Here is a 115,343-nt window from a genome sequence, read left to right on the forward strand (position 1 = left end):
CAATTTCCGCACGCTTAGCGTCCAGTTCCTCGGGAGTATCAAAAGCGATGTATGCCTTGTCATTATCCAACAAAATCTGCACGTATTTCTTATAGATTTCGCGACGTTCGGACTGACGGTACGGGCCGTGTTCTCCACCGAAGCTCACTCCTTCGTCAAAGTGGATACCCAACCACTTGAATGACTCAAGTATATACTCTTCCGCTCCCGGCACGAACCGGTTGGAGTCAGTATCTTCAATACGGAAAATGAAGTCTCCGCCGTGTTGACGCGCAAATAGATAATTATACAAAGCTGTACGCACACCACCGATGTGCAATGCTCCCGTAGGACTCGGAGCAAAACGAACTCTTACTTTTCTTTCTGCCATAATTTGGGTTAGTATAGGTAAATCGTGGCAAAATTAAACCTTTTTTTCCACACTATTGTTTTTTTTTGTACTTTTCGCAAAAATTTCAATGCGTATGGAACATATGAAGAAGAAAAAGAGGTTCTCAAGAAGAGATATATTATATAAATCATTGCTGTTTGTAGCGACAGTGACACTGATTGTCTATTTCCTGCCACGTGACGGAAAATTCAACTATCAGTTTGACATAAACAAGCCCTGGAAGTACGGGCAGCTGATAGCCACTTTTGACTTTCCGATCTATAAAGACGACGCAGTGGTGAACCGGGAACAGGATAGTCTGCTGGCTTCCTTCCAACCTTATTATCTGCTTGACAAACAAGTAGAGAAAGACGCAATCGCCAAGCTGAAAGAGAATTACCATACTCACCTGAAAGGTATACTTCCTTCCGTAGATTATCTGCGATACATCGAACGGACATTAAAAGAAATATACGGAGAGGGCATCGTTTCGACAGAAAACATACAAGAACTCCACAAGGACAGTACTTCGGCAATCATGATCATCGACGATAAACTCGCCAACTCCAAGCCTACCGATCATATATATACGGTCAAAAAAGCTTATGAGTACTTGCTTTCCGCAGATACGACCCACTTCAACCGTGAGATTCTGAGACAATGTTCATTAAACGAATACATCACGCCCAATCTCACATTCGACCAGCAACGGACACAGACCGCCAAAGAGGAAATGCTGAACAACTATTCCTGGGCCAACGGATTAGTCGTCAGCGGACAGAAAATTATAGACCGTGGAGAAATCATCAGCCCGGAAACGTACAATATTCTGGAATCATTACGCAAAGAGTCTATCAAGCGAAGTGAATCCATTGATCAGAGCCGCTTGATTCTTGGCGGGCAGATTTTGTTTGTCGGTATGCTGATGCTTTGCTTTATGCTCTATCTCGACCTATTCCGAAAAGATTATTATGAGCGCAAAGGCAGCCTGTCGTTACTGTTTACACTGATTGTATTTTATAGTGTAGTAACAGCTTTCATGGTATCACATAATATATTTAATGTATATATGATTCCGTACGCGATGCTGCCCATTATCATACGGGTTTTCCTCGATTCACGAACTGCCTTTCTGACACATGTCATTACGATATTAATCTGCTCTATATCCCTGCGTTTTCCGCATGAGTTCATTCTGACGCAGTTGGCTGCCGGATTAGTTGCCATTTTCAGTTTAAGGGAACTTTCGCAGAGGTCACAGCTCTTCCGCACGGCCTTATTGGTGATACTGACTTACGCGGCTATTTACTTCGCATTCGAGCTAATGACCGAGAATGGACTTGCCAATGACTTCTCTAAGCTGAATGCACGGATGTATACCTATTTCTTTATTAATGGTATTCTGCTGCTGTTTACATATCCGTTGCTGTTTCTGCTGGAAAAGACGTTCGGCTTTACCTCTAATGTGACTTTGGTCGAACTTTCCAATATCAACAGTGATCTTCTCCGGCAGATGTCCGAAACCGTGCCCGGAACTTTCCAGCACTCTATGCAGGTAGCCAATCTGGCGGCAGAAGCAGCGATCCGTATCGGAGCGAAAAGTCAATTAGTACGTACCGGAGCTTTGTATCATGATATCGGCAAGATGGAGAATCCCGCTTTCTTTACGGAAAATCAGTCGGGAGGCGTCAATCCTCATAAGAATCTGAATTACGAGCAAAGTGCCCAGGTCGTGATCAGTCATGTGACAGACGGATTAAAACTGGCGGACAAGCATAATCTGCCGAAAGTAATCAAAGACTTTATCAGCACCCATCATGGATGGGGAAAAACGAAGTTCTTCTATATTTCATGGAAGAACGAGCACCCCGACGAGGAACCGAATGAAGAACTGTTCACCTATCCGGGTCCTAATCCTTTCTCAAAGGAGACAGCTATTCTGATGATGGCGGATGCTGTTGAAGCAGCGTCACGCAGTCTGCCGGAATATACGGAAGAAACTATCAGCAACCTGGTCGACAAAATTATAGACTCCCAAGTTGCTGAAGGTTATTTCAAAGAATGCCCTATCACTTTCAAGGACATTGCGACCATCAAGACGGTATTCAAAGAAAAGCTGAAGATCGCTTATCACACACGGATCAGTTATCCTGAGTTAAAGAAGTAAGCAGACCGGCGCAAGCGTCTTCGAGTACATCCAGCACATATTCAAATCCTTCGGCCCCTCCATAGTAGGGGTCGGGGACATGATCGGCGGGAATGCGGGTACAGTACTCCGTCATGCGATGAATCTTTTTCCACTCTTCCGTAGAAGGAGCTTTTTCTTTCAGATCATCTATGTTACGGTCGTCCATTCCAATAATCAGATCAAAATTATAAAAGTCCTCTGTCCGCACCGGACGGGAGCGATGAACCAGTTGATAGCCCCGACGGGCAGCGTGTGCACGCATCCGGCTATCCGGCAATTCGCCTTGATGATAAGACAGGATTCCGGCGGAATCAATCACAAATTCTTTTTCCAGTCCGGCTTCTTTGATCAGGTGAAGCATTACTCCTTCCGCCGTAGAGCTACGGCAGATATTTCCGAGGCAGACAAATAATATTTTCTTCATAATTTACGTTTAATAATTGACAGGCTTCATTCGTTTCTATTATCAAAACGAATTAAGTATCTGATTGGCCCGGTTTACGGTAACGGCTGCCGGTATTTCCGGCATATTACCCAAATTGAACGGGGCCAGCATTTTCTCTATCTTCTTTAATCCGGCTTTATTTCCCTTCTTCTCAAATTCCTGACGAAGAATCGTTATTTTCTCATGTGCCTGAATACCTTCGATCAGACGTTCGAAACGGATACAGCTACGGGCTCCCGGATAAACAAGATAAGTATCTCCAGCCGCCCACGTGCGGAAACGTGAATCGAGCAACGGCTCCAAAGGCCAGCTATTGTATGCCCAACGCAGATAGCCGTCCAGATGCTTCTTCGAAGAATAGAAACTCATCCATGCAGCCTCAGCAGGATCGGAGAAAGTGAATGTATTGGGATGTGCTTCCGTACAACAAGTATAATAGGTGGTACGTTTATTCTCGGCCGCACGGCGGAGACGTACTTCTTCCGGGAAGTTCTGTCCGATAACAATGCAATAATCGTACAAGTCCGGCTCTATCTCAGCATGATAATTACCGGCCAGTGAAACCTTAAACTCCGGATCTGCCTTACGGATTACTTTCAACGTTTTCTGCATGACATCCATCGGACGCTCGTCCATCGCAATCGCACAAATATCAAACCATCCCTTTTCTCTCAGATGCTTGGAAAAAGAAGTAAGCATCGCAACCCACATTTCTTCATAAGCAGGTTCTCCCGGTGCTGTCCTCACAAATTTCAATGAATTTGTTGCCTGATCAAAATACTGGAAAGATAATTCCCAGGGAACCATAGAGTAACAGTTAATCTGCTGATTGATACCGACACTCATCATAAACTCTACCCAGCGATCAAAAACCGTATAGTCGAAAGCCCAAGTGCCGTCGGCACGTTTCATCCATGTTACCATTGTCTCGAAATAATCTTCAGTCTGACCGTTCCAAGGTTTATGTGTCAAAGTGGCTGTAATAATCTTTTGACCGGCATCCGCCAGCATTTTCATCAGCGGGCGCATAGCGTCCAGATGCTCCTGACTCCACAAGGGAACCTGATAATAACGGGCTACGGCAAACGGGCTCTGCCACAAATCCAGATGATAAGCCCATTCGGACGGTGCGGGAAGTTCACGGGAAGAAACAAGGATTTCGAGATTAAGCTGCTGCAACAGACGGGAACCGTCTTTTATCAGCAAGGCACCCTTGTAGGTTCCGGGAGTAGCCGATTGAGGAATCCAGCATTGCACCCAGATAGGTTGAACAGTACGTGCCGGAACAGACATTGATTTCAAGTTCGTATCAATCGGGTCGGCTACCAACAACGAATCGTAATCCACTGCTTGACGGTGACCGCATGCGCCTCTGCCATCTTTATTCAGTTCATCGGTCATTACATAACGGATGAAACCGGCTTTAAACGCCTCATCCGAAAGGCTATTTCCTTTTTTATCTTTAAAATCGGTAAAGCTGAAGTTCAGATCTTTCACCTCAGTGCCGGTCCAGACAACAGCCTGCGCATTTACACGTTCGCCACGCCAGCCTTTTAAAGTGGTAAGCTGCTGTTTTTTCAGCTGAGGAAGCCGATGCTTCGCATAGCGGGTGTCAATAGTTCCCCAGGAAATCTGAGGGTTGGTAACTGCTGCCCAGTCTTTATCAGAGGGGGAGGAAGGGTCGGGCAGTTCCTGATAAGTTTCTATTGGAAATTTCGGTTGCCCCGTAGGGGTTCCACACTGAGTCACTCCTTGCTGGGCAAAAAGAGGACTCACACCAATAAGACATGTTAAGCAATAAATCGTAAGTCGTTTCATGGTTAGTTAATTTATAAAGGTTATTATAAGAAAAATATTAGGTCTGTATCGAGTGCTACATGGGGTCTACATCATAATAGACAATCAAGGATTTATAGCGTTCATCCTCCAGCATATCTTTCTGGATACGTTGTAGCAATTCCCGCGCACGTCCCATCGGGGCATTCTGTTCGATCTTCAGCACTATCTTTTTGATGAATAATGTCTGGATACGAGCAACGGGAGGTTTGTCCGGTCCCAATACCCGGTTTCCGAACACGGTTCTTAATTTCTCTGCCATGACCGCAGCCATCTGGTCCAGCAATGCTTCATTATGGTTTTTCAGATAGACATACACCAACCGATAGTAAGGGGGATAATGAAACATTTGTCGTTCAGCGAGTTGACCGTCTACCATTTCTTCATAGTTATTACCGATAACCTGATGGACAATGGGGTGATCAATGCTTTTCGTTTGCAGTACCACCCGCCCGCGTTTATTCTTACGCCCGGCTCGTCCTGCTACTTGTGCCATCAGTTGGAAAGCACGTTCGTAAGAACGGAAATCCGGATAATTGAGCATGGTGTCCGCATTCAAGATGCCCACTATACTTACATGATCAAAGTCCAGACCTTTCGATACCATTTGCGTACCGATCAGTATATCTGTCTTTCCCTGTTCAAAATCGGCGATAATCTTCTCGTAGGCAGCGCGGGTACGGGTAGTGTCTAAATCCATTCGGGCAACAGCCGATTCCGGGAAAAGGACTTTGATATCATCTTCAATCTTTTCCGTACCAAAGCCACGATTGACCAGTTCTGTTCCTTCACAGGCGGGACAAAACTTCGGCAGTTGATAGGTATAGCCGCAATAGTGGCAGGTCAGTTGGTTGATACCTTTATGATAAGTCAGACTCACATCGCAGTTCTTACATTTCGGCACCCAGCCGCAAGTACGGCATTCTATCATCGGTGCAAATCCGCGACGGTTCTGGAAGAGAATGACTTGTTCTTTCTGTTCCAGTGCTTCTTTCATATATTGTATCAGTAACGGCGAGAACTGTCCGACCATCCGCCTCTTGCGATGTAGCTCTTTGATATCCACCGGAATAATCTCCGGCAGCTGAATTTCTTTATATCGTTCTTTCAGTTGTACAAATCCATATTTTCCATTCCTTGCGTTCTGCCATGTTTCTATAGAGGGGGTAGCAGTGCCGAGAAGCGTTTTTGCTCCATACATGGCAGCCAGTACGATAGCCGCATTCCGTGCATGATAGCGAGGAGCAGGGTCCTGTTGCTTATAGGTGTTCTCATGCTCTTCATCTACAATCACCAGGCCCAGATCACGGAAAGGAAGAAATACGGAAGAACGGACTCCAAGGATGATATCATATCCTTTATCTCCCAGTTGCTTCCGCCATATCTCTACCCTCTCGGCATCCGGAAACTTGGAATGATAAATCCCCAAACGAGAACCGAATACCCGTTGCAGGCGCTCTGTGATTTGAGTGGTTAATGCTATTTCAGGCAAGAGATACAATACTTGTTTCCCTTGACGAATCGTTTCTTCTATCAGATGAATGTATACTTCTGTCTTTCCACTGGATGTAACTCCATGAAGCAGGCAGACATTTTTCTCCTGAAAGGATTGCACGATCTCATCGTGCGCCCGCTGCTGAAACTCGTTCAAGGCATTCAACTCTACGACCTCCTTCACTTCCTTATTCAGCCGGCCGACTTCATGAAAGTAAATCTCAAATATCTTTTTCTCCACCAAGCCATTCAGAATAGAAGGAGACACCCCTGCACGTTGCAACAGCTCTTTTTTCGAAACTTCTTTCGGCGTTTCTCTTCCAAGGATTCCCGAACACTCGACATATTTCATCAGCAACGCCAACTGCTTCGGAGCGCGGGACAGGATATCAAATAAGATATGAAGCCGCTTTTCATCAGCAGAACCGGCTAATCGTACTCTCGCCTCTGTTTTCGGCTTGTAAGTACGGCGCAATTCCTCTTTCACAAAGATGGCTTCTTTATCCAGCAGAGATTTGATGACTGTGAGGATATTTTTCATGCCACTCTCCTTCTCCAGTTTCGTGACACATTGCTGAGAATCTACTGAAAGCAAATCAAGAATGCACTGTTCTCTTTCCGACAATGGTGCATCCGCCTCAAAATCGGGATTATATTCTACAATCGTTTCACTCTCCAACTTCAAGCCGGAAGGAAGTGCCGCTTTATAAACGTCTCCTTGTGTACAGAGATAGTAATCCGCCAGCCACTCCCAAAACTTAAATTGAGTGGACAATAAAATAGGAGAAGCATCCAGCAATGCAGATATATCCTTCACCTCATACTCCGTCGGAGCACAATAATGAACATTACGAACGATAGCTGTATAAAATTTCTTCCGTCCGAAAGGAACTATCACACGGCATCCGATCTCAACCTCTTCCGCACATTCATCCGGCAGGGAATAGGTAAAGTACTTCGGAAGCGGTAATGGTAATATGACATCTACATACTTTTTCATTGCAAGCACAAAAGTACAATAAAAAAATGGGGATTTAAAAGAGGAAGAGGGAACACTGATAAGAAAAATAGTCTGCACACCGGAATCTGATAAAATAGATTCAGGTTTACAGACCAGTACCTTAAACAAACTACCTTGAATAAAAAAGAGCCTCCTTTATCGGAAGCTCTTTCTTTGTATGATTGAATGTAACGAATGGCTTAGAAAATATAAGCAACAGATACTTGCCAAGTCTTGGTTTTGTATGAGCCTTCAATGTCTTCAAAGCTGGCAGTCTTGCCCAACGGAATATTATAATTAGCTCCTACTTGCAGATGATTCAACAGCTTCACACCTGCACCGACATTGATACCGACTTCAGCTTTCTTTTTATCGGTTTTTACTCCGTCTATTGTCTTATTACCGGCAAAATCAAAGTAAAAATCAGGACCGGCAGCCACATAAAGACCTACCAGACTTCCCAGACCGATGTTATATTTCAAATTGACCGGAATATCCAAGCCATTCTGCTTGACAGTAGCTTCTTCACCTCCATCAGAGATTTTTATACCTCTTTGAGCAAAAAGCAAAGACGCATCGACTCCTAATCCCACAACCGGAATATTGAATTCCGCCATCGGACCGATAAAGAAACCTGTAAAATTATCCTTTTTAAAGTTTTCTTTCACATCAGAAAAGCTTGCTTTAGACAAGTTTAAACCACCCTTTACACCAAAATGTAATTGTGCCTGGGCAGGCATCGCCATACCGATACATACGGCAATCATTAAAGCACCAAAAATCTTTTTCATAAATCTACGTGTTTATAATTCGGGACAAAGATATATATTTATAATAAATAAACACAAATTATTGCTCTTTGTTCGAAATCAACTCCCGATTTGCCAGCAAGGCTTCCTTAGTTCCCGCCGCCATCGAAAGAATGCCGTCATTACACGTAACCATACCGCTCTCCTTGCGTCGTGTCAGCCAATCGGTAACAAAGTCCGAAGCATATCCTCCCGTACTGAACTCACCGTCCAGCGCTATTATCTTTTTATAAGCAGACAGGTAATCTTCTTCCGTCGTATCGGGATAAACGTTGGTGTAAAGCCACAACTGGATGTCGTAAAGCAGATAAGAACGTTCGTCGGCATGAAGCGCAAAGAATCCTTTATCGGTTACTATCTCTTCCGATATCTTCCGAATCCATCGCTCCGTATCCACGGGATGATCACACTTTGCGCACAAATCGGACAAGAGCGGTGAGAAAGCTGCGTTCCGAACTTTTTCCAGCTCCATTCTTTCATCTTCTTCCGACGTATCAAAGACTTCTTCGTTGACAAGTCCCCGAATAAATTCTTCAAAGTTATCGGCAAGGAAAGTAACATAATAATCATCTTCCTGATCGACATGAACGACTTTCGGTTCGCCCTGCGGACCACACTCCCGATAATCAAGGAAAATCATATCATGTCCCGCAGAAGGACAGTCGCAGATAGCCACTCCAATGTCCGGATACCCCCATTCTTCAATCATGAAACGGCTGCCGAGCTGTCCGCAAAGAGAATAAATCTTATCCTTATCGACTCCCATAATGCCAGTGATAGCCACATGGTCGTCCGCCCAACTGGTAGGTTCGTCGCAAGGAAAACAAACATTGAAAGGTATTCCACCGTTATGCTGCTTCATCAGCCAAATATAAGATTCGGGGAGTTTGTATCCCAGTTCACGTTCTGTTTCTTCTATCATCTCTTCTGTAGGAGGTGCGCCAATATATTCATTCATAGCATATTCATCATCATCCCAGAAGTCTATAAAGTCAAAATTCTCAAAAGGTTTGTTTTTCATAATCGCTGTTTTTAATTTGTATTCTTTTAGTTTTGCTTTGTATGTATATACTACTTTTCACGAATATACTAAAAAACAGACATGATCAATTTGTTTCCTTTATTTATTTTATTTTTTTACGAGTATATGGAAAAATGCTACTACGCAAACAAATCATTTAATGCTTCGCTCATGCTGGGGTGAGTAAAAATGAAGTCGCGAAGGAAAGTATAGTCCTGCCCTGTCTTCATAGCGAGTGCAACAGTGTTTATCACCTCGCTTGAATCGGGTGCAAACAGCATACATCCCAAAATCAGTCCTGTCTTCTTGTCAATAATCGCCTTTAACAGCCCGTCTGTTTCTCCCAAAGTCTTAGCTCTCGGTATCGCCATAACGGGCAATTTCTTCACGATAATATCGAGATTCTGCTTGCGTGCTTCCTCTTCATTCAGACCGACGCGAGCCAAAGGCGGGTCAATAAATACGGAATAGCTGACCGGATTACGGTCACTTGTCTTCCGCTCCGCGTCTCCGAATAAGTCTTCTCTGATAATCCGATAGTCATCCAATGAGATATACGTAAACTGCAAACCACCTTTCACATCACCCACCGCACGGATAGCGGGATTCGTTGTTTTCAGATATTCATCTACAATAATGGCTCCACGTGCATCCACCTCTACTCCGGCAGCTTCCAGATGAAGACCTTGCGTATTTGGTCTGCGTCCTGTAGCCAACAGCACAGCATCGGCCTCCAATTCAAATGCCTCGTTCGTTTGCAAGTCCGTGAAAGCAACGATCGCTTTTTCTGATGTATGGTTTACGGACTGCACCTTGGCGTTCATCCGGAAAACAATGCCTTTCTTCTCCAATGTTTCCTTGACGCTGGCAGCAATATCACGGTCTTCGCGCGCAATCAATTCCGGATAACTTTCAAGTACTGTCACCTGAGAGCCAAAGGAAGCATACATGGATGCAAATTCCAGTCCGATATAACCACCGCCGACAATCACAAGATGACGCGGAAGATCCGTGAGTTCCATAATGGAAGTGCTGGTATAAACAAAAGGATTGTCCGCTATGCCGTCAATGGATGGAATGACCGTTTCCGCTCCTGTATTAATAATGATTTGCTTAGCTGTCAACAGTAACTCTTCCGCCGCAGTGCGGACAGATACCGTATCCGAAGATACAAAAGAGCCGAATCCGGTGTAAACGGTCACATGAGGGTTATCAGCCAGATTATGATAGTTTTTATTTCGCAGCGCACCCGTAACCGAGTCTTTCACAGAAACAGCATTCCGGTAAAATTCTCTCTTTTCGAGGAATGTAAGTCCTTTCATGCCGGAAGCTATCTTCGCCTGATGTACCAGTGTCTTAGTCGGGATACAGCCGATATTGATACACGTACCTCCGTACATTTTATCAGAACGTTCTACAACAGCCACTTTTTGTCCACGTTTCGCGAACTCTGCCGCAAGGGTCTTCCCGCCTTTGCCGAAACCGATAATAATAACATCAAATGCATTCATATCCAAATATCTTTAGTTAGTTAGAAATCATCTTATTAACGTCTTTCATTGACACTGCAAAGGTCGTCCCTTTCCGGCAGACTATCAATAACCATTTTACCGGATGAATTGGCAATTATTCCCATATAAAATTATTTAATAGAAAAAGAGAACTGATATCACTTAGGATATAGCTCTCTTTTTCCTTCAACAGGTATAAATCAATGATTCGGATGAATATCCAGCTTCACTGGTTTTATCATATTCTCCGGTTTTAAAATCGTATCCAGGTCTTCTTTGGAAAGAATGTTATGTTCCAGCACCAGTTCATACACTCCTTTGCCCGTTTCCAGGGCTTCCTTCGCTATCTTGGTAGAATGTTTATACCCAATTACAGGATTCAGTGCGGTCACTACTCCGATACTGTTGTGTACATCCCGACGGCATTTTTCTTCATTGGCTGTGATACCATCAATACATAAGGTACGCAATGTATCAAAACCGTTCATCAACAAATCCGCAGATTCAAAACAGCATTGTGCCATGACAGGTTCCATCGCATTCAGTTCCATCTGTGCAGCCTCTCCACTCATAGCTACACAAAGGTCGTTTCCTATCACTTTATAAGAGACCTGATTCATGACTTCCGGAATGACAGGATTCACCTTTCCCGGCATAATGGAAGAGCCCGGCTGCATGGCAGGCAGATTGATTTCTCCCAGTCCGCAACGAGGACCGGAAGCCAATAGCCTCAGATCATTACAGATCTTATTCATCTTGACAGCTACACGCCGCATGGCCGAAGAATATCCTACCATGCAGGAAGTATCCGAAGTAGCGCCTATCAGGTCATCTGCCAGTTTGATATCCAGTCCGGTAATCTTGCGCAGAGCAGCAATGCACTTTTCCGCATATTCCGGTTCGGCGGTAATTCCGGTTCCGATGGCTGTTGCCCCCATGTTGACCGTCAGAAAATCCTGTGCGGCAAAATCGAGATTCTTCAGTTCATGTTCCAGAATGCTGGCAAATCCATTAAAGGTTTGTCCGAGTGTCATCGGTACGGCATCTTCCAGTTGGGTACGTCCCATCTTGATGATGTGTGCAAACTCCGCTCCTTTCTTTCGGAAAGCCTCGATCAGTGTTGCAAAGTGTTTCACCAATTTAAGATGGGTATAATACAGACCAATGTGAATGGCTGTAGGATACGCGTCATTGGTAGATTGCGAACGGTTGACGTGATCGTTGGGCGAGCAGTATTGATACTCTCCGCGTGCGTGTCCCATCAGTTCCAGTGCACGGTTGGCAATCACTTCATTGGCATTCATGTTGGTAGTGGTTCCGGCCCCTCCCTGAATCATATCTACAGGGAACTGGTCATGATGTTTTCCTTCCAGTATTTCTTTACAAGCCTTCAGTATGGCATCCGTCTGTTTCTCGGTCAGTAACTCCAGTTCACGGTTGGCAACGGCAGCTCCCATTTTCGTGATGGCCAATGCCTGAATAAACAGGGGATACTCATTCAAATGAAACTTGCTGATGCGAAAGTTTTCAATACCACGGAGTGTCTGTACTCCATACAATGCACTTTCCGGCACTTCACGACTACCTATCAAGTCGCTCTCTGTACGAGTTTTTTTTGATAATTTCTGTTCCATATCGGTTGTTTTATAACAATAACACATTCGTTAGTTGATATAATAACCAGTCAGAGATGTTATTGTTTTAATAAATATGCAAAAACTATTCAATAACTTTTTTGTTGTTTATCTTAGAAACAGAGAAAAAACGAAGATAAATCCTTTATCTTTGTTAGGAACTTATAAAACAACAACCAATGATATTACAATTAGCATTTGTTCTGACAGCCATTATTATTGGCGCACGTTTGGGAGGCATCGGACTCGGTGTCATGGGAGGAGTAGGATTGGGAATACTCACGTTTGTTTTTGGTTTACAACCCACCGCACCACCTATCGACGTTATGTTGATGATTGCCGCCGTCATTTCCGCTGCCTCCTGTATGCAAGCAGCCGGCGGGCTGGACTATATGGTGAAACTGGCAGAACATTTGCTACGCAAAAATCCTTCACACGTCACACTGCTCAGCCCATTGGTGACTTACCTGTTCACCTTTATTGCCGGAACCGGGCATGTGGCTTATTCCGTATTGCCCGTAATTGCAGAGGTAGCTACCGAAACAAAGATTCGTCCGGAACGCCCGCTCGGTATTGCTGTGATTGCTTCGCAACAGGCTATTACAGCCAGTCCCATCTCTGCCGCTACGGTAGCTCTGCTCGGGTTACTGGCAGGTTTCGACATTACATTATTCGATATTCTTAAAATTACGATTCCCGCCACTATCATCGGAGTATTGGTCGGCGCTTTATTCTCCATGAAAGTCGGCAAAGAACTGATAGAGGATCCCGAGTATCAAAAACGCTTGAAAGAAGGTCTTTTCAATGACAAGAAGATAGAGATTAAAGATGTCAAGAACAAACGTTCCGCCATGCTTTCCGTACTCATCTTTATATTGGCAACTGCTTTTATCGTCCTTTTCGGATCTTTTGAAGGTATGCGTCCCAGTTTCCTGATCGATGGAGAAATCGTCACGCTCGGTATGTCCTCCATTATCGAGATCGTAATGTTGTCGGCAGCCGCTATCATCCTTATAGTAACCAAGACGGATGGAATCAAAGCAACGCAGGGTTCTGTATTCCCTGCCGGGATGCAGGCTGTTATCGCCATCTTCGGTATTGCGTGGATGGGTGATACTTTCCTTCAGGGCAATATGGCACAGCTCACTCTCTCCATCGAAGGAATCGTGCGGCAGATGCCATGGTTGTTCGGTATTGCGCTGTTCGTCATGTCTATCCTGTTATATAGCCAGGCAGCCACGGTACGGGCATTGATGCCGCTGGGCATCGCATTAGGTATTTCTCCGTATATGCTGATTGCCTTATTCCCCGCAGTGAACGGGTATTTCTTTATCCCAAATTACCCGACTGTCGTAGCCGCCATTAATTTCGACCGCACCGGAACAACAAAAATCGGTAAATATGTGTTGAATCATTCGTTTATGATGCCCGGACTGGTATCTACCGTAGTCGCTATTGCGTTAGGACTGCTCTTTATTCAAATATTCTAATATATTATTAACCTAAACTCATTTCAGTTATGAAACAAATTAAGAAATTAGGCCTGGTAGTAGTAACACTACTATTATCCGCAACAATGGCATTTGCCGCAAAACCGAATATCCACATCCTTGCTACCGGAGGAACCATTGCCGGAACAGGAAGCTCGGCTACGGGCACCAGCTATACGGCAGGACAGGTTGCTATCGGTGCATTGCTGGATGCAGTCCCCGAAATCAAAGATATCGCCAATGTAACCGGCGAACAGATTGTGAGAATCGGTTCACAGGACATGAATGACGAAGTCTGGCTGACACTTGCCAAGAAAATTAACGAGTTATTGAAACGACCGGATATCGACGGAATTGTGATCACTCACGGAACGGATACGATGGAAGAGACTGCTTACTTTCTGAATCTGACGGTCAAAAGTGACAAGCCTGTTGTATTGGTAGGTGCCATGCGCCCGTCTACAGCATTAAGTGCCGATGGTCCGCTGAATCTTTATAATGCTGTAGTTACCGCAGCAGCCAAAGAATCAAAAGACAAAGGTGTACTGGTTGCCATGAACGGCCTGATTCTGGGTGCAGAAAGCGTAGTCAAAATGAACACGGTCGATGTACAGACTTTCCAGGCTCCCAACTCCGGTGCATTGGGATATGTACTGAACGGTAAAGTATGCTACAATCAGATCACACTGAAGAAACATACCACCCAATCCGTATTTGATGTCACCAAACTGACTTCATTGCCCAAAGTCGGCATCGTATACAGCTATTCCAATATCGAAGCCGATATGATGACTCCGTTGCTCAACAACGGATATAAAGGAATCATTCATGCAGGAGTCGGCAACGGTAATATTCATAAAAACATATTTCCGTCATTGATAGACGCCCGCAGAAAAGGCATTGTAGTTGTTCGTTCTTCCCGCGTACCGACTGGTCCTACCACCCTCGATGCGGAAGTGGATGACGCCAAGTATCAGTTTGTAGCCTCTCAGGAATTGAATCCACAAAAGTCACGTGTACTATTGATGCTTGCACTGACCAAAACCACGGACTGGAAACAAATTCAGGAATACTTTAACGAATACTAAAAACCGGACCTACTTATGAAAAAATTAATGTTTATGCTACTCCTTGCGGGTAGCATACAGGCAATGTATGCCCAAAAGTTCTCCCCAAACACTCCTCTTTTCGAGGAACTGACAGACGTAAAAAAGAAAACGGATAAGTTCAACTTATACCTGAATATGCAAGGAAGTTTTGACGCTCATTTCCAAAATGGATTTCAGGAAGGTGACTTCAATATGCACCAGCTCCGCATCGAAGCGAAAGGAAATATCAACAACTGGCTTTCTTACCGTTACCGCCAGCGTCTCAACCGCTCGAACGACGGAAACAATATGATAGACAACCTCCCGACCTCCATCGACTGGGCAGGTATCGGTATCAAGCTCAACGATAAGTTCAACCTGTTTGCCGGTAAACAAAGTGCCAACTATGGCGGCTTCGAGTTTGACCTCAACCCGATCGATGTCTATCAATATTGTGATATGATCGATTACATGAGTAACTTCCTGACCGGGCTGAATGCAAGTTATAACATAACTCCCGATCAGCAACTTAATCTGCAGATATTGAACAGCCGCAATAGCTCTTTCGACAACACTTACGGAATCACAGAGGATGCGGAGGGTAATCTCCCCGATCTGAAATCCGGAAAAATGCCGCTGGTCTATACCTTAAACTGGATTGGCAACTTTAATAATGTATTTAAAACCCGCTGGTCGGCCTCTGTGATGAACGAAGCCAAAGATCATAATATGTATTACTATGCCGTAGGAAATGAACTGAATCTCGGAAAGTGGAACGCCTTCGTCGACTTCATGTACTCAAAAGAAGAGATTGACCGTAAAGGGATTATCACAAGTATCGTCGGTCGCCCGGGCGGACACAATGCGTTTGATACAGGTTATTTATCCGTAGTAGCCAAGTGCAACTATCGTTTTCTTCCGAAATGGAATGCCTTTGTGAAAGGAATGTATGAAACGGCTTCTGTGACCAAAGCCTCCGAAGGGATAGAAAAAGGAAATTACCGCACCTCTTGGGGATATCTGGCAGGCATCGAATTTTATCCGATGGAAACTAACCTGCATTTCTTCGTGACCTATGTAGGACGTTCTTATGACTTCACCTCCCGTGCCAAAGTGCTGGGACAAGAGAATTACAGTACCAACCGGATTTCGGTAGGATTCATCTGGCAGATGCCGGTCTTTTAATATTGCATGAGAATAAAAAATACCCGATAGCTGTGTGAAAGTTATCGGGTATTTTTATATGTTCGGTTTCTTTTTCTAAATCAATACTCTTCCTCGTTAAAAAAGAAATCTTCTTTACTAGGATAATCCGGCCAAATATCTTCGATACTCTCATAGATTTCGCCTTCATCTTCCATCTCTTGCAGATTCTCTATCACTTCAAGAGGAGCACCCGAACGCATAGCGTAATCAATCAATTCGTCCTTGGTTGCCGGCCAGGGAGCATCTTCCAGTTTCGATGCTAATTCCAATGTCCAATACATAATCTTGAGTATTAAAAAGTGAATACTTATTTTCTATTTTTCGGCAAAAGTATAATAAAATCTATCATTTCCAACTATTATCCCAGAATATTTCACTATTTTGTTCATCAAAATTAATTTTTCGGGATAAAACAAACAAATAATCTGATAATCTGTTGACAAAAGCTAACACTTCAGGAGAAATTGTACAAGTTTCGGACAGAGTCAGAATGCGACGTTCGGCTCTCCGGCAAATCGTACGGCACACATGACAAACAGCCGCTCCACGGCTACCTCCGGGTATGATAAAGGCACAAAGTTCGGGCAACTGTTCGTCCAGCTTATCAATCTCGCGCTCGATGCGTTCCACATCTTCCGGAGTAAGGATACTGGCGGCTTTCAGTTGTGTTTTTTCTTGGTCAGTTGCCAGATGCGAACCGATAGAGAATAGCTTATGCTGTATACTCAAGATAAAATCCCGGTCTGCCTCATCCAGCAAATACGTATTCAGCCATCCCAGATGGGAATTAAGTTCGTCAATTGTTCCGTATGCTTCCAAACGAATATGGGTCTTCGGAACGCGGCTTCCGCCGACAAGACTGGTAGTTCCTTTGTCACCGGTCTTTGTATATACAAGGCTTTTTTTCATAAACGTCTATTTTTCATCATTACTATATATAAGATTAACGTATAAAGGTGATCAGAAGTTGACGATATAATGCTGTTTAATCTTTGTTGTATCAAAAAAAAGCAAGCCTACATCATACAAGTCAAAAGTGATTCCCACCCGCTCATCATTCTGTAACTGTTTCCAAAGATTTTTCATTGCCTTTGAATAGCAGATCCCATGAACGACAAACAAACTATTCGGAGTAGTCCGACGGGAACAGATGTTAAAAACTTCTTCCAGCAAAGCCGGATTCCGATAGTCATTCAGATACAGAAAGTCTACCGGAGTATCGGCATCTAAAAAGAGCTCTGATAAGTCGGAAGCAAAAAGATACCCGGCAGAAGGTTTGGCTGATTGTAAATATAAGGAGGCTGCCGAGGGCTTTCCTACTTCTATGATAGTGGCCGGTTGCACTTTATTCACCAGGCGGAACAACAGACGGTTGATTCTTGGTATTCCTTTCTCCCACCCCTGTGTTGTGATTCGCTTTTTCTGTTCCACCTTCAGCAGGTCATATGCATAATAAGGCATCTTCTCATAAATCACGTCCGTGATCAGACTGAAAGCAAAAGGAGAGTGCACACCATATCCACAACGGTAGCGGAAACGGGAGAGCCAGATAAAAGGTCTTTTTAGGTAATACAGAAGATTCATAAACCAGTCTTTCATTTTTTTGTTCGTGGCGCAAAGATATATTATTTTATTGAAAAAAGGGCCGGCTCCCGCGGTGGACCGACCCTTTTAATCATTTATTTCAAGTAACTACTGCAATCTGAATACTACAGGTACAGTATATTTTACTCGAACTTTCTTACCGTTCTGCACTCCAGGCTTCCACTTAGGCATTCCACTTATCACACGGATAGCTTCTTTATCCAAATAAGCATCTACCCCTCGTACAACTGTCGGACTAGTAATCGATCCGTCTTTGTCTACGACAAACTGAACAATTACACGTCCTTGTGAGCCCATCTCCTGAGACATTGTCGGATATTTGATATGAGTACTCAAATATTTCAGCAATTCAGCTGAACCACCGGGAAATTCGGGCATGACTTCAACACTTACGTGAATAACGTCTTCCACCACTTCTTCTGTTTCCACAACCGGCGGTATCCAAACAACCTTGTAAGGTTCATTCACATTGTCCGGCACTACTGAAACGTTATCCGTCACCTCTTCGGTATCATCTACTATTTCGATCCATTCGGATTGCTTGATTTCCGGTGGAGGAGGCGGTTCCAGTTTTTCTTCCGGGAATGTAATTGGAACGAGCTCCGTTACAAAGATGGATTCATCATCAGATGATACTGCCGCAACTCTTACATCATGCTGTGTCCATTCGAACGATACGAACATGAAAGCAAGCGCAACAACCAAACCCATCAACAACCAAGAACCTCTTTGATTCTCAATTGCAGCCTTTTTTGATTTTTTGGCTTCCATAAAAAATGTGTTTAAGTAATTAATAATAGAAAATATATAGTATATATACTACTTTTCGTTTTCTGTCTTAAGCATTACTTAAAGTGCTCTCTAGCTGCAATAAATATAGTATTTTTATGGATAGGATGTAACTTTAGTTCTTGTTTATTTTATTCTTTTTCCTTCTTTTGAATAAAATTTATGAATACGACTCCAAGTTATTCCAACTAGCCATACCAAGCATTTCAGTTTAAAAATCAAGTAGTATACTAGTAATCATACTAATAGGAAAGGAACAGTCTTCATTACAATAGATATTCTAACAATTGTTCTGATTAAACCAAAAAGAAAATAAATGTATATGAGAGCATGTTACGCATGCTTATCTTTCGTTTCATCAGCTTCCTTCACTTTCTTCCCGCCAATAATATTCAGAATAATATTCATAGCCCCCTTTCCCACGAAAGAAGTACCTACCACAACAACTTTGGGCAAAGACTTCAACGCCTCCTTCACAGCTACACGCTTTGCTTTTCTTTTAGCTTTGATTCCATTTAATGAATTCATTCCATCAATCAGATAGTTACGCGTCACATAACCGATACGCAAAGTCATCAACGAATTCACGATTCCATCGCATATCGAGCCAATGACTACACCCGGTATTTTCACATTAGACAGAATGCTCAAAAAGCCGGTATCTCCCGAAACGGTATCACCAATGTCATCCAAATCAACATCGGCAGCGTCAACAGAAGCATCGGAAATATCGATATCGGACGCTGTATCCGAAGATTGATCCGCTAATGAGCCGAAGGGAGCAACCGAGTCCATATCTTTAAATACTTCGGATGCAACGAATGTCATTAATGAAGTAACCAAGATATTGACATACTGGCGAAACAACTGTTGCCTCGTAGGCCGGAAGCCGGAAGCTACAATCACATCCTCTATCATTTTATAATTCATATAAAGCACAGATACCGTGTCCAGCTTTCCATTCTGCGAAATAGCCGTAATCATAAAGACAGATTTTGCCCATTCTATAATACGACGATTGATACCGATGATACGAACCGAATACATATCCTCTATATGCGGACCTGAAGTTTCTTTCAGTTCTCCCCCTTCAATGCGCAATTTCAACTCTTCGCTTATGATTTGCACCAGTTCTTCCTTACTCGTTGCATAGCGTTCCAAGTCTTCACGCAATCTCTGCTGATGCAGTTTTCTCAACTCGGGACAGGACTTATCTTTAGGTATATAATTGCAGTTATCCGCCAGTTTATGTCCAAACGCAACAAGTTGTGCAGTATTCCACTCCCCATCAATAGACAAAGCCGGAATCTGCGGAGCACGATGTACCCGAACGACCGGACGTATAACGACAACATAAAATACAACCAGAATCAAGGCGTAAAAAGCATACTCTGCCCACGCGACATGCGACAAGGAAGCTATTTTCTCACCTATAATAATGACGTTACCCAACAATAATATCACAAAAGAGCCCAAAAACAGGAGTGTGATAATTAATAAATTTCGTTTCATTGGCTTATTCTTATCTTATTGAATCCTTAAAACTCTGAACTTGTGCATTTATTGACCGAAGCAACGCATCCTTCCTGTCAAATTCTTCTTTATCAGACACCAGCGCATTCAGATACATTGTTTTTTGTTGTTCCAAAAAATCAATGATACTTTGTTTGCGTACAGGCACATACTGATCGTAAAGGTCATTAGCCGCCTTATATATACTCTTCCCGACAGTCAGCTGAAGATATCCTTTGATCGTTTTCCCGGTATGCGTATGATCGATTCCGGTGATACATTCCATCGCTTTCCTCAGAAAACTCTGAATTTCCATTGTCGAATAAGTCCCAAACGGATTGGGTATTCCGATATGCGGAACAGTCGGATTACTAATATTCTTCACATCAAAAGCTCCCTGCAAATCAAAATCGACCACCGGAAAATCCGTCACTTGCGGCACTGAGTCAAAAGGTGCACAACCTTTCTGCTTCAGAAAAGTATTCATCTTCTCTATAAAAGCCGCATCATCTTTCAAGTTAGAGAGTTTCCGCAAATACTGCCGGGCCAGACTATGTTCATGGGAATCAAGGAATTTACTTTTTATCGCCGCTGACGAATCAGTCATAAACTTTGTAACAAGGCTGCGTGTCGCATCTTTCCCTTTCGCTCCACCGGCAAATGCGGAATTGCATCCGGAATCATAATACTCCCTAACGATTTCAGTAAACTCTTTCAAATCATCATCCATATAGACTTGCACCATTTTTCTAAAATCGCTCCCATCGTAACTAAGTTCACTCGCCTGACGGAGTAACTCGTCAAACGAAGTTACTGCAGCCTGATATTCTATATCGATTGTTTCCTGTTGCCCAATTGATTCTCCGACTAAATTATCCAGTTTTTCCAACTGATTCAGCGTTCTTCCGATTACGCTTCTCAGACGTATATCAGTACTATTGGAGATCACCTTGCCATACAAATCCTTCTCAAATCTCTGAAATTTCGCAGCTTCTTCCTGAAGATCCTCCATTCCCTCATAGCTGGCAGCATCCGCCACTTTTCCCAAGTTCAAACTATATATATTCTCCTTCAACTGGAAGTTACGTCTGCCCATTTCATTCTCGGCAAATTCTACCTGTGCCTTAATTACAGCCTTCTTCTCCTCTTCCGAATGCCAGTAAGCCGCTTCAAACACATTATGCAGAAGACAAACCGGAACTTTCGGATTATTCTCCTGCAGCAACTTCAGAAAACGATTGGAAACCTTCGATATAGCAGAATTTGAACTTTGCACAAATATCACGAAATCTGCCCTTTGAGAGATCGTTTCATAAATAGGATTATCCAAATTCGCATACCCGCCATCCAGCCCAGGCATATCCACCAGAAATATATTATCTTTCAAAAGCTCCCCACCGGAAGTTGTTATGGATGTCACCAACGTATGATCTGTATTTATCACGCTTTCTTCCAAAGCTAACGAAACACACTCCTCCAGATTAGCATCATTCAATTCTTTCTTTTCAATGCTTATCTCGGAAATGTTTTCCAGTCTCTCAAATCCGCGCAGGCTATCAATGACCGAATCAAACTGTTCTACCTTTCTGGCTTTATCAGCAACAGAAAAAATACGGGTAATGGATTCCTCCTGTCCTTTTGAAATAATGGACGGACGCACCGTACACTCCAAGAAATGAGTGGGGCTGACGTGAGCATGTGCTATGAGATTTACTAAAGTAGATTTTCCCGATTTCACGGGTCCAACCACTAATATAAGAAAAGATCCTCCGTCAAACTCAGAAACACGATTATTTAGTTTCTGAGTTGATTTACAAACAGCCTCCAAATCTTTTATTCCCCTTACTGACTCCAAAGTTGACATCAATTCCTTAGATCTGCTCTTCAGTATATTCAAGAATATCTTAAGCTCCGACGAAGACATTGTTTCCACTCTTTCTTCTATAAATTTGTATTTACCCATAAACGAGATTTAAATAATGGTACAACCGACTATTCACATGTCATTTTAATAATGATGATAAAGTTAGCAGTTTGTCGGGAAATAAAAAATGTATAGAGCACAAAGATTGCATAATAATTGAAAGTTCGTCAAAGTTTTATGGATTCAAGTTCAATTCATCAACAAAAAGTTTCTTCATATCCGCAAAAAAGAATATATTTGTTCATTAACATAGAACACTCTAAATTCAGCACTTATGAAACCAATTATCTTACTATTCATATTAATATTCTTCCCCTATATAGTATTCTGCCAAAGCAGTAATGACGAATATTTTATATTAACCGAATATTATTATAATGATGAAGGAAAACAAATACTCATCCCTACAGACAGTATAGAATATCATCGTATTACTAATAAAGATCATTCTATGTGGGGATTCAAAAACAAAGAAGGGAAGATAATGATACCACCCGGAAAATATAGTTTTTTGAATCCTATAGATGAACATGGAATGATACTTGCCCAAAAAGATGGCAAGGAAGGCTATATAGATATTACAGAAAAGGTGCTGATTCCTTTTATTTATGATAATGTCGGAGTCTTCTCTACAGATGTGGAATTGGCCAGTGTCATAAAAGATGGCAAACAGGGATTTATCAACCGGAAAGGAGAAGTCATCATTCCGCTGGAATATGACGGAAATTCATACAATACAAATTTCCACTCAGGAGTTGCCATTTTAACTAAAAACAAAAGATATGGAGTAATAAACGCTCAAAACAACATCATAATCCCATTTGAATATGAAAAAATAAAGTATTCGGATAATCAAGATTGCCTTATCGTAACAAAAGACTACGATTGGGCAACCTATTCTTTTGAAGGGAAACAGCTCTCTGAATTTGATAATTATTTTATCATATCCAGACCATTATCAGCCATCCCTTCCAACAAAACAAACCTTCCACTGCTGATTACAACAGATGAAATGAATGTATATCTAGACAAGACTCAATACTTAGAAGAAATAGAACAAAACAAAAGATCGGATAACACACCTGTAGAAAACAAATTTGCATATATTGATAAAACTAAAAAGGTAGTTGTACCTTTCGGAACATACGATTATGCCACCCCTTTCGGATTGGGAAGAAAAGCCATTGTTGCGAAACAAGGAGCATTTGGTATTATCGACGAATATGGTAAACCCATTCTGCCTCTGAGTTTCGATTTCATAGAGCAGCCTTCTGAATATGCCAATATATTTTTGGCAACCAAGGGGCAAACAGTAACAGTCTATAATCAAAACGCCCAAATAATTCCAATAAAAGGCATTGAATCTTACGAATGCAGAGACAATCACATTATTATTTCAAATATTCACAATAAGAAAGGACTTCTTGATTATGATGGAACGCAGTCAATACCCTTTAAATATGACACACTTTACACTTCCCGCTCTATTTCTGTCATAGATTTCATTGCCAGAAAAGGTGATACATATGGCTATATTTCTAGAAAAGACGAAATAATCAAGCCTTTTACATACAAACACATATATGGACTGAAAGATGATCTTGTTTTTGTGAATGCTGACGGCAAAGCCGGAATGTATGATAAAGAAGGAAATATAAAATTAGCTTTTGAATATGACAGCATCTGCGATACTCACTATAATAATTTTGAGCCAGAAGAAAATAAATACATCGTTATTAAAAATGGGAAGGTGGGTACGGTTGATATTCACAATAAGGTCATTATACCAATTATATACGATGAACTATCCGGATGGGTGGAATATGGTCCTGAGGCACATTTTGCAAAAAAAGATGGCAAATATGGATTGATATCCTACGAGGGACAAATTATTATCCCTTTGGAATACGAATATGTCGATTTACCGGTAGCAGGCATTATTGTTGTTCGCAAAAATGGAAAGTATGGGGCTTTATCATGGAAAAACAAAGAAATACTACCTTGTATATATGACAGGATCATTAATGATATGCCTATAGAAAGTATTGGAGATACAAGAGAACCTAAATTGATTGTTTTGTCAAATGGCAACTGGAATTATTATGATAAAAAAGGAGACATCATCCGTAAAAATGTTCCCAAAGAAGTAATAATGGAAAGTTATGGACACAGAATAGAGCGGGGTGAACCATCTAACGAAAACCTTGATTTTGGAATGAAACGGGCAAAAAAATAAAAGAACCTGCAAGTTTGTCTTAAAAATGCAGACTGCATTTTTTTATAATTGGATAATAAATTCTTGCCGAATGCAAAATATAGAAAATTCTCTTTGATACTCACAACTCAAATATCCTTTATCATATATTATTGTATTATCTTCTCATATTTTAGGCACAAGACTAATTATCAATAGACTAACTGTAAAAGGCAGAAAGCATCGTCAATCATACAAAGCACATAAAAGTCATATTTTGCTCTTTATTGAACAGTATTTTTCCAAAACTATAAAAGGGCTGCGTTAAATTTGCATCTGAAAAAGTACGTTAACATTTTAAATTCTAAAAAGTATGCATTTATCTAACACATTACCCCATAATAATCGTATAGAAATAGCTGATGTGCTACGTGGGTTCGCTGTAATGGGAATTACACTTATCCATTTTATCGAACGGTTTAGTCTCAATAGCTTTCCGGAAGAGACCTGTAACTTTCTGATATTTACGGATAGGGTAATTTGGGATAGTGTATTTTTCACCTTTTCCGGTAAGGCATACTGCATCTTTGCGTTGCTTTTTGGATTTAGTTTTTTTATTCAAGACAATTCACAAAAACTTAAAGGGAAAGATTTTCGTGGGCGGTTTGCCTGGCGGTTAGTATTACTTCTTTTTATAGCTTGTATTAATTCGGCTTTATTTCCGGGTGAAATATTGGTACTCTACGCCTTGCTTGGTTATGTACTGATCGCAGTCTGCCGACTCTCTACCCGAACAGTCACGATCATAGCAGTCATTCTTCTACTTCAACCTATTGAATTGGGACAAATAATTTATGCACTCATCAACCCCGACTATATGATTAATGCTGATCTTGATGCTCCATACTGGGAGTTAGTCAATGCTGCTCAGAAAGAAGGTTCTTTCCTCAAAATGTGCAAAACTGCCATTTGGACGGGTAATGTTGCTAATATGGGGTGGATGCTCTTACATGGAAGGGTTACCCAAACCGCAGGATTATTTATGGTAGGTATGATCATAGGACGCAGCAATGTATTTCTCTACTCAGAAAAAAATATAAAAATCTGGCTTAAAGTATTCATCATAGCCGTTACAGCATTTTTCCCTCTTTATGGTTTGATAGATATACTTCCCGACTTTATAAGCAGGGAGGCACTACTTGTACCTTCTGTCCTTCTACTGAAATCACTTTCAAATATTGCATTTACCGGAATCATGTTTGCAGGGATTATACTCGTTTATTACCTGACAAAACTGAAACATGTCCTTCATAAATTTGCACCTTATGGCCGCATGAGTCTGACAAACTATCTATCGCAATCTTTGATCGGAGGATTCTTGTTTTACAATTGGGGATTAGGTCTTTATCTGCATACAGGCATTACAGCATGCATTCTTATTGGTGTATGCGTATTCTTTTTACAATACTTTTTCTGTAATTGGTGGCTTTGCTCACATCGTCAGGGACCATTAGAGTGGTTATGGAAAAAGGCAACCTGGATAAACTGGAAACCTAACAACTAAAACATAAAGCTGAATCCTCTTTCCCGGAAAGTATGATCCCTTTCAATCTCCAAAGAAAGGGATTTTTTCAGTTGTGTTGCCATAAAGTCCAAGAAAGGCTGACTGGTTTCCTCATCTTGCGACTGCTGTAAAGAAAGTATATAATCGGCTCTATCTTCCTTAAATATCTTTGCAGGGAAAAGACGATAGCAGAATTGAATATAGTTCATTAATAAACGAGCCGCTCTACCGTTACTGTCCACCCATGGATGAATAGTTACTAAATTAAGATGAGCGTTGAAACTCAATTCATATTGTTCCCGAAGTGTATTCATTAACTTTTGCCGTTCTTGCAATATAGAACATAATTCTTCTACTTTTGCAGGCACTTTCTGATAACTCATATAAGAACGGCCACCCACACCAGCCGTAACACCACACAAACGAAACTCGCCTTTGGAAGAATCGAAAGAACCGCCTATTGTATTATGTACGCTTCCAGTGGTACGCATAAGAGTAGCATTTAGCTTTTGTAACAAGGAAGAAGTAATATCAACACCCTGCACACTTTCTTCTTTAGCAAGTTCGTATGCATTCTTCAAATCCTCATTCATCAAATGATAAACCAATGGCTTTCCTTTGGCAGTCACTCCTTCATCAAAGAGAAGTTGAGTATCCATCTCAGTGAGTGTAGAACCTTCAATAGCTGTAGAATGAGTAATAAGAGAATAAAGGTAGTACTTTTCATAGTCTACCAACTGACCGATACCGAGTTTCTGAAATTCTTGATACAGTTTTTCTATCTCCTGCCAAATACTCTTTTCCATAATAGGCTATCTTTAATTCGATCTTCTTCCCAAAAATACTCCGAGTTTATACTCCGACAAAAGGAAACGACATATTTATTTAAAGAAAAGTTTTTGTTTAAAGGTGGTGGAATAATTTAGGAACAATCACTTTATAACAAAGAAAGCCAAGTAATTGATTATTCAATACTTGACTTTCTTTGTGGCACCCTTAACCGTTCTGTTCTCGAACCAATTCCTACATGATTTGGACCTAATTTATGAATTAAAATCTTGGATACCAAATCCATAATCACCAATCTTATCTTACAACAATATAATCTGATTATTTTTTCATTTTCGAAATATACAATAGCTCTTCCATTGTCAAACGATATACCACCTTAACATCGTCAATATATTTTCTTTTAGCATTATATTGAATTTTATGTGCAGAGAAATTTCCAAGCTGCCTAAAAGTGTCCAATAATTCTTGACTCTCTTTTGCTAAAGAAAAAGGTTTATTGCTTAAGGTATAGTTAATTATGGTGAGTTCTATCAATTCAATTTATCCTCTTGTATCAGACAGCAGAACTCTTTAACTGCCCAATTTGTGAGCTTTAGTCTTTCAAATTTAGCGAATATTTTCTACCCCCCCCAATTTTTACAATAATTAACTTGTGTCTGTTGTAAAAATTGGATGTGCAGGCATAATTCACCCCAACAACTCAGGTTTCAGCCTGATTATTTGCGTGTAACGACTGATGTTATACACAAGACTGGTGAGTGCTACATTGGCTTTAGCACGAATAAGCCCTACTGTACGCACCACAAGTCCACGCATGGTTTGTTCCTCAAACCCGAATACATGCTCGACAAGGCAACGTGTCTTGGATTTTTTCCTATTGTCTGATTTCTGCTCCTTGGTAAGCGGACGGTTACGGTAGCCCTTTTCGCAAATTATCGGATTCATCTTATGCTGTTTTACAATCTCCTCTTGTCCGACATAACCGGCGTCCAAATACAAGTCCTTGCCTTCGTCTTTTTCATCCAGCAGTCCTTCAAAGCCTTTGGAATCATGCACTTCTGCCGACGTGGTATCATAAGAAAGTATGATCTTATTGCGTTTCTCAACTTTAGTATGCTGCTTGTAGCCGTAAAAAGTCTCATCACGCTTCTTTGTCCAGCGGGCATCTACATCCTTGTGGCACTTCTTGTGGGGATTGTCATTCCACAACTTATCACCCGCTCCCTGTTTTATCTGCTCATTTTCATCACGGGTGTTACGTTGGCGAGGGGCAATAACAAAACTGGCATCAATGATGCGACCCTCATTGAATTGCAGACCCTTACTTTCCATGAAACTATGAAATTCCGAAAAAAGCTTGTCATAAACGCCTGTATTTGTCAGGAGTTCGCGATACTTCCACACCGTCTTCTCGTCAGGAACATCGTCAACACATTCAATACCAAGAAACTTGCGGAAACTCGTACGGTCAACTATCTGATACTCTATCTGATGGTCACTCAAACCATAATAACGCTGAAGAAACAAGACCTTGAACATCAGCACACAGTCTATCGGCGGACGACCGGCATTACTTTTGCGCTCTCCGGTAAAAAGGGCTGATTCAAGAGTAGGACGAAAGATCTCAAAATCAACATACTGAGACAACACTTCAAGAGGATTGCCCATTTCATTCAAACGCAATTCACGATTCTCTGACTCAAATAGTTGATTATAACGAAGCTTACGGTATCGGGATAACTTGTTCATTATAAAATTCTTATTTTCTGCAAATTTACGCTCTTGGAACCATATAAACAACTGTACTACAATATTTTAATTTATAGAACTCCTCTTATATAACTCAACCCTTTATACTCTCCGCTGGCTTCTTGTATTAATCCTATTTTACCAATAGCTTCGTAAGAATGAATGAGTAATATTTCTAATAATCTTCGCATAAGAATAGCACACCCGTCATAGATATTATATTCATAACTCGCATTTATTTGTTTACAAAGACATTCAATATACCCCCTTGTTTCTTCATATAATATTTTAGGAATAATTCTATCATCAGAAATAATTGTTTCATCTTTTAATATCAAATCACAGAATTGAGCATCCAATTTTTCAATTAGCTCACGATTTGGTTTATATGTCCCAATAGTTTTACCTGCAATAATACCCTTTGATTTTCTCAAATCATTTTTTAGGTATGTTGGATTGTATTTAGGCAAATCACAAGCCTCAAAATATTTATTTATCATTTTTATATCACAGCCATCTGGAAACATTTTATAGTGCAACCATATAAAGGCCGATGCTTTATCTATTTTTTTAGCATATTCACGACAAATTGCATACAACAATGACTGTGTATTCAAATCCATAAGATTATTTTTTCTTAGAAAGAGACTTCTTCTTAGTTCTTGTCACAGACTTTCCTAAAGCAATTAATGAAATTTGTTCTTTTCCCTTGGAGGTAATGGAAAATTTAGTTTTATTTAGTGCTGTAATATATTCTGCTTTAAGCAAATTATTAAGTGCTGAAGATAAATTTTTAGTTCGTGTAGGCGTATGAATATCATATTCTTTATAACCATCTATCAAAGCTAATCTCTCAACTGGTTGAGTACCTTTATTAGATTTAAAATAAAAAACTAATAATAAAATATCCATTTCACTTTTCGCAAATCCTTTAGTCATTAGCTCATATATTGAAGGAACATCTGGCTCACAGTTATCGACTTCCACCACTTCTTGAGAGTGTGGTATGTGTGATTCAATTTGGGCAAAAGTGGTAGGTGTCAAATTGGAGACATTAGCTTGATTAGAAATAGAACTTATAGCATTATTTGTCTCTATTAGTTCAAATCTATCCAGCAAGTGTTTAATTACTCTTACCTTTGCATTATTCTCAATCAAAGAAAGTGCTTTTGCACATTTAGCAATAGCTTCTGATTCTAAATCGTCATCGTAAACTCCCATAATTAGATTTATTTTGTGCAAAAATAATTAGTTTTTTTTTCATTACGAAATATTAATAAAGATAATTGCGAATTTCAGTTAAGCATAAAATACATCCATACCCCTACCTTTCATTTTTCTTCTTTAGAAGAAGAGTTCTATAGTATATACCGAACCAATTCTTATAACAAAGTAGTTGACTTAATATATCAGCAAACCAACGAGTTACGAGGGACAGAAAAGAAAAGCGGAGAGAGTTTTTCAACTTTCTCCGCTTCAGTACCCAGACCCGGGGTCGAACCGGGATGGAAGTGAATCCACTGGTGTTTGAGACCAGCGCGTCTACCGATTCCGCCATCTGGGCATGCTTGATTTCTCAATTGCGGTGCAAAGATACGACAATATTTTGATTCCACAATAGTTTGAGAAAAAAAAGGAGCAAAAAATAATAAAACATGTCCCAAAGGCTTCTGTATTTAGAGAATAAACCGTACATTAGCAAAAACATTTAAAAATAGAGTCACTATCATGACAAACATGGATAATTATTGTGTGATTATGGGTGGTGGTATTGGCAGCCGCTTCTGGCCGTTTAGCCGCAAAACATTACCCAAACAATTTCTTGACTTCTTCGGAACCGGTCGTTCACTCCTGCAACAGACCTTCGACCGCTTTCAAAAGGTAATCCCAACCGAAAATATTCTTATTGTCACCAATGCAATGTACGCTGATCTGGTGAAAGAACAACTTCCCGAATTGGATGAGAAACAGATTTTATTGGAACCTGCAAGAAGAAATACCGCTCCATGCATCGCATGGGCTGCCTATCACATCCGCGCTTTAAACCCGAATGCGAATATCGTCGTTGCTCCCTCAGATCATCTGATTTTGAAAGAAGAAGAATTCCGTGCCGCAATCATTAAAGGACTGGAATTCGTTTCTCACTCCGAGAAGTTACTGACACTAGGCATCAAGCCCAACCGTCCTGAGACCGGATATGGCTATATACAAATTGACGAACCAACCGGTGATGGCTTCTACAAAGTAAAAACATTCACCGAAAAACCGGAACTGGAATTAGCCAAAGTATTCGTAGAAAGCGGTGAATTCTACTGGAACTCCGGATTATTCATGTGGAACGTCAATACCATCATTAAAGCCGCAGAAATCCTCCTTCCCGAATTAGCATCCAAACTGGCACCGGGAAAAAATATCTATGCTACAGATAAAGAAACAGCATTTATTGAAGAAAACTTTCCCGCATGTCCCAATGTATCCATCGACTTTGGCATCATGGAAAAAGCGGACAACGTATATGTATCTTTAGGCGATTTTGGCTGGTCTGATCTGGGCACATGGGGATCACTCTACGACTTATCAGAAAGAGACAGGGAAGGCAATGTGACTTTAAAAAGTCATTCTTTGATCTATAATGGAAAAGATAATATGATCGTACTCCCCAAAGGGAAGCTCGCCGTGATCGATGGCTTGGAAGGCTATCTGATAGCCGAATCGGACAATGTCCTGCTAATCTGCCGTAAAGACGAAGAACATTCTATCCGCAAATACGTGAACGATGCCCAGATGCAACTGGGAGACGATTTCATTTAAGAACGAAGAACTAAAAAAAGAAGAATGAAGAATTGCTATGCAGCATACAGCGCAGCTAATTCTTCATTCTTCTTTTTTAATTCTTTATTTAAATAATTTCTATTCCTTGCTCCTTACAAAGCTGCAATCCAAGATCTTTCAATCTGAATTTCTGAATTTTACCGCTGCCTGTCATCGGGAACTCCTTCACAAAAAAGACATATTTCGGTATCTTATAACGGGAAATCTTATTCTTACAGAAGTCACGAACGTCCGACTCATGCATTTCAACTCCTTCCTGCAAGATGATAAAAGCACCAACTGCTTCACCATATTTCTTAGAGGGAATTCCTGCTACCTGAACATCCTTTACCCCATCAAGCTTATAAAGGAATTCTTCGATTTCACGCGGATAGATATTTTCACCACCACGAATAATCATATCCTTGATACGCCCTGTGATCCGGTAATTTCCGTCCTCATCTTTAATACCTAAGTCGCCCGAATGCAGGAAGTTATCTTTATCAATCACTTCAGCCGTAGCTTCCGGATTCTTATAATACCCTTTCATCGTATTATATCCACGATTGCACATTTCGCCTTGTACGCCTACCGGACATTCTTCGCCGGTTTCAGGATCAATCACTCTGACTTCCGTAAATTCGAAGTCGCGCCCTACCGTATTACAACGTACATCAAACGAATCATCGATGCGGGTAGCGGTCATACCGGGAGCGGCTTCAGTCAGTCCATATACGCTGGTAACCTTCATGTACATCTTCTCTTCTACCTGTTTCATCAGTTCAACCGGACACAACGAACCTGCCATTATACCGGTACGCAGACAAGACATATCAAACAGGTCGAACATCGGATGGTGCAGCTCGGCAATAAACATCGTAGGCACCCCATAAAGAGCGGTACAGCGTTCCTTATGAATGGAAGCCAACACGACCAACGGATCAAACCGCTCTACCATCACCTGTGTACACCCATGAGTCAGACAGTTCATCGTAGCCAACACCACTCCAAAACAATGGAATAGCGGCACACAACAACAGAGTTTGTCATCCGCCGTAAACTTCATGTGTTCGCCGGTCAGAAAACCGTTGTTGGCAATATTATAATGAGTCAGCATCACTCCTTTCGGGAAACCGGTAGTTCCTGATGTATATTGCATATTCACTACATCATGACAGTCTACTTTACTTTTAAGTTCAGTCAGGCGGTCATCTTCCACATTATTCCCTAGCAGCAAGATTTCCGCAGTATTATACATTCCCCGATGTTTCTCCTGACCGACGTATATCACATTCTTCATATACGGAAAGCGTTCACTCTTCAAATGACCGCGTTCGCAGGTTTTCAGTTCAGGAAGCATCGTATACGTCATTTGCACAAAGTCGCTGTCCTTTTCGCCATTGACGATACAAAGTGTATGCATATCGGAATTCTGGCAAAGATACTCAAGCTCGGCCTGCTTATAATTCGTATTCACCGTGACGTATACCGCACCAATCTTGGCACAAGCATACAGCAACGTCAGCCAATCGGGCACGTTCGCCGCCCAAATACCGACATGAGTACCACGTTCCACACCAACAGCGATCAGTCCTTTCGCCATATCATCCACGCGCTGGTTTAGCTGGCTCCATGTAAAACGAAGATTACGGTCGGAATAAACGATATATTCCTTATCGGGAGTCTCTTCAGCCCAATGTTCCAGCCATTGCCCAAGAGTACGTTCAAATAATTGCATGCGATTATTCTTAATATTTGGTATCAGATTTTATTAAATCGGAGTGTAGACTACAGCCAATATTTTAGCAGCCTGCCCTTCGTAAGCATGTACATGATGTGGAACGATAGAATCATAGTAAATACTATCACCTTCTTCCAGCAAATAGGTATTCTTACCATAGCTGATTTCCATAACCCCTTCCATAACCATGATAAACTCTTCTCCTTCATGCGAAGAAAGCACAAAGTCGCTGTCCTCTGTCGGCATCACGTCAATGATAAACGGCTCCATGTGACGATCCGCTTTCGATTTAGACAATGAATGATATTCCATGTGCTTGCGTGAATGAATCGCATTATTGGAAAAGCTGATGGCATCTTTAGCCTCTTTTTTACGGCATACCACAGGCCCGATTTCATCCTGATCATCCAGGAAAGTGCCCAGACGTACCCCCAGCACACGCGCTATTTTAATCAGCGGTGCAAGAGACGGTATATCGATGTTATTTTCAATTCGTTCGATCTGCTCGATAGCCAAACCCGAACGCTGTGCCAATTCCTCTATACTTATTGATTTATCTTCCCGGAGCGCTTTAATTTTCTCTCCAACAATCTTACTCGTATCCATATTGAAAGTTTTTTAGTTAGCAAAGGTGATAAATTAGAATAATTTGGTTGCAAAAATAGCAAAATCTTTAGATGAACACAATTATAATCCTAAAATATCTCCAGTAATATATCTCTTTTCACCTACTCCCCTATAAAATGAATAAAGTGATTATATAGTCTGGAGATTAACACTAATTAAACTCGGAATTTTCATATTATCATTATTTTTTCTTTTCTTGTAAAATCATAAGTAGTTATTGTTAAACCTCTAAATATATAGCTTATGAACACACACAATCAATTCACAAGTAGTAAAGAGAGAATCCAACAAGTATAGTTATGCTAACACTCGACGTTCCCCTACCTTCAAATTACTGATCACTCAAAATACAATGAGAATACGCTCCATAATCATCATTTTCTGCCTCCTATCAAGTATAGCCGTGCAAATCCATAGCCAGCAAGTTGCGGATTCTATATTCGCAACTTACTTTGCCCGTTCACAAGCCTACGCTGATGCATATCCACGCGAGAAAGCCTATCTGCACTTGGACAACACCAGTTACTACATCGGAGACACAATATGGTATAAGGCATACGTAGTAACGGCCGAGCAAAACCAGCCTAGCCCAATCAGTACCCCACTTTATGTAGAACTATTAGACCAACTGGGAAATACTAGCGAACGACAAATCATACAGTTGCGGGATGGAGAAGGAGAAGGGCAATTCATACTGACCAAAGCCTTATTCTCCGGTTTTTATGAGATTAGGGCCTATACGAAGTGGATGTTGGCATTCAGTGAAAAGCAATATTTCTCGCGTACGATCCCTGTATATAGAAACTACCCTTTATACACAAGTCTTATCTGATAAACTCATACAGTTCAAACTGTGTATAAAATCTATCCAGTCCATTCTTAAAGGTTATATATCCTGGAATGGACTGGCTCTTGTATGCACTCCATGCTCCTAACCTTGCAATAATCCATGCTGCCCATGCCATTGATTCTTTTTTATATGGATTTTGCTGTATTTTTGTATTTCCCTCACTCTTTTTTCCTACTATATGTAATAATTCTATTTCTTTGCTTGTAAAGTAGATTTCTGAAGAGAGTTTTTCATCTTCTTTATCAAAAGAAAGTTTGAGTACCATCACCTGCAGGGCTGCCTGCAAGGAAATTAAGATTAGTTTTTGTAATGCCGAAACTGTTTCCAACTGTGCGTCCTCAATCATGAATCCCTTTCTTTTGAGCACTCTGAACAACTCTTCAATCAGCCATCTACAACGATACCAACCGATACATTCAATTGCTTGTTCTACAGTCTCCACCACATGTGTAGTTAGCAGTCTCCATTCAATAGGGCTCTCATTTACCGGTGTACTGGAAGATTTTTCTTTAACATGTATGCAATAAAGACTAACAGGGGGACTGCCCTTTGCCGGACCGTTAACAGGAGCGCACAAGGTGACTCTTTCAAAGCGAAGTTCCATGCACGCTACCCGTTTCTTACGTCCGCTTCCCGGGAGCACTTCAAAGCTATACTCTGCCCGTAGAACAGCCTGCTCCATTAATGTATTCAGATGGAGAGAACAGTCTGGATCATCCAACCGACAATTCCTTTCATGAACAGAACGTATCAGCAAGTGAACATTATCAGCAGGGATACGGCTGAAAAGTTCAAAAATGTCCGCTTCACGGTCACCGATGATCGTTTTAACTGCATCCCGGGGCATTTGCTCACTGGCAGCCATTCCACTTTCTATCCAACGATATGACTCTTTTTCTTCTATAGGCTGATATCTGTAATTACGTTCTTCACGACTTAAAGCATCCGGTGAGCGATTCCACTGCTTGACCGAAGAAAAGCCTATAGGAATATGGCTGGAGCCATCCACTACCAAGACAGGATGCAAAAAAGTACCACATTGCCTTTGACCGACAATGCCGGGACTGGCTGTTTTTTTCTTCATTCGCTCAACATGAGCCTCATAGTTTATCTCCGAGGTATCTTGAATACACAGTAAATGCTTACGACCGGAAGCATTCTTACAGCAAGTTTGTATCAGACCTGATAAGATAGCATCAGAACTGACTGAGGAATTGTTCAAAAATCTATAAGCACCCATCTTTTCTTTATGTTCCTTACTAAATTGATTCACTATAGCACTTTGATGGACAACCATCTGAGAGCAAATTAAGTTTAAACGTCGCAAAAGCCGAGGATCACGAATTTGATCTGTCTCTAATAACATCAAGCAAAGATAAAAAAAATAATATATACTTGTGTATAAAGGGTAGATATAGAAAACGGAGAAACGAAGTAGACGAAAACCGGAGCATCATCACTTACCGAATGGATGAATCTATGAAGCAACGTCCGCGTTCAAAAGAAAAAGATTTCATGATTCGATTCTTCCCGGAAGGTGGACAATTAGTAGAGGGAGTACCTTCAGTCGTTGCATTCGAAGCGACAAGTAAAGAAGAAGGTACAGTAGGCATTTCAGGAACTGTTTATGGCCCGGATGATGTAGAACTTGCACAATTTACAACTCTCCACGACGGTATGGGATGCTTTACATACACCCCTACAGACAAACAAGCCAAAGCTGTAGTGACCTATCAAGATAAAAAATACTCATTTCAGCTACCGAAGGCTTTACCCCAAGGATATGTGCTAAATGTGACGTCTAAAGAAAAAGCATTAGTCATCAAAGTTCTCAGAAATTCGACAAGTCTCAAAGATACACTGGCTTTATTCATATCACATCAAGGACGTCCGCTCATGTATCAGACCATTGATTTTAAAGATCAAACAGTATATCATCTCCCGTTATCCACTCAGGGATTGCCGGGAGGAGTCATACAACTCTCTTTAATGAATAGCAATGGGGCAACATTATGCGAGCGTTTTTGCTATGTGATGCCTTCTCCATCTTTACAGTTAACAGCCACATCCACCAATGCATTATACTATCCTTTTGAACCAATTGAGTATCATATCTCAATGAAAAAACATACAGGTCAACCAATACAAGGACATTTCTCCGTAGCGGTCCGGGATGCTTTAAAATCAGACTTCCAACGGTTCGATCAGACAATTTACACAGACCTTTTACTTACATCAGATCTGAAAGGATACATTCATCAACCTGGATATTATTTCGCAAACAATTCTCCCAGACGAAGAGTGGCATTAGATAATCTGTTGATGATTCACGGATGGAGAAAATATGATATAAGCCAAGCCATCAGTGCCACTCCAGAAATACCAATCTATCTGCCGGAAACGAGACTGACTCTGCATGGGCAGGTAACATCTTTTCTGAGAAACAAAGAGCAAAAAGATATCTCTGTAAGCGTCATTGCCCGGAGAGATACGATATCAGCAGCAGGTACTACGGTCACAGACTCTTTGGGGTTCTTCCACATTCCAATGGATGCCTTCAATGGTTCCATGAGTGCGGCTATTCAAACTCACCGTAAGGAAAAAAGCTGAACCGGAAAACAAACATATCACTTTTCCGTAACTTTACACCCGAACTACGCAAATACGCTTACGAAGAGCTACATCCTAAATGGGAAGATATTAGCGGACTCAGTTGGTGGAGCAGTCTCTCCGACTCTCTTTATCTAGATTCAATTATGGGACACGACACTCATTTGTTGGATCAGGTAACGATTAAAGCCAAACGTACGAAATACAAAAAAATTCTAGCTTTCGAGCAATCTGTAAGAGCTTATTATGATATCCCTAAGGAACTGGATCGAATGCGCGATGAAGGAAAATTCATGGACTATTTCCCTTGGCTAATGACCACATTAAATCCCAATATTCAAGTGAAGTCTAAGTGGAAGGGAGATCCACCATTTATAACCATGAAATACAAGAATCATTATATACTATGCGTCATAAATGGAGTTCTTTACTCAACATTTGATCGGGAGCTTTTTATAGATAAAAATATCGATGCGATAAAATCTGTTATGATTTGCGACGGCACGACAGCAAGTGCCGGAATTGATGACGACAGCGCTTATCACCTGAGCGACGAAAGTCTAAAAAATCACATGGAAACTTCCAGACTTTCTCCCTTTGAAGAAAAAGCTCTCAAAAGTTATCTGAACAACACAACTCCCTATAATCAACCGGGAAATCAATTTGCAATTTGCTATATCACTACCATCGACAATTGGGACCCGGAAAAGAAGTACCAATCACGTGGTATCCGAAACACACAAATCCAAGGTTACTCCCAACCTATTGAATTTTATTCACCCTATTATCCGGATATCAGTAAAGGACAAGGCAATGACCACCGCCGTACAATCTATTGGAATCCTAAAGTTACCACCGACAAAAATGGAGAAGCCATCATTCGCTGTAATAATGCGAACTCGTCTACATTCCTGACAATTAGTTGTGAAGCACTATACAACGGACAGCCGACTGCAATCAATGTGCACAGCATAAAATACTAATCCACCCTTCATTGAAAGCCAATAAAAAAAACCGTTCCTCGATGTGAGAAACGGTTTTTAATCTTTTCGCGACAAGTTAGATTACTTACGCAAACCAAGTTCTTTAACAATAGAACGATATCTTGTGATATCTTTGTCCTTCAGGTAATTCAGCAAACGGCGACGTTTAGCTACCAACATTGTTAAAGCTCTCTCTGTACTATAATCTTTTCTGTTGAGCTTCATGTGCTCAGTCAGGTGAGAAATACGGTAGGAAAACAAAGCTATCTGCGCTTCAGTTGAGCCAGTATCAGAGTTAGACTTCCCGTACTTTCCAAAGATTTCTTGCTTTTCAGCTGCGTCTAAATACATAATTTTTAGAATTTTGATATAGTAAATTATTCTTTTGAGCGTGCAAAGATAGACATTATCTTTATATCTCACAACGTTTTACAAGAAAAAAATGGGGCTATTGCATTTATTTCTAATCCTATTTTCGTACCTTTGCAGCCAAATAATAGGTATTATATGCAAAATATTCGAAACATTGCAATCATTGCCCATGTTGACCATGGGAAAACAACGCTGGTTGACAAGATGTTGCTGGCCGGAAATCTATTCCGCAGCAATCAAAATAGTGGTGAACTTATCCTGGATAACAACGACCTGGAACGTGAACGTGGTATAACGATCCTTTCTAAAAATGTATCCATCAATTACAACGGTACTAAAATTAACATCATTGATACTCCGGGACACAGCGACTTCGGTGGTGAAGTAGAACGCGTATTGAATATGGCAGATGGCTGCATTCTGTTAGTCGACGCTTTCGAAGGTCCGATGCCCCAAACACGTTTCGTACTTCAGAAGGCACTGGAAATCGGTTTGAAACCAATCGTGGTAGTAAATAAGGTAGATAAGCCTAACTGCCGCCCTGAAGAAGTTTACGAAATGGTTTTCGACCTGATGTTCAGCCTCAACGCAACAGAAGACCAACTGGACTTCCCCGTTATTTACGGTTCCGCCAAAAATAACTGGATGAGCACAGACTGGCAAAAGCCGACAGATACCATTACCCCGCTGCTGGATTGTATTATTGAAAATATTCCTGCTCCCGAACAATTGGAAGGTACTCCGCAGATGCTGATTACTTCTCTGGATTATTCTTCTTATACCGGTCGTATTGCCGTAGGTCGCGTACATCGCGGTACCTTGAAAGAAGGAATGAACATCACGCTGGTAAAACGTAATGGCGATATGTTCAAATCTAAAATTAAAGAGCTTCATGTATTTGAAGGTTTGGGACGTGTAAAGACAAACGAAGTTTCATCAGGAGATATCTGTGCATTGGTAGGTATCGAGGGATTTGAGATCGGAGATACAGTCTGCGATTTCGAAAATCCGGAAGCATTACCGCCAATCGCTATCGACGAGCCGACGATGAGCATGCTATTTGCCATCAATGACTCTCCGTTCTTCGGAAAAGACGGTAAGTTCGTGACTTCACGCCACATCCACGACCGCCTGATGAAAGAACTTGATAAGAATCTGGCACTCCGTGTAAGAAAGAGTGAGGAAGACGGCAAATGGATTGTTTCCGGCCGTGGCGTACTTCACCTTTCTGTATTGATCGAGACTATGCGTCGTGAAGGATACGAACTGCAAGTAGGTCAACCACAGGTTATCTTTAAAGAAATCGACGGCGTCAAGTGCGAACCGATCGAAGAACTGACAATCAACGTACCGGAAGAATATTCAAGCAAGATCATCGATATGGTTACCCGCCGCAAAGGTGAAATGGTGAAGATGGAAAATACAGGCGAACGTATCAACCTTGAATTCGACATGCCTTCACGTGGTATCATCGGTCTTCGTACCAACGTACTGACCGCTTCTGCCGGTGAAGCTATCATGGCACACCGTTTTAAAGAATATCAGCCGCACAAGGGAGAAATCGAACGCCGTACCAATGGCTCCATGATCGCAATGGAAAGCGGAACTGCTTTTGCCTATGCCATCGATAAATTGCAGGATCGCGGTAAGTTCTTCATCTTCCCGCAGGACGAAGTATATGCAGGCCAGGTAGTAGGGGAACACTCCCATGACAACGACCTGGTTATCAACGTTACAAAATCCAAAAAGCTTACCAACATGCGTGCTTCCGGATCTGATGACAAAGTTCGTCTGATTCCGCCTGTTCAGTTCTCACTCGAAGAGGCATTGGAATATATCAAAGAAGATGAATACGTAGAGGTAACTCCGAAAGCAATGCGTATGCGCAAAGTCATTCTGGACGAAATCGAGCGTAAACGCGCGAACAAATCGTAAGCAATAACCCGAGATAATGCAGAAAGCCCGCCGGATTTTATCTAGCGGGCTTTTTCTATTTCCAGTTCATGCATATTAAGCAACTTCTTTACGATCCAGTAGCCGACCCTAGCTTTATAAAAAGTTTTTTTAATACAAGATCACCCCCACCAGACCTGCCAGACAAATCAGCAGAATAGGATGCAAATCCCATTTCCAGGTGATAAGGAATGCCCCAGCAAAGATTCCTATACTTTTATAATCAATAAAATTCTCCCTGTTCATCATCAACAAGGCAGCCGAGGCAATCAATGCCACTGACATGGGAAGCAAGCCGGACATCGCTGCTTTTATATATTTATTATCCTTGCATTTCGCAAAGAAATAGGAAATGAGCAATACGAGAATAAAAGAGGGCAGACACACCGCCACAGTAGCGAGTACCGCTCCCCATACACTGTGCGTCACTGCATAGCCCACATAAGTAGCACTATTAATTCCAATCGGGCCCGGAGTCATCTGCGAAATAGCCACTACATCCGTAAATTGTTGGGGAGTCAGCCATTGGTGGAGATCTACAATTTCATGCTGAATCAACGAAAGCATCGCATAACCACCTCCGAAACCAAACGTACCTATCTTCAGATACACCCAAAGTAACTGTAAATATATCATGCCTTTATATCTTTAATCTTATTTTTCAACCACAGAGTATACACTAATCCACCGGAAATCCCCGCCAATACCACATAAATAGGAGAAAGCCCGAATTGCCAGATCAGCACTGTGGCAATCACAGGAGCTATCAGTTGCACATACTTCAAATGCAAAGCTCTGACCGCAGATATACAAGGAAACAAAATCAGCGCCACTACAGCCGGACGTATCCCGTTAAAGATACGAATCATCACCTCATTGTCCTGAAAACGAGCAAAGAACATGGCAATCAACATCATAATGACAAATGAAGGGAGAATAGTCGCCAACGCACAAACCAGACTTCCGCTAACCTTATGAAGTTTATATCCCACGAAAATGGATATATTTACCGCAAAAACTCCGGGCAACGATTGAGTCAAGGCAAACATTTCCATAAATTCGTCCTTGCTCATCCAGTTTTTCTTTACTATTTCCTGTTCTATCAAAGGAATCATAGCATATCCCCCGCCAATGGTAAACATACCAATTTTCGCGAATGTACAAAAGAGTTTTAAATAAGTAATAATCATGTATTTATCTGCGTTTTATCGAACATAATTCAGATTAACAAAGATACAAAATCACCTTCATATAAACAAAAAAAGGCGGTCCCGAAAGGAACCGCCCACATTTTGCATTACATATCTATTGCCTAAGAGGCTTAGAGTTTCGGACCAGCAGCAACTAAAGCCTTACCAGCTTCGTTACCTGTAAATTTAGCGAAGTTCTTGATGAAACGTCCAGCCAAATCTTTTGCTTTTTCTTCCCATTGGCAAGCACATTCGTAAGTGTCGCGTGGGTCAAGGATCTTCGGATCAACACCCGGAAGTTCTGTAGGAACAACAAAGTCGAAGTAAGGCATAACCTTAGTAGGAGCTTTGTCGATAGAACCGTCAAGGATAGCGTCGATGATACCACGAGTATCTTTGATAGAGATACGTTTGCCGGTACCATTCCAACCAGTGTTAACCAAGTATGCCTTAGCACCAGTTTTTTCCATCTTCTTCACCAGTTCTTCACCGTATTTAGTTGGGTGCAGTGACAAGAAAGCAGCACCGAAACAAGCCGAGAATGTCGGAGTCGGTTCAGTGATACCACGTTCTGTACCAGCCAATTTAGCTGTAAAACCAGACAAGAAGTAATATTTAGTTTGTTCTGCGTTCAGGATAGATACCGGAGGCAATACACCGAATGCGTCAGCTGACAAGAAAATAACTTGTTTAGCGTGAGGACCTTTAGACACCGGTTTAACGATGTTTTCGATGTGATAGATAGGATAAGAAACACGAGTGTTTTCAGTTACTGACTTGTCAGCGAAGTTGATTTCGCCTTCAGCGTTAACTGTACAGTTTTCCAACAAAGCATCGCGTTTGATAGCATTCCAGATGTCCGGTTCACTTTCTTTATCCAAGTTGATAACTTTAGCGTAGCAACCACCTTCGAAGTTGAATACACCTTCGTCATCCCATCCGTGTTCGTCATCACCGATCAACAAACGTTTCGGGTCAGTAGACAAAGTAGTCTTACCTGTACCTGACAGACCGAAGAAGATAGCTGAGCTCTTGCCTTCTTTATCTGTGTTAGCAGAGCAGTGCATAGAAGCCATACCGTTCAAAGGCAATAAGTAGTTCATGTAAGAGAACATACCTTTCTTCATTTCACCACCGTACCAAGTATTCAGAATAACCTGGATCTTTTCAGTCAAGTTGAATACAACTGCAGTTTCAGAGTTCAAGCCCAGTTCTTTGTAGTTTTCAACTTTAGCTTTAGAAGCGTTCATGATAACGAAATCAGGTTCACCGAAGTTAGCCAGTTCTTCAGCTGTCGGACGGATGAACATGTTTGTTACGAAGTGAGCTTGCCATGCTACTTCCATGATGAAGCGCAGTTTCAAGCGAGAGTTTTCGTTAGCACCACAAAAAGCGTCAACTACGAACAGTCTCTTGTTAGAAAGTTCTTTAGTTGCCAAATCTTTCACAGCTGCCCAACATTTAGCGTCAACTGGTTTGTTGTCGTTTTTGTATTCTTCAGAAGTCCACCATACTGTATTTTCGCTGGTTTCGTCTTTTACGAAGAATTTATCTTTAGGAGAACGTCCTGTATAAACGCCAGTCATTACGTTTACAGCGCCCATGTTAGTTACCTGGCCTTTTTCAAAACCTTCCAAACCTGGTTTTGTTTCTTCAGCGAACAAAACGTCATAAGACGGATTGTGCACAATCTCGGTCACACCTGTGATACCGTACTTGCTTAAATCTAAATTTGCCATTTTTTTTGAATTAATTAAAATTGGTATTTCGTTTTATTATCTCTTTTCACCTGAACATGAGGAGCTTTGGGTGCCTCCTTGTAAATCCGGGTACAAAAGTAATACTTTCTTTGAAAAGGAAGAAGGGATTAGAGAAATTTTTCCCTAATTGAATCTCTTTTATAAATTCCTAACAATATCTGCAAACTGAATATTGCAATTTGAAAGATTATCGTTTACTTTGCAAGCCAGAACGTTCTCAATACGATGAAAATGAGATTAAATTATGATTAAACTATAATATGAAAGTAATTGATTTTAGCCAAACAAATTCGATTCTAAACCAGTACATATCCGAAATCAGAAATGTAGAAGTTCAGAATGACCGCCTGCGTTTCCGCCGTAACATTGAACGGATCGGAGAAATCATGGCTTACGAAATGAGCAAAGAGTTCCGATACTCAGTAAAAAACATCCGGACACCACTGGGCATTGCTCCCGTCAGCACACCGGACAACCAGCTTGTCATCAGTACCATCCTCCGCGCCGGCCTTCCTTTTCACCAAGGCTTCCTAAGCTATTTCGACGGAGCAGAAAATGCATTTGTGTCCGCCTATCGTAAATATAAAGATACCCTGAAATTTGATATACATATAGAATATATCGCATCTCCGCGTATTGACGACAAAACGCTGATTATCACCGATCCGATGCTGGCTACAGGCGGCAGTATGGAACTGAGTTATCAGGCCATGCTTACCAAAGGCCATCCCGCCGAAATTCACGTAGCTTCGATCATTGCCAGCCAACATGCAATCGATCATATTAAGAACGTATTTCCCGAAGACAAAACAACCATCTGGTGTGCTGCCATCGATCCTGAAATCAATGAACATTCCTATATTGTACCGGGGCTGGGCGACGCAGGCGATCTGGCTTACGGAGAAAAAGAGTAATTTCGATTAAAGATTCCTTCGATATTGCTGCGGCGACATCCCCATTTGCTTCTTGAAGAATGTGCCAAAATAAGAAGCATTGGGGAAGCCGAACTCATTGGAAATCTCCTGAATATTTTTTTGCGTATTCTTCAACAAAGAGATACACTTACGGATAATCGCCTTGAATACAAGTTCCTGCACCGTATACCCACAGATGCTTTTGGAAAGAGCCGAAAGGTATTTCGGAGACAGACAGAGTTTATCCGCATAGAATTCCACACTCCTTTCCTGCATATAATATTGCTCTATCAACTGGATGAGACGAACAAATATCTCATTTTTCCGCCCGCCCGTTTCTTGTCCGGCACTAATCAATTTACGGTTATAGACCGAACAAATACGATAGGTCAGTGCCAGCAGAAGAAGTTTCTGCTCATAAAGGCTAAACGCACTCTCCTCCATTTCCAGCACACTGTCTATCAAAGACATATACTTCATAATCTCATCTTCCTCGCCGGTATTCCATACACAAGAGAGTTCCGGAGTAAGTTTCGAATACATATACATGGAAACCACCGAGTTGCCGATAATATCACGTATCGGTTCTATCTGATAGGCAAGAATAAAAATTTCCACATCTTCGGTCTCCTGAAGTACTTGAAACCAAGATTCTTCATGAATAAACAAGGTTTCACCCGCCTTGGCTGAAGCGCACTTATTATCAAGAGAAAACTGGAAACTACCTTGCCGGCAGACAACCAAACCAAGCCCCTGCATCAGAAAAGGTTCTTTTAAAGAAGATGGAAAACAACTGAGCACACCTCCCGAACTGCATATATTCTTTCCGCTTTTCAGATCACAGTCAAGCTGTAATAAACGTTCCTGCTGAGTATCCATAACACTGACTCACTGATAAATTACTATTGAAAAACGATACTAAGTTAGCAATTTTCGTTTGGGATAAGGCACTACGAGCACAAAAATCATACAAATAACGCCTGCATAAATAGTCCACCCCGCCATTTCTTTCACAGCAGAGAGCGTAGCCTGCACCTGTATCCGCCCCTTGACGGACATGGCAGCCATGTTATGCGCTTCCGTTTCACTCTTTCCCTGATACTGCATTCCCTGCACGGTATTGGTATACGAAGCAGAAGCTTCGGGGTTTACCAGATCAACATTTTGTGCATAACGGGTAATATAATGTTGCTGGCGTTCCTGCAGTACATTTGAATAAATAGCCCCTCCGATCCCCGGTCCCAGTACCATACGGACGGTAAGCATAATGCAAATCCAGGTAGAAAGATATTTAAAAGGCATCCGCTGATTGGCATAAGCTGCTGTCAATGCATATAAAATCATCATTCCAATGGTACGAATAATTACGGGATACTTCATTCGTTCGTAAAGTCCGGCTGTCTGCACTTCAAAGTACATGAATCCTGCCGACAATGCCAGAAAGAAAAAGCCGAGAGCAAAAAGATATTTCAGATGCACCCCTTTAGACCCCAATACGATGGAAATCAAGGCACCGATAAAATAACCGACCATACACCAGTTTGCCAGCGATGCATTCTGTAAATTATCCAGGTGCATCCCGACTCCTGCATACACATTGACAAACATCGCACTGGAATTGATAATCATCAGCAGTAAATAAAGCAAAGCCCCCATACGAATGGTACGCAACCTCAGCGCCCCCAAAATAAAGTAGGAAGACCGCCGGGTAACATCCATATAAAGAAAAATCCCGGCAAAAAGGATACTGATCGCCGTTGCCCAGCAAATAGAGGTATCATCATACCAATCCAGCACCTTGCCATAAACCAGCACATAAGTGATGCACGTCAATGATACGCAAAATGCGGTCACATTGCCGAATTTGCGGAAATTGATGGGGAAACGTCCGGCGAAACCATGATTAGGCATCGTAATGAACAGTATCAGAATGGAAAGCAGCAGAATACCCATCATAAAATAGTATACATATTTCCATTCGTATTCGAAAGCCAGCCAAGCCGTTAGCGCCGTACCCATTTGCCCCAGGATCATAAAAAACAGATAAACTACCGGCTGGCTGACACATTTTTCGATATCCAGCTTATTCCATCCCGTCGCGTCTTTCGGTTCCATGCCGGGAGTAATATTACGCGTTGCCTCCATGCCAAAAGCATATTTGATCAGCGTAAACAGATTGACCATCATCAGTACCATACGCAGGAACCCTGTCAGCAGGCTGCAGAGTGCCAGCAAAAAGATACTGTCGGTTTTGGCACATACATAGCTGAATACATACATCAGTGCAAAACCTGCGATACACATCAGTTTCTCCCGTCGTATACAAACCAGTTCATACAAGAAGGGAGCAAATGCCGCCATACCGATGGAAGTCACAAAATTGGCAAACTGAATATGCTCGGAAATAATACCCAAGCCGCTCATCATCTCGATACTGTTCACAGAGTATACCCCGCCCACCGAAAGAATCGGCAGGAAAAAGAACAGCAGGATAATAATACCTATCGGTTTGGGCACCCAATTGTAAAAAGGATAATTTCTAGGACACGAAGGCATGGCTATCAGAGTTTAGCTTTTACTACTACCATCATACCCGCCGCCAGCTTATCATTGTCTTCCTTCGATAAATCCGTAAAATCAATACGGACAGGGATACGCTGCTGTATTTTCACAAAGTTTCCGGCAGAATTGTCAGTCGGCACCAATGAATATTTAGAACCCGTCGCCCCGGATATAGCAGTTACTTTGCCTGCAAATTCTTTCTTGCTGATGGCATCTACCGTGATAGCCACCTCCTGCCCGATGCGGAGATTCTCTATCTGCGTTTCTTTATAATTAGCAATAATCCATTTTTGTGTATCGGGCAGAATATATGTAATGCATTGCCCTGCTGTAATAAACTGCCCTTCTTCCAGAGAACGTCTGCCTAACTTGCCATCGCAAGGAGCCAGTACAACCGTATACGATAGATTCAGTCGTGCCATTTCAAGCGCAGCCGTAGCACGCTGAATGGCAGCTTCCGTATTCTCACGACGGTGAGATACTTCATTCACTCCCGAAAGAGCCGCCTCCCGCTGGCGCCTGGTTGCTTCCAGCTTCTTAAAGGTAGCTTCATACTCCGTTGTAATCTGTTCCAACTGGATAGGTGTCGCCGCATTTCGTTTGACCAGATTTTCATACCGCTGACGGTCTTTCTCCAATTTTGCCAGCCGGATTTCTATTTCAGCTATAGACGCATCATACACAGATGCAGTTGTTTGCGTAGTCTGCAAGGTAGCATTTATCACAGTGGCGCCTGCCTGCGCATCCTTCAGTGCAGCCTCAGCTTCCATCACCCGGATTTTATATTCGCGGTCGTCCAGCACCAGCAAGGTATCACCTTTGCGTACCTGCTGATGTTCCGTAAAATAAATCTTATTAATATAGCCCGATGCACGCAGATTGACAGGCGACACATATTGCTCTATCTGCGCATCATTGCTGGTTTCCGTCTGCCTATAGCCCAGAAAGAGAAAAACAATTTCAATTACTCCCCAAACAATTACAGCAACTCCAAACAGACTTACTACAATCTGCCAGCGGCGTAATTTTCTCATTTTCTTAGCTTTCTCCTGATGCGTACTAGAGACTGTATTATTTTCCTTTGTTTCCATATGAATGATTCAATTAGTTATCTGTTATTTGAACAGGGATGAGATCTGTCCGGTTAGTTTCAGTAACATCAGGTTGGTCACCCGATAATTATAATGTGCACTAATGTAGTTGTTCTGTGCCTCGCTCATCCGCATTTCATCCTGCAGAACTTCAGTCATTGAAGTGATTCCTTCCCGGTAGCGGTCGGTAGTAACCGTATACACTTCTTCGGCAAGCAGATAATTGTCTTTCTGTTTCTTAAAGTTCCGCTGGTTATTCATCAAGTCATTTACAGCATTCAGATACTGTGTTTGCAGATTCTTCTGTGTATCCAACCGTGAAAGTTTCATGGTTTCAATATCGATCATTGCTTTCCGGATCTTATACTTCTTATCCAAACCATCAAAAATAGGAATACGCAAAGTCAGTCCCACTCCATAAGAACGGAACCAATGATTGGACGGACCGGAATGAAACCAATGATAAGCCTCATCAGTATAAGCGGCAAACCTCCAGTTTCCCGTCAGATTGAGAGAAGGAATATAGCCATTACTGATCAATCGTTTCTGCCGCTCTGCCAGCTGCACCTGTGATTGAAGCAACTGAAGCTCATAGAGGTTTTCCGACAACCCGGTCAAAGCAACCGTAGCGATACTGTCCGTGTTTACCGGCAATAAACCGATTTCTTTTTCCGCCGGATAATCCATGATATACTTCAACATATTAAGTTGTTGTGTCATCATCGCCTGTGCATTGTCATACTGCACTTTCAGATTTTCCAGATTAATATTCACCCGCTTCAGATCAACTTCCATCGCCATTCCATTATCAAAGAAAGCCTGTGTGATATTTCTCAGTTCTTCCAATCGGGTGATATTGGCTTTTATCAATGCAATCTGTTCCGCAGTGACCTGTCCCAGATAGTACATTTTACTGATCTGCAAGATCAGATCTTCCCGTGCCTTTTCATACGAAAGCCGGCTCATCTCATCCACAATCTCTGCTATGGAAATCGAAGTATAGAGAGTCTGATTATAAAGCGGCATCTGCAATTCTACCCCGACATTGGCACCATATTGCAGCGTTCGGGTGATATTATAAGGTACTCCATAGGAAGAGCCGTCTGTTACTGAGACAGGCGGATCGATATTATCATTAAAGTTGGCAAAGCCATTGATTTGCGGCAACAACTTCACCCGATTCTCCGAAATGCCATACTTACTTTTCTGCATCGCTTTTCGTTTTCCCTGTAAAGAGAGATTGTTCTCAATCCCTATACGAAGGCAGTTCTCCAGAGTCAGAATATTCTGTGCGCCTCCATGAATGGCAGGGAGGCAAAAAAAGGTAAAAATGAACAATAGTCTTTTCATAATAATCGCTCTATATTCAGGCACAAATTTAATGGGTTGCGACAAAATGGGACTATCCATATATCGACTGTTTATGTTCATATTTTCCTTTTTCAGTCCTGATTTCCGCCTTAATTATTATAATGTCACTATATTAATAGACAAATCTTCGTCCTTTGTCGATTTCCTTTTCTTCTGTTTAAAGAACCACTTAACTTTGGAATATAAAATCAATTAACAGCAAAACAGCGTTTGTTTTTCATAATTTTTTAGTGAATGCATAAGCGGCTCTCTTCGGGATGAAGAGAGCCGCTTAAGGTATATAGAGTACAATATAGTACAAGATCAGAAAAAAGTTTAAGAGTTCTCAGCCTCCTTTTTTTTCGGAGTTGTTAACTTCTTCTTGCTGAACCAAATCAGAATCATCACCCCGATCAGCAATAAAGCCAGTGATGCATAAGCTATGCTTTCCGTTATATGCAAGCTCTGCGGGTCAAACCACATCTCAATCGTATGCTTGCCTGCGGGGACATTCATTACACGCAAGATATAGTCAGCACGGGCAATATCCACCGGCTGTCCGTCAATCTTGGCCTGCCAGCCCGGATAATAGATCTCAGAGAAAACAGCCACCCCATCCTTAGCAGAAGAAGTCTCATATACCAGGCGATTCGGTTCATAGCTGGTCAGACGGATGACAGACAAGGAATCCTTATAACCTTCTGTCACACCCTTCAACTGATCTTTAAACTTCGCATCGACCACTGCTGTCTCCCTTGGAAGAATATCATTCAGCGCATCAATCTCTTCATTTGCATTATTGACATACTGCACCTTATCCACAAACCAGGCGTTACCATACGCATAAGGGTTCTCAACAGGAACCGTCTGCCCTTGTTGTCCGGCAGGGAAGATAAAGTACTTCGTATTCAGCATATTCAGCACACGGAATTTAGAAGCGTCCACACTATCCATCGCACCGCCTGCGGCGGCAACTTCCTGATAGGCATCCTTCATTTCCGGAGTTATATGATGATCGATCATTTCCTGATAACGACGCAACTTGGCCGCATGATAACCACCCACACTCTTATGCCAATATGAGGTATTATTTTCATTGAAAGTATTGCCGGGAAATCCTACGAAATTCAACACCCGATAATTCAAAGCCGTATCCTGAAGAATTATCTCATCCGTCTGAGTTTTAACGAATGCTCCTGTCTGGTTTGACTTTGATACAAATTGTTCATCATTCAAATAGCGCTTATTGACAGTCCACATATCAATCAGACACAGAAGCACGATACCTGTCATAGTAAAAGAAGCCTTCAACTTTTTCTGCTGATAAAGGAATAATAAGAAGCATCCTACTACTATAATAAAGAAACTGCGCCATGCATCCGAAGTCAGCATCGCCTTACGCATTTCGGCCAGATTCGTAATAATTGGAGATAAATACTCAGCAGGCAGTCCTTGCTGCAGAGCTGCCATCTCTTGTGCCGGAATATAACTGGAGAAGAAAACTCCCGGGGCAACAGCCAGAATCAGTGAAACACCGGCTGTCAATACTAAAGTGATAATTACTCCTGTCCGATTTTCTTTCAACTTTAATATTTCCGGTTTAGCCAGCACTTCTTTTAAGGCAAAGACCGCTAATAAAGGTATCGTAAATTCAGCTATAACTAGGATAGAAGATACGGCACGGAACTTGTTATACATCGGTACATAATCGATAAAAAAGTCCGTAAGTCCCATAAAATTCTTTCCCCACGAAAGTAGAATAGAGAAGATGGTAGCTCCCAGTAAAGCCCATTTCAGCGGTCCTTTGACAATAAAGCACCCCAATATAAACAGAAACAAAACAAAAGCTCCCACATAGACCGGTCCGGAAGTCATGGGCTGATCGCCAAAATACTGTGTCAGCTGCGAATAGATGTTACTATACATCGGATTCGCTTTTGCCATAGCTGTCTCATTCTTGGATAACGGAACCGATGCTCCTCCCTTTACATTCGGAACCAGCAAAGTAAGCGTTTCACCAATTCCATAACTCCAGTTCGTTATATAGTTACGGTCCAGTCCGCTGCTGGTCTGATTAGCTGCAGGCCCTTCCTGTTTCAGTTCACTCTTCCCGCGCATAGTCTCCTTACTATACTCATAAGTATGGTATAGATTGGAGAGGTTCGCACACACTCCTATCATCGCAGCCAATGCCAGAACGGCACTTGCCTTGAAAAAATGTGGCAGTTCCTTCTTCTTATAAGCATCTTCAAAGTAAGCTCCTACAAAAAACAGGATGACAAACATGAAGTAGTAACTCATCTGAATATGGTTCGACTGAATCTGAAGCGCGATAAACAAAGCGGTAATAATCCCTCCCAACAGATATTTCTTCCGATAAGCCAGTACAATACCGGCAATCGTAGGCGGAATATAAGCCAATGTGACAAATTTCCAGATATGCCCTGCCGATATCAAAATAAAGAAATAGGAGGAGAAGGCCCAGATAATCCCCCCTAAAGCAGATAACCAGACAGATAGCCCGAATGCCCGCAAAAGGATATAAAACCCGAGCATCATGATGAAAGTCAGCACCACATAAGGCGGAAGATACAAATGATAGATGTTTTCTATCCACTTCAGCGGTTTGGTAGAATCATAACTCGGAGACATCTGATAGGTAGGCATGCCACCAAAAAGAGAGTTTGTCCAGCGGGTACGTTCTCCTGTACGTTCAAGATATTCCTGAGCTTCTTGACCGGCTCCCACTCCAGCCACCGTATCGTGCTGAAACAGAATACGACCTTCGATATCAGCCGGAAAAAAATAAGCAAAAGAAAGAATGATAAAAGCTAAAATAGCAATTAAGTCGGGAAGGAACTTCTTCATAAAATTGACAATTGACAATTGACAATTGACAATTGAAGGTCAACAATAACAGCCCGGCAGATCACTCGTTCCATATAGCTGTTCATTGTCATTTGTCAACTGTCAATTGTCAATTAAATTAGTATCTATAATGTTCAGCCTTATAAGGTCCGTCTACCGATACACCGATATAAGCGGCCTGTTCCGGAGTCAGCTTCGTCAGTTTCACCCCGATCTTTTCGAGATGCAGGCGAGCCACTTCTTCATCCAGGTGCTTCGGCAAGCGGTATACATTTACTTCGTATTTCTTGTTGAACAACTCGATCTGAGCCAGTGTCTGATTGGTAAATGAGTTACTCATCACGAATGACGGATGGCCTGTCGCACATCCCAGATTCACCAGACGACCGTCAGCCAGCAAAAGAATGCTGTGACCATCCGGGAAATAATAGCGGTCTACCTGCGGCTTGATGTTTACACATTTGATGCCCGGATAATGTTTCAACGCATCCACCTGGATTTCATTATCGAAGTGTCCGATGTTACATACGATCGCCTGATCTTTCATTTTCTCCATGTGGTCAATGCGAATAATATCGATATTACCCGTAGTAGTCACGAAGATATTACCTTCGGCGCAGGCATCTTCCATCGTTACGACTTCGAAACCTTCCATTGCAGCCTGTAATGCACAGATCGGATCGACTTCCGTCACAAGCACACGCGCACCATAAGAGCGCATTGAATGCGAACATCCCTTGCCCACATCACCGTAACCACATACCACCACTACCTTACCGGCAATCATCACATCGGTCGCTCTCTTGATACCGTCAGCCAGTGACTCACGACATCCATAGAGATTATCAAACTTAGACTTGGTAACCGAATCGTTCACATTAAATGCCGGGAATAGCAATTTGCCTTCTTCCTGCATCTGATACAAACGGTGTACACCGGTCGTTGTCTCTTCCGATACGCCTCGCATTTCCTCAGCCACACGATGCCAGCGAATCTTATCCTCAGCCAATACTTTTTTCAGAATGGCATTCAGTTCGATTTCATCTTCCGCATGCACTTCCTTGTCCAATACGGCAGCATCATTCTCTGCATCATAACCGACATGAATCATCATAGTAGCGTCACCACCATCGTCTACAATCACGTTCGGACCTTTTCCGCCGGGGAAATTCAATGCTTGCAATGTGCACCACCAGTAATCGGCAAGATTCTCGCCTTTCCATGCAAATACTGCAACACCGGAAGCGGCAATCGCAGCAGCAGCATGATCCTGTGTTGAATATATATTACAAGAGCACCAGCGGACTTCAGCTCCCAATGCAACCAGTGTTTCAATCAGTACGGCGGTCTGGATGGTCATATGTAATGATCCCATGATACGGGCACCTTTTAACGGTTTGGATTCTCCATACTTTTCGCGTAGAGCCATCAGGCCGGGCATTTCTTTTTCTGCCAAATCGATTTCCTTGCGTCCGAAATCAGCAAGTGTAATATCTGCCACTTTATAAGGCAGAGTAGAGAATAATTCTGTAGACATATTGTAAATCATTTAAAATGTAATTGATGCAAAGATAGAACATTCTGATTAGTAGGGCAAAAGCTATCCTTCTTTTTTATAAAAAAAACACTTACACCGGGCTCCCATTGGCTAACCAATATAATATGCATATATAAAATGCGGTGAACATCTTACTAATGTCCACCGCATTTTATATATAACAATCAACGTTACTTCTTTTCAGCTTTCGTTATCGGCGCGCTCAGCATTTCCTTATACTTCGCAGGATCATTCAATACCTTTATTGCTTCCTGCAAATCATCATCATCCTTCAGTTGCTCGATAATACCACCTCTCTGGAAATAATAACGCTTGATAATTTCATTAGCAATCATTCTCTTGATATCCTTAGAGAAATAATCCAGGTCACGGTCAAGATTATGATTCAACTTCTTTTCCAGTGCCTTGAACTCTTCGGCAGCATCAGTCATATAGCCTTCAAATTCAGCAGCCTCTTTCAGTGTTTTCAGAATCTTCTCACTCTGCTGGTCATATTTGAAATCGGCCTTCTTCACCAGTTCCTTGAAATCATTGTAGTCAGCATCCGTCACTACAAACTTTTCAGGAGCAGCCACAGTAGGATGCTTCAAGCAGTATTGAGTCGCATAGTCAAAAATCAGATTATCACGTACGAGATAGAACAAGATATTCGGGAGTTTTTCCTGTTTGACAGTAATATCAGGCATTACACCACCTCCGTCACGTACTTCACGTCCGGCAGCAGTATAGAATACGTTAGTCAGACTGTCGGGAATCGTCCCCACACTTCCATCTTCGTTCCGGTGCTTATAGTCGATCGCCTGCACACAACGTCCGCTTGGGATATAATATTTGGAAGTAGTCACTTTCATCATTCCTCCATAAGGTAAAGAACGGGGAACTTGTACAAGTCCCTTTCCAAATGTACGGTTACCAACAATAACGGCACGATCAAGGTCTTGCAAAGAGCCCGACAGGATTTCTGAAGCAGAAGCCGTACCACTGTTTACCAATACGGCAATCGGAATATCCAGATCCAGCGGTTCACGCAAAGTCTTGTATGTGTTGCTTGCCTGTTTCGTCTTTCCCTTAGTGGTTACGATTACTTTTCCACGAGGCAGGAAGTAATTGGCTATTTCCACTGCTTCATCCAACAGACCGCCACCGTTATTACGGAGGTCGATGACCAGAGAAGTAGCTCCCTGTTTCTTCAGATCCAGCAATGCTTTTTTGAAATCCTTGGAAGGGTTGCCGGAGAATGTGCTCAGGCTGATATATCCCACCTTATTATCCATCACGGTGGCATATGGGATGGCAGGGGTCTGAATAGATTCACGTACGATAGTAAACTCCATCGGGGTTTGTCCGCCTTTCTCATTAGGACGCTCCACTTTCAGTTTAAAGCTCGTACCCGCCTGTCCGCGCAACATCTGGCTGACTTCCGAATTATTCTTTCCAAGGAGATCTTTTCCGTCTATTTCCATCAGGATATCTCCCGCCTTCAGTCCCGCTTTGGCCGCCGGAGTTCCTTCGAACGGTTCGGCAATCATGGAACGCTTCAGCTTCGTATTATAGGTAATAAGAGAACCGATACCTCCAAAGCTTCCTTTCACCATCTGCTCCAGTTCGCTTTGATCTTCCTCCGGGTAATATTCTGTATAAGGATCCAGCGAGAAAAGCATATTGTCGATTCCTTCGCGAATGGTCTTGTTCGGATCAATGGTATCCACGTAGAACATATCCAGTTCTTTCACAATCGCATTAAATGTATCCAGATTCTTGGCAATCTGGAAATTGCGGTCGTCTCCACTCTTAAAACTAAAGAAAGCTACAGTAGCTATTACAGCCACCAAAACAAGAGCTATCCGCCTATTCAGCAATTTTTTCATATATCTTTCATTAAAATGAGACGTAAAAGTAACTCAAACCTTGGTTATTCCGCCAGAACCTTGTTAATATTTAACTTAATTTCATCCCAGCGTTCCGGAGAGATTGTTGTTCCAATCACCTGAATAACATTTCCCGAGAGAATAGAACCAATTTTTGCACATTTTTCGAGCGAGTATCCGCACGTCAGACCATACAGAAATCCGGCAGCGAAATAATCGCCTGCGCCGGTAGTATCCAGAACTTTTTCTACAGGAATAGCCGACACTTTAATTTCTTCCGTACCTTTACGGATATAAGATCCGTTTGCTCCAACTTTCACAATAGCAATGCTGCATTTCTTGGCTATCACTCTCAGAGCTTCCTCCGGTTCTTCGCCGGTAAATGCTTTCGCTTCTTCCTCGTTTGCAAAAACGATATCCACATACTTATTTATTAATAAGGAGAAAAATTCCAGATCATTCTCCACGATATTATAACTTGCCATATCGAGACAGATTTGCAGACCAGCCTCTTTAGCCAGTTCGATGGCATGAAGAATCATTTCGTGATCCTGAACAAGGTATCCTTCTATAAATAAGTATGCATATCCTTTGAACATCTCCAATGTCAGATCTTCAGCTTTCAAAGAAGCGGCCGCTCCCAGATAAGTACCAAAAGTACGCTCTCCATCCTGAGAAATAAAAGTAGATGCCACTCCCGAAGGGAGCTGTTCGGAGGTCAATAAATTGTCTTCAATATTATTATTCTGCAGATTTTTCCGAAAAAAATCGCCATAATGATCATTTCCTACTTTTCCAATAAACCCTGTTCCGGCACCCAGACAAGCGAGTCCAAGTATGGCATTTCCTGCCGATCCACCTGTTGCCAGATGCGTTTTCATTTGTGAAAATTTTGTGTTAATCTGCTGTAACTTAGCGTCATCGATGAGTTGCATGCTTCCCTTGGGTAGTCCCAGTTCATCCAAGAGTGTATCGTCTTTCAGGGTTGCAAGTACGTCTATCAGGGCGTTGCCCAATCCTATTATTTTGTCCATTCTCAATATTTTTTTTGCAAAGATATTGCATATTTCAAAAAAACCTACTACTTTTGCATCGCAATTGAGAAAAACATTCTTCCTTAGCTCAGTCGGTTAGAGCATCTGACTGTTAATCAGAGGGTCCTTGGTTCAAGTCCAAGAGGAAGAGCAAAACTGAAATTCTTGATTGCAACATTCTTCCTTAGCTCAGTCGGTTAGAGCATCTGACTGTTAATCAGAGGGTCCTTGGTTCAAGTCCAAGAGGAAGAGCAAAAAAAGAGGTGTATCGGAAGATAGACCTCTTTTTTGTTTCTACTCTTGTCCTCCCCCCTGCTTCGAAAATAGATTCCTATAAATATAACAAACTAGAATGATAGAATAACGAAACTCTCATACCCTGCTTTTATTCACAAAAACATTTTTGTCTTTTGATAGTCTACAAAACTTTAAAGATTCAAAGGTTAACAACAAGCTTCCCATCTGAATAAAATAAGTTCTTGGGGTACATGAATTAATTCGTCCGGCTATAGGCATTCTTTCGTCCGCCTATAGCCGGACGCAAGTTTGCCTATAGGCAACGTTACGTTTGCCCATAGGCGGACGAATTAATTTATGAAGAGAAAGTACTTATTTGTAGAACAGCAGCAACATAATGTAAGCATTAGCATTCATTATAGTTTATATATAAGGAGAATCTTCGGAAAGACGACAAGCTACCCTATTCTGCCATAGCCAACGTCAACACACTAATACGTACTCCTTCAATCTCTGCCAGCCGGGAAGCGCACGCTACGGTAGTTGCTCCAGTTGTCAACACATCATCTACTATTAATATATGCTTTCCTGCCAAATGCTCCGAACAATGCAGTTCGAAGATTCCATCTACATTCTCCCAACGTTCTAAAGCTGACTTTTGTGTTTGCGTTTCCGTATTCTTCCGGCGTATGATCGCTTCGGTATCCACCGGAATACCTGTTACGGCCGTAATCCCGCGCGATATCCATTCACTTTGATTGTAGCCACGTATCTGCTGTTTCTTCTTATGCAAAGGGATGGGAATGATTACATCAACTCCATGAAAGAAATCGGAAGCCTGCAATTCGGATGCCATATATCGTCCCATAATAGCACCAATTTCTTTCTGTCCTCCATATTTGAGTTGGTGGAGAACTTGCCGAAAATCACTTCCTTTGCGATAAAAGAAAAAAGAAGTGGCACGTTCCAGAGGAAACTTACCCCAAAAGAGTTTTTCTACCGGATTGTCTTTTCGAAGATGATAATCGGTACGAGGCAGGTTTATATTGCACATGGTGCAAATACACTCTTCCCCTTTAGCCAACGATCCGCCACAAACGACGCAGCAACGGGGAAACCAAAGGGACAAAAAAGAATAAAGCCAATCTTTTATAAGTAATGTGTGTTTCATAGTAGTAGCTATTTATACATTCGCAGCAGTCTTACATATCCAACGGAGGAACTTCCGCCAAAAGTTTCAAGAATAAAGGATGCAGGTATCCATTGGTTGCAATAATATGATGACCTTCTATAAAATGGTCGTCACCATAGAAATTAGTCACGCGACCGCCTGCTTCCAACACAATCAGGGCAGCCGCCGAATAATCCCACTTACCGATAAACGCTTCGGCCCATGCATCAAAGCGACCATTAGCTATATAACAGATTGCAGCCGCAGCCGAACCGTTCATGCGAATGCCTCCCACGGCTCCATAAAGGTTATCAATCAGATGGAGAGCCGTCGGTTTATACTGATCATAATTATAAGGTAATTCAGTAAACACAAATGCATTCTTGATATCCCGGACATCCGAAACATGAATTTCCTCACCATTCATGAAAGCCTTCCCCTCTTTCCAGGCATAGAAACATTCATTCCGGCAGACTTCATACACAACTCCCAAAAGCAATTCGGTACGACTGCGCAGAGCGATGCATACACAATAAGGAGCCTCATCATGAATATAATTCGTAGTTCCGTCCAATGGATCAATGACCCAGCAGTAAGGTTCGTCCTGATAAGTAGCAGAGCCTTCTTCCGTAATAAATCCTGCTTCGGGCAACAAGGCAGAAAGTGCTTTTACCAACCGTACTTCAGACTCTTTATCCACATACGACACATAATCATGCGCATGTTTTTCCATAACACGCTCACGACGGAAGTTTTTCCGCTCTTCTTTCAGAAAATGCCCGGCTTCGGTAGCTATGCGGCATACTTCAGCTGTAAGTTGCTTTAAATCCAACATTTCATCTTTATTATTAAAAAGTACATCGAAGGTATAGCTTTTCTTATGAAAAACCATCCAAAATGAGTATTATTTTCAGATAAACTATCAAACATTCAATCTTCAAGGCAGAAAAACATTCAATCATGTTATAATATCTTCTTCTGATCTAAGGGAAATGAGAATTCCCTGCAATTTTCAAAGCAAGCCCGGTTCTTTCATACAAATAGATGCACACAAAGAGCCACTGACAATACAAAGTGACAGAATGCCAGATTTGCTTTTTACATAAAAATTCCCGAATATTGCAATCTAATACTAATGCAAAGAGTTCCCTATGAAAAGAGTAGATTCCGTTATATCTCTGATATACTCGTTATCTAAATCAGAAAAGAAGCACTTCTCCCTACAAGTTATCAAAGACAAGGAGGAGAAAGACTATCTGGTGATTTATGATATTGTCATAAAGAGTAAACAACCGAATGGAAATACTGTAAAAGAGGAATTTTACAGACGCAAGCCCAATGGTTCATTTGAAGTGTCCATTCAATACTTATATGAAAAGCTGACGGATACGTTACTCACCCTACGTAAAAAGAAAGATATCTATTACGATCTGCTGAATGATTTGTGCAAAGCCCGAATGCTTTATGAACGTTCTCTGTTTGAAGAGTGTTTCGAAATACTATCCAATACGATAGAACAAGCACAATTCTATGAGAACAACGAAATTCTGACGATAGCTTTGAAGCTGGAACTGGAATATCTGCTCCGTCTGAACTTTCCCAACATGACAGAACAGGAGCTTTTTCACAAACACTTCATCCAAAATGAAGCTTTGAAAAAGATTCGGAAAATCACAGAGCAATCTTCATTGCACAACTTATTGAAATACCGTTTATCTCATATTGGCTCCATCAGGACAGTAAAGCAAAAACAGGATATGAATGACCTTATGGTCAACGAACTTTATATAGCCGCTTCTTCAGACTCCGAAGGCAATTTTGAATTGACACGAAACCATAAACTTTTTCAGGCTAATTACCTGATGGGAGCAGGTGATTACAGAGCTGCCCTAAATTCATACAAAGAACTGGACTCATTATTTGAGCAGAATCAGCAGTTCTGGTCAAATCCTCCTATATACTATTTATCTGTACTCGAAGGAGTACTCGGCAGCCTGCGGTCTGTGAGCAACTATGACGAAATCCCCTACTTCCTTGATAAATTAAGAAAGCTCATATCAGACAGCACTTCGCTCGAATTTAAAGTAAATGCAACTTGCCTTCTCTTCCAATACGAACTATTTCCCTATCTGGATAAAGGAGATTTCTCAAAATGTACCCAACTTATGGCAGACTACCAAGAAATACTTTATGATAAAGAAGCTTGGTTAAGCCCTATTCGAAAAAGTGAATTATTGCTTTACACCACACTCGTACACATTGGTAATCAAGAATATAAAGCTGCTAAGAAATATATCAGCAACGCTATCATAGACCATAACATAAAGTATCTGCCTTTAATGAGAACTATTCGTCTGGTCCGTCTCATCGTCTTTTATGAAGTGCAAGAGCATGAGCTGATCCAGTATGAATCCCGCTCCATCACCCGAAGTCTATCTTCTCCCAAAGAGCAGACTTTCAAAACAGAACGTATCATTTTATGGTTTCTGAATAAAAGAAATATTCCCATCCTGAAAAAAGACAGAGAAGCATTCTGGGAAAAGCTGTCTCCTGAGATTCATGAATTATATAATAATAAATATGAAAGTCAGCTTTTACGCCTCTTTGACTTTACGGCGTGGATGGAATCCAAAATCCGAAAAGAGAAACTGTCTGAAGTCCTCAGAGCACGTACTAGCGCAAAAGAATGTTAAAAGCCAAGGTATCTGATTCGTATTTCAGACGAAAAAACACTCTTTTCAAATCTCCATTTTCTCTTTGTAATTATATAAATTCATTTCACATTACCCCTACATTCTCTCCTGTATACAAGGAAAATTCAATATAAGATATCATTTTTGAGATTATATAAACCAATTATTAATGTAGAAAACTATGCATGATTATTGCTTTCATTTGCATAGTCTTAATTTTTAATACTATGGAAACTATATCAATTCATAGACCCAAAATTGTAGTCATCGGTAGTTGCAATACCGATATGGTCGTAAAAGCCAACAGACTACCTGTTCCCGGAGAAACCATACTAGGCGGAACCTTCTACATGAATCCCGGTGGCAAAGGAGCCAATCAGGCGATTGCAGCCGCCCGATTGGGAGCTGAAGTCACCTTCATATCCAAAATCGGATATGATTTGTTCGGCCTGCAAGCATTGGAAATATACAGATCAGAGAAAATTAATACGGAATATATATTTACCGACCAGAAAAGTCCGTCCGGAGTTGCACTCATCTCCGTAGATTCTTTCGGTGAAAATAGCATTATCGTAGCACCGGGAGCAAGCCGTTCGCTTTCTATTGAGGATATCAATAAAGCCGAAGAAAAAATCAAGGAAGCTGATATTATTCTCATGCAACTTGAGATTCCTATAGACACAGTGGAATATGCAGCTACTATTGCTTGCAAATATGGGAAAAAGGTAATCCTCAATCCGGCTCCTGCGTCCAGCCTGAGCAACTCATTCTTAAGGAACGTGCACACCATACTCCCCAACCGCATTGAAGCGGAAATGTTATCCGGAATCAAAGTGATGAATATAGAAAGCGCTCATCGTGCCGCTCAGGCCATCGGAGAGAAAGGTATAGAGAATGTTGTCATTACTTTAGGTAAAGACGGGGCTTACGTAAAAGAGAAAGATGAATATACCATGATTCCCGCAAAGGAAGTAGAGACGATTGACACAACAGGTGCCGGAGATGTATTTTGCGGAGCATTCAGCGTCTGCCTGTCTGAAGGGCATTCACTCGCTAAATCTGTGAAATTTGCCAATGCGGCGGCAGCCATAGCAGTCACGCGAATCGGTGCACAGAGTGCGATTCCTTATAAGAGAGAAGTTGTGCTATAAACGAGATAAGACCTAGGTTAAACACATAAATCTGATTCAAATGAAAGTAGTAGTTATTGGAAGTTCAAACATCGATATGGTTGCACAAGTCAACCATCTCCCAGCGCCTGGCGAAACAGTCGGAGATGCCAGTTTCATGCAATCCCTCGGAGGGAAAGGCGCCAATCAGGCTGTAGCAGCAGCAAGACTCGGGGGATCTGTAACGTTCATTACCTCTTTGGGAAATGATATGTATGCAGAAATTCTAAAAAAACACTTTAAGAAAGAAGGTATCACTACTGATTATATCATAGATGATGTTAATCAACCCACAGGGACTGCGCTCATTTTTGTTGCCGACAGTGGTGAAAACTGCATAGCAGTAGCTCCCGGAGCTAACTATTCTTTATTGCCCGGTTCAATTATTCATTTTTCAAAGGTTATTGACGAAGCAGATATCATAGTTATGCAAGCCGAGATTCCTTACGAAACGATTAAAAGAATAGCTCTTCTGGCTAAACAAAAAGGTAAAAAGGTATTGTTTAATCCCGCACCCGCCTGCCTGATTGATGAGGAGCTGATGAAAGCCATTGATATACTAGTCGTCAATGAACTGGAAGCAGCCTTCATCTCAGGAATTGAATATACAGGAAATAATCTTGAAGAAATCGCTCTAAGCTTATTACAGGCAGGTGCACGTAATACTGTGATCACATTGGGAAGTCAAGGTGTATATATGAAAAACGACAAAGAAATCATTCAGCTTCCCGGATACAAAGTAAATGCGATTGATACTATTGCAGCAGGCGACACGTTCTGTGGGGCATTGGCTGTAATTTGTGCCCAAAGGGAAATAGACCGGGATGCATTGAGTTTTGCGAATGCCGCGGCAGCTATCGCTGTTACACGTTCCGGTGCCCAACCGTCTATTCCTACTCTCGATGAAGTAAAACACTTCATGTTAGAAAAAGAATTAGCCTTATCATTCAACTTTTAAATTTAATGGATTATGAAAACTAATCGACATTCTACTCTCTTAAAGAAAGCTGTCCACCTGATAACTTATAACTCAAGTCATAAGCTTATCTGCCTGCTAGGCTGTCTACTTTTATGTTCAATGAATACGTATGCCCAGAATTATGTATCCGGAACAGTAAAAGATAATAATGGAGAACCTCTACTGGGAGTTTCCATAAAAGTAAAAGATGGGAATATAGTATCCGGAACTGTCACTGACTTTAACGGACACTACCAAGTGAAAGCGGATCCAAGTTCAACTATCGAATTCAGTTATATCGGATTTAAAACAGTCCAATTTACAGTAGGTGATAGAAAAATGATAAACGTAACACTGGGAGTTGACGACAATTTATTGGATGAAGTGATCGTTGTAGGTTATGGTACCCAAAAGAAGATTAATTTAACCGGTTCCGTCGGAGTCATTGACTCGAAAGCATTCGAAGCAATCCCTGTATCCAATGCAGTCCAGGCATTACAAGGGCAGGTTCCCGGTTTGAATATTTATAGCAATCAGGGAGGAGGTCTCAATCAGAAACAATCGATCAATGTACGTGGAGTCGGAACTATCGGAGAAGGTTCTACAGGAAGCGCCCTAGTCTTGATAGATGGTATGGAAGGAGATATTTATTCCATTAATCCGCAGGATATAGAATCTATTTCAGTTCTGAAAGATGCGGCAGCTTCTTCTATTTATGGTTCCAGAGCGCCATTCGGAGTAATCTTAGTAACGACCAAGAAAGGAAAGGCCGGTAAAGCGCAAGTTAACTACAACAACAGTTTTCGTGTAAGTAGCCCTATCAACATGCCTTCTTCATTAGACTCTTACACGTTCTCCTTATACTATAATGATGCAGCTGCCAATTCCGGATGGGGACCTTACAACTGGGTCTCGGAAGAAAGGATAAACCGCATCAAAGACTATATGGCCGGCAAGATTACCGATTCTACCATCCCCGTGCCCAATAATCCTTCGTTATGGGCAGACGGATATTCACAAGGAAATGATAATATTGATTATTATGACTATTTTTTCAAAGACAATGTCTTTGCACACGAGCACAATATCAGCGTTACTGGCGGGACAGACAAAATACAATACTATTTATCAGCGAACTATTTAGGTCAGGATGGAGAGCTCAGAATCGGAGATGAATACTCAAACAGATATACTGCATCTGCAAAAATCAACGCACAATTATCAAAAATAGTATCAGTCGGATTCAATACTCGCTTTATCAGAAGTGACTATGTACAGCCGACACATCTTAATGAAAGTTTTTTTGCCGAAATCGGACGCCAATGTTGGCCTACCAAACCTCTCTATGACCCAAATGGTATTCTATATGACGACCATGTGCTCCAAATGCAAAACGGAGGTGAAAAACAAGAGCGAAACACTTGGCTCTACCAACAACTGAATATAACGGTAGAACCTATCAAAGGATGGAGACTGATTGGAGATTTAAGCTATCGATACAACACACAATATTCACACTGGGATTACTTAACTGTCCATCAGACAGGTGTTGACGGAAAGACTAAGGGCAATACATGGAATAACGATTCCCAAGTACATGAAGGCACTTATGCCAGCGATTATTTTAATGTAAATCTCTATACAGATTATGCAAAGACCTTTGCAAAATCACATAATATGAAAGTTCTTTTCGGGTTTCAAGCCGAACAAAATAATTATAAAGATATAGCTGCTGAGAAGCTAGGAGTCATTTATCCGGGAAAACCGACTATCAACACTTCTACCGGAATGGATTCAAATAACCAAAAAGTTGCTCCGAATGTAGCAGGTGGACACAACAGATGGGCTACCGCCGGATTCTTCGGCAGATTGAATTATGATTACCTGGAAAAATATCTTCTGGAAGTAAATCTACGCTATGACGGTTCCTCACGATTTCGTAGTGACAGTCGTTGGGGATTTTTCCCTTCCGCATCAGTAGGCTGGAACATAGCCAGAGAAAAATTCTTCCTGCCTGTCAGCAAAGTTGTCAACACATTTAAGGTCAGAGCCTCTTATGGTAGTTTGGGTAACCAAAATACATCTTCTTTATATCCGACTTATTCTACAATCGGTACAGGAACAGGATCATGGATCATTGACGGAACATTAGCCAATATTGCCTGGGCACCTTCACTCGTCAGCTATAATCTCTCCTGGGAGAAAATCCGTACATGGAATGCCGGAGTTGACTTTGGCCTGTTCAACAATCGGCTAACCGGCTCTTTTGATTATTACATTCGTAAAACTGACGATATGGTCGGGCCTTCGGAGAAGTTGCCGGTAGCCCTCGGAACAGCTGTTCCCAGTTCCAATAATACAAATCTTAAAACATTCGGATGGGAACTGGAACTAATGTGGAAAGACCGGTTAAATAATGGATTGAATTATAGTGCCCGCTTTACACTCGCCGACAGTCGTACCAAGATTACTCGTTATTCAAACCCTTCCGGACTGATAGATGGATTTTATGCCGGAAAATACGTGGGCGAAATATGGGGATATGAAACGATAGGTATTGCACAGTCTGACCAGGAAATGGCTGAACATATCGGCAGATTAGTCAACGGTGGACAAAGTAATCTCGGCCAAGACTGGAAAGCCGGAGACATTATGTATAAAGATTTGAATGAAGACGGAAAAATTGATGCCGGAAGCCGCACCTTACAAGATCACGGTGATTTAAAAAGAATAGGTAACTCCACACCCCGATATAATGTAGGGCTAGAATTAGCCGCTGACTGGAAAGGATTCGATATCAGAATGTTCTGGCAAGGAACATTGAAAAGAGATTATTTTCAGGGTAGTTACTACTTCTGGGGGGCAAACGGTAGACAAGGGCCCTGGTTTTCCACAGCACTAAAAGGACACGATGATTATTTCCGAAATGACGAAGCCAGTCCATTGGGAACGAATCTGAATTCCTACTATCCAAGACCCTTATTCAACACCGATAAAAACCAGCAATCACAAACTAAATATTTACAAGATGCATCTTATCTACGTCTGAAGAATCTGCAGATAGGATATAGCTTGCCACACAACATCGTACAAAAAATGGGAATGCAGAACCTAAGGATTTTCGCATCCGGTGAAAACTTATTCACCATTACGAGCCTCATTGACTTCTTCGATCCCGAATCAATCGAAGGCGGCAGTTGGGGACACGGAAACGTTTACCCATTATCCCGAACATTCTCTTTTGGATTAAATGTCACATTCTAAAAACAGGATATTATGAAAAGACTTACGATATCAACCTTATTGAGCGGAGTGCTCTTCTTGACAAGTTGCAATGATTTCCTAAACCAGGAACCTCTTGATCAACTTTCTCCAAATGAATATCTGACAACAGAAAGTAATATTGCAGCTTTTGCTACTGATCAATATCAAGTGCTGCCTACTCATGGCACCTATGGATATGGAACTTTTGAAATTGACAATAACACAGATAATATGGCCGGTATGCAACCTAATGTAATGTATGCACCCGGCTACTGGAAAGTTGGACAAGAAGGAGGCTCATGGTATTTCGCTGATATTTACCGGTGCAATTATTTCTTTGAGAATGTGCTTCCATCGTATGAAGACAATGCCATTGTCGGAAACACGACCAATATCAAACACTATATCGGAGAAATGTATTTCTTCAGAGCTTTCATGTATTTTGAAAGATTAAAATCATTAGGTGACTTTCCTATTATTACTAAAACTTATCCTAATGAACGTGAAGCTCTGATAGAAATCAGCAAACGAGCCCCCCGAAATGAAGTAGCTAGATTTATCTTATCTGATCTGGACAAAGCTATAGAAATGATGCAAAACATAGCTCCTTCCGGAGGTAAGAACCGGCTAAGCAAAGACTGCGCTACCCTTCTCAAGTCAAGGGTCGCACTTTACGAAGGCTCATGGCTGAAGAATTTTAAAGGAACAGCTTTTGTACCCAATGGACCGGGATGGCCGGGAGCAAATAAAGATTATAATGCTAATTACTCATTTAAATCCGGAAGTATTGAAAAAGAATCAGAGTTCTTCTTTGATGAAGCTATTAAAGCGGCACAAATCATAGCAGAAAAATATAATGTATTAACTGCCAATACAGGAGTATTCCCGCAAACTTCTTCGGAACCTGAAAATCCTTATTTCAGTATGTTCTGCGATATTGATATGGAGAAATACAATGAAGTACTTTTATGGAGACGCTACAACACAGGATTAGGAGTGGCAAATGAAGTTTGTCAATACGGATGTGTCGGCAACAATGGAGTAGGCACTACTAAAAGCATGATTGACGCCTTTATTCTTAAAAATGGAGAACCTATTTATGCATCCCCAATGTGGGCAGATGAAAACTCATCTTATTGGGGAGATAATAATATCATTCATATCACTAAAAACAGGGATACCCGTGCAGACATCTTCATCAAAAAGCCAGGACAGAAAAATTTGCATACTCAGGCAGGAGATCATGGGGTAGTAGAAGAATGGGGGCCCAATATAACCGCCTCTTCTGTTACAGAAAAGTACAATACAGGCTATGCCTTACGCAAAGGATTGAACCCTGACGGGAAATACACAAATAACACTCAAAGTATTGTCGGTTCTATCATATTCCGTACAGCCGAAGCCTATCTTAACTATATAGAAGCTTATTATGAATTACATGGTTCACTCGACTCCTATGCAGAAAAGTACTGGAAAGCGATTCGTCGCAGAGCCGGCATTGATGAGGACTATACCAAAACAATCAGGCTTACAGATATGTCAAAAGAAGCAGAAACTGATTGGGGGGCATATTCCGGCGGAGAAATTATTGATGCCACACGTTATAATATCCGCCGTGAACGAAGATGTGAGTTGATGGCGGAAGGTTTACGTAGCATGGATTTACACAGATGGCGCTCAATGGATCAGATGATTACGAAACCCTACCATATACTAGGAATGAATTTATGGCAGGAAATGTATGGCTGGGACTGGTATAAAGATTCTAACGGCAACTCCATTCTTAAAGAAGGAGAAAATGTTTCACCACGTAGCTTCAGTACTTATCTTGCTCCTTATCACATCACAGCCAATAACATTGTTTACAACGGCTATAAATGGAATATGGCACACTATCTCGATCCGATAGCAGCAGAACATTTTCTAGTTACTTCATCCGGAGGTGATTTGGATTCTTCTCCTATCTATCAGAATCCAGGCTGGCCTATGACAGGAGGAGGAACCCCGCAATAATCCAATAATCTACTAATTTAACAAAGACCAATTATGTATAAAAGAATGATAATACTAACTTACGCACTGGTTTTCTTTTCATTATTCGCAACAGCTTGTTCTGACAATAATAATGAAACATACGTCGAACCAATACTTTCTCAAATAGAAGTAAGTAAACTAGTGACTGAGAACAACAAAACATATGTTTCTGTTGACGGTAAACCTTTTCCGTTTCTTGGTGCACAAATACGCCTTGATGCCCTTCTCAATTGTGACAAGATGACTATTAATGAAGTGGAAAACTACTTCAAGAAAGCTCAGGAACTGGGACTAAATTGTGTGCAAATTCCAATTTCATGGAATATGGTAGAGCCTAAAGAAAACAAGTACGACTATAGTATCGTAAACTCAATCTTGCAGTTCGTCAACAAGTATAATCTGAAAATGGAATTACTTTGGTTCAGTACCAATATGGTAGGAGATTCATTCTCCTATCTGATACCTCAATATGTGCTTCAAGAATATAACAAAAGGCTAAGCCGGAATGATGAAGGTAATTTTTGGAATTATTATGGCTATCAATACACCATGATTCTTGATGACGAATGGGTGCTGGAAAGAGAAACCAAAGCCATTACCGCCTTATTTAACCACATCCGGTACTGGGATTCTCAAAATGGAGACAAGCACCCCGTTATATCAGCGCAGATCCATAATGAACCTGATGCCTTAATGCGCTGGAGAATCGACCAAAAAGATTTAAAATATCGGGATGGGACTCCTCTAAGCAAAGAGAAAGCCTGGACAATGATCACAAATGCATTAAATACTGTAGGAAAAGCTGTAAAAAACAGTTCTTACAAAGTAGTAACTCGTGTCAACCTAATTTACGGTGATGGTATTAACCCATTTCCAGAGGCAACCAATGCTCGCCCCAAAGATGTATTCGATCTTCAAGGCATTGATTTCATTGGTGTTGATGCTTATAAAGATAATATTAAACATCTCAAAAATGAAGTCATGGCATATGCATCAATTGCTGGAAATTATGCGTTGGTTGCCGAGAACAAAGGTAGTTATGCAAACAGTCCAAGTCTTATATTGACATCTTTTGCATTAGGAGGAGGCTATGATATTTACGATTTGGCTACCAGTAACTTCTTTATCAACAATACTACCGAACCGGACCAAATTGACCACGGAATTTATACATGGGATTTACAAGAAAAAGAGTTTACACCTCCTACTCGTAGTCTCATAAAAGGCTTGGCGGCAGCTTATATAGACGTTGCCAAAGTAAAACCAGAGAATTTTGCGGCATTTAATATCAACGATAATCAGCCAAAAGACAAATTAGAACAACTAATATGTACTACTGGAGCACAAATCACATTCCAGACAAATAATGCTTCTTTAGGTTTTGTATTAGATATGCACAATTATTTACTGATTTATAGTTTGAATGACTCTCAATTCAAACTAGAGAATGGTAAATTTGGAGAAACCATTTCCGGAAGATATGATGTAAATGGCACATTTACCAAAGAAGGAACTGCAACTTTAGAAAATCAGACTCTCCATGCTAAAGGAGGCGTACTTTATAAAGTAAATTATTCCTCGCAACAATCATTAACCAGCAATACAATTGAGAATATTGGAAATAACTTATAAAAAACCAAGATATGTTCAAATATATAGCAATCATTCTAATAACCGTCTCTTTATTCTGTTCCTGTGCACAACAGAAAGAGACTACTTCTGCAATTCCTGTCATACTCGACACGGATGTTGGAAATGATATCGATGATGTTTTAGCCATGCAAATGCTGCTTAATTATGAGAAAAAAGGAAAAATTGATTTGCTAGGTATCACTATAAGCAAGTGTAATCCTTATTCACTGGAATATATTGACGCTTATTGTCGTTTCAACGACAAATACGACATACCTTTAGGTTATGCTTATAATGGGATGAATACAGACGACGGACATTATCTCCGCCAAACACTGGATACTATTATTGACAACAATAAAATATTACATCCAAAAAGAAGCCTAAAAGATCATATTCCAGAAGGATATAAACTGTTGCGTAAATTGCTGGCAGAGCAAGAAGATCATTCTGTGGTATTTATAGCCTTAGGCCCGGAAACAAATCTAGCCCGTTTGCTTATCTCGGAAGCAGATGAATACAGCGAGCTGGATGGAAAAGCCTTGGTAGCACAAAAGGTAAAATTACTATCTGTCATGGGAGGACTCTATGGTAATGAATTCGACTTCCCTGAATGGAACATTGTTAATGATCTGAATGCAGCCCAAATTACTTTCAAAGAATGGCCTACTCCAATTATTGCCAGCGGATGGGAACTAGGAAACAAGATTCGATATCCTCATCAAAGTATATTAAATGATTTTGCCGACAGTTATAAACATCCTCTGTGCGTATCATATAAAATATATCAGGAAATGCCATATGACAGAGAAACATGGGATTTGACATCCGTGATACAAGCCATAGAACCGGACAATAATTATTTCAATTTATCCGAGAAGGGAACAATCACCATAGACAGTATCGGACAAAGTCTTTTTTCTCCTTCTGAAAGCGGTAAACACCAATATCTCACTATTCAAGGGGAAGAAAATATTCGGGCAACCCGCAACGCACTTATAAGACAAGTGACAGGAAAAGAAAATTGAAACCTTAAAAAAAAGATCATTATGTATATAGTCAATAGTTACACCTTAGCTATTATCTTCTGCTTTATCACAATGATATGCTGGGGATCGTGGGGAAATACCCAAAAACTGGCCAGTAAGAATTGGCGTTATGAACTTTATTATTGGGACTACACCATCGGCATCTTGCTGTTCGCCTTACTTCTGGTATTCACACTAGGAAGTTTCGGAGATTCGGGAAGAGGTTTTCTGGAAGACATCCAACAAGTGGAAGCGGCATATATTGCCAGTGCACTTATCGGAGGAGTTATTTTCAATGCTTCCAATATTCTCCTTTCCGCCTCAGTATCCATTGCCGGAATGGCGGTAGCTTTTCCATTGGGAGTAGGACTGGCATTGGTATTGGGAGTATTCATTAATTATTTCAGCACCCCCAAAGGAGATCCGTTCTGGCTATTCACAGGAGTCGTGCTGATTGTTATCGCCATCATTTGCAACGGTATTGCAGCCGGTAAGAATCAAAAGGCGGGAACCAATAATAGCAAAAAGGGAATTATTCTTGCTGCTATTGCCGGTATACTGATGTCATTCTTTTACCGGTTTGTCGCCGCTGCCATGGATTTGAACAATTTTGAATCACCGACAGCAGGAATGGCAACTCCTTATACCGCATTCTTCATCTTTGCTATCGGAATCTTCCTAAGCAACTTCCTCTTCAATACACTTGTGATGAAGCGTCCGTTCGTCGGTTTACCCGTCACTTACAAGGAATACTTTACCGGAAAAGCGAGTACACACATGGTAGGAATTCTCGGAGGATGCATCTGGGGATTAGGTACGGCATTAAGCTACATTGCCGCAGGAAAAGCGGGAGCAGCCATTTCCTATGCACTTGGACAAGGAGCACCGATGATTGCTGCTCTTTGGGGTGTTTTCATCTGGAAAGAATTTACCGGTAGCTCCAAAGCGACAAACAGACTTTTGGGAGTCATGTTTATATTATTCATTTTGGGCCTGACATTCATTGTCATCTCAGGAGGAAGCTAAAATAAAAAAGAGGTAAAGGAACTATAGGTATTATCAACATAAATAAATCACCCCAAAAGTTTAGTATCTAACTTTTGGGGTGAAATTCAATTCCATTACATTATTCAGACCGTTATATCCAACAAAGTTTCTCCCTTTGCATCCAACACCCTGACTCTGAGTTCTTCCTTCCTCTTCTCAAGAATCATCACGGTAGCACTTTCCAACTTATATCCTCCACCTATAATAACCGGAAAATGATTCCCTAATTCACCTTTCGGGTGATAAGCATACTTATGAGTATGAGCATTCAGACAGATATCAAAAGGAGCTTTTTCCAGCAGTTTAGTCCATAGTTCAGCACAAAGATTCTTTCCATCATTACCATAAAGAGGGATATGATGCAGGAGGATACGTTTCTTCGCTTTCTTAAATTCTTTGGCAGCCAGTTCTTTCTTCAGAAAACCGACCTGTTCGTTACGTAACTGGGTGAAATCATTCAAATCATAATAGACCCAATGATCGTCTGTTTTGTCTTCTCCACAGTCCAGCATGACAATACGGGTATCTCCCCAGTTGAAAGAGCCATAAGTCTTGTCACCTACATAATCGAAATGGTCACGCAAACCGATAGAATAAGCGTTCCGGATTTCGTGATTCCCCCGCATAAAGAAAGTCGGGATACAATCTCCGCGCACTCCTTCGGTCAGTTCGCTAATAAAGGCAGTTGCCTGATCATGACTTGCCGGGTCGTCTACACAGTCACCGTTGAAAACAACAAAATCATAGTCAATATCTTGAATTTGCCTGCACAAAGCCCGGAAGGTATGGGTATGCTGATGCAGATCATTGAACACAACAGCAGTAAAAGAATCCGTACCGGTTACAGGCAACGTAAATTCACTGAAAGCAGAACGGGCAGTACTTCCGAAAACTTTCTTATATGCCTGATAAAGCAACATTTCTTGTGAACAGACACGATAATAATACTTTTGACCGGGCTGTAAATCATCCAGCCGTATTTTATGTAACTTGTTATTGCAGACTACCTGTCCGTCAACAATAGTACGCGCACGTTTTAATTGAGTCGTATCCGTACCGTATTCTACCCAACAATAAGCAGGAACGGTAGTTTCCCACATCACGGTCATTCCATTTCCAACCGGATTCTGCAAATAAGGTTTAGTACGGAATATCTTATCCGCCTTTTCGGCAGTACGCAATTCCACAACAATAGGACGATGATCGGATGCTACAGGTTCATTCACCACTTCCGAAGAGACGACGGCAAATCCTTTATCATTCTGCTTAAAAGCCGCCACGTAATCGATAGTCTCCTTTGGGGCGGGAGCAGGAAAAGTATGCTGTTTGGGATTAGAGAGTATCCGGAATTCTTTCTGCAACTCTTTGATAAAATCCGATTCCGGCTCCGCATTCATGTCTCCTGCCAAAAAAAGAGGCTTTTTATAGGAAGCAGCAAAAGTTTTCAGAATCTCCAATGACTTCATCCGGTCTTCTTCCGTAAGGGATAAATGAGTGCAACAGTAAATATAATCTTCAAACTCCGCTAAGATCAATGCACGGGCTTCTTCCCTGCCGGGCAGAGCTATAGTCTGCAAGTGAAGCGGAGCTTTCTTTGACAGCAGACCGATTCCGTATTTTCCGCCATCATAATCTATAGCCGGAGCAAAGCAGGCATACATCTGTGTCCGCTCGGCTATCTCACCTAATACATATTTCTGATTACTCCGATTGGTCACGCTGTCTACTTCCTGCACGGCTACCACATCGGGAGAAGCGTTATTAATCACATTTGCAATACGCTGGAAGTCACAGACACCATCCATGCCTGTTGCATTTTTGATGTTATAGGTCATCAGTCTCAACATATGCTGAGCCTGCACCGGAACAATTAACAAGATCGCGGAAATCAGTAAGAATATCTTTTTCATGTTTCTCATTGGGGGTTAAATATTAGAATCACAAAGGTAAGAAAAAAATAAAAGCCACAAGAGACTTTTTACAATCTCTGTGGCCATTACTTATACAATCAGCCCCCGCACGCGGTCATCAAAGGCAGAAAGGGCAGCTTTCGCACCTTCGCCCATAGAAATAATAATCTGTTTGTAAGGTACGGTCGATACGTCTCCGGCTGCATAGATTCCCGTCACATTGGTACGGCAATGCGCATCGATGACAATTTCACCCGGTCGGTTTGTTTCCACAATATCACGGAAAACGCTGCTATTGGCGGAAAGTCCGATCTGCACGAATACTCCGTCCAGTTCTACCAGACGTTCTTCTTCCGTCTTACGGTCTTTGATGCGCAAGGCTGTCAGTTTATCGCCATTACCGATCACTTCCGTTGTTTGCGAACTCACGAATACTTCCACATTCGGCAAAGATTTAAGTCTTTCCTGAAGGACATTATCCGCTTTCAGTTCATCCATAAATTCAAAGACGGTGACTTTAGAACAGATACCTGCCAAGTCAATGGCTGCCTCGATGCCGGAGTTTCCACCACCCACTACCGCAACATGCTTTCCTTTATAGAAAGGACCGTCGCAATGAGGACAGAAAGCGACTCCACGCCCGATATAATCGTTCTCGCCGGGAACATTTAGCTTCCGCCAGCTTGCACCTGTAGCGATAATCAATGCAGGAGCAATGAATTTCTCTCCTACGGAAGTAGTCACCAGTTTATCTTTTCCGGCAAGTTCTACCTTTTCTATCTTACGCTGTTCCAACAAATCTACAGGATAACGCAGAAGATGCGTTTTCAGATTATCGGCAAGTTCACTTCCCGTTGTTTCGGGAACCGAAATCAGATTCTCAATGCCTACCGTCTCTTTCACCTGTCCGCCGACACGCTCGGCAACAATCGCCACGCGTAAGCCTTTACGGGCAGAATAGATGGCTGCCGATACTCCGGCAGGACCGCCACCGGCTACGATAACATCGTATTCCTTCACTTCCGTCTCCGCCTTGGTTTCATCAATGCCGTATTGCGCTTCCAATTTAGCAAGCAATTCACCGAATTCGCCACGACCTACATGGAGCAGTTTCCCATCGGCAAATACAGAAGGTACGCCTTGTATCTTCAAGGCATCCACTTCATCCTGATACAGTGCACCGTCAACCATTTCATGAGTAATGAAAGGATTCAGTGTGGTCATTGCATTCAATGCCTGGACTACATCCGGACAGTTGGTACAAGTCAGTGAGACATAGGTCACTAAGTGTATCGGCCCCTTCAAGGCTTTCACACGGTTGCAGACAGCCTCATCCGGAAAATTCTTTCCCTTACCGTCCAGATTCAGGATAGCGAGTAATAAAGAAGTAAACTCATGTCCGTTGGGGATAGCACGGAAAGTAATTCCTGTAGGTTTGCCATTCTTTCCTATCGTAAATTTAAGTCCGCTTCCTTCATTTACCATACAAGTGATGTGATCGGAACATTCGGCTACATCGCTCAGCAATTCCAGCAATTCGGCACGGCTTTCATGACTGGCTGATACGGATATATCAAAGGTAAAGTCAGCCTCCAGTCCGGCAAAAATACCTTTAAGTTGTTCTTTTAATGCAGGTTCTAACATCTCTCTTTCTCCTTTCATTCTTTTAAAAGAAGGGCCGGCAGCGTCTCCGTTACCGGCCCTTCACACACATTATCAAGATCTATCAAATCTTACCGACAAGGTCAATGCTTGGCTTCAGAGTAGATTCGCCCTTCTTCCATTTAGCCGGACAAACTTCTCCGTCGTGCGTAGCCACAAACTGTGCAGCTTCTACTTTGCGAAGCAATTCGCTGGCGTCACGACCAATATTGTTATCATTCAGTTCCACCACTTTAATCTTTCCTTCCGGGTTTACGACGAATGTACCGCGGTAAGCCATACCTTCTTCTTCGATATATACACCCAGTGCACGGCTCAAAGCGCCTGTCGGGTCTGCCAGCATCGGGTATTTGATCTTACGGATACTTTCGGAAGCATCATGCCAGGCTTTGTGTACGAAATGCGAGTCAGTACTTACCGAGTAGATTTCCACGCCCATTTCCTGGAACTGAGCATATTTGTCAGCCATGTCTACCAATTCTGTCGGACATACAAATGTAAAGTCGGCAGGGTAGAAGAAAAGGATTGCCCATTTACCTTTCAGGTCGTTGTTGGTTACTGTCTTGAAAGCTCCGTTTTGAAAAGCCTGAACACTGAATTCAGGAAGTTGAGAATTTAAAATTGGTTCCATACTCTTTATTGCTTTTATTGTTATTAATTGATTTGACTTATAACATCAGAAACATCGTTTTGTTTCTTGTTTCTGATGCAAAGATAAAGGCGGAAACCCCGCCTTTGCAAAAAAAGTCCAATCGAATAATTCTATCGGATAATAGATGAAACCAATATGCCTGCCAGTGAAGCTACCTTCTTCTACTTCTTTGTTTTCAGCAAACGCATACTAAGAAAGCCTGCCAGAAAGATAACGATGGTTCCGAAGACAATGGTCAGGTTAGCATGAAACGGGCTTGCATATTCGCTCATGAAACCATCTTTAAAGAAGATAGGAGACAAGCTCATCCAGACGACAACGATAATGCCACAGATGACTCCCAAAACGGCGTCAACATTCCGCGCCTTCTTTGAAATATACCCCAGCAGGAAGAGTCCCAGCATACCACCGCTGAAGATGGAGGACAAAGCCCACCAGGCATCCAGCGCACTCTCTACATTCAGAAATGCCAGCGCTACGAAAATACCGATTATTCCGATCAGTACATTCGAAACATACAAGGCTCTCACCGATTGTTTTTCTGTCGGTTTTTTATTTATATAACGGGCATAATAGTCCGTCAGAATGATAGTAGCCGAACTTGTAATGCTTGTAGCCACCGTACTCATTCCCGCCGCAAAAATGGAGGCGATCAATAATCCGGTAAGTCCGGTCGGAAGCGCATGTACAATAAAATAAGGAAAGACCGCATCCCCCTCGACTCCTGCCGGAAGCAGTTCCGGAAACGTCTTGTAATATGCATACAATGCCGTACCTATCATAAAGAACACCGCAGAAACCGGAATAAACAAATAACCTCCGAAGAGAGCGGAAAACTTAGCCTGTTTATCACTTTTTGCCGTCAAATAACGCTGTACGTAGTTCTGATCGATACCATAATTCTGTAGATTGATAAATATACCGTAAATAAGGCATACCCAGAAAGTAGACTCGGTCAGACTGCTGCCGAAACTTCCCAAACTGAATTTCTGGTCAGTAATGGCTATCTGAAATACCTGTGCAGGCCCTTCGGGCATTTTAAACATCAGCACACAAAGGCAGGCTATCGCACCACCAATCAGAATAAATCCCTGAATTGCCTCCGTCCATATCACAGCTTTCAGACCACCCAGCATTGAATAGGCAATAATGGCAACGCTGGTTACTGCGATAATCATCTTGATATCCCATCCCAGCAGGGCATTCATAGGCAACGCGAGCAGATACAGAATAGAACCCATCCGGGCAACCTGCGTCAAAAGATAACACGATGACGCATATACACGCGCCCAGGGGCCAAAGCGTTCTTCCAGAAAACTGTAAGCCGATACGCTTCCGATAGAACGATAAAAGGGTACAAAGTATTTAGCAGCAAAATACGAGGCTATCGGAATGGACAAGCTGAATACAAAAGCATTCCAATCGGACATATAGGCCTTGCCCGGATAAGCCAGATAACTGATACTACTTACATACGTTGCGAAAATAGACATTCCCACAACCCAACCCGGAAGGGAACGTCCTGCCGAAGTAAATTCCTCCGACGAACGTTTCTTGTTGAAGAAAGAGCAGCCGAAGACAACAACTCCCCCCGTGAAGAATAAAAAGATAATAATGTCGAGAATAGACATAGCCGTTCATTTTTTCTTGATTAATTACCTGAGCACTACATCAACTCCCAAATTTTGAAGCGCTTTCCATATTTTTCCTCTTTCCCGTTGTTCGAACTTATGGAAAGGCGCAGCCACATAATCGCTGCATATTCCGAGTAGACTGAGAGCACATTTCAGACCTTTCAGGTAACTGGACCCATGTTGCCCTACCGTATATATCGTAGCACTGATTTGCATTACTTTTTCCTGCAAACGTCTCACTTCTTCCATATCTGCATTCTTCGCGGCGTTGTATAAGCTCACATACAATTCGGGGAACATATTCGCACCACCGTTTACGCCGCCATGAGCCCCCAGCAGTACGGACTCTGCCATAATTTCTTCCGGTCCCACCAGCATCGAGAAATCCGGATTGTCTTTCATGGCATACATCACCGACTGGAAATAAACCGTATTTGCCGAACTGTCTTTAAAACCGATTACGCCGGGATTCTCCGCTATCCGCTGAATCGTAGCCGGCGCAAAGTTCACCTTTGTATGAGTCGGCATATTATACAAGAATAATGGTAACGGCAACTGAGGCAGCAGATGCTCATAAAACTCGATCAGTTCGGGCTGACCTGTCGCAAAGTAGTAAGGAGGAGCGGAAACGACGGCATCGGCTCCATGATCTGCCGCAAGGCAGGCAAGGTTCACACTCTCCACAATCGAAGTATCGGAAATACATACCAATACCGGCAGCCGTCCTTTCGCTATGCGGCAGGTATTTTTAATCATTTCTACCCTCAATTTATAACTGAGGCTCTGTGATTCACCGGTAGTTCCCAACACAAAAAGAGCATGTACTCCCCCTGCTATCAGATGTTCGATCAATCTTTGCAATCCTTCCACATCCAGCACATCATCGTCCAGCAAGGGAGTTACCAACGGAGGAATAATTCCTGATAAAGGAATATTCATTTTGTTATTCATAGTCTGATTCTTTTAATTTGTATATGATTGTTATTAATGATACTAATAAGACGGGGTATTTAGCATTTTGTAATCACATTATTCCATATCTGAAGAAAAGATTTTATATTTTTGTCGGCAAACAATCTATTATATAAAATCAGTTATGATGAAACATCCTCTTACCCAATTCCTGTACTGTCCCGAATGCGGTTCTCCGCACTTCGAAGTGAACAACGAGAAGTCTAAGAAATGCACAGACTGCGGCTTTGTTTATTATTTCAATCCGTCTTCCGCTACCGTGGCACTGATTCTGAATGAAAAGAAGGAACTGCTGGTCTGCCGCCGTGCCAAAGAACCGGCCAAAGGGACACTCGACCTTCCCGGAGGATTTATCGACATGAACGAAACGGGAGAAGAAGGGGTAAGCAGGGAAGTATGGGAGGAAACAGGATTGAAGGTAGAAAAAGCGACCTATCAGTTCTCCCTGCCGAACATTTATATCTATTCCGGCTTTCCCGTTCATACGCTCGATATGTTCTTTCTCTGTACCGTAAAAGACATGAGCCATTTCTCGGCAATGGATGACGTGGCAGATTCTTTCTTTTTGCCATTATCGGATATACGTCCGGAAGATTTCGGGCTGGATTCCATTCGGCGGGGACTTGTACAGTTTCTGGCTCAACACAGTTAACTAAAGGGGGCACTAAACTTTTGGGTATCAGAAAACGTTTTAAATGAGGAAAATACTAAGATTCGTATTATCTTTGTAACCGCCATTAATTATAAAACAACAATCACATGAAATTCAACATCAGACTTAATTACTCTCATCAGGAAGATGAAAAAGAGTCCCAAAAGAATAAGTATTTCGGATTCAAAATGGATGAGAGATAATTTACATAAAGATTTAAATGATTATAAAATAACTTTCAAAGGGTTTTCGTTGGAAGATATAGTCGTATTTTTGTCAAAACACTAGATTATGAAGAAAAGAATTTCACGAATTATCTGCACCTTGTTGTGTTGTGCACCAATTGCCATCTCCGCACAGACAAGCGAAAAGATAACCTCTCCTGTCAACCTTTATAAAGAAGGGAAAGAGCTTTTCCAGGAAAAAAATTATGCAGCCGCCATACCTGCATTGAAAGCATTTGTAAAGCAAAAGCCAACAGCAAGTCTCCTTCAGGACGCAGAATATATGTTAGTCAGTTCAGCTTATGAACTGAAAGACAAAAACCGCATCGAGTTACTGCGCAAGTACCTTGACTGTTATCCGGATACTCCCTACGCCAACCGAATCTATTCGCTGCTGGCTTCCTGCTACTTCTACGAAGGGAAATATGATGAGGCCCTGGCACTCTTCAATTCTACCCGGCTCGATCTACTGGGAAATGAGGAGCGCGACGACCGCACCTACCAACTGGCAACCTGCTACATGAAGACTGATAATCTGAAAGAAGCCGCCATCTGGTTCGAAACGTTACGTGCCAGCAGTCCCAAATATGCAAAGGACTGCAGTTACTATCTCGCTTATATCCGCTACACTCAGAAGCGTTATGATGAAGCGTTGAAAGACTTCCTCCCTTTGCAGGACGACCCGAAGTACAAAGAACTCGTTCCTTACTACATAGCAGAAATCTATGCTATCAAAAAGAACTATGACAAGGCACAGATCGTAGCACAAAACTACCTGTCGGCCTATCCGAACAACGAGCACGCCGCCGAAATGTACCGCATTCTGGGAGACGCTTACTACCATTTCGGACAATATCACCAGGCAGTGGAAGCATTCACCGGCTATCTGGACAGAGATCACTCCGCTCCCCGCCGGGACGCACTTTATATGCTGGGACTCTCCTATTACCAGACAAAAGTCTACTCCAAAGCAGCCGAAATGCTGGGACAAGTGACGACCGCCAACGATGCCCTGACCCAGAATGCTTACCTGCACATGGGACTCTCTTACCTGCAACTGGCAGAAAAGAACAAGGCACGTATGGCGTTCGAACAGGCAGCCGCCTCCAACGCCAACCTGCAGATTAAGGAACAGGCCGCTTACAACTATGCACTTTGCCTGCACGAAACGTCCTACTCCGCTTTCGGTGAATCGGTTACTGCTTTTGAGAAATTTCTCAATGAATTCCCGACTTCTCCGTATGCCGAGAAAGTAAGCAACTATCTGGTAGAAGTTTATATGAATACCCGCAGCTACGAAGCTGCTTTAAAGTCAATCGAACGGATTGCCAAGCCGAGTGCACAGATCATGGAAGCCAAACAAAAGATTCTCTTCCAACTGGGTACACAGTCGTTTGCCAATGCCAATTTCGAACAGGCTCTCCAATATCTGAACCAGTCCATCGCCATCGGGCAGTACAACCGCCAGACAAAGGCGGACGCTTACTACTGGTGCGGAGAATCTTACTACCGCCTCAACCGGATGATGGAAGCCGCCCGCGATTTCAACGCTTATCTGCAACTGACCACGCAGCCCAATAATGAAATGTATGCGCTCGCCAACTACAACCTAGGATACATTGCTTTCCACCGCAAGGACTATACACAGGCAAGCAATTACTTCCAGAAGTATATCCAACTGGAAAAAGGCGAAAACAGAACAGCGCTTGCAGATGCCTACAACCGTATCGGAGACTGTCATCTGAATGTGCGCAACTTTGAAGAAGCCAAGCACTACTACTCGCAAGCCGAACAAATGAATACTCCTTCCGGCGATTACTCCTTCTATCAGCTGGCACTGGTATCCGGTTTACAGAAAGACTATACCGGCAAAATCACTCTTCTGAACAGACTGGTCGGCAAATATCCTTCTTCTCCATACGCAGTGAATGCCATCTACGAGAAAGGACGTTCTTATGTACTGATGGATAACAACGGTCAGGCTATTACCTCTTTCAAGGAATTGCTGGAGAAATATCCCGAAAGCCCCGTCAGCCGGAAAGCTGCGGCTGAAATCGGTTTGCTGTATTATCAGAACGGCAACTTCGAACAGGCAATCAATGCGTACAAACAAGTGATTGAGAAATATCCGGGCAGCGAAGAAGCCCGCCTGGCAATGCGCGATATGAAATCTATCTATGTAGATTTGAACCGTATCGATGAATTTGCGGCTTTAGCCAATGCGATGCCGGGACACATCCGCTTTGACGCCAGCGAACAGGACTCACTTACGTATGCGGCTGCCGAAAAGATTTATGCACGTGGCAGAACAGAAGAAGCCAAGAGCAGCCTTAATAAATATCTGCAAACTTTCCCAGAAGGAGCATTTAGCCTGAATGCACATTATTACCTCTGCCAGATTGGAAACGAGCAGAAGAATTATGATATGGTGCTCCTCCACTCCGGAAAATTGCTTGAATATCCGAATAATCCATTCGCAGAAGAAGCGCTGATCATGCGTGCGGAAGTACAGTTCAACCAGCAACAGATGGCGGAAGCCCTGGCAAGCTACAAGATGCTGAAAGAGAAAGCGACCAATGTAGAACGCCGCCAGCTTGCCGAAACCGGTATCCTGCGCTGTGCCTTCCTGCTGAGAGACGATGTGGAAACAATTCATGCAGCAACCGAGGTGCTGGCTGAAGCCAAGCTTAGTCCAGAACTGAAAAACGAAGCTCTTTATTATCGCGCAAAAGCTTATAAGAATCAGAAAGCGGACAAGAAAGCATTGGATGATTTCCGCGAACTGGCCAAGGATACCCGTAATTCTTATGGTGCCGAAGCTAAATACCAGGTTGCCCAAGCACTTTACGATGCCCAAGAATATGCGGCGGCAGAAAAAGAGCTGCTCAACTACATCGAACAGAGTACGCCACACGCTTATTGGCTGGCACGCAGCTTTGTCCTCCTGTCGGACGTATATGTCGCTATGGGTAAAGACCTCGACGCACGCCAGTATCTGCTGAGCCTGCAACAGAATTACCAAGGCAATGACGATATCGAGAGCATGATTGAAGACAGACTAAAGAAACTAAACAAGTAAAGATTGAAAAGTATGAAACGAACTCTTTATATAGCAGGAGGATTTACACTGGCATTTCTGATGCCGTTCAACCTTCAGGCACAGAATACTCAGCCGAAAGATACGACCATGAACCGCACGGTCGTCGTAGAACAGGAATATAATCCCGACATTCTGGATGCTTCCAAAGTGAATGTGCTGCCCAAAGTGGAAGAACCTACCGTCAGCAAAAAGGAAGTAGAATATGCCACTACTTTCTTCCCGGCTACCTCTATCCCTGCCGACCTGATGCGTCCCTATGTAGGAACGGAAGTGCAGCCCGGCAGCAAGCCCGGATATATACGCGCCGGATATGGAAACTACGGTAATCTGGATCTCCTTGCCAATTACCTGTTCCGTCTGTCGGACAGGGACAAGCTGAACGTCCGCTTTCAGATGGACGGAATGGATGGCAAACTGACTATGCCGGAAACAGACACGAAATGGAATGCTTATTATTACCGTACCCGCGCGAATATCGATTATATCCATCAGTTCAACAAGGTAGATTTCAACATCGCCGCTAATTTCGGACTCAGCAATTTCAACCTTTCTCCGGTTCAACCCGGCAAGCAGAAGTTTACTTCAGGAGACTTCCATCTGGGAGTAAAATCGACAGATGAAAATTATCCCATACAGTTCGAGGCGGAAACCAATCTGATGATGTACAACCGTCAGAACAATAACACTTTCTTTTTCAATGACAAAGTCGGAGAAACACAAGTGCATACCAAAGGATTGATCAGCGGCGCTATCAGCGACGAACAGAGCATCAACATCGGACTGGACATGCGTAATCTCATCTACAACAAAGACCTGAAGCTTGCTGACGCCCTCCAGGTATACGAGAACCGTACCGCTCTGGCACTGAATCCGCATTATAAACTCAGCAACGACAGCTGGAACCTGCGTGCAGGAGCCAATGTGGATCTCTCATTCGGTAGCGGTAAATCATTCCGCGTTTCTCCGGATGTAACAGCACAGTATATCTTCTCCGACAGCTACGTACTTTATGCACAAGCTACCGGAGGCAAGCTGGTCAACGATTTCCGCAGACTGGAAACGATCTGTCCTTATGCTTTGCCGGCAGGCCCTATTCTCGATACGTACGAACAGCTGAATGCAGCGATAGGATTTAAAGCGAGCCCTTATCCCGGATTATGGATCAATCTGTATGGCGGTTATCAGGATTTGAAAGACGATTTCTTTGAGGTGCAGGAGGAAATGGATTACAACAACAATCCCTCACTTCCCGATGGTGATGGTCAGGGAGAGAACACTCCGTCTCCGGTTACAGCACATCAATATCTGAATCTGGAATTCAGCAATGCCAACAACTTCTACGCCGGTATGAAGATCAGCTATGAATACAAAGACCTCATTGCATTGTCCGCTGCTGGAACTTACCGTAACTGGGATGCGAAAGAAAAATACAGCCTATATATGAAGCCTGCCTGCGAGATTAATTTCAGCGCAGACTTCCGCCCGATCACAGGACTGAATATCAATCTCGGTTACGATTATATCGGACGCACAAAGGTAGAAGGCATTAAAGCCGCAGCTGTCAGCGACCTGCATACCGGAGCCAGCTATAATGTGTTCAAAGGAGTATCCGTGTATGCCCGGATTAATAATATCCTCAATAAGAAATACCAGTATTATCTGGGCTATCCTACAGAAGGTCTTAACTTCCTGGGAGGATTAAGCTTCAGCTTCTAGACAAGACATATTCTCCAAAGAGAAGAACCAATCAGATGCCCATCCTGTTATTGCCTATGTGCAATATAACAGGATGGGCTTTTTCATTGTTCCTTACAAAGCCCCCTTTTCCATCCCGTCTATAATTTTGTATCAAGGTCTACCCATTTGTTACAGATAGTGTTTCTAGCTATTTGTGCACCTAATTTGGTGAATATTGCACGTCCATTTTTCACATCGCCCCTAATTTTGCATCATCATTAAAAGATAAATGAAGTTAACCTTATTGCACATAAGCAAAGGATATATTTAGAAACTGAAGAGAAAATAAAGAGAATAAAAGTCACCCCCAACCCGGTTGACCTAACTATAAACTAAATATATTATTAACCTATCAAATTAAACAGTATGAGAAACGCGCTCAATTTAAGATTCTGCTTTCTTGTTACGTTTCTTTTATTCATACCGTTGATGTATGCCTTGCCCCCGGAAGGTATCACAATTAAGGGTAGAGTAACGGATGAAACACTCAAAGAAGGCGTTCCCGGAGCTAATGTGACTGTGAAAGGCACGAGCATTGGGACAATCACAGACTTTGACGGTAACTTTACGATCGTTGCCCCAAACAAAAAATCCGTATTGAACATTTCCTTTATCGGGTATGTAACCCAGGAAATCGTGGTCGGAGACAGAACAATCATCAATGTTTCCTTAAAAGAAGATGCACAGAACCTCGGTGAAGTGGAAGTTGTAGCTATCGCCTACGGTAATCAGGACAAGCGCATGCTTACCAGTGCCGTCTCCTCCATCGACAACAAAGAGCTGATCAAATCTCCGGCAACAAGTATCACGAACCTCCTCGCAGGAGCATTGCCGGGTGTATCTTCCGTACAGACTACCGGACAACCAGGTAAAGATGCTGCTGCCATCTACGTACGTGGCGTCGGTTCATTAAATGATTCACAATCCAAGCCCTTGGTCTTGGTAGACGGAATAGAACGTGAGTTTTCACAAATCGACCCGAACGAAATCGAAAGTATTTCAGTATTGAAAGACGCCTCTTCCACCGCTGTATTCGGAGTAAGAGGTGCTAATGGCGTTGTATTGATCACCACCCGAAGAGGTAAAGCAGGCAAAACGCAGATTTCCGCCAGCACCAAACTGGGTCTGCAACAACCCATCTCACTGGTAGAGCAGACCGGAAGTTACGAGTTCGCACGCTTCTGGAATATGAAGCAGGAGATGGACCACGTTACGAATCCTAAGTTATACTTCACTCCGGAACAGGTAGAAGCCTATCGTACCGGCTCAGACCCGATCATGTATCCCAGTATGGACTGGAAGAAGTATATCTTCAATAATGTTTATCTTCAAAGCCAGAACAACCTAAACATCTCCGGCGGTAGCGATAATGTACGATACTTCATCTCAGTAGGTTATACTTATCAGAACGGACTTCTGAAAGAACTTCCCGGACAGATGTACGACAACAACTATCGTTACAACCGCTATAACTACCGTGCCAATATCGATGCCAATCTAACCAAGACCACTTCAATGAAACTCGGTGTCGGTGGTGTTTTAGGTAAGATACAGGAACCGCGCAGCGTTGTTTCGGGTACGGGAGAAGACCAAAACCCCTGGGTAATCGCACAGATCTGGTCACATCCGTTTGCCGGACCGGGATTTATCAACGGAGTACGTACACTGATTCCTAAAGATATGGTTCCGCTGGGAGAAGTGATGCGTGACGGTATGTTCGTATTCTACGGACAAGGTTACAATCAAACGTATGACACGACATTGAATCTGGATTTGGACATCACACAGAAACTGGACTTTATCACTCCGGGACTGAGCGTTTCCGTGAAAGGTGCTTACGATAATAAATTCAAACTGGAAAAAGTACGTACGGGAGGCGCCATCGAAGCGCAGACTGTGTACTACAAATCATACTTTGACACCAACGGTACGATGTCACAGACCGATCCCGACTACGATAAGTCACTTATCTATGTACCCAGCGGCAGCGATACTCCGCTCACTTACTCGGAAAGCAGCGGACGCGGACAGAACTGGTATCTGGAAGGACGTATCAACTATGACCGTACATTCGGCGACCACAGAATATCCGGTCTGTTCCTTTACAATCAGTCGCGTAACTATTATCCGGACAGCTACACTTATCTGCCCCGTAACTACGTAGGATTGGTAGGACGTGCTACTTATGCCTATCAAAGCAAATATCTGCTCGACGTAAACGTCGGCTACAACGGTTCGGAGAACTTTGCTCCGGGCAGCACACGTTTCGGTGTATTCCCTTCCTTCTCTGCCGGCTGGATCGCAACTGCCGAGAAGTTTATGGAAAACCAGAAAATCGTAGACTACCTGAAACTCAGAGCATCCTGGGGACGTGTAGGTAATGACAAGGGAGTAGACTCACGCTTTATGTACATGCCTGCCGTATGGGGATCATCAGGCAGTTACAGCTTCGGTGTGGACAATCCGATTTCCCAATCGGCAGCAGCCATCTCACGTATGGGTAATCCGGCAGTAACCTGGGAAACAGCCGACAAGCAGAACTATGGTATCGACCTTAAATTCTTCAACAGCCGCCTGTCCGCTACCTTCGACTACTTTATCGAACACCGCACAGGTATTCTGATCTCTCCGGAATCGACTCCAAGCATCATCGCAACCGCACTGCCTAACCTGAACATTGGTAAGGTAGACAACCACGGTTACGAAGTTTCTCTTGGCTGGCGCGATAAGATCGGAAAAGACTTCAATTATTATGTGAATGCCAACGTATCTTTCGCACGCAACAAAATCCTCTATATGGACGAAGTGCCCAAGCAATTCTCTTATATGAACCAGACCGGTGGCTCTACCGGACGCCAGACCGGAGTATACAACTACATCCGTCTCTATCAGTACAGCGACTTCATCACCGGAGCCGACGGCGAACTGATCTTAAAGCCGGAACTGCCTCAGCCTTATCAGAAGGTGTATCCGGGTGACGCCATGTATGCCGACCTCAATGGAGACCACATCGTGGACGGTAATGACAAGAGCGTAGCAGGTTATGCTACCCGTCCGGAATACGTTTTCGGTATGAATATGGGATTCGACTGGAAAGGATTCAACTTCACCATGCAATGGGTAGGTTCCAAGAACGTTAACAGAATGTATGACATCGAATACCGTATCCCCTATACGAATGCCGGAAAGCGTGGTTTGCTGACCTACTTCTACGACGGTTGCTGGACTCCGGAAAACCAACTGGGAGCTACTTATCCGCGCCCGTCGGAAGAATCGGAAAGCTGGAACTCCGAACCTTCTACCCTCTGGTTGGTAGATGCTTCCTATCTCCGCTTGAAGAGTCTGAGCTTCGGTTATACCATCACCGGAAAGAAATTCCTGAAGAAACTGGGCCTCAGCTCACTCGGATTAAACTTCAGCGGCTACAACCTGCTGACCTTCTCACCGCTTAAATATCTTGATCCGGAAAGTGATCCTAACCGATTCGGAGATTATCCGCTGATCAAAGTATATAGCTTCGGTTTAAATCTTAACTTCTAAAAAACGACTGTATGAATAGAATAATAAAAGGACTCGGAATAGCATTAGGTTGCGTACTGATAGCCTCCTCCTGTTCTGAAATCAGCTTCGGGGATAAATTTCTGGGCGACCAGCCTGAGAGTTCCGGAGCGACTACCGAAGAAATGTTCTCTTCGAAAATAAATGCCGAAAAGGTGCTGACCAAAGCATATACCGGATTACCTTATGGGCTACCGACCGGCTCTGACTACAAATTGGGTGTGAACATACTTGAATCAATCACAGACTTATGTTACAGTTTCCGTGACAATATCAGTGATGGGCCTGTCAAGCTCTATTACAACGGAGCACTCAGTGCCAACAACGTCCCAAAGAATTCTGCTTACCGTTATGGAAGCAAGTCCGACTGGACCACCATCCGTTACGCTTGGTTATATATCGAGAACGTAGAGAAAGTGCCCGACATGACAGTCAGCGAGAAAAGTGAACGGATCGCGGAAGCCAAAGTTTTGATTTCCCTCTGCTATTTCGAAATGCTGAGATATGTAGGCGGTGTGACATGGCTGGACCACTATGTAGACGTAAACGAGACAATGAACTTCCCTCGTATCACTTTTGCCGAGACGGTAGAAAAGATCGTCGGACTGCTCAACGAAGCGATCAACTCCAACCTGGCTTGGAAAGCGGAGAAAGCAGATGACGGACGTATGACCCTGGCAGGAGCGATGGCATTAAAGTTCAAGGTATTGCAATGGGCAGCCAGTCCGACTTTCAACTCCAACACCAAATGGCATCCGGAAGCAGACGAATATACCTGTTACGGAAACTACAGCGACCAACGCTGGAAAGATGCCGCCGAAGCAGGTGCAGCCTTCTTCACGGAAGTACAGAGACGGGGTGAATACGAACTGATTCAACCTACGGAAGAAACGCACCGGGCAAGACGTCTCGCCTATCGTCAGGCCTACTACAACCGCGGCGGAACAGAAATATTAATCTCTACCCGTCAAGGATATAGCTCCGATGTTCACAGCAGCTTTATCGGCCAACGTTATTACAGCGGCCCTACATTGAACTATGTAGATATGTTTCCGTGGGAAGACGGAACTGATTTTCCGGCAAATTTCGACTGGAAGTCACCCTCCAAGCAACCGTTCTTTACAAAAGGCGAAATGGTGCCCACCCGCGACCCACGTCTGTATGAAAATGTAGCTTGTCCCGGAGACACCTACTGCAACGGAACAACAGCTCCTGTTTATATCAACCATGCCGACTACAAAGACGGTAGCGGATTCCTGATCATGAAGTACATCTTACAGGAAAACAACGATCGCGAAGGTCCGGTACAATGGTCACACACCCGTCTGGCGGAAATCATGCTGGGATATGCGGAAGTACTCAACGAAGTCAACGGACGCCCTACCGACGAAGCTTACAAAATGGTAAACGATGTACGAAAGAGAGTAGGTCTGCCGGAACTTTCCAAGACGATGAATCACGATCAGTTCCTCGAAGCCGTACTGAGAGAAAGAGCACTCGAATTAGGATTTGAAGAAGTACGCTGGTTCGACCTCGTTCGCAGAGACCGTCAGAGCGACTTCAAGAAGAAGTTGTACGGACTCAGAAGCAGAGGTAACGACCTGAACAATCCGACTGAGTTCACCTTCGAGAAGATTGAACTGGGAGACCATTACTGGGCTACCAACTGGGATACCAAGTGGTATCTGGCTCCGATTCCTCAGGAGGAAATCAACAAGCAATATGGAATGACCCAAAACCCGGGCTGGTAAATGACACGTTAACTAATATCGTTTGAACAATGAATAAAATAAATTATATATTAATCACTCTGCTCCTGGGAGGTTCGGTATCCCTGAATGCACAGACATCGAAAGCTGCTTCGGAAATGCAGCTGGCAGATACACTGAGCATCGGCTACCAGATGAACGTATCTTCCCAGACCAGCAGTTACTCTATCAACGGAGTCAATGCTTCCGCATTCGAAAAATCCCCGTACATAGATATCAGCAAAGCTTTGTATGGAAAAGTGGCAGGTCTGAATGTATATCAGGGTACAGGTTCGTCAGCCGATAACGTATCCACCCTCTCTATACACGGAAATGCCCCGCTAGTATTAATTGATGGTTTCCCACGTGATATCAGTGACATCACTTCGATGGAAATCGAATCATGCTACGTTCTGAAAGATGCGGCAGCCGCTGCTCTCTACGGTATGCGTGGTGCGAATGGAGTAGTACTGATTACGACTAAACGCGGAATAAGCAATGGTCTGAAGGTAAATGTGGACTATAATTTCGGTGTCAATACCCAATTCCGTTCTCCGGACTTCGCAGATGCCTATACGTATGCGAACGCTCTTAACACCGCATTAAGCGGAGACGGTCTGCCTGCACGCTACAATGCGCAGGAACTGGATGCTTTCCGGACAGGAATCTATCCGTATGATTATCCGAATGTAGACTGGTGGAATGAAACGCTGAACAACACAGGATTGACCCACAACCTGAAAATGTCTTTCAGCGGAGGTAGTGACAAGTTCCGTTTTTACACGGTAGTTGACTATTACCGGGATCGCTCCATGTTGAAGAAAAACACGGAAGATACACGTTTCGACACTACACCTACAGACACACGTCTGACCGTACGTACCAATCTGGACGTAAAAGTGACGGAAAGCACATTGCTGAAAGCCGGCATTGTAGGCAGACTGAAAGAATTCAGAGGTACCCGCTATGGACGCAGCGCTATTTTCAACAAAATCTATGGCATTCCATCCGCTGCATTCCCCATTCGTTATGAGAATGGCATTTATGGAGGTAGCTCTGTGTACGGAACCGGTAATCCGGTAGCTCTGTTGAAAGACTACGGACACATCCGTAACGTATACGGAACATTACTCGCCGACCTGAGCATCCGTCAGGATTTAAGTGCGTTGACCAAAGGGCTGGCAGCCGAAGCATCCGTCTCTTTCGATAATATCGGAGGAATGAATGAAACCACCAATAAAGAGTATCGTTACATGAACAGCAATGCAAGTATCACCAGCGATGGTACACTGGTGACAACTCCTGCCATTTATGGTACAGACTCCGAAACACTGGGACATACACAACCTTTCGAAAGACTGATGCTACGCAGCGATTTCCAGGCAAAGGTGGATTATAACCGCACTTTTGGCAAACATCAGGTGGGAGGAGCATTGATTTATGATATGCAGTCTGTTGTCAAAAACGGCAGAAACAACTCTCAGAAGAATCAGTCTGTGCTGGTGAACGCCACATATACTTACGACAACCGTTACAGCCTCAATGCCGTATTCAACCGCTCGGGATCAGCTTACCTGCCCGACGGAGACAAATACTCGAACTATCCTGCCGTTTCTGCTGCATGGATCGTCTCCAACGAAGCATTTATGGAAAAGGTGACACCGATCAATCTCTTTAAGATTCGCGCCTCTTACGGTCTGTCCGGATGGGACGGCAATCTGAGCCACGAACTATGGCGTCAGTCTTATGGCAGCGGCGGTGCCGGTTATAACTTCGGAGTGAATGCCGGAGGACAGTCCGGTGGCAGTGAAGGCGATCTGCCGGTTATCGGCCTGGTAGCGGAAAAATCACAGAAAGCGACTTTCGGATTTGATCTCGCTGCTTTTGATAATCGTTTGAATGCAACAGTAGAAGGTTTCTACGAAAAACGTTCGGATATACTTGTGTCAGGTGCCAATTCTACTTCCGGTATTATCGGTATCACAGTAGGTCAGGTGAACGAAGGAATCTATAAATACAAAGGAGTGGATGCTTCTTTGAGTTGGAATGATAAGATCGGTGATTTCCATTATGGTATTGGTGCTAGCATGTCATATCTGAATACAGAGGTAGTCAATGTAAACCAGGCATATCAAGAATACGACTACTTGTATACCAAGGGCAACCGTATCGGACAGATGTACGGCCTGGAAGCTATCGGCTTCTTCAACAGCCAGCAGGAAATCAACAACAGTCCGCAACAAACCTTCTCGGACGTAGCTCCCGGTGACGTGAAATACAAAGATCAGAACGGTGACAACCGCATCGACGAGAAAGACGTTGTGAAAATGTTCGGTTCATCTGTTCCACGCTTCTATTTCGGATTCAATCTGAACTTCTCATACAAGAGACTGGAGCTTTCCGCTGATTTCCAGGGAATGACCGGAGTCACTGTTTCATTGCTCAACAGTCCGCTTTATAGTCCACTTGTAAGCAATGGCAACATTTCAAATACATTCCTGAATGAAGAAATAAGCTGGACACCGGAGAATAAGACCAATGCAACCATGCCGAGACTGACTACTCAAGAAAACTTGAATAACTATCGCGCCAGCTCACTGTGGTACCGTGACGGTTCATTCCTGAAACTGCGTAACCTATTGGTAGCTTATACTTTCCCGAAATCGCAGACTCGCTTTGCCGACCTGAAAGTATTCGTACAAGGCACCAATCTGTTCTCATTAGACAATATCCATTTTGCCGATCCGGAACAACTTGGCATCGCTTATCCGTCGACAAGAAGTTATTGGGCAGGTATCAAACTTAATTTTTAATGCAAAGTAACAAATGAACATTATGAGAACCAAATACATACTCTTAACCATTTTGTCTTCGTTGGTCTTTGCTTCGTGCAACTACCTTGACTTTGATGAAACGAACAACCTGAAGACAAAAGAAGACATGTACAAGTATTTCGGTACAAGCAAATCAATGCTTACCCACGTATACTCATACATGCCACAAGGCTACCAACTGTTTGCGACCTCCGGCGGAATTTTCACCGAAGACAGATATTCCATGCGCGACTGTGCCAGTGATGACGGCGAATTCGGAGCCTATGCAGATAATATCCAGAATACCAATAACGGTAACTGGTCGCCTATTAAAACTTATGACGATTCATGGACCCTGTATCGCGGTATACGTGCTGCCAACAGCTTTATAGCAGAGATTGCCCAAGTGGACTTCACACGCTACGAGCACGACGGACAATATACAAACTGGATGAAGCAGCTGAAATATTTCCCTTACGAAGCCAGAGTGCTGCGGGCACACTACTTCTTTGAACTGGCACGCCGCTACGGTGACATCGCCATGCCATTGGAAGTACTGACTGAAGAGGAAGCCAACACAATCGGCAAGACACCATTCAGCGAAGTTATCAGCTTCATTGTCAGTGAATGCGACGACGCTGCCAATAACTTGCCGGACAGCTATGTAAACGAACCGGGAGCGGAAATCGGCAGAGTGACCAAAGGCTTTGCAATGGCAGTAAAGTCAAAAGCACTGCTATATGCTGCCAGTAAGCTACACAATCCTTCTATGGATACCGAATTGTGGAAAAAGTCTGCCAAAGCAGCAATAGATATTATCAACACAGGGCTTTACTCTCTCGACCCCCAGGAGAGTGCCAACAACCTCGACTCAAAAGAAGTTGTACTGATGAGGATCAATGGTGATGATTCGGACTTTGAAATGTTTAATCTCCCGCTTCGCATGACTGCGGGAACACGCACTTCCAGTCTTATCCCATACAGCAATTACCCATCACAAAACCTTGTGGACGCATTCGAGACAGTCAACGGTTACAAAGTAACCCTAGAAAACACAGGATGGGTTTGCGAAGACCCTGCATTTGACCCGCAATCACCTTATGAGAATCGTGACAAACGTTTCTACCGCGCTATTCTTGCCAACGGAATGTCGTTTAAAGACTACACCATTGAAACCTTCAAAGGTGGCGCCGACGACGGAATCGTATCACAAGGCGGTTCACCGACAGGATACTTCCTGCGCAAGTACATTCAGGAAGCTACTAGCTTTGAACCGGGTAAAGAAGCTGTCAGCAAGCATCATTGGGTGATTTACCGCTATGCGGAAACATTACTAACGTATGCGGAATCTATGGTCAACGCTTTCAATGATGTCAATTACACAGATGAGACTTATAAGTATTCTGCTCTGTGGGCTATCAATGAAGTGAGAAAGAATGCCGATATGCCGTTGATTCCTTCCATGGGAAAAGAAGATTTCCTTGAACGCCTGTACAATGAATGGCGTGTAGAGTTTGCTTTCGAAGATCATCGTTTCTGGGATGTACGGAGATGGAAGATTGCCGATACTACCCAGCGGGAACTATACGGAGTAAAGATCGAGAAGCAGGCGGACGGTACGTTCAACTTCTACAAGAACCTTTACGAAACCCGTAACTGGAGAGATTGCATGTATCTGTATCCGATCCCTCAAAGCGAACTATACAAGAATACAAACTTAAATCCTCAAAACACAGGATGGTAATTAATTGTCTAATCTAATATTTAAAAGATATATGAAAAAGTTATATAGCAACACGTTAATGCAACTGATTCTTGCACTGTGCACATTCAGTTTTGTAGCATGCCAGGAGTTTGACATCGACTCACAGCCGGAAGGTCCTCTCAATATCCAGATAGATGCTTTGGAGTCTTATACTGCTTTGGCAACTTCTCCAAGCAATGTAGTGTTCAACATCAGCTCCAACACTCCCTGGACGATTGAAAGCGACCAGCAGTGGTGCAAGCCGACTCCTTCGATGAGTGCAGCCAGTTCATTGGTGTCGGAGATTGTGGTGACAATGGAAAACAATACAGGAAAGAAAGCACGTACAGCCAAACTGACTATCAAGGCAGAAGGCGTTGAAGGCACCAAGGTAGTTACTATCGAGCAGGCTTCGAAAGAAGACCTGGTGGTGGTTCCTTACGATGAACTGGTACCGACAGAAGGCGGCAGCATCACCTTTACCATTGCTTCCAACAAAGCTTGGGAAATCATTCCTTCCACCGCTTTCCTTTCCAATATCGACAAAACATCCGGTACAGGTAATGAAGATGCCATAGCAGAAACCGTAACTGTGACGCTGCCCGCCAATGCAGGCGCCAAGAGAGCAGGCACGCTGACTATAAAAACTGAGTTTGAAGAATACACCTTTACCATTACTCAAAATGGAGTGATCATTGAACTGGAAGAAGATCCCGAAAGTACAACAATCAGCATGCCCGGAACAGGCAGTGGTATGGAAAAGACTGTACTGATTCGCGCAAACAAAGAATGGAAAGTTGAAGTTCCTAAGGAATATCAGAGTTGGCTGAAAGCTGAGGCACTGAGTGAAACAGAGTTGAAAGTAACGACAACAACGACTAATAATCTGATGGTAAACCGTGTCGGCCACATCATTATGAAGACCAAAGAAGTCATCGACGGATTTGACGGCATTACGTTCGACATCAGTCAGGGTACTGCTTTCTGGAAAGAAGGAGGAGCAGATAACTATGTTGTGGATGAGGAAACCGGTTACATGACACTCTATGGCAGTGGAATAGTCACCAACTATTTATTCAAAAAAGGACGTCTCGCATTCGATTTCGAATCTATCAATTTAACCGGAGAAGATTGGATTGAGTTTAATATGTGGCCCAACTCAGGAAATACAAACTTCCATTTGCATTTCTACGCAAATAAAGAAAGTAACTTCACTTGTGGAGGTTCAGGCTTAAACTGGACTCAGAAAACATTTACCTGGACATCGGAACAAACGAATGTAGTGAAGAAGATTGAATTCCTTGTTGTCAACAAAGAAGAAGGTTCGAACGCATTAGTTCTTAAACTGATTATTGATGGTGTTGAGGTTGCCGTATTAGATAATAACATAACCGATCCTTATGCAACCGAACCGGGAGCACCTGTATACTTCAGGATGCATACCACAAATAAAGCTTCCAATTTCACCGTGAAGTCTATCACATGGGAACCAGTAGAATAATAACCGAACCCTAAAATTCAAGAGTATGAGATTAAATATCAGAAAATCAATAATTACAGGCATTTCTCTCGCTACATTGCTACCTGCATTCTCTTTATTGCAGAGTTGCGATGACAGTGAAGCAGAGAAATGGGTAGACCTGCGCTATAGAGTAGAAGACTCCTATCTGGTTGAAGCGAAAAATCCGGAACCAGTCTCCTTCCAGGTCAAGTCAACTGACCCGTGGGAAGTATTCGGAAAATATGATTGGTACACCATCTCACCCAGTACAGGTGAGGCAGGTGAGACCTACACCGTAACTGTTACCTGCAAAGAAAACACTGAATTGGACGACCGTATAGACACACTCAACATTAAAAGTGACTACTGGACCGGAAAAAGATTCGTTCTGACCCAGAAAGGTACTGCTTACCTGAATGTAGAAGGCGTGGATATGATCGACCAGGAAGGAAACAGCGAAACATTCAGCGTACTCAGCAATCAGAAATGGACTGCTAAAGTAACAGACGGTGATGTTTGGCTCTCCATCCAATCCGGAGCATCGGGCGAAATGAACGGAGAAATTACTGTCACCGCTTCACCGAATACAGGCGAACAACGTACCGGTATTGTAACCATCTATGACCGGCACGGGAAAATAGCCAGAGAAGTACAATGTATACAAGACGGTGTGTTGCTGACACCAGATACACCGGAAAACGGTAAGTGGTTTGCTATGTATGAACAGGCTCAGCAACTCACCATCCACGTAGAATCGAATGCAGAATGGGAAGTATCCAAAGAAAACGAAGCGGATGATACCTGGTATCACTTCGAAAAGACTTCATTCGACGGTTCTGCCGACATCGTGATTAACGTAGACGCACACGAAGGCTCTTCTGTCCGTACCGGAATTATTGTACTGAGCACCAAAGCTGCCGAAGGCGCTACTCCGCTTATGAAGACAATCAAGATTAAACAAGCGAATCCACAAAGACCTGTGGTTACTGAAGTAAACAGATCCATCAGCGGTGCTTACTACGGACCGGGTGGTTTAATGCCGGGTCATTACAGCTTCTATTGGGAACCGCTTGGCGACGCCAGTCTGACTACTTTCTTCTCTTGGAGCGGAAAAGCATTTGACGGAGGAGACGTAGAACTTCGCTTCCATATTCTGAGCAAACGGACTCAATTAAGTACAAGACCGTGGAACGGTGACGTATACAATGAGAACAGCGGCCGTGATGTAGATACCAGCAAGCCAAACGTATTATCATTCGAGATACGCGAAGCTATAGATGCCAATGATCCAACTCAATCATGGATTTACTCGGAATGGATTCTCAACGGTACAGTCATAGGAAAAGCAACCAGCGACGGTGTGATAGACGCTAACGGTACAAGTGATACTTACAAAGTACCATTCTCGGATACCAAAGATGGTGGTAATTTCTCGATGACAATTTCCGGCGGCAGTGCCACACTGACTAAATGGGAATACATCGCTCCACTAGTATGGGGAGACTAATTCTCTAAAGATAGTGATTGCCTGAACTCCCTCAATCAGGCAATCGCTTCTAACAAACTCAAAAATCAATAAAAAGAAAAGAGTATGATGAAAAGAAAAATATTACTTATACTGAATATGGCAATCATCGGATTTTCCACTGCTGCCTGTTCGGATGATGAGACCAATTACATCACTCCGGAAAAGAAATATCCGCTCACCGCTTTTGCCGTAGCAGTAAATAATGTGTCAGCGAATACGACTTCCTATTATCATGGGAAAATAGACCAGACAACCCACAGAGTGGAAATCGGTACGATCGAGGATGCCAATACCATCACCGGCGTAGACTATACGCTAATGAGCGACGGAGCCACCATCTCACCGGACCCGGCAACATTTGTACACAACTGGAAAAAAGAACAGACAGTGACCGTCACCACCGAAGACAATCAAACAACGACCTATACTATCGTACTGACCAAGTTTGACGACACCATGAAGGACGTTCTCTTCATGGACGAATTTGACGTGGACGGCAATCCGGACCCGACCAAATGGGTACTCTGCCAGAAAGCAGGTTCCGACTGGAACGACGAAATGTCCGAAAGCTATGACCAGGCTTACGTAAAAGACGGCAGACTGATACTCAAAGCTGAAAAAATAGGCGACGAATACAAAGCCGGAGGTATCGAGACACAAGGCAAGTTTGACTTCACCTTCGGACGGGTAGAAGTAAAAGCCAAAATCACCAGTTACCCCAACGGCGCATTCCCCGCTATCTGGATGATGCCGAAGAAGTATATCTATGACGGATGGCCGAATTGCGGAGAAATCGATATCATGGAACATGTGAAACAGGAATCCGCGATCCATCATACGATACATACTCACTACACGTATGATTTGAACATCAAAGATCCGTCCAACACCGCACAAGTAACTTGCAATTATCAGGACTGGAACATCTACGCTTTAGAATGGAGCGAAGACAAGCTGACTTTCTTCGTCAATGGACAGGAGACTTTCTCTTATTCAAACCTGAAACTGGAGAATGAAGCAGAAATGAAGCAATGGCCGTTTACAAAAGATTCTTCATTCTATCTCATCCTGAACATGGGATTAGGAGGAGACAGACCGGGCTCATGGGCAGGTCCTATCGATGATGCCAACTTACCTGCCATCATGGAAATTGACTGGGTAAAAATAACCAAGTTAGATAAATAGGTTTTAAGGTAGGAGCCAAGGTTTTTAGGAACTTCTAAAGAAGGAGGAATGGAAGTATAGAGACTATTCAAAACTTTCATTCCTCTATTTGTTTTCGGGTATTAAATCTTTTTTACTTATTAAACATGAAACATTTATTATACGCATTATTAACGGCTGTAAGCATTTTATTCACTAGTTGCGGACCCTCTTCTAATACCAACAACACACAGGAACCCAATGTGCCTCAACCGCAGCCTCAGCCCCAACCGGAAGTCACCCAGAAAGTAGTTATCGGCTACCTTGCGCTTGACGACTGGGAGTTTGAAAGTTTATTTCCTACGATAGAATGGAAATATCTGACGCATATCAATGCCAGCTTTGCAAGGGTAAAAGCAGACGGCACACTCAACATCGATCCTGTCCGGAAGAGAATTGAAAGTGTACGTGAAACGGCTCACAAGCATAATGTCAAGATTCTGATATCTTTGGCTAAGAACAGTCCGGGAGAATTCACTACCGCCATCAATGATCCGAAAGCCAGAAAAGAACTGATACAGCAGATTATTACATTCACTAAAGAATATAAACTGGACGGCTTCGACATCGATTATGAGGAATATGACAACTGGGATAAGAATTTCCCCTCATTATTGGTTTTTGCCAGAGGTTTATACCTGGCAAAAGAGAAAAATATGCTGATGACCTGTGCCGTCAACAGCCGCTGGCTTAATTACGGAACCGAATGGGAGCAATACTTCGACTATATCAACCTGATGAGTTATGACCGGGGAGCATTTACCGACAAACCGGTCCAGCATGCTTCATATGATGACTTTGTGAAAGACCTCAAATACTGGAATGAACAATGCCGTGCAGCCAAAAGTAAAATAGTGGGAGGACTTCCTTTTTATGGATATTCCTGGGAGGAAAGTCTGCAAGGCGCAGTGGATGCCGTTCGTGGAATCCGTTATAGCGGCATACTCAAACATCTTGGAAATGAAGCAGCGGACAAGGATAATATAGGCAAGACTTATTATAACGGCCGCCCTACTATAGCCAACAAATGTAAGTTCATCAAAGAAAACGACTATGCCGGCGTGATGATCTGGCAATTATTCCAAGATGCCCACAATGATAACTATGACTTAAAGCTCATAAACGTTGTAGGCAGAGAAATGATGGAATAGACGGGATATACCGCTTTCTCTTATGCAGAAGACCCTATCCTGTCGTGCTTTTCACCTATTGTTATCAGATTTTTAATAGGAGATCTTCATCGTTCCACCCGAATGATCTGATCTCATCACCGTAGTGAACAGATCTCTCCACTCTAGTGGCAAGATCGTTTCACCCGGGTGGAACGATGAAGATGTCGGTAAGAAAACAGAAGTATATAGGCTTGATATAACAAAGATATAAGGTATCCGAGCTACAAAGTACCTGTTATTTGAAACTGATATATGAGATATTAACCCTCAAAGGGGAGTCTGTTTACCTACTTACGCAAGGAAAGGGAATGAGAGATAAGCAAAAAAGGATGAGAGATAAGCCTAATTAAAGCTATTTTGCGTAGAAAACAATGAGAGATACCTTGCAAAAGAAGTATCTCTCATTACATATTGTTCTGATTATATGATATTTACCTCATACAGAATGAGAGCATGAAACTAATATTTATTTTTTTTTCTAGTATACGTTCCTAAGTTCAAGTTATCAATGCGATTTACTTATCCTGTTTTCTATAAGCGGAAGGAATCTCTCCTTTTATAGACTTGAAAACCTTACTGAAATAACGCAAAGAGGAGAAGCCGACCACTTCGGAGATTTCAGTAATGTTCATGGTAGTAGTAGTAAGCAACACGATTGACTGCTCGATGCGCTGCTTATTCACATAGTCTACAATCCCCATACCCGTGATGGCCTTCACTTTATTGAATAACAACGAACGGCTGATGCACATATTAGTAGCAAGGAATGCAACATCCAGTTCCGGATTACTCATATTATCCGCAATCAATGTATTCAATTTCAGCAGGAAAGTCTCATCCGCATTGCTAAAGCTCACTTCCTTGTGTGTCAGCAGCTTATCATCTTTATATCTTGCCCGTATCTGTTCGCGCTGCCTCAACTGATTATGAATCAATGCCAGCAAACCGTCTATTTCGAAAGGTTTCGGCAAAAAGGCGTCCGCTCCGGTCTTATAACCGGTATACATATTCTGAGAATTATGATAGGCGGTCAATAAGATAAAAGGAATATGGCTGATATCCAGATTAGTCTTTACTTCCCGGCAAAGTTCAAACCCATTCATCCGGGGCATCATGACATCACTGATGATAATATCCGGCAATCGGTCTTTAATCTGTTCCAATCCCTCTTTCCCATCCTTGGCAACATATACACGGGCAAAATAATTACTCAGCGTTTCTTTCAGATAGTTTCGCAGTTCGAGAGTATCTTCGACCACCATCACTGAATATTTTTTCAGGAAGGTATAATCGATTCTATCCGGTTCATTCACTTCCACGCCTGTAGCTGCTTCCACAGAAGCTGGTTCCAGCTGTCCGCAAGTATCCGTGAATAAGGGTAGTTCAAAATAAAAGATGGCCCCTTTTCCCGCTGCATTCGAAGCGCCCACTCTTCCTTTATGGTGTGTGATGAGACTCTTCGCATAGGATAATCCGATGCCGCTTCCTCCTTTTTCATGTCCCCCCTGATAGAAACTGGAGAAAAGAGAGTCCGTGTCTACCATATTCAGTCCCATCCCTTCATCCCTGACAGAGATCCGAACCCAGTCTTTCTCTTGTGACAAGGTGGTAATCAGTGTAGTAGTGGTGCCCGATTCGCTAAACTTCAACGCATTCATCAGGAAGTTGGAAAGAACGAACTCGCACTTATTCTGATCGAATGGTACCTCTTTTATCTGTTCGTCCAACTCATATTCGAGTCTGATGCCTTTCACATGAAACTCGCTGATGAACTTATCTCCGACAGAGCGCACCCACTCATTCAAAGGATGCGGCAATATATGCAGCATATCTTTTCCTTCTTCCAGCTTCCTTACATCGAGTACCATATCGATGATACTCTTCATCTGGTATGCCTGCTTATAGATCGGAATCAACAACTTTTCCACATCCTGCTTGTCCGACTCCTGATTGATAATACGCTTTAATGGTGCGCAAATCAGTGTAAGAGGAGTGCGAAGTTCATGACTGATATTCGTCAGGAAATTAATCTTTTCTTCATACATCTTATTTTTCAGACGCATAATCTCCCGTTTCTGTTTGGCTTTCTTCTTGCGATAGAAATAGTAGACAATGCTATAAGCCACTGCTCCCAACAATATATATAATCCCATATAGAACCAGCCAGTCTTCCACCAAGGCGGAGTAACCACAACATGCAGAATGGGTTGTTTCGTACTCCACCCTCCGTCACGGGTATAATAAGAAGCGGTAATCGTATACTCCCCTATCGGCAGATAGTTGATAACCAAAGAGTTTGAATTGGAACTCGCCAATTCCTGATCGAGTCCCTCGATATTGAAACGAAAGAAATTCTTGCGGAATACATCGCCTTCATTCAGCAGTACTTTCAGTTGCAGGGAAGAAAAGTTCCAGGGAACCTGAATTGTTTCAGCCGCTTCCTGCGGCTCTTCGGATAACGAGACAGGCAGACCGTTTAATAATACATCCAGCAGTTCGACCGTATAATCCTCATCTGTATCAAAATGAACGGCAGAGTTTATCACCGTCATGCCTGTGGTACCACCGACAAAAACATCTCCGTTGTCGGCAAGAAGAGTAGCATGAAAGATGTATTCGTTAGGCAGAACTCCATCTACCTCCTCCAAGGTAGCAAAATTATGGGTACGGGAAGAATAAACAAATAAATGACGTCTCGTCCCTATCCAGATCCGATATTGATTATCGGCAACAACAGAAGCTACATCCTGAAACAGACTTGTATTTATCAGCTCACTCTTCCCTGTCCGTGGATCATAACGCACCAAGCCTTCAGTAGAAGCCAGCCAAAAAATACCATCCTGGTCCATAGAGGCATCACTGATAGTGTATTGCCCTTTATAAATCGTCCGGAAAGTCCCTTCCGAAGAATCATACTCACAAATATTCTTCAGATCGGAAAGGTACGTCTTTGCACCTACCGTAGCTATGACCAGCGGAGAATGACGCTCGTACTCTTCTCCCATAGTGGCCACTATATCAAATTTACGGGTGACCATATCATATATAAAAATATGCTGGGCACTGAAAAGAATTTTAGTCTTCGTTATCCGCTGAATATTGACAGAAAAACCATTGATACAGGTCTGATCGTTCATTTCCTTGTCAATCAGCACAAAGGGACGTATCTGCCCCGTTTGCTTATGAAAGATAAAGAGTCCTTTATTAAAGGAAAAGAACAACAGTTCGTCAGGAGTATATTCCACAATGGAAACAACTTTCTCATATTTGGTGGCAGGATAATGTTTGAAGGTACCCGATACCGGATCAAACCGGTTGATACCTCCCCCATCGGTTCCCACCCAGACTATTCCGTCGCTATCCTGAAAGAAACTATTGATAGTCTGGTTGCTTAATCCGTACAGATTGCCAAAAGGAACGTTCTGATAAGAGCAGGCATACACATTCTTTATACCAATCAACCCTCTTCTGATACTGCCTGCCCACATATTATTGGCAGGGTCCAGATAGAGGCGGTATATAGTATTGGCTGGAAAGGAATGAACATCATCCTGTTTTTGCTGAATATTAGTAAATGAGAAGTCATCTAAAGAGATCATATTGATTCCACCACCATCAGTGGCTACCCAAAGCTGATTATCTCTCTCCATGATATCATGAATGACATCATACGTCAAAGGAGAATTTGACGCCGTAAAGTGTTTGATCAGCTGGTTTCCCTGATAGCAATACAGTCCGTTACCATAAACACTTACCCACAGACGCTTGTAGGAGTCCAGATAGATACTGGTATAGTTATTTTCTGTAAACGACTCTATTTTCTTCACTTCATACGTCTTCATATTGAAGGAATATATGCCGTGCCAACGTGAATTGAGCAGGATATTCTCTTCATCATAACGTATCATCTGCCAAAAGGGATTGTAATAAACAGGGTCTTGCGCATAATACAAAGGTTCCAGCTTATTAGTGGCATAGACATATTTGTATATGGCTCCTGATCCTCCCAGTAAGATTCCTCCTTCAACCAATAAATAGGAAGCAACATAGATTGGTTTACCATTATTCAATAAAGTTCTGAAACTATCACTCCCTCTGTCGTAAAGGCAAATGCCGTTCATCGTAGCTACCCAAAGATTGCATAAAGAGTCCTCGGCGATAAAAGTGATGTTGTTGGAAGGCAGCGTTCTTTCATCTCCCGGGCGATGCAGATATTGCTTCAGATGGTCACGGTCATAACAATTCAAACCGGATTCCGTACCAATCCAAAGATACCCCCGATGATCATTCAGAACACATTGTACTTTCGACTGTGAGAGTCCTTCCTTTATTCCAAGTTGTTTGTAATAATAATAAGGAGACTGGCTCAATATAGGTTGTGCAATACCTACAAAGAAAAACAATAGATATATTTTAAATAGAATCTTTCTCATAAATAGCCACATAATACTGTACAAAGGTGTAAATATAGGAAATTCTATTTAAATAAAACTGTTTTATATTAATTTCCCCTTAATTATAGAACATTTCTTTAATAATACTTGCACATACCAAAGAAATGCAGATTTACTCAAAACCTATTTTTTTCCAAAAAAATATTAGTTTCTCCTTATATTATAAGGTAGGGCGAATCTTTTTTTTTACTTTTGCCCCGAAATATCATGGTACAAGCCATTATAAAAGAAAGAATTATGCAAAAAAACCTTGTCATTGTCGAGTCTCCGGCAAAAGCAAAAACGATTGAAAAATTTCTCGGGAAAGATTTCAAAGTCCTTTCTAGTTACGGACATATACGTGATCTGAAGAAGAAAGAATTCAGTATCGACGTAGATAAGAATTTTAAACCCGATTATGAAATTCCGGCAGACAAAAAGGCTTTGGTCAGCACGCTGAAAGCAGAAGCTAAAGAGGCAGAAACCGTATGGCTCGCATCCGATGAGGACCGCGAGGGAGAAGCTATTGCCTGGCATCTGTATGAAGTATTAAAACTAAAACCGGAAAACACAAAACGAATCGTATTTCACGAAATCACCAAAGGTGCCATTTTAAAAGCAATCGAACAACCACGCAATATCGACCTCAACCTCGTAAATGCACAGCAGGCACGACGAATCCTGGATAGAATTGTAGGTTTTGAATTGTCTCCTGTACTTTGGAGAAAAGTTAAACCATCTCTGTCGGCAGGACGCGTACAGTCGGTAGCTGTCCGCCTGATTGTAGAACGTGAACGCGAAATTCATGCGTTCAAATCAGAAGCCGCATACCGGGTTATCGCCATATTCCTGGTTCCCGATACAGACGGCAAGCTGGTAGAAATGAAAGCGGAACTATCACGCCGTATCAAAACGAAAGAAGAAGCAAAAGCATTCCTTGACGCATGTAAGGGAGCGACTTTTACGATTGAAGATATAACTACCCGTCCGGTAAAGAAAACGCCGCCGGCTCCGTTTACAACTTCTACCCTGCAACAGGAAGCGGCACGCAAACTGGGATATACCGTAGCACAAACGATGATGATCGCACAACGTTTGTACGAATCCGGATTTATCACTTATATGCGTACGGACTCCGTCAACCTGTCGGAATATGCAACAGCCAGCAGCAAAGACGCTATCATACAGATGATGGGCGAACGCTATGTACATCCGCGCCACTTCGAAACAAAGACGAAGGGAGCACAGGAAGCGCACGAAGCCATTCGTCCGACTTACATGGAAAATCAATCCATAGAAGGCACAGCACAGGAAAAGAAACTGTATGATCTGATCTGGAAGCGCACCATCGCATCACAAATGGCGGATGCGGAACTGGAAAAGACTACTGCTACCATCTCTATAAGCAAAAGCGGTGATGCATTCACTGCCATCGGCGAAGTTATCAAGTTCGATGGTTTCCTACGTGTATACCGTGAGTCTTACGACGATGAGAATGAACAGGAAGATGAGAGCCGTCTGTTGCCTCCTTTAAAGAAAGGCCAGAAACTGGAATATGGACCTATCGTTGCCACTGAACGTTTCACTCAACGCCCGCCACGCTATACGGAAGCAAGCCTTGTACGTAAACTGGAAGAGTTGGGCATCGGTCGTCCGTCCACATACGCTCCTACGATTTCTACTATCCAGCAACGCGAATATGTGGAAAAAGGAAATAAAGACGGTGAAGAGCGTACATTTAATGTGCTGACACTGAAAGACAATCAGATTAAAGATGAAAGTCACAATGAAGTGACGGGAGCAGAAAAGTCGAAACTCTTTCCTACAGATACAGGAACTGTGGTGAATGACTTCCTTACCGAATACTTCCCGGATATTCTGGATTACAACTTTACCGCCAGCGTAGAAAAGGAATTTGACGAAATAGCGGAAGGAGAAGTAAAATGGACTTCGATCATGAAGACTTTCTATGATCAGTTCCATCCGGCAGTAGAAAAGACATTATCCATAAAGACAGAACATAAAGTCGGCGAACGTATGCTGGGAGAAGAACCGGAAACAGGCAAGCCTGTATCTGTGAAAATCGGTCGTTTCGGCCCTGTAGTACAGATCGGTGCCGCAGATGATGAAGAGAAACCTCGTTTTGCCCAGATGAAGAAAGGGCAGTCCATGGAGACCATTACCCTAGAGGAAGCGCTGGAACTGTTCAAGCTACCGCGTACTTTAGGTGAGTATGAAGGAAAGACTGTCACTGTAGGTATAGGTCGCTTTGGTCCTTACATCCAGCATAACAAGGTATATGTATCACTGCCGAAAACACTTGATCCGATGAAAGTTACTCTGGAAGAAGCAGAGCAGCTGATTCTGGAAAAACGGACGAAAGAAGCAGAACGCCATATCAAAAAATTTGATGAAGAACCGGAACTGGAGATTCTGAATGGTCGGTACGGACCTTACATTGCATACAAAGGTAATAATTACAAGATCCCTAAAGACATTGTTCCTCAAGATCTGAGTTTGAAGAGTTGCTTCGATCTAATCAAAATACAAGATGAGAAAGGTCCTGGCACTTCTGCCAAAGGTAAACGAACCGCAAAAAAGAAATAATATTTGCATCCAATGAGACATCAAAGTCCGGTAACCTATATCAACTGGTTACCGGACTTTTGTTGTATTTACCATGCTATATATTTCTTTTTAAACGATTTATTTCCAAACTCTTTGTTTTGATATATTAAATGCATACATTTGCGGGTCACAATCAAATTATCAGAACACAGTTATGCAAACAAACAATTTCAAATCTCTCTCAATGGGGGTACTATGCGTACTCTCGTTAGCCAGTTGCATGGAAAAGGACTTATATCAGGCTCCAGAAGAAAAAACTGCAGATGAATATTTTGGCTTTACAACATCCTCCAGTTGCACAGTTGATTTAAACTATGGTTTAAATTATCAGGTTGTTTTTGAGTTATATGCCGAAAATCCGCTATCGGAAGATAAGGATGGAAACATTATCAAGACAAAAGAAGAGCCTGTCTATCGCGGGGCTACGGATAAAAAAGGAATCTTTAATGATTTCATATCTATTCCGTCTTATCTTACAGAACTTTACCTTTATTCAGACTATCTTGGAACTGTCAGCCCGATTCAGCTACAAATTACAAACGGAAAAATATCTTTTGATCAGAAAGCTTTTATACAAAGTAAGAGAAATGCGAAGGGTACGAGTAGAGGGGTTACCAATAGCGGCTACAAATATCCGGAAGGTTTCCAGGTTTTAGGTGAATGGAATGAGATAGGATGTCCTACTTATCTTTCTTCTACTCCAACGGAAATAGATGGGCAGCTCATGTATAATATCCGTGAAGTTTTTATTAAACCGGGTGGAAGTGCAGCAATGGAAGATTATTATCCTGAATATATAGGTGATAATGTAAATATAGAAATCAATGTTAAGAAACCAACAGAAATAGGACTGGTTATGCTCAGCAGTACAGGTACCAAACAAAACACAGTCGGTTATTTCACCTACCCTACCGATCAAAAGCCGACTGATATAAGTCAAGTTACACCGATCATTGCCTATCCGCGCATATCGACTGCCGTGTGTAATTCCAGCAGTACAGCAGGTAGTATGTATACCGGCGACAGAGTAGAACTGAAATATTGGGATGGCACAAAGTTCGTGAACGAGTTCCCTGCGGGAGTAAGCATAGCATGGTTCCTTATTGAGTCTTCCTACAACCAAGGCACAAAGGAGATTATGAATAATAAACGTACTTTCTATTCTATTCGTGATCTGAATAAGAGCAAAGAACACCGTACCATTGCCCTAAAGAACAAATCAGGAGAAGTCGTTGCATTTGGTATGGAGGATGCAACCAACTTTGAACCGACAGGAGATAATACCAGAAAAGGAAACTTTGGCGATGCCGTATTCTATCTTGATTTCTCAGATGGATCAGCCATTGAGACTGGTGGTGTAGAAGAACTCCCAGACAAATCCATTAATGACAAAGAGATTTATAACTCCTTTAAAGGTGTATTATCATTTGAAGATTTTTGGCCATCCAAAGGAGATTATGACATGAATGATATGATTGTCGAATATAAGCGCGAAATTTATAAGAGTGTTCTCACAAGTAAAGTCGTAAAAGTTATAGATACATTTGTGCCTAAACATGATGGCGCAAACTGGCAAAACGGTTTTGGTTACCAGCTCACAGGTATAGCAAATAGTGATATAAAGAAAATAACCGTAGAATCCGGCGGAATCGTCTCACAATTCATGGAAGGGCAAGACCGGGAGCCTGGTCAAAATTATCCCACTATTATCCTTTTTGACAATCAAAAAGCAGCTATAAACAAAACGTTTACTGTAACGATAGACGTTGCCCAAGAAAGATTTACAGAAAAGGCATTCACTCCTTTCTTTAATAACGAATATTGGGAACAAACATACAGCAAATTTAATATAAACCCCTTTATCATCATTTCTGCCAATACAGGACGTGATAAAGAAGCACATATTGTGAAATTCCCTCCAACAAGTAAAATGAATTTCTCTTATTTCGGCACAGGTAGTGATGTATCCAGGCCTGATGAGGGATTATATTATGTAAATAATGAGAATATGCCAACGGGACTGCAGATTAGCGGTATCAGTGTAGGAACTAAACGTGGTACCGATTTCCTTGTACCAGTAGAAACGACAAGCATTTTGGAAGCGTATCCTAAATTTGGTGACTGGGCATCCAGCTTCGGCGCTTCCAATCCATATTGGTGGAAAGACCCTGATAATTCGAAAGTAATTACCCAATAATAAAAAAGACTGTCTGAAAAGTATGTAATCCCTATCATTAACTTTACCCAAAGTCTTTCTTAAAGATAGTGTACAATTCCTTTTCGGACAGTCTTTTTCTATTCAACAACATCCCAGTCCCGTTCCGGAACACATAAATATATTTTGTTCAGGGCAGGTATTACATTCTGGAAGGTACCTCAATGCCCAACAAGCCCATTCCTAAACGAACCACTTTTGCTACATTGGCAGACAGAGCAATACGGAATACTTTTACCGCCTCATTCTCTTCACGCAGAATGCTGAAATCATGGTAGAACTGATTATATTCTTTCACCAGATCATAGGTATAATTCGCGATAATAGACGGACTGTAGTCTTCTCCGGCCTGTTTTACAACTGCCGCAAAGTCAGCAACCAACTGAATCAATCCTTCTTCCTTCTCGCTCAGTTCGATACCAGCAGGAATCTGTTCAGGTATCACAATTCCGGACTCAGCCGCTTTACGAAGCACAGACTGAATACGGGCATACGTATATTGAATGAACGGTCCTGTATTACCATTGAAGTCAATAGACTCTTTCGGATTGAAAGTCATATTCTTACGGGCATCTACTTTGAGAATAAAGTACTTCAAAGCACCCAGACCGACAATACGGGCAATATCATCCGCTTCTTCCTGTGTCAGACCATCCAGTTTTCCGAGTTCCTGCGAGGTTTCTTTGGCAGTCGATACCATCTCTTCCATCAGATCATCGGCATCAACGACTGTTCCTTCACGAGATTTCATCTTACCTTCCGGCAATTCCACCATGCCATAAGAGAAATGTACAAGGCCTTTACCCCATTCAAATCCGAGTTTATCCAACAGGATAGAAAGTACCTGGAAGTGATAATTCTGTTCGTTACCAACGACATAAATCATTTTATCAATCGGATAATCGGCGAAACGAAGTTTGGCAGTACCAATATCCTGCGTCATATAAACAGAAGTTCCGTCGCCACGTAGAAGCAGCTTATGATCCAGTCCCTCGGCAGTCAGGTCAGCCCAGACAGAGCCGTCTTCTTTCTTGAAGAAAAAGCCTTTTTCCAGTCCCTCCATTACTTTCTCTTTTCCTTCAAGATAAGTATTGGATTCATAATATATCTTATCGAAGCCGACCCCCATCTTCCGGTAAGTCTCATCAAATCCGGCATACACCCAGTTGTTCATCATCTCCCACAGGGCACGTACTTCCGGATCACCGGCTTCCCATTTCACCAACATTTCGCGGGCTTCCTGCATCAACGGAGAAGCAACTTCCGCTTCCTCTTTCGTCATGCCTTTTTTCATCAGTTCGGCAAGTTCCGCTTTATAATGCTTGTCGAAAGACACATAGTAGTCGCCTACCAGATGATCACCTTTCTTGCCGGTGCTTTCAGGAGTTTCGCCGTTTCCGTATTTCTTCCATGCCAGCATGGATTTGCAGATATGGATACCACGGTCGTTTACTATATTCGTCTTTACTACTCTGTTTCCGTTTGCAGCCACAATGTTAGCCAGCGCATTTCCCAAAAGATTGTTGCGCACATGACCTAAGTGAAGCGGCTTGTTGGTATTCGGTGAAGAATACTCAATCATCACCAACGGAGAAGTTTCGGTAGCTTTCACCAGACCGTACTCTTCATCCGACTGAATCTCATTCAGCAACTCAATCCAGGTAGCCGACGCAATAGTCAGATTCAAAAAGCCTTTTATCACATTGAAAGCAGCTACAGCCGGTTCGTTCGCCTTCAGATATTCGCCAATTTCCTGCGCTGTCTGTTCCGGTCCTTTTCTTGACATTTTCAGAAAAGGGAACACCACCAGTGTCAAATGTCCTTCAAATTCTTTCTTCGTTTTTTGCAACTGCACCATCTTCTCAGGGACTTCCTGACCGTAAAGTGCTTTTAGTCCGTTGATGACGGACGCTACAAGTTTATCTTCTATCTTCATAATCAAGTTGTTTCTTGCGCGCAAAGATACAAAAAAAGGAGACGCACGCGCCTCCCTCTTCTAATTTCTTTCAACTATATGTTTATTCAACAGCTGCAGACAATTCAGCACCAGCTTTAAATTTAGCTACTTTCTTAGCAGGAATAGTAATAGCTGCCTTTGTAGAAGGATTAATACCGGTTCTTGCTGCTCTTTCACTTACAGAGAACGTTCCAAAACCAACCAAAGCTACCTTATCACCAGCTTTCATAGCGTTAGTAACTGAAGAAATGAAAGCATCAAGAGCTTTCTTCGCATCGGCTTTACTCATTTGAGCTTCAGCAGCCATTGCACTAATAAGTTCAGACTTATTCATGATACGTAAAATGATTAATTAATATATATGTTACACAAAAGATTTCCCATTACGACTTTACAAATATAGATGAACAAAACAACATATCAAATAAAAACATAAAAAAAACGCAGCAAATTATTGAAAAAGAGCTAATAGGGAAGCTTTTCCATGCTTTAAAACAGAATTTATTCGTACTTTTGCGTTCATTACTTAAATATTCAGAATATAAAATTATGCCAACTGTAACTAAAAACCTGATAATTATCAATGTACTAGTCTTTTTCGGGACACTTGTCGCCCAACGATACGGTATCGATCTGACTAATTATCTGGGATTGCATTTTTTCCTCGCCAGTGACTTCAATCCGGCACAGCTTATCACTTATATGTTCATGCATGGCGGGTTCAGCCACATTTTTTTCAATATGTTTGCTGTTTTCATGTTTGGAACTGTTCTTGAACGGACCTGGGGACCGAAACGTTTCCTTTTTTATTATATCGCCTGTGGTATCGGTGCAGGACTTATCCAGGAAGGAGTGCAATACATCAAATATATAGTAGACTACAGCCACTATTCACAAGTGGATATAGGAACGGGAATTATTCCTATGGGAGAGTTTTTGAACATGCTGACCACCGTGGGCGCTTCGGGAGCTGTATATGCCATTTTGCTCGCATTCGGTATGTTGTTCCCCAACAACCAGCTATTCATCTTTCCGCTGCCCTTCCCTATCAAAGCTAAATTCTTTGTTATCGGTTATGCTTTGATTGAACTGTATGCCGGCTTTGCCAATAATCCCGGAGATAATGTCGCGCATTTCGCCCACTTGGGAGGTATGATATTCGGATTTATCCTGATTATGTATTGGAGAAAAAAAAGTAGAAACAATGGGACATATTATAACTGATTTAAAAGAAACGTTCAGAAGAGGAAACACTTTCATCCGACTGATTTACATTAACGTAGGCATCTTTGTTATCGGTACGTTAATCAGTGTCATATTGCAACTGTTCAACCTGAGTGCAACGGGAATATTCGATTTATTCGCCCTTCCGGCTTCCCTTCACCGGTTTATTCTTCAGCCATGGTCATTGCTCAGCTACATGTTCATGCATGCAGGCTTCCTGCATATCCTGTTCAATATGCTCTGGCTGTACTGGTTCGGAAGTCTGTTTCTCTATTTCTTTTCGGGAAAGCATTTACGGGGATTGTATGTATTGGGAGGCATCTGCGGAGGATTGTTCTACATGATAGCGTATAACATCTTCCCTTATTTCAGCCAGACATTGCCGTTCTCCACACTGGTCGGGGCTTCCGCTTCCGTGCTGGCCATCGTAGCTGCCACCGCCTACAGAGAACCGAACTACCGGGTACAACTTTTCCTTTTCGGCGCCGTCCGTTTGAAATACCTCGCACTGATCGTTATCGGAACAGACCTGCTCTTTATTACATCCAACAATGCCGGAGGACACATCGCCCACTTAGGCGGCGCACTTGCCGGACTTTGGTTTGCAGCCAGTCTGAGCAAAGGCAAAGACGTGACTTACTGGATCAACTGGTTCCTTGACGGCTTCGCTTCCCTGTTTCAGAAAAAGACATGGAAACGCAAACCAAAAATGAAAGTACATTATGGAAGCGACACAAGTCGCGAGAAAGATTACGATTATAACGCCCGTAAGAAAGCACAATCGGATGAAGTGGACCGCATTCTGGAGAAGCTGAAAAAATCCGGTTATGAAAGCCTGACGACGGAAGAGAAAAAGAGCTTGTTCGACGCAAGCAAAAGATAAAGAATGGAACACATTGGCAAATTTGTCCTTTATTTGATATTGGCAGTCAACGCACTCTTTGTAGGGATGTTGATTTTGAGTGCCTATAGCCCGTATCTTCAACCGAAAATACACCCGATAGCTTCTTGCCTGGGGCTTGCCTTCCCCATCTTCCTTGCTGTCAACATCTGTTTCACCCTCTTCTGGGTAATCATCAGCTACCGCTATGCCTTATTACCGGTCATCGGTTTTCTGGTGTGTATTCCACAGATACGCACCTATATTCCCATCAATTCTACAGTAGAAACGATACCGGATGGCAGCATCAAATTCCTCTCTTACAATGTGATGGGATTTAACAATCTGGAGAAAAAGGAAGGAAAGAATCCGATATTATCCTATCTGGCTGACAGTGAAGCTGACATAATCTGTCTTCAGGAGTACAATTCAACCAAAAACAAGAAATATCTGACAGACGAAGACATCAGAAAAGCATTGAAAGCATATCCCTACCGTTCCATTCACAATCCGGAAAAAGGAGGCAGTCAGTTGGCCTGTTTCTCCAAATTCCCCATACTTTCGGCACGTCCCATCAAGTATGAAAGCACCTACAACGGTTCGATGCAGTACACCCTCAAAGTTAACGAGGACACTATCACCCTCATAAACAACCATCTGGAATCCAATAAACTAACGAAAGAGGACAAGGTGATTTATGAAGATATGATTAAAGACCCGAACGCAAAGAAGGTAAAAACGGGTCTCCGGCAATTAATAAAGAAACTGGCGGAAGCATCGGCCATCCGTTCTTCGCAAGCGGATTCGGTAGCCGTCGCCATCGCAAACAGCAAATACCCGACTATTATTACCTGTGGCGATTTCAACGACGCTTCCATTTCATATACCCATCGCATCCTGACTCAACAGCTGGATGACGCCTTTACACAATCCGGCAGGGGACTGGGCATCTCCTATAATCTGAATAAATTCTATTTCCGGATAGACAATATTCTGATCAGCCCCAATCAGAAAGCCTATAACTGTACCGTAGACCGTTCGATCAAAGATTCGGACCATTACCCGATCTGGTGCTATATAGGCAAGCAATAAAACAGAAAAAACTTTAATAAATACCATGATGATTAGAAAAACTTTAACCATTTTAGCAGCAAGTTGTATGATGTACTCCTGTGGAACAAAAACAGAAAGCAACCCTTTCTTCACTGAATTTCAAACAGAGTATGGTGTTCCTTCCTTCGATAAAATCAAACTGGAACATTACGAACCCGCCTTTCTGAAAGGTATTGAAGAGCAGAATCAAAATATCCAGGCCATTATCGCAAGCCCGGAAGTGCCTACCTTCAACAATACGATTGTAGCTTTGGACAACAGCGCACCCATTCTGGACCGTGTAAGCGCCATTTTCTTCAATATGACGGATGCGGAAACAACCGATGAACTGACCGAGCTCTCTATCAAAATGGCACCGGTCCTTTCCGAGCACGAAGATAACATCTCCCTGAATCAGGAGCTTTTCAAACGTGTAAACGCTGTATACCAACAGAAAGATTCCATGAATCTGACCACGGAACAGAAACGTCTGCTGGACAAAACTTACAAAGGATTTGTCCGTTCGGGTGCTAATCTGGATGCAGAGAAACAGGCACGTCTGCGTGAAATCAACAAAGAACTTTCCACTCTCGGCATCACATTCAGCAATAATATACTGAATGAAAACAATGCTTTCCAGCTTTTCGTAGACAAGAAAGAAGATTTAGCAGGATTGCCCGAATGGTTCTGCCAAAGCGCAGCCGAAGAAGCAAAAGCTGCCGGACAACCGGGGAAATGGCTGTTCACCCTGCACAACGCCAGCCGCCTTCCGTTCCTGCAATACGCTGAGAACCGCCCTCTCCGTGAGAAAATGTACAAAGCATACATCAACCGCGGCAATAACAATGACAAGAATGACAACAAAGAAACGATCCGCAAGATCGTCTCCCTCCGCCTGGAAAAAGCAAGGTTATTGGGCTTCAACAACTACGCCAACTTCGTACTGGATGAAACAATGGCAAAGAATGACAGCAACGTAATGAGTCTGCTGAACAACCTTTGGAGCTATGCCCTCCCGAAAGCGAAAGCCGAAGCCGCAGAACTTCAACAGTTAATGGACAAAGAAGGTAAAGGCGAGAAACTGGAAGCTTGGGACTGGTGGTACTACACAGAAAAACTCCGCAAAGAGAAATACAACCTCTCCGAAGAAGACACCAAACCTTACTTCAAACTAGAGAATGTACGCGAAGGAGCTTTCGCAGTTGCCAACAAACTATATGGTATCACGCTAAGCAAACTGGAAGGTATCCCGACCTATCATCCGGATGTAGAAATCTTCGAAGTAAAAGACGCTGACGGCTCCCAACTGGGTATATTCTATGTAGACTATTTCCCGCGTTCCGGAAAAAGCGGTGGCGCATGGATGAGCAATTACCGCGAACAGCAGGGAGCAACCCGCCCCTTGGTATGCAACGTATGCAGTTTCACCAAACCGGTCGGCGACACCCCTTCTCTGCTGACTATGGACGAAGTAGAAACTCTGTTCCATGAATTTGGCCATGCCCTGC

General features: G+C 42.5%; 79 protein-coding genes, 3 tRNA genes and 1 pseudogene (2 of these 83 only partly in view). 39 read left to right on the forward strand and 44 right to left on the reverse strand.

Features of this window, described 5'->3' with window-relative positions:
* A protein-coding gene (gene gltX / locus ACHLI0_RS11395) for a glutamate--tRNA ligase (RefSeq protein WP_490749196.1) crosses the window boundary here: on the reverse strand, positions 1-370 show its start. The gene continues 1,145 nt to the left of window position 1, outside the view; only the first 370 of its 1,515 coding nucleotides appear in the window; it begins with the start codon at positions 368-370; its stop codon lies off the left edge, out of view.
* Between the two features lie 94 nt (positions 371-464).
* Between gltX and ACHLI0_RS11400 the strand changes: the two genes are divergently transcribed.
* Positions 465-2,537, forward strand: a complete 2,073-nt coding sequence (locus ACHLI0_RS11400) for an HD family phosphohydrolase (protein WP_490749197.1) — start codon at positions 465-467, stop codon at positions 2,535-2,537.
* Here the strand turns inward: ACHLI0_RS11400 and ACHLI0_RS11405 are convergent.
* The 7 genes from ACHLI0_RS11405 to ACHLI0_RS11435 form a co-directional block, all read right to left on the reverse strand.
* Entirely contained in the window at positions 2,512-2,982 is a 471-nt protein-coding gene (locus tag ACHLI0_RS11405) for a low molecular weight protein-tyrosine-phosphatase (RefSeq protein ID WP_008765417.1), read from the reverse strand. The two genes, ACHLI0_RS11400 and ACHLI0_RS11405, sit on opposite strands and share 26 nt — an antisense overlap.
* Positions 2,983-3,024: 42 nt before the next feature.
* Positions 3,025-4,821: a DUF4091 domain-containing protein gene (locus ACHLI0_RS11410; RefSeq protein ID WP_490749198.1), complete on the reverse strand. Its 1,797-nt coding sequence runs from the start codon at positions 4,819-4,821 to the stop codon at positions 3,025-3,027.
* A gap of 55 nt (positions 4,822-4,876) precedes the next feature.
* Entirely contained in the window at positions 4,877-7,333 is a 2,457-nt protein-coding gene (gene priA, locus ACHLI0_RS11415) for a replication restart helicase PriA (RefSeq protein WP_490749199.1), read from the reverse strand.
* 200 nt (positions 7,334-7,533) lie between these two features.
* Positions 7,534-8,124: a porin family protein gene (locus ACHLI0_RS11420; RefSeq protein WP_008765414.1), complete on the reverse strand. Its 591-nt coding sequence runs from the start codon at positions 8,122-8,124 to the stop codon at positions 7,534-7,536.
* Positions 8,125-8,182: 58 nt separating this feature from the next.
* A complete protein-coding gene (locus tag ACHLI0_RS11425) occupies positions 8,183-9,163 on the reverse strand; it encodes an SMI1/KNR4 family protein (RefSeq protein ID WP_413555435.1) in 981 nt (326 codons plus the stop codon).
* Between the two features lie 140 nt (positions 9,164-9,303).
* Positions 9,304-10,674, reverse strand: a complete 1,371-nt coding sequence (locus ACHLI0_RS11430; protein WP_373247173.1) for an FAD-dependent oxidoreductase — start codon at positions 10,672-10,674, stop codon at positions 9,304-9,306.
* 200 nt (positions 10,675-10,874) lie between these two features.
* The gene (locus ACHLI0_RS11435; protein ID WP_490749200.1) at positions 10,875-12,308 is read right to left on the reverse strand and encodes an aspartate ammonia-lyase; all 1,434 of its coding nucleotides are present in this window, start codon (positions 12,306-12,308) and stop codon (positions 10,875-10,877) included.
* 179 nt (positions 12,309-12,487) lie between these two features.
* On the opposite strand from ACHLI0_RS11435, the gene ACHLI0_RS11440 reads away from it, so the two are divergent.
* From ACHLI0_RS11440 to ACHLI0_RS11450, 3 genes are read left to right on the forward strand one after another with little or no spacing between them, the layout of a single operon-like run.
* Complete coding sequence (locus ACHLI0_RS11440) at positions 12,488-13,798, forward strand: anaerobic C4-dicarboxylate transporter family protein (RefSeq protein WP_016268844.1); 1,311 nt, start codon at positions 12,488-12,490, stop codon at positions 13,796-13,798.
* A 29-nt stretch (positions 13,799-13,827) separates the two neighbouring features.
* A complete protein-coding gene (gene ansB / locus ACHLI0_RS11445; RefSeq protein WP_008762008.1) occupies positions 13,828-14,886 on the forward strand; it encodes an L-asparaginase 2 in 1,059 nt (352 codons plus the stop codon).
* A 15-nt stretch (positions 14,887-14,901) separates the two neighbouring features.
* Positions 14,902-16,071 (forward strand): porin, encoded by a 1,170-nt coding sequence (locus ACHLI0_RS11450; RefSeq protein ID WP_011108461.1) that lies wholly within the window; start codon positions 14,902-14,904, stop codon positions 16,069-16,071.
* Between the two features lie 80 nt (positions 16,072-16,151).
* On the opposite strand, the gene ACHLI0_RS11455 is transcribed toward ACHLI0_RS11450, so the two are convergent.
* The 6 genes from ACHLI0_RS11455 to ACHLI0_RS11480 form a co-directional block, all read right to left on the reverse strand.
* The gene (locus ACHLI0_RS11455) at positions 16,152-16,373 is read right to left on the reverse strand and encodes a DUF2795 domain-containing protein (RefSeq protein WP_002558131.1); all 222 of its coding nucleotides are present in this window, start codon (positions 16,371-16,373) and stop codon (positions 16,152-16,154) included.
* Positions 16,374-16,437: 64 nt separating this feature from the next.
* The gene (locus ACHLI0_RS11460; RefSeq protein WP_008762007.1) at positions 16,438-17,001 is read right to left on the reverse strand and encodes a cob(I)yrinic acid a,c-diamide adenosyltransferase; all 564 of its coding nucleotides are present in this window, start codon (positions 16,999-17,001) and stop codon (positions 16,438-16,440) included.
* Between the two features lie 51 nt (positions 17,002-17,052).
* A complete protein-coding gene (locus tag ACHLI0_RS11465) occupies positions 17,053-17,676 on the reverse strand; it encodes a hypothetical protein (RefSeq protein ID WP_490749572.1) in 624 nt (207 codons plus the stop codon).
* 108 nt (positions 17,677-17,784) lie between these two features.
* Complete coding sequence (locus ACHLI0_RS11470; protein ID WP_113748100.1) at positions 17,785-18,468, reverse strand: energy transducer TonB; 684 nt, start codon at positions 18,466-18,468, stop codon at positions 17,785-17,787.
* A 351-nt stretch (positions 18,469-18,819) separates the two neighbouring features.
* Positions 18,820-19,998, reverse strand: a complete 1,179-nt coding sequence (locus ACHLI0_RS11475) for a hypothetical protein (protein WP_490749201.1) — start codon at positions 19,996-19,998, stop codon at positions 18,820-18,822.
* Positions 19,999-20,008: 10 nt separating this feature from the next.
* The gene (locus ACHLI0_RS11480; protein WP_490749202.1) at positions 20,009-21,961 is read right to left on the reverse strand and encodes a dynamin family protein; all 1,953 of its coding nucleotides are present in this window, start codon (positions 21,959-21,961) and stop codon (positions 20,009-20,011) included.
* A 235-nt stretch (positions 21,962-22,196) separates the two neighbouring features.
* Between ACHLI0_RS11480 and ACHLI0_RS11485 the strand changes: the two genes are divergently transcribed.
* Together ACHLI0_RS11485 and ACHLI0_RS11490 are read left to right on the forward strand one after the other, a co-directional pair.
* Positions 22,197-24,158, forward strand: coding sequence for a WG repeat-containing protein (locus tag ACHLI0_RS11485; protein WP_113748097.1), 1,962 nt, complete (start codon positions 22,197-22,199; stop codon positions 24,156-24,158).
* A gap of 331 nt (positions 24,159-24,489) precedes the next feature.
* Positions 24,490-25,680 carry a DUF418 domain-containing protein gene (locus tag ACHLI0_RS11490; protein WP_113748096.1) on the forward strand — a complete coding sequence of 397 codons (1,191 nt, stop codon included), beginning with the start codon at positions 24,490-24,492 and terminating at the stop codon, positions 25,678-25,680.
* Here the strand turns inward: ACHLI0_RS11490 and ACHLI0_RS11495 are convergent.
* From ACHLI0_RS11495 to ACHLI0_RS11515, 5 genes are all read right to left on the reverse strand, one after another.
* Positions 25,677-26,486: a Fic family protein gene (locus ACHLI0_RS11495; RefSeq protein ID WP_113748095.1), complete on the reverse strand. Its 810-nt coding sequence runs from the start codon at positions 26,484-26,486 to the stop codon at positions 25,677-25,679. The genes ACHLI0_RS11490 and ACHLI0_RS11495 overlap by 4 nt on opposite strands.
* A gap of 673 nt (positions 26,487-27,159) precedes the next feature.
* Positions 27,160-28,221 carry an IS5-like element IS1169 family transposase gene (locus ACHLI0_RS11500; RefSeq protein WP_005794453.1) on the reverse strand — a complete coding sequence of 354 codons (1,062 nt, stop codon included), beginning with the start codon at positions 28,219-28,221 and terminating at the stop codon, positions 27,160-27,162.
* A 71-nt stretch (positions 28,222-28,292) separates the two neighbouring features.
* The gene (locus tag ACHLI0_RS11505; RefSeq protein WP_490749203.1) at positions 28,293-28,844 is read right to left on the reverse strand and encodes a hypothetical protein; all 552 of its coding nucleotides are present in this window, start codon (positions 28,842-28,844) and stop codon (positions 28,293-28,295) included.
* Between the two features lie 4 nt (positions 28,845-28,848).
* A complete protein-coding gene (locus ACHLI0_RS11510; protein WP_005928871.1) occupies positions 28,849-29,442 on the reverse strand; it encodes a hypothetical protein in 594 nt (197 codons plus the stop codon).
* Between the two features lie 259 nt (positions 29,443-29,701).
* Positions 29,702-29,785, reverse strand: a tRNA-Leu gene (locus tag ACHLI0_RS11515).
* A 164-nt stretch (positions 29,786-29,949) separates the two neighbouring features.
* On the opposite strand from ACHLI0_RS11515, the gene ACHLI0_RS11520 reads away from it, so the two are divergent.
* Positions 29,950-31,032 (forward strand): mannose-1-phosphate guanylyltransferase, encoded by a 1,083-nt coding sequence (locus ACHLI0_RS11520; RefSeq protein ID WP_008765363.1) that lies wholly within the window; start codon positions 29,950-29,952, stop codon positions 31,030-31,032.
* An 88-nt stretch (positions 31,033-31,120) separates the two neighbouring features.
* Here ACHLI0_RS11520 and ACHLI0_RS11525 read toward each other — a convergent pair whose 3' ends face one another.
* Both ACHLI0_RS11525 and ACHLI0_RS11530 read right to left on the reverse strand, forming a co-directional pair.
* Positions 31,121-32,770, reverse strand: a complete 1,650-nt coding sequence (locus ACHLI0_RS11525; RefSeq protein WP_011108477.1) for an AMP-binding protein — start codon at positions 32,768-32,770, stop codon at positions 31,121-31,123.
* 33 nt (positions 32,771-32,803) lie between these two features.
* The gene (locus tag ACHLI0_RS11530; RefSeq protein ID WP_008761981.1) at positions 32,804-33,379 is read right to left on the reverse strand and encodes a helix-turn-helix domain-containing protein; all 576 of its coding nucleotides are present in this window, start codon (positions 33,377-33,379) and stop codon (positions 32,804-32,806) included.
* 373 nt (positions 33,380-33,752) lie between these two features.
* On the opposite strand from ACHLI0_RS11530, the pseudogene ACHLI0_RS11535 reads away from it, so the two are divergent.
* A pseudogene (locus ACHLI0_RS11535) lies at positions 33,753-34,202 on the forward strand (hypothetical protein); the annotation flags it as partial.
* 22 nt (positions 34,203-34,224) lie between these two features.
* Here ACHLI0_RS11535 and ACHLI0_RS11540 read toward each other — a convergent pair.
* Entirely contained in the window at positions 34,225-35,547 is a 1,323-nt protein-coding gene (locus tag ACHLI0_RS11540) for an IS4 family transposase (RefSeq protein WP_490748799.1), read from the reverse strand.
* Positions 35,548-35,717: 170 nt separating this feature from the next.
* Between ACHLI0_RS11540 and ACHLI0_RS11545 the strand changes: the two genes are divergently transcribed.
* Both ACHLI0_RS11545 and ACHLI0_RS11550 read left to right on the forward strand, forming a co-directional pair.
* Positions 35,718-36,860, forward strand: coding sequence for a hypothetical protein (locus tag ACHLI0_RS11545; RefSeq protein ID WP_490749204.1), 1,143 nt, complete (start codon positions 35,718-35,720; stop codon positions 36,858-36,860).
* 146 nt (positions 36,861-37,006) lie between these two features.
* Positions 37,007-37,843, forward strand: a complete 837-nt coding sequence (locus ACHLI0_RS11550; protein ID WP_490749205.1) for a hypothetical protein — start codon at positions 37,007-37,009, stop codon at positions 37,841-37,843.
* Positions 37,844-37,924: 81 nt separating this feature from the next.
* On the opposite strand, the gene rpsO is transcribed toward ACHLI0_RS11550, so the two are convergent.
* Complete coding sequence (gene rpsO, locus ACHLI0_RS11555) at positions 37,925-38,194, reverse strand: 30S ribosomal protein S15 (protein ID WP_008761978.1); 270 nt, start codon at positions 38,192-38,194, stop codon at positions 37,925-37,927.
* A 156-nt stretch (positions 38,195-38,350) separates the two neighbouring features.
* Between rpsO and typA the strand changes: the two genes are divergently transcribed.
* Positions 38,351-40,150 carry a translational GTPase TypA gene (typA, locus tag ACHLI0_RS11560; RefSeq protein WP_008761977.1) on the forward strand — a complete coding sequence of 600 codons (1,800 nt, stop codon included), beginning with the start codon at positions 38,351-38,353 and terminating at the stop codon, positions 40,148-40,150.
* A 129-nt stretch (positions 40,151-40,279) separates the two neighbouring features.
* Here the strand turns inward: typA and ACHLI0_RS11565 are convergent, their stop codons facing one another.
* The 3 genes from ACHLI0_RS11565 to pckA all read right to left on the reverse strand — a co-directional run bounded on the left by ACHLI0_RS11565 (position 40,280) and on the right by pckA (position 43,097).
* Entirely contained in the window at positions 40,280-40,804 is a 525-nt protein-coding gene (locus tag ACHLI0_RS11565; RefSeq protein WP_008765360.1) for a chromate transporter, read from the reverse strand.
* Positions 40,801-41,358 (reverse strand): chromate transporter, encoded by a 558-nt coding sequence (locus ACHLI0_RS11570; protein ID WP_234120181.1) that lies wholly within the window; start codon positions 41,356-41,358, stop codon positions 40,801-40,803. Before ACHLI0_RS11570 ends, ACHLI0_RS11565 begins: the two co-directional genes overlap by 4 nt.
* Positions 41,359-41,489: 131 nt before the next feature.
* Positions 41,490-43,097, reverse strand: coding sequence for a phosphoenolpyruvate carboxykinase (ATP) (gene pckA / locus ACHLI0_RS11575; RefSeq protein WP_008761973.1), 1,608 nt, complete (start codon positions 43,095-43,097; stop codon positions 41,490-41,492).
* Between the two features lie 281 nt (positions 43,098-43,378).
* On the opposite strand from pckA, the gene upp reads away from it, so the two are divergent.
* Complete coding sequence (upp, locus tag ACHLI0_RS11580) at positions 43,379-44,032, forward strand: uracil phosphoribosyltransferase (protein ID WP_048693380.1); 654 nt, start codon at positions 43,379-43,381, stop codon at positions 44,030-44,032.
* Between the two features lie 6 nt (positions 44,033-44,038).
* Here the strand turns inward: upp and ACHLI0_RS11585 are convergent, their stop codons facing one another.
* From ACHLI0_RS11585 to ACHLI0_RS11620, 8 genes are all read right to left on the reverse strand, one after another.
* Complete coding sequence (locus tag ACHLI0_RS11585; RefSeq protein WP_490749206.1) at positions 44,039-44,911, reverse strand: helix-turn-helix domain-containing protein; 873 nt, start codon at positions 44,909-44,911, stop codon at positions 44,039-44,041.
* Positions 44,912-44,950: 39 nt separating this feature from the next.
* Positions 44,951-46,588, reverse strand: a complete 1,638-nt coding sequence (locus ACHLI0_RS11590; protein WP_234120182.1) for an MFS transporter — start codon at positions 46,586-46,588, stop codon at positions 44,951-44,953.
* 5 nt (positions 46,589-46,593) lie between these two features.
* Positions 46,594-47,685: an HlyD family secretion protein gene (locus tag ACHLI0_RS11595; protein WP_055221594.1), complete on the reverse strand. Its 1,092-nt coding sequence runs from the start codon at positions 47,683-47,685 to the stop codon at positions 46,594-46,596.
* A 24-nt stretch (positions 47,686-47,709) separates the two neighbouring features.
* Positions 47,710-49,035 (reverse strand): TolC family protein, encoded by a 1,326-nt coding sequence (locus tag ACHLI0_RS11600; protein ID WP_165938068.1) that lies wholly within the window; start codon positions 49,033-49,035, stop codon positions 47,710-47,712.
* Positions 49,036-49,371: 336 nt separating this feature from the next.
* Positions 49,372-51,903, reverse strand: coding sequence for a YfhO family protein (locus ACHLI0_RS11605; RefSeq protein WP_113748089.1), 2,532 nt, complete (start codon positions 51,901-51,903; stop codon positions 49,372-49,374).
* A 118-nt stretch (positions 51,904-52,021) separates the two neighbouring features.
* Positions 52,022-53,440 carry an adenosylhomocysteinase gene (gene ahcY, locus ACHLI0_RS11610; protein WP_490749207.1) on the reverse strand — a complete coding sequence of 473 codons (1,419 nt, stop codon included), beginning with the start codon at positions 53,438-53,440 and terminating at the stop codon, positions 52,022-52,024.
* Positions 53,441-53,631: 191 nt separating this feature from the next.
* Positions 53,632-55,329 (reverse strand): S41 family peptidase, encoded by a 1,698-nt coding sequence (locus tag ACHLI0_RS11615; protein ID WP_008765353.1) that lies wholly within the window; start codon positions 55,327-55,329, stop codon positions 53,632-53,634.
* Between the two features lie 44 nt (positions 55,330-55,373).
* Positions 55,374-56,363, reverse strand: coding sequence for an adenosine kinase (locus ACHLI0_RS11620; protein ID WP_008765352.1), 990 nt, complete (start codon positions 56,361-56,363; stop codon positions 55,374-55,376).
* Positions 56,364-56,440: 77 nt separating this feature from the next.
* On the opposite strand from ACHLI0_RS11620, the gene ACHLI0_RS11625 reads away from it, so the two are divergent.
* Both ACHLI0_RS11625 and ACHLI0_RS11630 read left to right on the forward strand, forming a co-directional pair.
* Positions 56,441-56,514: transfer RNA gene (locus ACHLI0_RS11625), tRNA-Asn, on the forward strand.
* Positions 56,515-56,541: 27 nt separating this feature from the next.
* Positions 56,542-56,615, forward strand: a tRNA-Asn gene (locus ACHLI0_RS11630).
* 448 nt (positions 56,616-57,063) lie between these two features.
* Here ACHLI0_RS11630 and ACHLI0_RS11635 read toward each other — a convergent pair.
* Both ACHLI0_RS11635 and ACHLI0_RS11640 read right to left on the reverse strand, forming a co-directional pair.
* Positions 57,064-57,771, reverse strand: a complete 708-nt coding sequence (locus ACHLI0_RS11635) for a ComF family protein (protein WP_008765351.1) — start codon at positions 57,769-57,771, stop codon at positions 57,064-57,066.
* Positions 57,772-57,802: 31 nt separating this feature from the next.
* Entirely contained in the window at positions 57,803-58,606 is an 804-nt protein-coding gene (locus tag ACHLI0_RS11640; protein ID WP_032840856.1) for an inositol monophosphatase family protein, read from the reverse strand.
* Between the two features lie 316 nt (positions 58,607-58,922).
* Between ACHLI0_RS11640 and ACHLI0_RS11645 the strand changes: the two genes are divergently transcribed.
* From ACHLI0_RS11645 to ACHLI0_RS11680, 8 genes are all read left to right on the forward strand, one after another.
* Positions 58,923-60,464 carry a BT2802 family ribose utilization protein gene (locus ACHLI0_RS11645; protein ID WP_490749208.1) on the forward strand — a complete coding sequence of 514 codons (1,542 nt, stop codon included), beginning with the start codon at positions 58,923-58,925 and terminating at the stop codon, positions 60,462-60,464.
* A gap of 227 nt (positions 60,465-60,691) precedes the next feature.
* Positions 60,692-61,615, forward strand: coding sequence for a ribokinase (gene rbsK / locus ACHLI0_RS11650; RefSeq protein ID WP_032840855.1), 924 nt, complete (start codon positions 60,692-60,694; stop codon positions 61,613-61,615).
* A 40-nt stretch (positions 61,616-61,655) separates the two neighbouring features.
* On the forward strand, positions 61,656-62,591 hold the full coding sequence (gene rbsK / locus ACHLI0_RS11655) for a ribokinase (protein ID WP_008765347.1): 936 nt from the start codon (positions 61,656-61,658) through the stop codon (positions 62,589-62,591).
* Positions 62,592-62,603: 12 nt separating this feature from the next.
* On the forward strand, positions 62,604-65,855 hold the full coding sequence (locus ACHLI0_RS11660) for a SusC/RagA family TonB-linked outer membrane protein (RefSeq protein ID WP_008765346.1): 3,252 nt from the start codon (positions 62,604-62,606) through the stop codon (positions 65,853-65,855).
* Between the two features lie 12 nt (positions 65,856-65,867).
* Positions 65,868-67,868 carry a RagB/SusD family nutrient uptake outer membrane protein gene (locus ACHLI0_RS11665; protein WP_008765345.1) on the forward strand — a complete coding sequence of 667 codons (2,001 nt, stop codon included), beginning with the start codon at positions 65,868-65,870 and terminating at the stop codon, positions 67,866-67,868.
* Positions 67,869-67,913: 45 nt separating this feature from the next.
* Positions 67,914-69,521: a DUF4969 domain-containing protein gene (locus tag ACHLI0_RS11670; protein ID WP_225719446.1), complete on the forward strand. Its 1,608-nt coding sequence runs from the start codon at positions 67,914-67,916 to the stop codon at positions 69,519-69,521.
* A gap of 11 nt (positions 69,522-69,532) precedes the next feature.
* On the forward strand, positions 69,533-70,549 hold the full coding sequence (locus tag ACHLI0_RS11675; RefSeq protein ID WP_008765330.1) for a nucleoside hydrolase: 1,017 nt from the start codon (positions 69,533-69,535) through the stop codon (positions 70,547-70,549).
* Between the two features lie 21 nt (positions 70,550-70,570).
* Positions 70,571-71,575, forward strand: coding sequence for a GRP family sugar transporter (locus ACHLI0_RS11680; protein ID WP_490749209.1), 1,005 nt, complete (start codon positions 70,571-70,573; stop codon positions 71,573-71,575).
* A 104-nt stretch (positions 71,576-71,679) separates the two neighbouring features.
* Here ACHLI0_RS11680 and ACHLI0_RS11685 read toward each other — a convergent pair whose 3' ends face one another.
* The 5 genes from ACHLI0_RS11685 to ACHLI0_RS11705 all read right to left on the reverse strand — a co-directional run bounded on the left by ACHLI0_RS11685 (position 71,680) and on the right by ACHLI0_RS11705 (position 78,405).
* The gene (locus ACHLI0_RS11685; protein WP_490749210.1) at positions 71,680-73,506 is read right to left on the reverse strand and encodes an endonuclease/exonuclease/phosphatase family protein; all 1,827 of its coding nucleotides are present in this window, start codon (positions 73,504-73,506) and stop codon (positions 71,680-71,682) included.
* 90 nt (positions 73,507-73,596) lie between these two features.
* Entirely contained in the window at positions 73,597-75,150 is a 1,554-nt protein-coding gene (ahpF, locus tag ACHLI0_RS11690; RefSeq protein WP_490749573.1) for an alkyl hydroperoxide reductase subunit F, read from the reverse strand.
* Between the two features lie 82 nt (positions 75,151-75,232).
* Positions 75,233-75,799 (reverse strand): alkyl hydroperoxide reductase subunit C, encoded by a 567-nt coding sequence (gene ahpC, locus ACHLI0_RS11695; protein ID WP_008761950.1) that lies wholly within the window; start codon positions 75,797-75,799, stop codon positions 75,233-75,235.
* Positions 75,800-75,981: 182 nt separating this feature from the next.
* Positions 75,982-77,451, reverse strand: a complete 1,470-nt coding sequence (locus ACHLI0_RS11700) for a sodium:solute symporter family protein (protein WP_413555441.1) — start codon at positions 77,449-77,451, stop codon at positions 75,982-75,984.
* 24 nt (positions 77,452-77,475) lie between these two features.
* Entirely contained in the window at positions 77,476-78,405 is a 930-nt protein-coding gene (locus ACHLI0_RS11705) for a dihydrodipicolinate synthase family protein (protein ID WP_008765325.1), read from the reverse strand.
* Positions 78,406-78,553: 148 nt separating this feature from the next.
* Between ACHLI0_RS11705 and ACHLI0_RS11710 the strand changes: the two genes are divergently transcribed.
* The 11 genes from ACHLI0_RS11710 (at position 78,554) to ACHLI0_RS11760 (ending at position 99,385) form a co-directional block, all read left to right on the forward strand.
* Positions 78,554-79,078 carry an NUDIX hydrolase gene (locus tag ACHLI0_RS11710; protein ID WP_258973392.1) on the forward strand — a complete coding sequence of 175 codons (525 nt, stop codon included), beginning with the start codon at positions 78,554-78,556 and terminating at the stop codon, positions 79,076-79,078.
* A 291-nt stretch (positions 79,079-79,369) separates the two neighbouring features.
* The gene (locus ACHLI0_RS11715) at positions 79,370-82,381 is read left to right on the forward strand and encodes a tetratricopeptide repeat protein (protein WP_490749211.1); all 3,012 of its coding nucleotides are present in this window, start codon (positions 79,370-79,372) and stop codon (positions 82,379-82,381) included.
* Positions 82,382-82,393: 12 nt separating this feature from the next.
* Positions 82,394-84,118: a TonB-dependent receptor gene (locus ACHLI0_RS11720; RefSeq protein ID WP_490749212.1), complete on the forward strand. Its 1,725-nt coding sequence runs from the start codon at positions 82,394-82,396 to the stop codon at positions 84,116-84,118.
* Between the two features lie 387 nt (positions 84,119-84,505).
* The gene (locus ACHLI0_RS11725; RefSeq protein WP_490749213.1) at positions 84,506-87,679 is read left to right on the forward strand and encodes a SusC/RagA family TonB-linked outer membrane protein; all 3,174 of its coding nucleotides are present in this window, start codon (positions 84,506-84,508) and stop codon (positions 87,677-87,679) included.
* An 11-nt stretch (positions 87,680-87,690) separates the two neighbouring features.
* The gene (locus tag ACHLI0_RS11730) at positions 87,691-89,448 is read left to right on the forward strand and encodes a RagB/SusD family nutrient uptake outer membrane protein (protein ID WP_490749214.1); all 1,758 of its coding nucleotides are present in this window, start codon (positions 87,691-87,693) and stop codon (positions 89,446-89,448) included.
* Between the two features lie 29 nt (positions 89,449-89,477).
* Complete coding sequence (locus ACHLI0_RS11735) at positions 89,478-92,258, forward strand: SusC/RagA family TonB-linked outer membrane protein (RefSeq protein WP_117859780.1); 2,781 nt, start codon at positions 89,478-89,480, stop codon at positions 92,256-92,258.
* 22 nt (positions 92,259-92,280) lie between these two features.
* Positions 92,281-94,002, forward strand: a complete 1,722-nt coding sequence (locus ACHLI0_RS11740; RefSeq protein WP_008765317.1) for a RagB/SusD family nutrient uptake outer membrane protein — start codon at positions 92,281-92,283, stop codon at positions 94,000-94,002.
* A gap of 31 nt (positions 94,003-94,033) precedes the next feature.
* Positions 94,034-95,503 (forward strand): BACON domain-containing protein, encoded by a 1,470-nt coding sequence (locus ACHLI0_RS11745; protein ID WP_055221566.1) that lies wholly within the window; start codon positions 94,034-94,036, stop codon positions 95,501-95,503.
* Between the two features lie 25 nt (positions 95,504-95,528).
* Entirely contained in the window at positions 95,529-97,010 is a 1,482-nt protein-coding gene (locus ACHLI0_RS11750) for a BACON domain-containing protein (RefSeq protein WP_016268921.1), read from the forward strand.
* Positions 97,011-97,094: 84 nt separating this feature from the next.
* Entirely contained in the window at positions 97,095-98,216 is a 1,122-nt protein-coding gene (locus ACHLI0_RS11755) for a DUF4971 domain-containing protein (RefSeq protein WP_225629642.1), read from the forward strand.
* Between the two features lie 125 nt (positions 98,217-98,341).
* Positions 98,342-99,385 carry a glycosyl hydrolase family 18 protein gene (locus ACHLI0_RS11760; protein ID WP_490749215.1) on the forward strand — a complete coding sequence of 348 codons (1,044 nt, stop codon included), beginning with the start codon at positions 98,342-98,344 and terminating at the stop codon, positions 99,383-99,385.
* Positions 99,386-99,921: 536 nt separating this feature from the next.
* Here ACHLI0_RS11760 and ACHLI0_RS11765 read toward each other — a convergent pair.
* Positions 99,922-103,839: a hybrid sensor histidine kinase/response regulator transcription factor gene (locus tag ACHLI0_RS11765; protein ID WP_490749216.1), complete on the reverse strand. Its 3,918-nt coding sequence runs from the start codon at positions 103,837-103,839 to the stop codon at positions 99,922-99,924.
* A 258-nt stretch (positions 103,840-104,097) separates the two neighbouring features.
* Here ACHLI0_RS11765 and topA point away from each other — a divergent pair, with 258 nt between their 5' ends.
* On the forward strand, positions 104,098-106,446 hold the full coding sequence (gene topA / locus ACHLI0_RS11770; protein ID WP_008765309.1) for a type I DNA topoisomerase: 2,349 nt from the start codon (positions 104,098-104,100) through the stop codon (positions 106,444-106,446).
* Positions 106,447-106,621: 175 nt separating this feature from the next.
* Complete coding sequence (locus ACHLI0_RS11775; RefSeq protein WP_490749217.1) at positions 106,622-108,664, forward strand: LruC domain-containing protein; 2,043 nt, start codon at positions 106,622-106,624, stop codon at positions 108,662-108,664.
* Positions 108,665-108,824: 160 nt separating this feature from the next.
* On the opposite strand, the gene argS is transcribed toward ACHLI0_RS11775, so the two are convergent.
* Both argS and ACHLI0_RS11785 read right to left on the reverse strand, forming a co-directional pair.
* A complete protein-coding gene (argS, locus tag ACHLI0_RS11780) occupies positions 108,825-110,618 on the reverse strand; it encodes an arginine--tRNA ligase (RefSeq protein WP_490749218.1) in 1,794 nt (597 codons plus the stop codon).
* An 82-nt stretch (positions 110,619-110,700) separates the two neighbouring features.
* Positions 110,701-110,973, reverse strand: coding sequence for an HU family DNA-binding protein (locus tag ACHLI0_RS11785; RefSeq protein WP_008761933.1), 273 nt, complete (start codon positions 110,971-110,973; stop codon positions 110,701-110,703).
* A gap of 215 nt (positions 110,974-111,188) precedes the next feature.
* Here ACHLI0_RS11785 and ACHLI0_RS11790 point away from each other — a divergent pair, with 215 nt between their 5' ends.
* The 4 genes in view from ACHLI0_RS11790 to ACHLI0_RS11805 are tightly spaced (at most 25 nt apart) and all read left to right on the forward strand, a layout consistent with a single transcriptional unit that may run on beyond the window.
* Positions 111,189-111,863, forward strand: coding sequence for a rhomboid family intramembrane serine protease (locus ACHLI0_RS11790; RefSeq protein WP_008765306.1), 675 nt, complete (start codon positions 111,189-111,191; stop codon positions 111,861-111,863).
* Positions 111,844-112,746 (forward strand): rhomboid family protein, encoded by a 903-nt coding sequence (locus ACHLI0_RS11795; protein ID WP_008761931.1) that lies wholly within the window; start codon positions 111,844-111,846, stop codon positions 112,744-112,746. Before ACHLI0_RS11790 ends, ACHLI0_RS11795 begins: the two co-directional genes overlap by 20 nt.
* A gap of 3 nt (positions 112,747-112,749) precedes the next feature.
* Positions 112,750-113,835 carry an endonuclease/exonuclease/phosphatase family protein gene (locus ACHLI0_RS11800; protein ID WP_055229224.1) on the forward strand — a complete coding sequence of 362 codons (1,086 nt, stop codon included), beginning with the start codon at positions 112,750-112,752 and terminating at the stop codon, positions 113,833-113,835.
* A 25-nt stretch (positions 113,836-113,860) separates the two neighbouring features.
* On the forward strand, positions 113,861-115,343 hold the 5' portion of the coding sequence (locus ACHLI0_RS11805; RefSeq protein ID WP_490749219.1) for a M3 family metallopeptidase. 605 nt of this gene lie beyond the right edge of the window; 1,483 of the gene's 2,088 nt are visible here — the first part of the coding sequence; its start codon is at positions 113,861-113,863; the stop codon falls past the right edge of the window.

The organism is Bacteroides sp. RCH18 (genome assembly GCF_058231005.1).

Bases quoted from the DNA above. Each gene is read 5' to 3' on its own strand.
- ACHLI0_RS11400 (WP_490749197.1), top strand. From the start codon at position 465: ATGGAACATATGAAGAAGAAAAAGAGGTTCTCAAGAAGAGATATATTA.
- ACHLI0_RS11405 (WP_008765417.1), bottom strand. From the start codon at position 2,982: ATGAAGAAAATATTATTTGTCTGCCTCGGAAATATCTGCCGTAGCTCT.
- ACHLI0_RS11410 (WP_490749198.1), bottom strand. From the start codon at position 4,821: ATGAAACGACTTACGATTTATTGCTTAACATGTCTTATTGGTGTGAGT.
- priA (WP_490749199.1), bottom strand. From the start codon at position 7,333: ATGAAAAAGTATGTAGATGTCATATTACCATTACCGCTTCCGAAGTAC.
- ACHLI0_RS11420 (WP_008765414.1), bottom strand. From the start codon at position 8,124: ATGAAAAAGATTTTTGGTGCTTTAATGATTGCCGTATGTATCGGTATG.
- ACHLI0_RS11425 (WP_413555435.1), bottom strand. From the start codon at position 9,163: ATGAAAAACAAACCTTTTGAGAATTTTGACTTTATAGACTTCTGGGAT.
- ACHLI0_RS11430 (WP_373247173.1), bottom strand. From the start codon at position 10,674: ATGAATGCATTTGATGTTATTATTATCGGTTTCGGCAAAGGCGGGAAG.
- ACHLI0_RS11435 (WP_490749200.1), bottom strand. From the start codon at position 12,308: ATGGAACAGAAATTATCAAAAAAAACTCGTACAGAGAGCGACTTGATA.
- ACHLI0_RS11440 (WP_016268844.1), top strand. From the start codon at position 12,488: ATGATATTACAATTAGCATTTGTTCTGACAGCCATTATTATTGGCGCA.
- ansB (WP_008762008.1), top strand. From the start codon at position 13,828: ATGAAACAAATTAAGAAATTAGGCCTGGTAGTAGTAACACTACTATTA.
- ACHLI0_RS11450 (WP_011108461.1), top strand. From the start codon at position 14,902: ATGAAAAAATTAATGTTTATGCTACTCCTTGCGGGTAGCATACAGGCA.
- ACHLI0_RS11455 (WP_002558131.1), bottom strand. From the start codon at position 16,373: ATGTATTGGACATTGGAATTAGCATCGAAACTGGAAGATGCTCCCTGG.
- ACHLI0_RS11460 (WP_008762007.1), bottom strand. From the start codon at position 17,001: ATGAAAAAAAGCCTTGTATATACAAAGACCGGTGACAAAGGAACTACC.
- ACHLI0_RS11465 (WP_490749572.1), bottom strand. From the start codon at position 17,676: ATGAATCTTCTGTATTACCTAAAAAGACCTTTTATCTGGCTCTCCCGT.
- ACHLI0_RS11470 (WP_113748100.1), bottom strand. From the start codon at position 18,468: ATGGAAGCCAAAAAATCAAAAAAGGCTGCAATTGAGAATCAAAGAGGT.
- ACHLI0_RS11475 (WP_490749201.1), bottom strand. From the start codon at position 19,998: ATGAAACGAAATTTATTAATTATCACACTCCTGTTTTTGGGCTCTTTT.
- ACHLI0_RS11480 (WP_490749202.1), bottom strand. From the start codon at position 21,961: ATGGGTAAATACAAATTTATAGAAGAAAGAGTGGAAACAATGTCTTCG.
- ACHLI0_RS11485 (WP_113748097.1), top strand. From the start codon at position 22,197: ATGAAACCAATTATCTTACTATTCATATTAATATTCTTCCCCTATATA.
- ACHLI0_RS11490 (WP_113748096.1), top strand. From the start codon at position 24,490: ATGCATTTATCTAACACATTACCCCATAATAATCGTATAGAAATAGCT.
- ACHLI0_RS11495 (WP_113748095.1), bottom strand. From the start codon at position 26,486: ATGGAAAAGAGTATTTGGCAGGAGATAGAAAAACTGTATCAAGAATTT.
- ACHLI0_RS11500 (WP_005794453.1), bottom strand. From the start codon at position 28,221: ATGAACAAGTTATCCCGATACCGTAAGCTTCGTTATAATCAACTATTT.
- ACHLI0_RS11505 (WP_490749203.1), bottom strand. From the start codon at position 28,844: ATGGATTTGAATACACAGTCATTGTTGTATGCAATTTGTCGTGAATAT.
- ACHLI0_RS11510 (WP_005928871.1), bottom strand. From the start codon at position 29,442: ATGGGAGTTTACGATGACGATTTAGAATCAGAAGCTATTGCTAAATGT.
- ACHLI0_RS11520 (WP_008765363.1), top strand. From the start codon at position 29,950: ATGACAAACATGGATAATTATTGTGTGATTATGGGTGGTGGTATTGGC.
- ACHLI0_RS11525 (WP_011108477.1), bottom strand. From the start codon at position 32,770: ATGCAATTATTTGAACGTACTCTTGGGCAATGGCTGGAACATTGGGCT.
- ACHLI0_RS11530 (WP_008761981.1), bottom strand. From the start codon at position 33,379: ATGGATACGAGTAAGATTGTTGGAGAGAAAATTAAAGCGCTCCGGGAA.
- ACHLI0_RS11540 (WP_490748799.1), bottom strand. From the start codon at position 35,547: ATGGTTGTCCATCAAAGTGCTATAGTGAATCAATTTAGTAAGGAACAT.
- ACHLI0_RS11545 (WP_490749204.1), top strand. From the start codon at position 35,718: ATGGATGAATCTATGAAGCAACGTCCGCGTTCAAAAGAAAAAGATTTC.
- ACHLI0_RS11550 (WP_490749205.1), top strand. From the start codon at position 37,007: ATGGGACACGACACTCATTTGTTGGATCAGGTAACGATTAAAGCCAAA.
- rpsO (WP_008761978.1), bottom strand. From the start codon at position 38,194: ATGTATTTAGACGCAGCTGAAAAGCAAGAAATCTTTGGAAAGTACGGG.
- typA (WP_008761977.1), top strand. From the start codon at position 38,351: ATGCAAAATATTCGAAACATTGCAATCATTGCCCATGTTGACCATGGG.
- ACHLI0_RS11565 (WP_008765360.1), bottom strand. From the start codon at position 40,804: ATGATATATTTACAGTTACTTTGGGTGTATCTGAAGATAGGTACGTTT.
- ACHLI0_RS11570 (WP_234120181.1), bottom strand. From the start codon at position 41,358: ATGATTATTACTTATTTAAAACTCTTTTGTACATTCGCGAAAATTGGT.
- pckA (WP_008761973.1), bottom strand. From the start codon at position 43,097: ATGGCAAATTTAGATTTAAGCAAGTACGGTATCACAGGTGTGACCGAG.
- upp (WP_048693380.1), top strand. From the start codon at position 43,379: ATGAAAGTAATTGATTTTAGCCAAACAAATTCGATTCTAAACCAGTAC.
- ACHLI0_RS11585 (WP_490749206.1), bottom strand. From the start codon at position 44,911: ATGGATACTCAGCAGGAACGTTTATTACAGCTTGACTGTGATCTGAAA.
- ACHLI0_RS11590 (WP_234120182.1), bottom strand. From the start codon at position 46,588: ATGCCTTCGTGTCCTAGAAATTATCCTTTTTACAATTGGGTGCCCAAA.
- ACHLI0_RS11595 (WP_055221594.1), bottom strand. From the start codon at position 47,685: ATGGAAACAAAGGAAAATAATACAGTCTCTAGTACGCATCAGGAGAAA.
- ACHLI0_RS11600 (WP_165938068.1), bottom strand. From the start codon at position 49,035: ATGAAAAGACTATTGTTCATTTTTACCTTTTTTTGCCTCCCTGCCATT.
- ACHLI0_RS11605 (WP_113748089.1), bottom strand. From the start codon at position 51,903: ATGAAGAAGTTCCTTCCCGACTTAATTGCTATTTTAGCTTTTATCATT.
- ahcY (WP_490749207.1), bottom strand. From the start codon at position 53,440: ATGTCTACAGAATTATTCTCTACTCTGCCTTATAAAGTGGCAGATATT.
- ACHLI0_RS11615 (WP_008765353.1), bottom strand. From the start codon at position 55,329: ATGAAAAAATTGCTGAATAGGCGGATAGCTCTTGTTTTGGTGGCTGTA.
- ACHLI0_RS11620 (WP_008765352.1), bottom strand. From the start codon at position 56,363: ATGGACAAAATAATAGGATTGGGCAACGCCCTGATAGACGTACTTGCA.
- ACHLI0_RS11635 (WP_008765351.1), bottom strand. From the start codon at position 57,771: ATGAAACACACATTACTTATAAAAGATTGGCTTTATTCTTTTTTGTCC.
- ACHLI0_RS11640 (WP_032840856.1), bottom strand. From the start codon at position 58,606: ATGTTGGATTTAAAGCAACTTACAGCTGAAGTATGCCGCATAGCTACC.
- ACHLI0_RS11645 (WP_490749208.1), top strand. From the start codon at position 58,923: ATGAAAAGAGTAGATTCCGTTATATCTCTGATATACTCGTTATCTAAA.
- rbsK (WP_032840855.1), top strand. From the start codon at position 60,692: ATGGAAACTATATCAATTCATAGACCCAAAATTGTAGTCATCGGTAGT.
- rbsK (WP_008765347.1), top strand. From the start codon at position 61,656: ATGAAAGTAGTAGTTATTGGAAGTTCAAACATCGATATGGTTGCACAA.
- ACHLI0_RS11660 (WP_008765346.1), top strand. From the start codon at position 62,604: ATGAAAACTAATCGACATTCTACTCTCTTAAAGAAAGCTGTCCACCTG.
- ACHLI0_RS11665 (WP_008765345.1), top strand. From the start codon at position 65,868: ATGAAAAGACTTACGATATCAACCTTATTGAGCGGAGTGCTCTTCTTG.
- ACHLI0_RS11670 (WP_225719446.1), top strand. From the start codon at position 67,914: ATGATAATACTAACTTACGCACTGGTTTTCTTTTCATTATTCGCAACA.
- ACHLI0_RS11675 (WP_008765330.1), top strand. From the start codon at position 69,533: ATGTTCAAATATATAGCAATCATTCTAATAACCGTCTCTTTATTCTGT.
- ACHLI0_RS11680 (WP_490749209.1), top strand. From the start codon at position 70,571: ATGTATATAGTCAATAGTTACACCTTAGCTATTATCTTCTGCTTTATC.
- ACHLI0_RS11685 (WP_490749210.1), bottom strand. From the start codon at position 73,506: ATGAAAAAGATATTCTTACTGATTTCCGCGATCTTGTTAATTGTTCCG.
- ahpF (WP_490749573.1), bottom strand. From the start codon at position 75,150: ATGTTAGAACCTGCATTAAAAGAACAACTTAAAGGTATTTTTGCCGGA.
- ahpC (WP_008761950.1), bottom strand. From the start codon at position 75,799: ATGGAACCAATTTTAAATTCTCAACTTCCTGAATTCAGTGTTCAGGCT.
- ACHLI0_RS11700 (WP_413555441.1), bottom strand. From the start codon at position 77,451: ATGTCTATTCTCGACATTATTATCTTTTTATTCTTCACGGGGGGAGTT.
- ACHLI0_RS11705 (WP_008765325.1), bottom strand. From the start codon at position 78,405: ATGAATAACAAAATGAATATTCCTTTATCAGGAATTATTCCTCCGTTG.
- ACHLI0_RS11710 (WP_258973392.1), top strand. From the start codon at position 78,554: ATGAAACATCCTCTTACCCAATTCCTGTACTGTCCCGAATGCGGTTCT.
- ACHLI0_RS11715 (WP_490749211.1), top strand. From the start codon at position 79,370: ATGAAGAAAAGAATTTCACGAATTATCTGCACCTTGTTGTGTTGTGCA.
- ACHLI0_RS11720 (WP_490749212.1), top strand. From the start codon at position 82,394: ATGAAACGAACTCTTTATATAGCAGGAGGATTTACACTGGCATTTCTG.
- ACHLI0_RS11725 (WP_490749213.1), top strand. From the start codon at position 84,506: ATGAGAAACGCGCTCAATTTAAGATTCTGCTTTCTTGTTACGTTTCTT.
- ACHLI0_RS11730 (WP_490749214.1), top strand. From the start codon at position 87,691: ATGAATAGAATAATAAAAGGACTCGGAATAGCATTAGGTTGCGTACTG.
- ACHLI0_RS11735 (WP_117859780.1), top strand. From the start codon at position 89,478: ATGAATAAAATAAATTATATATTAATCACTCTGCTCCTGGGAGGTTCG.
- ACHLI0_RS11740 (WP_008765317.1), top strand. From the start codon at position 92,281: ATGAGAACCAAATACATACTCTTAACCATTTTGTCTTCGTTGGTCTTT.
- ACHLI0_RS11745 (WP_055221566.1), top strand. From the start codon at position 94,034: ATGAAAAAGTTATATAGCAACACGTTAATGCAACTGATTCTTGCACTG.
- ACHLI0_RS11750 (WP_016268921.1), top strand. From the start codon at position 95,529: ATGAGATTAAATATCAGAAAATCAATAATTACAGGCATTTCTCTCGCT.
- ACHLI0_RS11755 (WP_225629642.1), top strand. From the start codon at position 97,095: ATGATGAAAAGAAAAATATTACTTATACTGAATATGGCAATCATCGGA.
- ACHLI0_RS11760 (WP_490749215.1), top strand. From the start codon at position 98,342: ATGAAACATTTATTATACGCATTATTAACGGCTGTAAGCATTTTATTC.
- ACHLI0_RS11765 (WP_490749216.1), bottom strand. From the start codon at position 103,839: ATGAGAAAGATTCTATTTAAAATATATCTATTGTTTTTCTTTGTAGGT.
- topA (WP_008765309.1), top strand. From the start codon at position 104,098: ATGCAAAAAAACCTTGTCATTGTCGAGTCTCCGGCAAAAGCAAAAACG.
- ACHLI0_RS11775 (WP_490749217.1), top strand. From the start codon at position 106,622: ATGCAAACAAACAATTTCAAATCTCTCTCAATGGGGGTACTATGCGTA.
- argS (WP_490749218.1), bottom strand. From the start codon at position 110,618: ATGAAGATAGAAGATAAACTTGTAGCGTCCGTCATCAACGGACTAAAA.
- ACHLI0_RS11785 (WP_008761933.1), bottom strand. From the start codon at position 110,973: ATGAATAAGTCTGAACTTATTAGTGCAATGGCTGCTGAAGCTCAAATG.
- ACHLI0_RS11790 (WP_008765306.1), top strand. From the start codon at position 111,189: ATGCCAACTGTAACTAAAAACCTGATAATTATCAATGTACTAGTCTTT.
- ACHLI0_RS11795 (WP_008761931.1), top strand. From the start codon at position 111,844: ATGGGACATATTATAACTGATTTAAAAGAAACGTTCAGAAGAGGAAAC.
- ACHLI0_RS11800 (WP_055229224.1), top strand. From the start codon at position 112,750: ATGGAACACATTGGCAAATTTGTCCTTTATTTGATATTGGCAGTCAAC.